We start from the raw sequence: 115343 nt of genomic DNA, 5'->3' as shown, positions 1-115343 counted from the left end.
CGCGCGACTACGACGCCCGCGAGGTTTTCGACGACGAGAAGGCCGTCTGGTGGGAGCGTGCCGTCGCGGCGTACCCGGACTACGCGGACTACCAGACCAAGACCGACCGCCAGATTCCGGTGTTTGTGCTCACCCCGGTGAACTGAGCTGGCGTTGCCGTGGCATGGCACCATTGACCGGTGTCCGCCGAACTGAGCAGGAGCCTGTCTGACCCCACCGGTCTGCCGCTGTGTGCGGCCGACATCGACGGCGCGGCCAAGCGGATCGCGCCGGTGGTCACACCCACTCCGTTGCAGCTCAGCGACCGGCTGTCCCAGATCACCGGCGCCACGGTCTTTCTCAAACGCGAAGACCTGCAGGTGGTCCGCTCGTACAAGCTGCGTGGGGCCTACAACCTGCTGGTGCAGCTGTCCGAGGAGGAGCTGGCCGCCGGCGTGGTGTGCTCGTCGGCCGGGAATCACGCCCAGGGCTTTGCCTTCGCCTGCCGGTCACTGGGGGTGCACGGCCGCGTCTACGTACCCGCCAAGACGCCCAAGCAGAAGCGCGACCGGATCCTCTATCACGGCGGCGAGTTCATCGAGCTGATCGTCGGCGGGTCCACCTACGACCTGGCCGCCGAGGCCGCCCGCCTGGACGTGGCCCGCACCGGCGCCACGCTGGTGCCGCCGTACGACGATCTGCGCACCATGGCCGGCCAGGGCACCATCGCCGTCGAGATCCTGGACGCGCTGGGAGTCGAACCCGACCTGGTGGTGGTTCCGGTGGGCGGCGGCGGCTGCATCGCCGGCATCACCACCTATCTCGCCGAACGCACCGCCACCACGTCGGTGCTGGGGATCGAGCCGGCCGGTGCCGCTGCGATGATGGCCGCGCTGGCCGCGGGTGCGCCGGTCACGCTGGATGCCGTCGATCAGTTCGTCGACGGCGCTGCGGTGGCGCGCGCGGGCGCCCTGCCGTATGCGGCTCTGGCGGCGGCCGGCGACATGGTGTCGATCACCACCGTCGACGAAGGCGCAGTGTGCACCGCGATGCTCGACCTGTATCAGAACGAAGGCATCATCGCCGAGCCCGCCGGCGCCTTGTCGGTGGCCGGCCTGCTGGAGGCCGACGTCCCGGCCGGCTCGACGGTGGTGTGCCTGATCTCCGGCGGCAACAACGACGTCTCCCGATACGGTGAGGTACTGGAGCGTTCGCTGGTCCATCTCGGTCTCAAGCACTACTTCCTGGTCGACTTCCCGCAGGAACCCGGGGCGCTGCGGCGGTTCCTCGACCAGGTGCTCGGCCCAGGTGACGACATCACCCTGTTCGAGTACGTCAAACGCAACAACCGCGAGACGGGTGAGGCGTTGGTCGGCATCCAGCTGGGATCGGCCGCGGATCTGGATGGTCTGCTGGCGCGCATCCGCGACACCGAGATGCACGTGGAAACGCTGCTGCCCGGTTCACCGGCTTTCCGCTACCTGGTGCACTGAGGCCGTTCCGGCGAGTCCGCGGGCGTGACGATCAGTCCGCGGGTGTGACGACGCCGCGGACCACGGCGACGCACAGATCGGCGCAGATCGTCGCCAAACCGTCGGTGCTCTCGACCGGCTCGCGCAGCCAGGCATCGATGATCTGATTGACGCCGCCGACCATGAACTGGGCGCCGCGGCGCAATTGGTCAGGCGGGGGCGGCTGCGTGGCGAGCACCCGCGGAGCCTGCTCGATGACCGAATCGGTGATCATCTCCAGGATGCTGGTGCGGTGTTCGGCCAGCCCGGCGACGGTGCTCACGTCGCCGGTGGCGATGCGGTGGATGTGCGGGTCGGCGGCGATGATGTCGAGGAAGGCCTGCAGCGCGGACCGCAGTTTGTCCGTCAAGGTGCCGGGATTGGCCACGCCGGCCAGGAGCAGCGCATCGAGGAGCTGATCGCGCACGTCGTCGGACACGGCGAACAGCAGTTCCTCCCGGTTGCTGAACTGCTCGTAGAAGTAGCGGGGGATGAGGCCGGCCGCGGTACACACGCCGCGCACGGTCACCTCCGCGACTCCCGATTCACCCCAGATCTGCCGGCCAGCTGCCAGCAGTTTGCGACGGCGTTCGGCGCGACGGTCGTCGGCGCTGATCCCGCCGTAGTCGCGAACCACCCCCGCGCGCTTCATTGACAGCACCTTACCCGCGCTCTACATTCGGATCACAGCCGTTATCCAAAACTCGGTTTCCCTCAGGAGGGGCGAAATGACTGCCCAGACGCCCATTCCCACCCGCCACCCCGACCGGCCCCGAAGTGTCCCCGCGGCCGTTCGGTTGTTGGCGATGGCGCTGGGAGTGCGGGGGCCGTCGCCGCAGCAATGGCGCCATCTCGGTGAACGGCTCACCGTCGGTGACCCGCCGATGGACCGCTTGGTCGACTGGATGGCGTCGACGGATCTGACGTGCGGGCGCTCGCTGTTCGAACGTGCCCTCACCGAGGGCATCGCGAATGTGCCGCAAGCACCGGAACCGTTGCGCGACTTCTTTTTTCAGGTAGAGGCGACACCGGACTGGGTCGACTGGGAAGTGATGCGCCGTGGGCAGCGCGCGCTGCGCCGAGGCGGCGCCGACGGCATGTACATCGCGCGCGACGTCTCGCTGCTCGGCGGGTACCAGTTCTCGGGATTCAATAAGACTCTGGTGCGCACCGGCGCGCTGGAGAAAGGCTCGAACCAGCGCTTCGCCGAGACGATGCGGTGGGCCATCGATGTCATCGCCGACGCAGAGATGGTCCCGCACGGTGTCGGCTACTGCTCGACGCTTCGGGTCCGGTTGATCCACGCCCTGGTTCGTCGACACGTGGCGGCGATGCCGGACTGGCGCGCAGCGGACTGGGGATTGCCGGTCAACCAGACCGATATGGCCGCCACGCTGGTGGGCGCCCTGATCGCCCCGACTGCCGGTGCCCTCGGCATGGGCATTCTGCAGACGCCGGGTGACCTCGACGCGATCGCGCATCTGACCCGCTACGCCGGCTGGCTGATCGGGGTCGACGACGACTGGCTGCCAAGGAATTTTCGCGATGGGATCCGGGTGCTCTTCCACACCCTGACGGCGCTCTCCGATCCCGACGAGTCCACCAAACAGCTCGCGGTCCCGATGGTCGATGACCCGCTGGCCTGGCACTATCGCACGTTGCCGGGCCTGCGCCGCCGCTTGGCCTGGGCCCAACACCTGTCGCTGACGAGCGGGTTCCTGGGGCCGCGCGCCATGCGCGCGCTGGGTTTGCCGGTGTACATGCCGCCGTGGTTCCCGCTGTTGCGGCTGCCGGTCAATCTGGTCCGCAGTGTCGTCGCCCTGACCCGGCCGGACGGCCTCGACCGTGCGGCCGCCCGCGGCCAGCGCGAGCAGGAAGCGTTGTTGCGCACCATCATCGGTGACGGCGGGGTCACCATCGGCGGAGCCGCCGCGCACCTGACGGCCGGGGTCAGGGCCGCAGATACGGCGGCAGTGGGGTAGCCGGATCGAGTTCGGCGGCCGGTACCGGTGTTCCGGTGGCCAGGCACAGTGGTATCACCCCGGCCCAGTGCGGCAGGACCAGATCTTCCGGCTCGTCGGCCACTCCGCCGGCGCGCACTTTGGCCGACACCTCGACCAGGTCGAGGGCCAGCACCGCGGTGGCGGCGAGTTCACGCGCGTTCGGGGGCCGGCAGTCCGCGGCCCTGCCGCGTCGGATGTGGTCCAGCAGTGCGGTCAGGGCGCGTGCTTTCTCTGCCGGGTCATGCACCAGGCGTGCGGTGCCCATCGCCACCACCGAGCGGTAGTTCAGCGAGTGGTGCATCGCCGACCGGGCCAGCACCAGCCCGTCGACCACGGTGGCGGTGACGCAGACGCCGATCCCGGCCGTGCGGGCGGCCAGCATGGGACCGGCACCGGATGACCCGTGCAGGTAGAGGGTCTGTCCGACCCGCGCGTGGGTGGTCGGCAGCACCACCGGACGGCCGTCGGTGACGTAGCCCAGGTGGCAGATCAGCGACTCGTCCAGGATGCGGTGCACGGTCTCGTGGTCATAGCGGGCCCGATCCCGGTACCGGCTGGGGGTTGTGTGCGGAGCAGGTTGATATGCGGTGGCCATTGGCTTGCCTTTGATGTTGTACTAGTACATAATGGTTAACGTGCCAGTACGATACAACATATCCGGAACCGGCGCCGACTCGATTGCCGCAAGCGTCGAAGAGGGCATCTCGCAAGGCGCCCTGGCCCCCGGCGACACCTTGCCGTCGATCCGGGAAGTCGCGACCCAGTTGGGCGTGAACCCCAACACCGTGGCCGCCGCCTACCGGCTGCTGCGCGATCGCGGCGCGATCGAGACCGCGGGGCGGCGCGGCACCCGGGTGCGGCACCGTCCCGCGACCACCTCCCGTTCGTTGCTCGGCATCGAGGTTCCCGACGGCGCGCGCGACCTGTCCAGCGGCAACCCCAGTCCCAAGCTGCTGCCGATCGCCGCGGCCCAGCTGGCCCCGCCGCCGGGTGCACCGGTGTTGTACGGGAAGCCGGCCATGTCGAGCGCGTTGCTCGATCACGCCCGCGCCGACCTGTCCGCCGATGGTGTCAGCGCCGAGCACCTCGCGGTCACCAGCGGTGCGCTGGACGGCATCGAGCGGGCGCTGACCGCTCATCTGCGCCCGGGCGACCGGGTTGCCGTCGAGGATCCGGGGTGGGCCAACTTGCTCGATCTGATTGCAGCCCTTGGTCTTTCGGCCGAGCCGGTGCAGGTCGACGACGACGGGCCACTGGTGCTGAGCATGGCGCGCGCGCTGCGCCGCGGGGTGCAGGCGGTCATCGTCACCCCCCGTGCGCAGAACCCGACCGGGGCGGCGCTGTCCAAGGAGCGTGCCGCCGCACTGCGCCGGTTGCTGGCGGGCAAGACCAGCGACGTGCTGGTGATCGAGGACGACCATTGCGCCGGCATCTCCGGTGCCCGGTTGCACCCGCTGGCCGGTGCGACGCGCCGCTGGGCGTTCGTGCGGTCGACGTCGAAGGCGTACGGGCCGGACCTGCGCCTGGCGGTCATGGCGGGGGACCGCCGCACCGTCGAACGGGTGCATGGGCGGCTTCGGCTGGGGCCGGGCTGGGTCAGTCATCTGCTGCAGGACCTGGCCGTGCGCATGTGGCTGGACGAGGAGGTGACGGACCTGGTGATCGCCGCCGGGGACCGGTACGCCAACAACCGCAACGCCTTGTGCGACGCCCTGGCCGAGCGCGGCGTAGCCGCGCAGGGGCGATCGGGGCTCAATGTCTGGGTGCCGGTTCCGGACGAGACGGCGGCCATCACCCGGCTACTCAGTGCAGGCTGGGCGGCGGCTGCGGGCACCCGGTTCCGGATCGACGCGCCACCGGGGATGCGCGTCACCATCGCCGAGCTGAGCCATGACGACATCGAGCCGCTGGCGGATGCCATCGCCGATGCGGTCCAGGGCACCGGGCGACCCAGCGTGTGACCGATCAAGTGAGCAGCAACCACACGAATACGAACGCGTAAACAGCGAATTGGGCCGCCGACAGCGTGATGCCGGCGATGGCGAACCGGCGCCCGGTGCGGTCGCTTACGTCGGTCTCATACAGCGCGTTCACCCCGAAGGGGATCGTCACCAGCCAGCACGGAATGAACAGGAAGAAGTACTGCAGAACGCCGAAGGCCAGGCTGAGGATGGCCAGGTTGCTGGTCTTGCACCGCTTGCTTGAGCGGGTCTCGAACGTGGCGGTGGCCGGTTGCGGGGCGATCGTCGTCATGCCAATAGCGTCGGGCACCGCGCTTGGTAGATCCTTGGCGGTTTCGCACCGTCGCGGGCAACGCGTGCGGTGCATTGGGGCCGATGGGGGCGACCGTCGACGGCGGTCGGTGGTCGGCTCACTGTTCCCACGCGCCCCAGCCGTCACCGCGCCGGGAATGGGCTCGTCTTCGCCCAGCTCCGAGCAACAATCCCACCTCACAGCGACAATGCGCCGTCGTGGCCTGACTGCGGGACCATCCGCACAACCGCGACCGGCACACTTTCGGACGCGAATTGTCGCTGGTAGGTGAGAAAGTCGCGATGAGGTGGGCAAAGATGTGTTGCCCGCGAAAATCCGCTGCGGCGGGCGGGCAGAGTCATGCCCAGATACCCTGCTTGTAGCCGCAGTTCCATACTTCGGTGATCCGGCCGTTGACGACCCGGAAGATTTCGATGCTCCCGATGTCCACCGCGGTGCCATCCTTCAATGTCATCGGGGACTGGTAGACCACCGCGACGTGTTCGCCGTCGTCACCGGCGATCACCAGGTTCAGGTCAAAGCGAATGGTCTCGAACATCGCCCAGTGTTCGACGATTCGGTTGACCGCCTGCTCGTGAGTGAGGGTGGTCGCCTCACCCACGTCGTGGCGAATCACCGTGGCGCCCATCAGCTCTTCGGCCAGCGCGAAGTCACGCTGATTCCACACGACCAAGTTGTACAGCTCGACTACCTCGCGCGCGGTGCGGGTGTTCATGGACAGCGCAGCACTGCCACCGAATGACCGGGTAGCCGGGTCGCGTCGGTGCCGACGTCAGGCGTGTCCCAGGCCAACACTGGTTCGCCCGTCACCGGCACGCTCACCGGCCCGGCACTGAGGTTACAGGCGATGGCCAACTGGTTGCGGCGCAGCACGATCCACTGCTGTTCTTCGTCGTAGTCGGTGACGAGATGATCGAGCTGCGCGTCGGACAGATCGGCCTCGTTGTGCCGCAACGCAATCAGCTCTCGATAGAAATCCAGCAGCCGTGCGTGCTGCTCGGAGGTGACTTCGGCCCAATCCAACTTCGAGCGCAGGAACGTCTGCCGATCCTGCGGGTCGGGGATGTCGTCGGCGTCCCAGCCGTGTTCGGCGAACTCCGCCTTGCGGCCGTCGCGGGTGGCCTGCGCGAGCTCGGGTTCGGGGTGCGAACTGAAAAATTGGAACGGAGTCGACGCTCCCCACTCCTCACCCATGAAAAGCATTGCCGTGTACGGCGACCCGAGCACCAAAGCGGCCTTGACGGCGAGTTGCCCCGCGGTCAGGTTCTGCGAGGGACGGTCTCCCAGCGCACGGTTGCCCACCTGATCGTGGGTGCAGGTGTAGGCCAACAGTCGGGTTGCCGGCACCCGGGCGGGATCGAGCGGACGGCCGTGCCGGCGGCGACGGAATGACGAATACGTGCCGGCGTGGAAGAAGCCGTGGCGCAGGGTCTGCGCCAGCGTGGCCACCGCGCCGAAGTCCGCGTAGTAGCCTTGCCGTTCCCCCGATACCGAGGTGTGGATGGCGTGGTGGATGTCGTCGGCCCACTGCGCGGTGATCCCGTAACCACCCTGATCGCGCGGAGTGATCAACCGCGGGTCGTTGAGGTCGCTTTCGGCGATCAGTGCCAGCGGACGCCCTAATTGCTGTGACAGCCAATCAGTTTCGGTGGCGAGCTCCTCCAGGATATGCAGCGCGGTGGTGTCCACCAGTGCATGCACCGCATCCAGCCGCAACCCGTCGGCGTGGAAGTCGCGCATCCAACGCAGCGCACAGCCGATGATGTAGCGGCGCACCTCGTCGGAGTCGGCGTCGGCGATGTTGATGCCCTCACCCCAGGGGTTACTGCCCGACGACAGGTACGGGCCGAACCGCGGCAGGTAATTGCCGGACGGCCCGAGGTGGTTGAACACCGCGTCGATCAGCACCCCCAAGCCCCGCGCGTGACAGGCGTCGACCAGCCGGACCAACCCGTCGGGCCCCCCGTAGGGTTCGTGCACGCTGTACCACAGCACGCCGTCATAACCCCAACCATGGGTTCCGGCAAAGGAATTCACTGGCATCACCTCGACGAAGTCCACGCCGAGATCGACCAGGTAGTCCAGCTTGTCCACCGCCGAGTCGAAGGTGCCGCCGTCGGTGAAAGTGCCGATGTGCAGCTCGTAGATCACCGCACCCTCGACCCGTTTGCCGGCCCAGTCGCTGTCCGTCCAGACCGCCGTCGCCGGATCCCACAACTGGGAGCGTTCGTGTACCCCGTCGGGCTGGCGTGGTGAGCGCGGATCGGGCAGCACGGTGGGGTCGTCGTCGAGTAGGAAGCCGTAGCGCGCTTCCGGTGGCGCGGCTACGTCGGCGTGCCACCATCCGTCGTCGGAACGGGCCATGTCGTGCACGGCACCGTCGACGTCAAGTCGCACCTGCTCGGGAATGGGCGCCCAGACCCGGAATTCAGCCACGGTCACGCTCCAGCAGGACGACCGGCAGGTCCGCGAACAGTTCACCGGCCGACGTCGGACCGCTGGCCATGGCGCCGGTCAGCCGATCGGTCCAGGAACCGTCGGGCAGCGGCAGGACCGTGTCACCCCAGCCGGTGTCGGCCAGCCGCACCGTCCAGCGGGTCACCGCAACCAGAATGTCGGGGCCACGGCGAAACGCCACCACGTGGTCGCCGGCCTGACCGACCGGCAGCACCGGTACGTAGTCACCGTCCACAAAGCAATCCGGCCGCGTGCGCCGCATCCGGAGCGCGGTGGTGACAACCCGAATCTTGGGATGCTGCAACTCTTTCAACGCAGCACGGCGGGCCGCGTAATCGACCTCGCGGCGATTGTCCGGATCCACCAGGCTGTCGTCCCACAATTCGGTGCCCTGGTAGATGTCGGGTATGCCGGGCACGGTGAGCGCCAACAGCTTCTGGCCCAGCGCGTCGCTGGCGGCGTGCGGATTGAGCTGGACCACCAGTTCGGTCAGCGCGCCGGCCACCGGACCGTCCAGGACGGTGTCCACCCACCGGTGCACGGCGTCTTCGAATTCGGTGTCCGGATCGTTCCACGTCGTATGCCACGCTGCTTCGCGGATCGCTTTTTCGGCGTAGCCGTGCAGCCGGTCGCGAAGTTCGTCGGTCACCTCGCCGGTCACCGGCCACACCCCGAAGATGTTCTGCCACAGGAACTGTCCAGTCGCCGGCTCGGGCGACGGGGCCTGGGCCTCCCAGCGTCGGACGAACTCCGTCCACAGCGAGGGCACCTGGGACAGCACGCCGATCCGGGCCCGGACATCCTCGCCTCGTTTGGTGTCGTGGGTGGTGAGCGTGGTCATGGCGCGTGGCCACAGCCGGGCGCGGGTCGCGGCGCTCTGGTGGAATTCGGCGGCGCCGACGCCGAATCGGTGCGGTTCGCCGCCGACTTCGTTCAGTGACACCAGCCGCGCATCGCGGTAGAACAGACAGTCTTCGACCGCCTTGGCGGTGACCGCGCCACACAACTGCTGCAGCCGGGTGGCGGCCTCACCGCCGTCGGCGAGTGCGGCGGCCAGCACCTGCAGCGCCGGGCCGAACTCCGGTCGCCCGGCTTGGGTTTCGGCCAGCGCGGTGGGCAGCAGAGCGGCCAGCCCGCGGTAGTCGCACCGGTAGACGTCGATGTGGGTCAGCAGCGCCGCCACCGCGTCGGACAGCAGCGGATCGTCCGCCCCCGCGGTCGCCACGATGCTGCGCCGCAACCGGGCCAGTTCACTGGCCAGCGTGTCGGTGGCGGCCCGGATTTTGAGGTCGGCCAACATCTGGGGCATGTCGGCGTAGGACATCCCGGCGGATTCGACGAGCGCGGTGAGCGCCGGGGCACCGGTGGGGTCGACGAACACACCGCCCACTTCCCGCAGCACGTCATATCCGGTGGTGCCGGCCACCGGCAGGGTCGGCTCCAGCGCCTCGTCGACCCCCAGGATCTTTTCGATCACGATCCACGCCTCGGGCCCTACCAGCGTGCGCAGCCACGCCAAATATCCTGCCGGATCGGCCAACCCGTCGGGGTGGTCGATCCGTACCCCGTCCACGAGTCCGTCCCGAAACCAGCGGGCCACCTCGGCGTGGCTGGCGTCGAATACCGTCTGATCCTCCTGGCGCAACCCGGCCAGCGAGGTAATCGAGAAGAAGCGGCGGTAGCCGACGACGCCGCGCCGCCAGCCCACCAGGCGGTAGTGCTGCCGGTCGTGCACGTCCGGCCCGGCGCCGTCGCCGGTGCCGGGGGCGATCGGCAGCGCCAGGTCGCCCAGCCGCAGCAGATCGCCGTCGACACTCAAGTCGGCGACGTCGTCGTCGGAACCCAACAGCGGCAGCACAATTCGGCCGGCATCGTCCAGCGACCAGTCGATGTCGAAGTAGGAGCTGTACGGCGAATCTTTCCCGTGCCGCAACACATCCCACCACCAGCCGTTCTGCTGCGGATCGTCGATGCCGACATGGTTGGGCACAACGTCGACGATCAGTCCCATGTTGCGTGAGCGCGCCGCCGCGGCCAGCCGGGCCAGGCCCTCCGGCCCGCCCAGCTCCGCGGACACCGTCGTGGGATCGGTGACGTCATAGCCGTGCGAGGAACCGGTGGCTGCGGTCAGGATGGGGGACAGGTACAGGTGTGACACCCCGAGTTCGTCGAGGTAGTCCAACAGGTCCTCGGCGTCGGCCAGGGTGAACGCAAAACCGCTGGACTCGCCGCGCAACTGCAACCGATACGTTGCCGAAATTGGAAAAGGCATGCGTCACAACGTCTTACGCAGCACGAACATGGAGCGTCCGGGGGCTACCAGCTCTTCGCCATCTCGGAACACCCGCTCGGACGCGCCGGTAGGACAGGTCGTGTCGAGTTCCACGATCCACTCTCGGGCATATTCTTCGCGGGGCATTACGAAGGTCACCTCTTCGTGATAAGCGTTGAAGCACAACAGAAATGAGTCGTCGACCACCCGTTCGCCACGACGGTTGGGTTCGGCCAGCGCCTGACCGTCCAGAAACACGGCGATCGATTTACCGAAGTCGTTGTCCCAGTCCTGGGCGGTCATCTCCTGCCCGGACGGCGTCAGCCAGTTGATGTCGTGCACTCCGGTACCGCTGCGGATCGGCTGTCCCTTCAGAAAGCGTCGGCGCCGAAACACCGGGTGTCTCTTGCGCAGCGTCGTCGCTTTGCGGGCGAACGCCAGCTGGTCGGCGTTGTGTTCCACCAATGACCAGTCCATCCAGGACAATTCGGAGTCCTGGCAGTACACATTGTTGTTTCCCCATTGGGTTCGGCCGATCTCGTCGCCGTGCGAGATCATCGGCGTACCCTGGCTGACCATCAGCGTTGCCCAGAAGTTGCGCATTTGACGACACCGCAACTCGGTGATCTCCGGGTCGTCGGTAGGGCCTTCCACGCCGCAATTCCAGGACCGGTTGTGGCTTTCACCGTCGCGGTTGTCTTCGCCGTTGGCGGCGTTGTGTTTCTCGTTGTACGACACCAGATCATGCATCGTGAAGCCGTCGTGCGCGGTGACGAAATTGATGCTGGCCGAAGGGCGTCGTCCCGTCGCCTCGTACAGGTCCGACGAACCCGTTAGCCGGGAAGCGAACTCACCCAGGGTTGCGGGTTCGCCCCGCCAATAGTCGCGCACAGTGTCGCGGTATTTCCCGTTCCACTCGGTCCACAAACCTGGGAAATTGCCGACCTGGTAACCGCCTTCACCGACATCCCACGGCTCGGCGATCAACTTGACCTGGCTGACCACCGGGTCCTGCTGCACCAGGTCGAAGAACGCCGACAACCGGTCGACGTCGTAGAACTCGCGGGCCAGCGTGGCCGCCAGGTCGAACCGGAAGCCGTCGACATGCATCTCGAGCACCCAGTAGCGCAGCGAGTCCATGATGAGCTGCAGGGTGTGCGGGTGGCGCATGTTGAGGCTGTTGCCGGTGCCGGTGAAGTCCTTGTAGTGCCGCAGATCTCCGTCGACCAGCCGGTAATAGGCGGCGTTGTCGATGCCTCGGAAGTTGATGGTCGGTCCGAGCTGGTTGCCTTCGGCGGTGTGGTTGTAGACGACGTCGAGGATGACTTCGATGCCGGCCTCGTGGAAGGCGCGCACCATCGACTTGAATTCGGCGACCGCGCCGCCCGGCTTGCGGGTCGCCGCGTACTGGTAGTGCGGGGCGAGAAAGCCGAATGTGTTATAGCCCCAGTAGTTTCGCAAACCCAGATCGACCAGCCGGTGATCGTGCAGGAACTGGTGCACCGGCATCAACTCGATGGCGGTGACGTTGAGCGACTTGAGATGCTCGATGATCACCGGGTGCGCCAGCCCGGCGTAGGTGCCGCGCAGTTCGGCGGGGACGCCGGGATGGGTTTGCGTCATGCCCTTGACGTGCGCCTCGTAGATGATGGTCTCGTGGTACGGCGTGCAGGGCGCGCGGTCCGATGCCCAGTCGAAGAACGGGTTGATTACCACACTGGTCATCGTGTGGCCGAGCGAGTCGACCATCGGCGGAATTCCGGTCTCCGACGGGTCCTGGGCCGCGACGGCCAGATCATAGGAGTACAGCGCCTGGCTGAAGGTGAAATCGCCGACGAACGCCTTGCCGTAGGGGTCGAGCAGCAGCTTGCTGGGATCGCAGCGATGGCCCGCCGCCGGATCGAACGGTCCGTGTACGCGAAATCCGTAGCGCTGCCCGGGTGTAACAGTCGGCAGATAGCAATGCCAGAGGTAGCCGTCGACCTCGTCGAGTTCGATCCGGGTCTCGGTGCCGTCACGGGCGATCAGGCACAGTTCGACCCGGTCGGCAACTTCGGAGAACAACGAAAAGTTCGTGCCGGCACCGTCATACGTGGCGCCGAGCGGAAACGGCGCGCCGGGCCACACCATCTTCACCGACGGCGACTCGTCGGCGCCGTCAAACGCGAAGTCGGTCCCGGCCATCACTCGACCTTAACGGTGTCGGGGTCACACCGGACGGTATGCGGGAAGACCCCTCACCACCAGCCGGTGACCGCCGCGATCTGCCGGCCCAGCTCGGGCGCCAAAGTGCGCATGTACGTCGGGGTCAAGTGATGCGGATCACGGTAGATCAGCACGTTGCCCTCGACCGCTCGGCAGGTGTCCGGCTCGCATATCGCGTCGGACAGATCCAGAGGCTTCAACAGCGGGAACTGCCCGACGAAGTCCAGCGTGCTGTTGCGCTCGGAAAGCAGCTCGGAGCGTTTGATCTCGCACGAGTGCGATCCGGTGGCCTTGGCCAGGCAGTCGGCCGGGTTGAACGGCTGGCCATCCTTGACCAGCCAGGGGGTGTCCCGCACGCCCAGGATCGGAATGTTGTTGTCGGACAACGTCTGCCAGATGCCGATGTAGGTGGCGGGCATCACGTCGCCGGACTTGATATTCCAGGGGCGCGTGGTGGTGGTGAACACGTAGTCGGGACGGTCGGCGACCAGCTTGGCCATCGTCGTCTCCACCCATTGGCGGCACTGCGGATACGGCGCGTTGTTGCCCATGATCAGTGGGACCTGCTCGGTGGACAGCGCGCAACCCATCTTCAGGTAGGTCACCACCCGGAAGTGGTGAATGCGGCCCAGCAGGTCAAGCGCGGTGAGCCAGTGTTCAGCGTGCGACCCGCCCGCCAGCGCGATGGTGCGGGGCGCGTCGGTGTCGCCGTAGGTGCAGTTGACCACCGCCGGGTTGACGAAATCGCTGATGCAGCCGTCGCGGGTGGAGGCGGGCAGGTCCTCCTTGACCTCCAGCACAGTGGGCCGCATCCGCAGACTGGGCACCCGGACGTGCTCGGTCAGGGCCCGGGCGCCGGGGTAGTCGGCGGCGCTGAGCCCGCTGAGTTCCTTGCCCGAGGCCCGCTCGACGACCAGGTGCTCGCGCCAGGTGAACGACGTGGCGGTCAGCGTCACGGCCAGCAGTGCCACGACCGATCCCAGCGCGATGGTCGGGCGGCGCAGTCGAACCTGCCAGGTGGCCTCGTGAGATGGCTGAGGAGATGCCCGGTAGCGCAACGGATCCTCGATGTGCCGGGAAGTCAGGTACGCCAGGACCCCGGACACCAGCAGCACGGCCAGGCCCTCGACGAAGTTGGCGTGCTTGTGGCCGGTGTAGGACAGCCAGAAGATGAGCAGCGGCCAGTGCCACAGGTACAGCGAGTAGGCCATCGCGCCCAGCGTCACCAGCGGCCGTGCCGCCAGCAGGCGGCTGGGCAGCGGCATCTTGCCGCCGGTGGCGGGATCGGCGGCCAGGTTGGCCCCGGCCAGGATCATCAGCATCGTGGCGCCGACCGGCACCAGCGCCCACGGGCCGGGAAATTCCTTGACACCGTCGATCAGGGCGCCGCAGGACAGAATCGCCGCCAGCGCCGCGGTGGCGACACCGGTGCGCAACCACATGGGCCAGCGCAGATAGGGCACCAGGGCGCCGACCAGCACGCCCAGCAACAGTTCCCACGCGCGGGCGAAGCTGTTGTAGTACGCGGTCGACTGGTTCGCCTGATGAGCGACGACGGCGAAGACGAACGACGCCACCGTCAGCGCGCTCAGCACCACCACGAACAAGGTCCGCAGATGTCTGCCCAGCGGGGCTCTGAACAGATAACCGCAACCGGCGATCAGAATCAGGAACGCGACGTAGAACTGGCCCTGCACCGACATGGACCAGATGTGCTGCAACGGGCTGACAGCCTCCCCGGCACGCAGATAGTCCGAGGCCGAATTGGCCAGCTCCCAGTTCTGGTAGTAGCCGAGGCTGGCCAGGCTCTGGTCGGCGAAGGTCTCCCACCGTGTCTGCGGCTGCACCAGCACAGTGAGCAGCGCACACGCGGCCAGCACGACGATCAGCGCCGGCAACAGCCGGCGCACCAGTCGGACGAACTCGGTCACCGGCGACAGCGACCCGCCCAGCCCGGCGCGCAGCACCTTGCCACCGAAGAAGAACCCGGACAGGGCCAGAAAGACGTCCACGCCGCCGGACACCCGGCCGAACCAGACGTGGAACACGGCAACCAGCGCGATGGCGATGCCGCGCAGACCGTCGAGATCGTGGCGGTAGAACCCCGACGAACGGGTGCCCATCGCGCCCGACGCCGGGTCGGCGGCCGGTGCGCTAGGCGGGGTCGAAGTCTGCATGATCACCGCTAACTTACCGAAAACCGCCACTTGCTCCTGCCGGAGCAAGTGGCGGTCGCCGGGAGCCTGCCGGGAGAGGGGAGGCTACCGGGCGGGCGCAGCCGGCACCAACTGCAAGGGCGGCGTCGGTACCGGCTGGCCGGGCACCTGCTGGGCGGGCAGCTGCTGCTGCGGAGCCTGCTGACCGGGCAGCTGTTGCACGGGGGCCTGCTGTAGCGGAGCCTGCTGCCCGGGTAACTGCTGGGCGGGGGCTTGTTGCAGTGGCGCCTGCTGCGCGGGAGCCTGCAGCAGTGGCGCTTGTTGGCCGGGCAGCTGCTGCACCGGGGCTTGCTGCAAGGGCGCCTGCTGCCCAGGCAGCTGCTGCACCGGCGCCTGCTGCCCAGGCAGCTGCTGGACCGGCGCCTGCTGCAGCGGTGCCTGCTGGGCGGGCAACTGCTGTTGCTGCAGCGGAGCCTGTTGCGCCGGAGACTGGGCCAGCGGCGCCTGCTGGACGGGTGCCTGTTGCGCGGGGGCCAACGGCGCCGGGGCCGTTTGCGCACCCAGAATCCGGACCAGGTAGGGCGCCATGCCGCTGCTGCGCACCGGGGAAACCTGGACAACGTCGCCGACCTCGAGCATCTGGCCGTTACCCAGGTACATCGCGACGGCCTGGGTGCCCTCAGGGCCGTAGAAGATCAGGTCACCCTTGCGGGCCTGCTGCGGCGCGACCCTCTCGCCGACCCGGTACATCTGACCCGAGGACCGCGGCAACTTGAGCCCGGCACCGGCGTAGGCGTACTGCATCAGACCGGAGGCATCGAAGCCGACGGTGTTGATCCCGGAACCGGTGCCGCGGGTGGGCCCGGTGACACCGCCGCCGGCCCAGGAGAACGGCACGCCACGCTGCGAAAGACCGCGGGCGATCACCGTGTCGACGGCCTGCTGGGAATCGGCCGGCCTGGTATACGGATCAGCGGACGCGAGTCCTGCTGTGGTTGCCATCGGCGCTCCCAGCATCATCAGGCCGATCGCGAAGGCGTAAACGCGTTTCATCTCGTTGCCTCTTTTCTGGGGCCCGTTGGCCCCTCGGTGCCTCAGCGCGGTGACCGCGCGCATCCGCCGTCGTTCCCCGACGGACGCGATCCGGCCGCCACGTCGGGGCCGAGCGCCGCTGGATGACACTTGGTGCGGTGAACCAGTCGGTAAGCCCGTTGTATTCACACCAGTCACTACAGCCACTTTGACAACAGAGAAGAGTGTTGGCCAGGGAGCCGAAAGAGAATTTGTGAGAACGTGACCAGACGGTGACGGGACCGGCCAATCTCGTAATAGCCGTGAGGATTTCGCTGGCAGATGTGTTGCCGGGGCGTGATGTTGCCGTCGGGAACTCAGCGCCCGAAGGTGGCGCTGAAATCGGTCAGAGCCCGGCCCAGGACCGACGCCAGGCTGAGGACGCCGACCGCAACGATCGGCCAGAACGACATGAACCAGCCCTTCACCAGCGACACGAAGGGACCGACCAACGCCGCGGTACCGGCTGCGCCGATGCCACCCCACACCAGCGGGAAAATGTAGTAATTCACGCCGAACGGCACCGGCGGGCAGTCCTCGCCCTGGCAGACGTTGTCGGTGAAGGCGAACAGCCGCGTCGGCCAGGTGGTCATCGTGAGAGCGGCGATCAGCAACGCCAGCAGCACGAACATGGTGACCACGTCCCAGGGGGCCAAGCGCAGCCGGATGACGCGGGGGCGTGATTCGTCGTACGACGGCGGCGCGTCGTCGCCCGTGTCGAGGGATTCATTCGGTGCGGCCACGCCAAGCATGCTTCCCGATGGCCGGGCATATCGCGACTCCACGCGGGGAGTCCGGTCACGTGTTGAGTGTGAAGTCAGGGCTTTGCCAGTGAGGTGACGGCGGAAAATCGGACATTCTGCGCCCTGACTTCACTACCGAAGCCGTGGCTGCACACCAGACGCAAAACCCGGCGGGACTGCTGGACTACTGTCGATCTCCGTGGCAGCGGCCGATTTTCCCGGCCCGGGGTTGACTCCCGAGCAGATCAGCGCGATCGACGCAGCTCATCTGTGGCATCCCTACAGCACCATCGGCAGCGAAGCGATCCCGCCCGTCGTCGCCGTCGCCGCCCGCGGCGCCTGGCTGACATTGATCCGGGACGGCCGCCCGATCGAGGTGCTCGATGCCATGAGTTCCTGGTGGACCGCGATACACGGCCACGGCCACCCGGTGCTCGACACGGCCATGACCGCCCAGCTGCGCACGATGAACCACGTCATGTTCGGTGGCCTGACCCACGAACCGGCGGCCCGGCTGGCCCGGCTGCTGGTGCAGATCACCCCGCCGGGACTGGAAACGGTGTTCTTCAGCGATTCCGGTTCGGTGTCGGTCGAGGTCGCTGTGAAGATGGCGCTGCAGTACTGGCGCAGCCGAGGCCGGCCGGCCAAACACCGGCTGATGACCTGGCGCGGCGGCTACCACGGCGACACCTTTACCCCGATGAGCGTCTGCGACCCGGACGGCGGGATGCACTCGCTGTGGACCGACGTCCTGGCCGACCAGGTGTTCGCCCCGCAGGTGCCACGCGACCACGACGCCGCCTACAGCACAGCGTTTGAAGAGCAGCTCGCCGCGCACTCCGCCGAGCTGGCCGCGGTGATTGTCGAACCCCTGGTGCAAGGCGCCGGGGGTATGCGGTTTCACGATCCGCGTTACCTGGCAGACCTGCGCGACATCTGCACCCGTCACGACGTGCTGCTCATCTTCGACGAGATCGCCACCGGATTCGGCCGCACCGGCGCACTGTTCGCCGCCGACCACGCCGGTGTCAGCCCGGACGTCATGTGCGTGGGCAAAGCCCTCACCGGCGGCTACCTCAGCCTGGCCGCGACACTGTGCACCACCGAAATCGCGCACACCATCAGCACCGGGTCGGCGGGTGCACTGATGCACGGGCCCACCTTCATGGCCAATCCATTGGCCTGCGCGGTCTCGGTGGCCAGCGTCGAGCTGCTGCTCGCCCAGGACTGGCGGTCCCGAGTCAACGAGCTCGCCGTCGGCCTCACGGCCGGGTTGGAGCCGGCACGGGCGCTGCCCGGGGTGGTGGACGTGCGGGTGTGCGGCGGAATCGGAGTCATCGAGTGCGCCCGATCCGTGGATCTGGCGGTGGCCACGCCGGCGGCGCTGCACTGCGGGGTGTGGCTGCGCCCGTTCCGCAACCTGGTCTATGCCATGCCGCCCTATATCTGCGGCCCCGCCGAGATCGAGCGAATCACCTCGGCGATGGTGCAGGTCGCGGGCCTCGTAGGCTGAACGCCATGCAGGCCCCCATCGAGACCTCGCCGCTGGCCTGGCTGGCGGCGGTGGAAACGCAGCGCCGCGCGGCCGGGCTGCGTCGCTCGCTGCGTCCCCGCCCCGCGGTGGGCACCGAGCTCGATCTGGCTTCCAACGACTACCTCGGACTGTCCCAGCACCCGGCGGTCATCGACGGGGGCGTGCAGGCGTTGCGAATATGGGGTGCCGGTGCGACGGGATCCCGCCTGGTCACCGGGGACACCGAATTGCACGCGCAGTTCGAGACCGAGCTCGCTGAGTACGTCGGCGCAGCTGCCGGATTGGTGTTCTCCTCGGGGTACACCGCCAACCTGGGAGCCGTGGTCAGCTTGTCCGGCCCGGGGACATTGCTGGTCTCCGACGCCTACTCGCACGCCTCCCTGGTGGACGCCTGCCGGTTGTCGCGGGCGCGCGTGGTGGTCACGCCCAGTCGCGACGTCGCGGCGGTGGATGCAGCGCTGGGGTCGCGCACCGAGGAACGCGCTGTCGTCGTCACCGACTCGGTGTTCAGCGCCGACGGGGCACTGGCCCCGCTGCGCGAGCTGCACGCGGTGTGCCGGCGGAACCAGGCGCTGCTGATCGTCGACGAGGCCCATGGGCTCGGCGTGCGGGGCGGGGGCCGCGGGCTGGTGCACGAGGTCGGACTGGCCGGTTCGCCCGACGTCGTGGTGACCACGACGTTGTCCAAGGCACTCGGCAGCCAGGGTGGGGTGGTGCTCGGTCCGGCCGAGGTGCGCGCACACCTGATCGATGCGGCGCGTCCGTTCATCTTCGACACCGGCCTGGCGCCGGCAGCGGTGGGTGCTGCGTTGGCGGCATTGCGACTCCTCAAGACGGAAACCTGGCGACCAGACGCAGTGCTTGCTCATGCAGCAGAGCTGGCCCGGGTCTGCGCTGTCCAGCAGGTCCCGCAGTCGGCTGTGGTGTCGGTGATCCTGGGCGATCCGGAGGTGGCGGTGGCCGCGGCGGCGGCGTGCCTGGACGCCGGGGTCAAGGTGGGCTGCTTCCGGCCGCCGACGGTGCCGGCCGGCACGTCGCGACTGCGACTGACCGCCCGGGCGTCGCTGAGCGTCGAGGAATTGGAGTTGGCGCGGCGCGTGCTCGCCGATGTGCTGCAGGCGCGCGCTTGACCGTTCTGGTCGTCACCGGGACCGACACGGGTGTCGGGAAAACGGTTGCCACCGCCGCCCTGGCGTCGCACGCCCGCCAGGCCGGTATCGATGTCGCGGTGTGCAAGCCCGCCCAGACCGGCATCCGCGACGGTGACGACGACCTCGCGGAGATCCGCAGGCTGTCCGGGGTGACCGAACTTGCCGGGCTGGCGCGCTACGAGTTGCCGATGTCACCGATGGCCGCGGCCCAGCAGGCGGGTCTGCAGTTGCCCACCCGTGACCAGGTGCTGCGTCTGATCCGCGACCTGGACCGCCCCGGACGTCTGACCCTGGTCGAAGGCGCCGGTGGACTGCTCGTTGAACTCGCAGCCGGTGGCGTCACCCTGCGCGACCTCGCCGTCGATCTGTGCGCCGCGGTCCTGGTCGTGGTCCGCGCCGGTCTGGGCACCCTAAACCACACCGCATTGACGTTGGAAGCGCTTGCGGCACAGCATATTTCGTGCGCTGGTCTGGTGATCGGCAGCTGGTCGGCGCAACCGGGGCTGGTGGAAACAACCAATCGGGAAGCGCTGAACCAACTGGCTACTGTTCGCGCGGTGCTGCCCGCCGGAGCCGCGTCGCGCGCCGACTTCGCCGCCATCAGCACTACCGCGTTCGATGCCGCATGGGTACGAAATCTGTTGCGCTGATGGCCCATTCGATCGAGCTGCTGTTCGACCCCGACACCGAGGACGTCCTCCGCAGGATGTGGGACGACCTGGCGGCCTCGAGCGTCGACGTCCGCATCCCGCCGGGCCGTCCGCATGTCACCGTGGTGGTCGCCGAACGCATCGACCCCATCGTCGACGAACTGTTGCGACCCGTCGCGCGGCGGTTGCCGTTGCGCTGCTTGATCGGTGCGCCGGTGTTATTCGGCGGGGACCCGGTGGTGCTGACCCGGCTGGTGGTGCCCAGCCGGGAGCTGCTGCGGCTGCATGCCGAGGTGCACCGGTTGTGCAACGCGCACCTGATCCCGATGCCCAACAGCCTGCCTGGACAGTGGACCGCGCACGTCACGTTGGCCCGCCGGGTCGGTAGCGCCCAACTGGGGCAGGCGCTGCCCCTGGTGACCCGGCCACCGCAGCTGGTCGGTCAGTTCGCCGCGCTACGCCGCTGGGACGGCGACCAGCGGGTCGACTACCTGCTCGGTTAGCGGACCGTCCGCGATCGTGGGGCTCCTGCGTCAGGCGTACTCGTCCCGAAGCCGGGTATCCGCCAGGCAGGTGGTACGGCAGTCCGGAATGTCAGGACCACTCAGCCCTCGGCGGTCCTGAAACCGGCTGCCGGGGGCGCTCCAGGCGACGTTCTACGACGCGGATTAGGGTTCTTGGTATGGCCAGAGACGCTGCGCAGGATCTCGCGTCGCTTCTCGGCGACCTGGCGGTCCACATGCAGGGTCAGACCGACGTCGGTGAGACCCTTGCCGCGATCGTCGAGGGCGCGGTCGCGCTGGTGCCGGGCACTCGGTGGGCCGGGATTTCACTCATCGAGGCAGGCGCGGTGCGCGCTGAAGTTCCGACCGATCCACGGGTCGCCGAACTGGACGAGATGCAGACCGCACTGAATGAAGGACCGTGCCTGGACGCGCTACGAGAGCACCACACAGTGCTCGTCGACGATTTGAGCAGCGAGAAACGGTGGCCGCGCTACGCCCGGGCGGCACGGGACCGGGGGATGGGTAGCGTCCTGTCGTTCCAGCTGTTCGTCAACCAGCAGAACCTGGGCGCGCTCAATCTGTACGCCGCCGAAGCCGGAGTGTTCGGCGAAGATTCGGTCCACATAGGACTCGTGCTGGCCCAGCATGCCTCGATAGCGCTCGCCGGCTCCGCCGCCGCCACCCACTTTGACGCGGCCTTGACCACCCGTGACATCATCGGCCAAGCCAAAGGCATCATCATGCAGCGGATGAATCTCACTGGCCTGCAGGCATTCAACTTACTCATCAAGACGTCGCAGCGCGGAAACATCAAACTCATCGAGATAGCGCGGTGGATCGTCGAACAGCACGAGGCGGGACTGGACCGTCCGTCCTGAGGCGTCCGCGGCAGCGGCATGATCGTGACAGCGATCGCGCGTTACGCCTGCGCGCACGCCTGTTCCACTCTGGCGCGCCGATTCTCGATGGCGCGGCCCAGCTCCTGCTGCAGCACCGGCCTGCCCATCACGAATTGAGCGAGATGCTCGCGATCTAGTTGCAGCGCGGTCACTTCGCCGATCGCCCGTGCGTCGGCCAGATTGGGCTGACGGGTCAGCGCGGTCGCACCGAGGAACGAACCTTCGTCCATGGTGCCGATCACCACGGGCAATCCGTCGTCGGCGACCGCGGTCAACCGCACGCTGCCCTCGATAAGGAACGTCATGCTCGACGGCACCCGATCAGCGTGTTCGACGATCTCGTCGGCCGCGTACCGCACGATCCTGCCGTACGTGCCCAACGCCTGCCGGTCGTTCTGGGTCAGGCGCAACGCAGGTGCCACCACCGTGCGCAACGCCCAGTCGACCCTTTCCGGCGTCGAATAGTCGTCGTCCTGTTCGTCGAGGCGCAACCCCTCGCGGCGGGCGGCGTACCACAACCAGCGCAGAAAGGTGGCTTGCGCTGCGGAGTCGTCGGCCGGTGAGCGCAATCCGATGGTGACGCGGTACTGGCCGGTGCCGATGGGCAGGGCGGTGCTGTCGAAGTCGGTCCGGCGCTGCGGCAGCGCATCGGCGGTCCGGGTCAGCAGCGCGCACACCCGTTCCGGCGGGTCGGCCGCCGCGAACGCGGCGGTGATGACCAGCATGTGAGCACCGGCCGGCCGGCTCAAATTGGTGAACGACGTCGTGGCCAGCACCGAGTTCGGAGTGATCTGCAGTCCCTGGCCGGTCTGGATGTGCACGGAACGCCAGTTTGCCTCGATGATGCGCCCGCGCGCGGCCGGGGTGTCCAGCCAGTCACCGATGCGGAACGGCTGTTCGAACAACATGAACAGACCTGACACGATCTGGCCGACGGAATTCTGCAGCATCAGGCCGATGACCACCGACGTCACGCCCAGCGCGGTGAAGATACCGCCGACGCGCACTCCCCAGACGTAGGAAAGGATGACCGCCAGCCCCACGCCGATCAGCAGGAATCGGGTCACGTCCAGGAAGATGTCTGGCACCCGCCTGCGCCACGACCCCTGCGGGGCCCCCTCGAACACGGTCGCGCTGAGCCCGGAGAGCAGCAGCACCAGCAGTACGAAGCCGAAGACCGTGGCCAGCAGTCGAACCGAGGGGACGTCGGCGGGCAGCTTCGCGACCTGGACCAGCAGCACCAACAGTGCCCCCAGCGGCACCAGGTAGCTGCGCAGCAGCAACACCGGCCGGGCCAGTGGGCTGGCGCCGCGGACCAGGCTGTGGTGCCACTCGGTCAGTGCGATCAGCAGCAGCGGAAGACCGACCACCAGTGCGGTGGCCCACCAGAGGAATGACGTGTCAGTGCTGGTCATCAGAGTCCTCCGACAATTTCCAGATCTGCACGTCCCGGCCGCCGACGCTGACCACGCCGGCTTCGGTGAACTGCCGGATGTCGCGCATCGCCTCGTACACCTGAGAGGTCACGTAGATCCCCGACCGTGTGGTGCTGCCACGCACGCTGTGGGCCAGATTGACCGCCGCGCCCCACATGTCGTAGACGATGCTGGACCGCCCGACCAGCCCGCTGATGACGTGACCGGTGTTGATGCCGGCGCGCAGCGACACGTGGTAACCGGTCTTGCTGTTGAACCGCTCGATGATGGCCTGCATCTCCACCGCGAACTCGACGGTGCGGTGCACGCTGTCCAGTCGCGGGAAATTCAGTCCGCAACTGGCCAGGTAACCGTTGTGCAGTGTTCGAATCGGTTCCACGCCAAGCGCTTCCGCTGCTGCATCGAGCTCCTGGATGAGGTCGTCGACGATGCCGACCAATTCGTTTCCGGACAGGTGGTTGGAAACTTCGTCCAGTCCGACGAAGTCGGCGAAGATGACAGTGACGTCCTGATGTTCCTGCGCGATGGTCTGTTCGCCCTCGCGGTATCGCTGGGCAACCGGCTCGGGCATCAGCGACCCCAGCAACCGGTCGTTCTCCTTGCGCTGCTCGGAGAGCAGCTCTTCCTTGATCTGCAGGTTGTGGCTCATGTCGTTGAAAGCCTCGGTCAGTTCGCCGATCTCGTCGCGTGATGTCACCGGTATGGCGACGTCGTAGTTGCCTGCGCTGATCTGATGGGCTCCGGCCTGCAACCGCCGGATGGGTCTCACGAAGATCTGGGCTACCAGCAGTGCCCCCACGCATATCACGAAAACCATTGCCGCAGTAGCGATTACGATTGTCTTGGTGAGCGAGAGGAACCGGGCGTTAGCTTCGGAGGTCTCTCGCGACGCGAGTATCGTCCAGTGCAGGTCGGAATTCGGCAGCGAGAGCGGGGCGTACGCGACCAGTTCGCGCCGGCCCAGATAATCTCTGTCAATCATGGTGCCGGTGTCGCCGCGCTGCGCGGCACGCACCGCGTCGGTCGCCACCGGCTGAACCAGTGTCGTTCCGCGCCAACGCATCGCCTCTTCGATGGTGTCGGGCCGCGTGCCTGCCGCTATCGCCTCGGTCTGGTACTGCTGCGGGTCTTCCAGGAACAACCGCGAGTCCGAGCGCATCAGGCTGTCCGGGCCGGCGAGGTAGGTTTCACCGGTCTTGCCCATTCCGGCGGCCAGCCAGTTGCGGTCGGCGGTCATGATGCGGTTCACCTTGGCGATCGGGAGCGGCAGCGCCAGCACCCCCGCGGCCTTACCGGGCGTTCCGATCGGCGCCACCAGCCATGCGACGGGTTGGCCGAGTTGCGCCGCATAGGGTTGAAAGTCGGTGATCCACACGAAATTCGATGAGTTCGCACCCATCGCCCGCTCGAAGGCGCCGCGCAGATTGGACTGACGGTACGGGCCGGTGGCGATGTTGCTGCCGAGCGAGGGATTCTTGCGCACGCTATAGACGACATTGCCGCGCGCGTCGAGCAACAATGCATCCCGGTACTCGAAGCGGGTTGCGATTTCGCGGAAGTACTCGTTGAAGCGGGCGTTGGCCGCCGACCAGGCGCTGCCGTCGCCGGCGTCGTCGAGCGCTGAGGCATTCGGCGCCACCGTGTAATGGGCCTGCAGGTACCGCTGTGCGTTGCTGGCGGGCAGCAGGGCATCGAGGTCCAGTTTGGTGCCGGTCGCGCTTTCGACCGGCTTGATCACCCGATCGTTGTAGTAGGTGACCAGTGCCTGCTGCTGTGCGGGATCCACGGGTGCGTTCGCGAGTTGGTCGAAACCCGCGGTGAACGCCTGAACCGCCTCCAGTGCCGTCGTCCCGCGGCTGTAGATCACCAGCGAATTGGCCAGATCGGAGAACAGCGTCTCCACGGCTCGCTTCTGCGACTCGCGCAACTGTGTCATCCGGTCCGAGGCCGACGGTAACAGCGCGTTGCGCGCGGCGATGTATCCGACCACCCCGATCACGCCCAACGACATCAAGCTGGCGACCAGCAACATCGCCATCACCTTGGATTGCAGACTGAACCACGACGCGACGTGCGGGCGCCGCCATCGTCGGCCGGTCGGGGGCGGGTCGCCCGCAGCAATCTCTTCGGTCGAACTCGGCGAGGTCAATGAGGTTCCTTTCCCTTGCCGCTCACCCTCTCAACCACCAAACAGCAAATACAAGCCCATGAAGGTGTAACCAACCATGACCAGCATCATGGTGAGCTGACCGGTGAGCTGGTGGTCTTTGGGGAGCAGACGTAACGCTTTGTCGTGCGCTGCGATGACCGCCACGATGTGACCCGTGACCACGCACGCCACCTTGATCGTCGACAGCACCGCCGGATGCATCGACAACACGTAAGCGACGTGCTGGTCGGCCAGCCCGAACGGATTCCAGCCGCGTCCCAGCGGATCGGCGAGCGCGATGACGGCCTGCTGTCCACGCTCCACCAGGTAAGTGAGGTAGTGCGCAAAGATATAGCCCACCACGATCGGGATCAACGAGTGCGCCAGCTGCCCGGGCAACTCGCGGCGCTGCCCGGCGTCCACCCCGCCGGTCGCGCGTGCCGCCAGCGAAAAGGTAAGCGCAACAATCGAAATGAAGATGATCAACCCGGCTGTCCGCAGCGCGGAGGAGGTCAGCGTCTCCGGCACGCCGTGCATACCGCGGGCGATGCCGTCCGCGAAATTCCGCCAGGCCGGCGCCGCCGAGAAACTGTCGAAGGCGGTGGAGCCGAGCAACACCGACAGCACCATCACCACTCCCGGGCGCACCGGCAGTGACGGCAGGTGGTCGAACGGGTTGCCGATCACGATCTTGCCGGTTTCGGTGTTGCGCCAGAACGGGCACAGTCGCGACACCGCCATGCTGTACACGCCGAACGGGTCGGCCCGGGCCAGGAAGCGCTGCCCGCACAGCCACGCCCCGACGAACAGCACCACCGCATAGATCAGCAACCATGTCTTCACCGCGGTCAACGAAGCTGGATCCGGGCTCGCCAGTTCCATCCAGACGAATGCGAACAATCCGATCGCGGCCGGACGGTACCCCCAGCTCTCCGGATAAGCCAGTCGGGTTCGACGCAGGCGCTCCGGCAGGCAGCGTCGCACCAGCAGATACACCGTGCGCACCGGGGAGACAACTCGCCAGACCGGGCCGAAGGACAGCGACAGCGCGACCAACCCGACCCACAGCAACACATAGAACGCCCCGAGCAGGCCGTTGGCCTGCGTCTGCGGACCCCACAGCCCGGCGGCCAGCACCCAGCAGGCGAACAGCAACGCCAGACCGGCAGCCACCCACCGGGTGATGCGGGCATCGACCACGGCGGTCACCGCATCCGGTAACGGACGACCCGGTTTGGCCGGATCGAACCGCGGCCGCTTCCAGGCCAGCGCGACCAGGGCGAAGGTGAACGTCAGCGCCCAGGCCGCGCCGATGAGGGCGAACGTGTACGGAACCGGGAGATCGTTGGACCCGCCGAGGCCGTGCGCGAGCACCGACGCCGAGCGGCTGTCGGTCACGGTTGGACTTGGATGGTCGCGATCGTCTTGTGCAGGTGGTGTGACTCCACGTCGACGCTGCCGGGCACGTCAACGCTGAACTGGAACGTCTGGTTCGGCGCGGCCGCGACCTGAAACCTGTGGTCGGGGACCGAGTGGACGTGCAGCTCGTCGGTGGCGTCACTGGTGACGTGCAGGGTGATCTGCTGCTTGACCTTGGCCTGCAGGGTGGCGTTGGTCGGGGAGATCTGTCCGTTGGCGATGGTCACGTTGAGTTCCAGCGCCGCCGGGGCGGAATTGCTCGTCGAATTGCCACCGCAGGCGATCAGCGCCGACATGAGCAACCCCGCCCACGCCGCGGCGAGGGCACGCTTGACTGTCATCGAGCTATGCCGCTTCAGGAAGGGGGTGCTTTTCCTCTTCCGGCTGCCGGGGCTTGGTGGTCTCCCTGTTGATCCGGCCGGCGCCCCACGTCAGCGCCGTGATCACCATCAGGGTGAAGATCAGCACCAGGATCGAGCCTCCGGTGAACAGCCATTCGGGCGCGTTCGGGTCGCGTTCGCGCTGCAGGATGGTGTTCTCCAGGACGAACGGCCGGGTGATGACCGGCTGGGCGGGCACCTCCGGTGCAGGAATCGCCTCGTCGGCCGGTTCATAAATCGGCACCGCGGTCATGGTGTAGCCGTCATGCACGCGCAACAGCGTCTTCCACGAACCCCATACCGGGATGGGTTTGGTGGTGCGGTAGTGCCCGGGACCCACCTTCTCGAGCCGGTTGATGACCAGACCGCGGTCGTTGACCATTTTTCCCTGCCACGATGTGGTCGACAGCCAATAGGGCTCGTCCTGGATCAGGTCCGGCGGGTTGATCAGCACGTCCGCCGAAACCATCCGTTTGCCGGGTTCGCCGGGCAGGTCGGTGAGCGTGATGGTCGCGGTGTTCTGGCTCGGGATGACGATGTGCAACCCGTTGGCCACCGCCGCTCCGATGACCAGAACCGTGGCAGCGACGAATCCGATGCCGATGGCACGGCCGGGCAGTTTCTGCCCGGTCAGCACCATTCCGGTCATCGCTCCGCAGACGCCCATCAGCACCGCGACCGGCACTGCCATCGCCAGGGCCTCGCCCCACATGCTGACCGGCCACGGGTAGTGATAGACGGCGCCGATCCAGAGCGACTCCAGCCACAGGCCCACGGTGCCCACCAGCAGGCCGGTGACCGCGCCGAACACGATGGGACGCTTCAACAGCGGGGTGAGCGCCAGGATCTCGACCACCAGCGCGGGGCCGAGGTACAGCGGGAACCAGTTCAGTGGTGCGCCCAGGACGGGACCGACCGTGAAGGCCACCGCGCCGCGCAGCGCGATCGCGAACAGCGCTGCGATGATCGCCGCGCCCTTCCCCAGCGTCATGCGCGCCACGATCAGCGCGAGCGCCGCGACGCCAGCGATCATCATCGGTTGGAATACCAGGCGGAACTGCGGGACGCCGAAGTCGAACTCGATCTGATACACCGACAGGCCGATCAGCAGTCCACCGCAGGACAGGTAACGCAGGAACCGGACGAACGGCTTCTCCGGCGGCGCGTCGGGCAGCGCCCGCCCGCCTTCGTACTCGAGCATGAGCACGGAGAACAGGGACAGGCCCGCCCCACCGATCATCATCAGGTGGGTGGGACCCCACAGAGTGACGTCCTGGCCGAAGATGCGGTGCCAGATGTCGTCAAGCGGAAAACCGAACAAGGCGTACATGCCACAACCGGCCATCAAGATGCCGCCTACGGGGGCGTGCCAGTGTTCGGTGATCCGCACCGGGGCGGGACCGGGCTTGTCGAACGGGAGCGCGATCGCGGTCATGCCGGCCAGGAAGATGCCGAACAACCCGATAATGATGAAGTAGTGCGCCGGGTTTGCCAGCGGACCGGGGTCGCGACCTTCACCGATGTGCCAGCTGACGTCCCAGATGAAGCCGAACAGCGCGCAGATGATGGACGTGGTGTATACCAACACCGGCAGTGCCACCCAGGCCGGACGCTTGAACTTGACGCCGAGCCAGTTGGCGAACTTGTCCAGCCAACTGATCCGGTGGGTGCGATGAGCCCAACCAATACCCAGCATGATCAGCGTGATCACCAGTGCGGCAACTGACAGGCCGATGACCTGATTCAGTTCCGCACCGCGTGCTGCCGGCGCCTCCGCCACAACTGCCATTTCCATCGCGATCGCCTCCCGTTTTGCGCCGCTGATTAGGACGAATCTTTAATGCCCCATTGCAACACTGGTCAATCCTGCTTTTCGCTCGAGCTTCGCCGGTTCCGCATTGCGATATACAACACCACGCCTACGACAATCAACGCAGGAGTCAGTGCCGGAATCGCCAGCCAGACCCCGTGGTCAGCCAGGTAGATGACGTTTTCGTCGGTCATAGTGGTTCTCTACCCTGCCGGATGGACTTGTATCCCGGCAACTGCGTCAGTGCGGCACTGCGAGCCCGCTCCGGGTCCGCCGGGGCCGGGACCGTTAACCTAGCCTGAACATCTTTCGATTCGGGCCGCCGCGGCCGGAACGCGCGCGGGCCCGATCAAGAAGCAGGGGAGTACCTGGTGACCCAAGCGCCAATTCGACCGTCTACCGAGGCCGGCCTGGATCGCGACGCCGACGCGGACATCCTGGCCGTCGCCCGCCGGCAGGTGCTGGAGGGCGGTGCGGGGCTCAGCAAGGACCAGGTGCTGCAGGTGCTGCAGTTGCCCGATGACCGGCTCGAGGAGCTGCTGGCACTGGCTCACGAGGTGCGGATGCGCTGGTGTGGTCCCGAGGTCGAGGTGGAGGGCATCATCAGCCTCAAGACCGGCGGCTGCCCGGAGGACTGCCACTTCTGTTCCCAGTCGGGTTTGTTCAAGTCGCCGGTGCGCAGTGCTTGGCTGGACATCCCCAGCCTGGTGGAGGCCGCCAAGCAGACCGCGAAGTCCGGGGCCACCGAGTTCTGCATCGTGGCCGCGGTGCGCGGACCCGACGAGCGGTTGCTCGCCCAGGTCGCAGCCGGCATCGAGGCGATTCGTAACGAGGTGGAGATTCAGATCGCCTGCTCGCTGGGCATGTTGACGGCCGAGCAGGTGGATCGGTTGGCGGCGATGGGGGTGCACCGTTACAACCACAACCTCGAGACCGCACGGTCGTTCTTCACCAATGTCGTCACCACCCACACCTGGGAAGAGCGCTGGCAGACGCTGTCGATGGTGCGCGACGCCGGCATGGAGGTGTGCTGCGGCGGGATCTTGGGCATGGGCGAGACGCTGGAACAACGCGCCGAGTTCGCCGCCGACCTGGCCGAGTTGAACCCCGACGAGGTGCCGCTGAACTTCCTCAATCCGCGGCCCGGCACGCCGTTCGGTGACCTGGAAGTGTTGCCGGCCAGCGAAGCGCTCAAGGCGGTCGGTGCGTTCCGGCTGGCGTTGCCGCGCACGATGCTCCGGTTCGCCGGCGGCCGCGAGATCACTCTGGGCGACCTCGGCGCCAAGCAGGGCATCCTGGGCGGGATCAACGCGGTGATCGTCGGCAACTACCTGACCACGCTCGGTCGGCCCGCTGAAGCCGACCTCGAGTTGCTCAACGACCTGCAGATGCCGCTCAAGGCGCTCAACGCAAGTCTGTAATGGGCCGCGATCTGCCGGACCCGGTGGGGGCGGGCGTTTACAACGTCTATACCGGTGTGCAAGCCGGCACCGCGGTGCCCACCGCAGCCGAACTGGGCCTGGAACCGCCCCGGTTCTGCGCCGCGTGCGGGCGGCGGATGATCGTGCAGGTTCGGCCCGACGGTTGGTGGGCCAAGTGTTCGCGGCACGGACTGGTGGATTCTGCCGACCTGGACGTGCAGCGCTGACAGCTCACATGGCTCTGGCTGTGCCGGCGCAGCCGTGGGCCGGCGTCACCGACGCACTGAGGCCCGCAATCGGTGGCGTCGTCGACGGTGCCGCCCCCGGGCGCGAGAGGCGCTCGCCTCGCGCGACCGGCCCCGAAATGCCGGCAAATGGGGCTGATGAGCGCACATATGAGGGCGCTGGGGACCGGCAAAGGCCCGGAGCCGACGACGCCGCGCCCCCAGGCTGATACCGCGACAACGATATGCTCGCGGGGCGTCTGCGATCGGAGGTGAGTGCAGGTGATGGACGGAGTGGCGGTGACGCCGCAGCAGCCGTCGGGTGCGGATCCCGGCCGGGTCGCGCCGCGGACCACGCGCCGGCGCGCGCTGCTGACCGTGGTGACTGTCCTGACGGCGGCCGGCGTGCTCGTCGGCGCGCTGTGGGCGTGGATTGCTCCCGCTGTCCACGCCGTGGTGGCCGTCACCCGCAAGGGCGAGCGGGTGCACGAATACCTGGGCGGCCTGGACGGTGAGCCGCGGAACTTCTTCATCGCGCCGATGCTCTTGGTGAGTTTGCTGGGGGTCGTCGCGGTAGTGGCCGCGGTGGCGGCGTGGCAGTGGCGCGACCATCGCGGTCCGCAGATGGTCGCCGCGCTGTGCCTCGGACTGGTCGGCGCGGCCGCGGTCGCTGCCGGGGTCGGGGCGCTGCTGGTCCACGTGCGTTACGGTGCGTTGGATTTCGACAGTGTTCCGTTGTCGAAGGCCGACCACTCGCTGACCTACGTGACGCAGGCGCCCCCGGTGTTCTTCGGCCACTCGGCTGCGCACATCGTGGTCACCCTGCTCTCACCGACCGCGACGGTGGCCCTGGTCTATGCGGTGCTGGCGGCCGGGACGATCCGTGACGACCTGGGCGGCTACCCGCCGCAGCACCGGGTGCACTGGGTTGCGCCGATGCCCCCGGCGGGACCCCCGCCCGCTCCGAAGCCGATGACCCCGCAGGGCCCGCTGACGTAAGAACTAGAGCGGCCGGCGGTGGATCTTGCGGCCGGTGATCACTTTGGCCGCGATCACACCGAGCCGCGCCATGCCGGCATAGGTCATCGGGTTGAACATCGTGGGCCACGTCGTACGCACCAGGTGGTCGGTCAGCGGCCGGTCGGCGAACCGGTCGATCAACCAGCGCAGTGCCATGGGCGCCGACAGCGGGTGTAGGAACATGTGCTCGTTGAACGCATCCCGGTGGTAGGTGACGCTGGCGCCACCGGCGATGTAGGTCTCGGCGAGCTCGTCGATGTCGTCGACGGCGATCAGATAGTCGTGGACGGCCTGCACGATCAGCACCGGCGGGGTGGGGATGGCCGCCCCGAGCTTGATGTTGTCGAAGACGTGCACCACCGCCGGTCTGGACAGTGTCTGTTCCAGCGGTTCGTCGAGGTAGTCGCCCATGTTCTTGTGCGCCATCTTGACGACGGCTTCCACCGTGGTCATCGTCTCCAGCCGGTCGAGCAGGGCACGTCCCTCTTCGCTGGTGTGCTCCTTGATCACCGCGTCCAGACCGGGGTAGGTGTGCGTGAGCGCGGCGACCACCAGGGAGGGCAGACCGGCGAACAGGCCACCGTTGAGCCTGCGGAACGTATTGCCCAGGTTGCCGACGGGGGAGCCCAGGACCGCCCCGACGATGTTCAACTCGGGGGCGTATTCACCGCACATCTCGGCTGCCCACGCGCTGGCCAGCCCGCCGCCGGAGTAACCCCACAGGCCGATCGGCGCCGACGGCGACAAACCGAGCCGCTCGGTGTTCAGCGCCGCGCGCAGCCCGTCCAGGATGCGGTAACCGGGTTCGAACGGCACGCCCCAGGCGCCGCGCAAACCTTCGTGGTCGGGCACCGAAACCGCCCAGCCTTCTGCCACAGCCGCGGTGATCAGCAGCAGCTCGAGTTGACTGATGGATCCGAGCGCCTTCGCCCGCCGCCGCAGCGCATACGACGGAAAGCAGCGCGACGCCACCGCGTCGATGGCGCATTGGTAGGACAGCACCGGCGTCGTCTTGCCGGGCGCCACCTCCGCCGGGACGAGCACCGTGGTCACCGTCGCCTCGGGGTTGCCGTTCAGATCGGTGGTGCGGAAGAGCAACTGGACAGCCGTCATGGACTGCGGGATCAGGCCCATGAAGGCCAGTTCGACGTCGCGCGAACGCAGCACGGTCCCGGGTTCGGCGTGCTGGAAGCCGGGGGGCGGCTGATAGAACGGGTCGTCGGACGGCAGCAGCGGGCGGGTCTTGCGCTGCAACTCCTCGTGCGGAGCGCGGCCGATCCACTCCGCACCCGTTGCGCCTGCCACATTGGCCAGCTCCACCATCAAGGCTCCCTTCGAGGCCGATCGGCTTCGGTGTACGCGTGCCACCGGCCCCGATACCGCGGGACGGGCGCGCCGTCAGCCTGTCGAAGCGCAGCGTTGATGCTCACTCTGCGCCAGTAGCTTCTTAAACAACTCTTAAAGACAGTACAGGCCGGTTACGCCGATCCGAAGTCAGCACGCCGTGGTGCCCGTCACAAGGCCGCTCAGCCGGGCGGCCGCAGCGCGGCGAACTCGTCGGTGACCCGCAGCCGGGAGTCGGTGAATCGGTACAGCGCCGCTGGGCGGCCGCCGCTGCGTCCGGACTGGGCGATGGTGCCGGTCTGGGTGATGACCTTACGGCGGGCCAGCACCCGCTGCAGGTTGGTCGCATCGACCTGGTGGCCCAGGGCGGCACCGTAGATATCGCGCAAGGTGGACAACGCGAATTCCTTCGGCGCCAGGGCAAATCCGATGTTCGTGTACGACATCTTGGCCACTAGTCGGGTGCGGGCGTGCGCCACCATCGGGCCGTGGTCGAACGCCATCTCCGGTAACGAGTTGACCGGGTGCCAGCGGGTGTCGGGCGGCAGTTCCGGCGTGGCAGGGGAGGGCACCAGACCCAGGAAGGTGGAGGCGATCATCCGGGTGCCCGGCACGCGCTCGGGGTCGGAGAACACGGCCAGTTGTTCCAGGTGCGAGATTTCGCGCAGATCCACTTTCTCGGCGAGTTGGCGACGAACCGAGGTGGTCATGTCCTCGTCGTTGCGCAACCGGCCGCCGGGCAGTGACCACGCACCCTGTTGCGGTTCCTGTGCGCGCTGCCACAGCAGGACGTTCAACTGCGGTTTTTGTGCCTGTAACCCCTTTGCAGTGCTGCCGGCACCCAGTGAAACCTGGAACACGACGGCAAGCACTTCGTGTGCGGTGCTACCATGAGGCATGTTTTCGATTATAAGTCGAAAACCTCCGGGTGCGAAAGGAGCCCCCATGACGGTCTTGAATCGCATGGACATCGCCGATGAGCTGGCAGCCCGCATCGTCAGCACGGCGACCGGCTACACCGGGATCGAGGGCGACGCGCAGTGGGCCGCCGAGATCCGCCGCCTGGCGCGGCTGCGCGGTGCGACCGTCCTGGCCCACAACTACCAGCTGCCGGCGATCCAGGACGTCGCCGACCACGTGGGGGACTCGCTGGCCCTGTCCCGCATCGCGGCCGACGCGCCTGAGGACACCATCGTGTTCTGCGGGGTGCACTTCATGGCCGAGACCGCCAAGATCCTGAGCCCGGCCAAGACGGTACTCATCCCGGATCAGCGCGCCGGGTGCTCGCTGGCCGATTCGATCACCGCCGACGAACTGCGCGCCTGGAAAGCCGACCATCCCGGGGCGGTCGTGGTCTCCTATGTCAACACCACCGCAGAGGTCAAGGCCCTCACCGACATCTGCTGCACGTCGTCCAACGCGGTCGAGGTGGTGGCCTCCATCGACCCCGACCGCGAAGTGCTGTTCTGCCCCGACCAGTTCCTGGGCGCCCACGTGCGCCGGGTGACGGGTCGGGAGAACCTGCATGTGTGGGCCGGCGAATGCCACGTGCACGCCGGGATCAACGGTGACGAGCTCACCGAGCAGGCCCGCGCCAACCCGGACGCGGAGCTGTTCGTTCATCCCGAGTGTGGTTGCGCCACTTCGGCTTTGTATCTGGCCGGGGAAGGAGCTTTCCCGGCCGACCGAGTCAAGATCCTATCCACCGGCGGAATGCTGGACGCCGCCCACCAGACCCACGCCCGCAAGGTGCTGGTGGCCACCGAGGTCGGCATGTTGCACCAACTACGCAGGGCCGCACCGGAAGTCGAGTTCCAGGCGGTCAACGACCGCGCGTCGTGCAAGTACATGAAGATGATCACCCCGGCCGCACTGTTGCGCTGCCTGCTGGACGGCGCCGACGAAGTCCACGTCGACCCGGACATCGCGGCGGCGGGGCGCCGCAGCGTGCAGCGGATGATCGCGATCGGCCAGCCGGGCGGTGGCGAATGACGACTGGCCCGGTCTGGCAGGACTCCGCCGACGTCGTGGTGATCGGCATGGGCGTCGCGGGACTGGCCGCCGGGCTGGCCGCGCACCGCGCGGGAGGCCGCGTCGTGGTCCTCAACAAAGCGACGCAGACGCGGGCGGTGACCGCCACCCACTACGCCCAGGGCGGCATCGCGGTGGTACTGCCGGACAACGACGACTCGGTCGACGCCCACGTCGCCGACACCCTGGCCGCGGGCGCGGGCCTGTGCGACCCTGAGGCGGTGTATTCGATCGTCGCCGACGGCTACCGGGCGGTGACCGAATTGGTCTGCGCGGGAGCACGATTCGACGAGGTGGTGCCGGGCCGGTGGGATGTTACCCGCGAAGGCGGGCACTCGCGACGACGCGTCGTGCATGCCGGCGGGGATGCGACCGGCGCTGAGGTGCAGCGCACCCTCGATCATGCGGCCCGCCTGCTGGACATCCGCAACGGCCACGTCGCACTGCGGGTGCTGCACGACGGTGACGCGGTCACCGGGGTGCTGGTCGGGCGTGCCGATGGTTGCGGCATCATCCATGCGCCGTCGGTGATATTGGCCACCGGTGGCCTCGGGCATCTCTACAGCGCGACCACCAACCCGGTCGGTTCCACCGGTGACGGCATCGCATTGGCATTGTGGGCCGGCGCGGCGATCGCCGACCTCGAATTCATCCAATTCCACCCGACGATGCTCTACACCCCCGACGGCGGGGGCCGGCGACCGCTGATCACCGAGGCGATCCGCGGTGAAGGCGCGAAACTGATTGACAAACAAGGCAATTCGATCACCGCCGGTATCCACCCGATGGGCGACCTGGCCCCGCGCGACGTCGTCGCCGCGGCCATCGACGCGCGGCTGAAAGCCACCGGCGAGCCGTGCGCCTACCTCGATGCCCGAGCCATCGCCGGCTTCCCGGCACGGTTCCCGACGGTCACCGCCGCGTGCCGCGCGGCCGGCATCGACCCGGTGCGCCAACCCATCCCGATCATTCCGGGCGCACACTACAGCTGCGGCGGCGTCGTCACCGACGTCTACGGCCGGACCGAACTGCCCGGATTGTTCGCCGCCGGGGAAGTGGCGCGCACCGGCATGCACGGCGCCAACCGGTTGGCCTCCAACAGCCTGCTGGAAGGTCTGGTGGTCGGCGCACGGGCCGGCACTGCCGCCGTCGCACACGCGGCGGCGACGGGGCATCCGCGCGCGAAGCTGCCCGCACCGATCGTCCACACCGCGCCCGAGCGCGCTGACCTGCAGCAGGCGATGAGCCGGGATGCCTCGGTGGTCCGCGACGCCCCCGGGCTGCAGGCGCTGGACGGGAAGCTGGGCGCCGCACCGGTCCGGGATGTGACAGACCGGCGCGGCGCCGAGGACGTCGCCCTGGCGCTGGCCGCCCGGACGGTCACCGCCGCCGCGCTGGCCCGCGCCGAAAGCCGCGGATGCCACCACCGCGCCGAACATCCGTCGGCCGCCACCGAGACCGGGCGCAGCATTCTGGTCCGGCTGGCCTTCGACGGCGAGCAGCCGACCGATTCTGTCCAGGTCGAAGCGTTGGCGGCGGTGGGCTGATGATGCTGGACGACGCCGAGCTGATCGACGCTCGGGAGACCATCCGGCGGGGCCTGGTCGAAGACCTCCGTTACGGCCCGGACACCACCACGTTGGCCACCGTGCCGGCGAACGACGTGGCCACCGCGTCGATGGTGCCCCGGGAGCCCGGCGTGGTCGCCGGGGTGGACGTGGCGCTGCTGGTGCTCGACGAGGTGATCGGCAGCCGCGGGTACCAGGTGCTGCACCGGGTGGAGGACGGGGCGAAAGTCGACGCGGGCGAGCCGTTTCTGACGGTGCGGGCCGAGACGCGGGGACTGCTGACCGCCGAACGGACCATGCTGAACCTGGTCTGTCACCTGTCCGGGATCGCATCGGTGACGGCAGCGTGGGTGGAGGCCGTCAGCGGCACCAAGGCCAAGATTCGCGACACCCGCAAGACCCTGCCGGGTCTACGGGCGTTGCAGAAGTACGCGGTGCGCGTCGGCGGCGGCGTCAATCACCGGCTCGGTCTGGGCGATGCGGCGCTGATCAAGGACAACCACGTCGCAGCGGCCGGATCGGTGGTGGAGGCGTTGCGCGCCGTGCGGGCCGCCGCACCCGAGATGTGCTGCGAGGTCGAAGTGGATTCCCTCGAGCAACTCGACGAGGTGCTGCCCGAGAAGCCCGAGCTGATCCTGCTGGACAACTTCCCGGTGTGGCAGACGCAGACGGCGGTGCAGCGTCGCGACGCCCGCGCGCCAGAGGTTCTCCTCGAATCCTCCGGTGGGCTCAGCCTGGAGACGGCCGCGACGTACGCCGGCACAGGCGTGGATTACCTCGCCGTCGGGGCGTTGACGCATTCGGTGCGCGTGCTGGACGTCGGCCTGGACATGTAGCGCCGGGCATGGGCTTCAGCGCATTCGGTGACCGGGCAAGGATGGTGCGATGCGGCAATTGACACATGCGGAGCCCGGGCACTACGCGTGGCGCGAGGTCGCCGACCCGGTGCTGGCAGCGCCCGGACAGGCCTTGGTACGTCCGCTGGCCGTCGCCTGCTGCGACCTCGACGTCGCTGTCTGCGCTGGTCGGCTCCCGCTTCCGCCGGGTTACGCGGTGGGTCATGAAGGCGTGGGCGAGGTCGTCGCGGTGGGTGCGGAGGTGTCCAGCGTGCGAGTCGGGGACCGGGTGGTGGTCCCTTTTCAGATCAGCTGCGGCACCTGTCGGGAGTGTCGCCGCGGGGCGACCGGCTCCTGCGGTTCGCTGCCGCTGATGGCGATGTACGGGATGGGACCGATCGCCGGCCTGGACGGTGGCGGGTTCATGTCGGATCTGGTGTTGGTGCCCTACGCCGATGCGATGCTGATCCCGGTTCCGGCCGGGGTCGATCCGGTGGCCGTCGCCTCGCTGTCGGACAACATTCCCGACGGCTGGCGCACAGTCGGTCCCTTCGCCAGCGAACTGGCCCTGCTGGACCAGGCCGACCGGCGAGTGCTGGTGGTCGGCCGGTTGTCCATCGGGTTGTATGCGGTGGCGTTCGCTTCAGCGCTCGGCGCCCAGGTGGACTACGTCGACACCGACCCGCAGCGGTTGAGCGCGGCACAACAGCTTGGCGCGACTACGCACGACCGGCCGAAACCGGCCAAAGAGTGGGATCCCTATCCGGTGACGGTGAACACCTCGGCCGATCCGGAGCTACTTGCCGCTACGTTGCGCGCGACGTGGGCGGACGGCGTGTGCACCGACACCGGCATCTATCACCAGAACGTCGAGATGGCGCTGCTGCACCTGTACACCCGGGGCGTCAGGTTCGTCACCGGCCGGGTCAATGCGCGCGCGGCCATCCCGTCCGTGCTCGGGCTGATCGCCGACGGATGTGATCTGTCGGCGGCCGTCGACCGCGTGGTGCCGTGGGAAGAAGCCGCTGCCGCGTGGCCCACCATGACCGGCAAGACGGTCTTCACCAGGATTTGACTCGCGGCCTTCGGCACTTGCGGCTCAGGCGACGTCGCCGACCAGGACCGCCATCCGGCGCAGTTGCAGTCGCGCCAACCAGGGCAGCCCGGCCGCCTCGGAACCGGCGGGCAGGATCCGGGGATTGGTGATGTGCACCACCCGACGGGTGAAATGCACGTCGGCTTCACCGGCGGCCAGCACGTTCTTCACCCAGTCGGTCTTGCCGTGACCCAGCGCGACCGCCAACAGACCGCCTTTGCGGTAGGTGGTGACGATGGTCCGGTACGGCTTGCCGGACTTGCGTCCGCGGTGCTCGATCGTCGCCGTGCCGGGCAGGTAGCGGACGATCGGTTTGAGCGCCGGGTTGAGGTATCTGACTTGGAGGTTCTCGAACCACACCGGGTAGATCATCGGGACGCCGGGGGCGTTGTTGGGGTGTTGATCCCGACCGGGCATGGCTGGCTCCCTCCGCTACCGGGCCTGACTTCCACTGGGCACACTACCGGTGGAATATCGATGTGAGCTGCTCTGGGACAATGGTGGGCGTGACGACTACACCGACCGGCGAGCCTGCGCTGCTGTCCCGTATCGATCTGCGGGGGGTGGAGCTGACGGCCGCGCGGCTGCGGGCCGATCTGCCGCGTGCCGGGGTGGACGTCGAATCGGTGCTGGACCGGGTGCGCCCGATCGTGCAGGCGGTCGCTGAGCGTGGTGTCGAGGCGGCCCTGGAGTACGCCGAGCAGTTCGACGGCGTGCGACCTGCGGCGGTCCGGGTACCCGAAGGTGCGCTGGAGGCCGCGATCGTCGGACTCGACGACGATGTGCGCGACGCGTTGCAGGTGATGATCGAGCGGGCGCGTGCCGTGCACGCCGACCAGCGCCGCACCGACACCACCACCACATTGGGTCCGGGCGCGATGGTCACCGAACGCTGGGTCCCCGTGGAGCGGGTCGGCTTGTACGTGCCCGGCGGAAACGCGGTCTACCCGTCCAGCGTGGTGATGAACGTGGTGCCGGCGCAGGCGGCCGGGGTCGACTCGCTGGTGATCGCCAGCCCGCCCCAGGCGGAGTTCGGCGGGCTGCCCCACCCGACCATCCTGGCTGCGGCCGGGCTGCTGGGTGTCGAAGAGGTGTGGGCGGTCGGCGGGGCGCAGGCCGTGGCGTTGCTGGCGTACGGCGGCCTCGACACGGGTGGACCGGAGCTCGTTCCGGTCGACATGATCACCGGTCCCGGGAACATCTATGTCACCGCCGCCAAACGGTTGTGCCGGTCCCTGGTCGGAATCGACGCCGAGGCCGGGCCCACCGAAATCGCGATCCTGGCCGACCAGACGGCCAACCCGGTGCACGTCGCCGCCGATCTGATCAGCCAGGCCGAACACGACGAGATGGCCGCCGGCGTGCTGGTCACGCCCAGCGTCGAACTGGCCGACGCCACCGACGCCGCACTGGCCAACCAGCTGCAGACCACCGTGCACCGGCAACGCGTCGAGGCGGCGCTGTCCGGGCCGCAGTCGAAGATCATCCTGACCGACGACCTCGACGCCGCCGTCCAGGTCGTGAATGCCTACGCCGCCGAGCATTTGGAGATCCAGACCGCCGACGCAACGGCAGTGGCAAGCCGAATCCGTTCCGCCGGAGCGATTTTCGTCGGGCCTTATGCCCCGGTCAGTCTCGGTGACTACTGCGCGGGGTCCAATCACGTGCTGCCCACCGCGGGTTCGGCACGGCACTCCAGCGGCCTGTCGGTGCAGACCTTCCTGCGCGGCATTCACGTCGTCGACTACACCGAATCAGCTCTGAAGGATGTTGCCGGGCACGTGGTCGCGCTGGCCCAGGCCGAGGATCTGCCCGCCCACGGCGAGGCCGTCCGGCGACGGTTCGAGTCATGAAGCCGACCCTGGACGACTTGCCGCTGCGCGCTGACCTGCGCGGCAAAATTCCCTACGGCGCACCGCAATTGGAGGTGCCGGTACGGCTGAACACCAACGAGAACCCGCACCCCCCCACCCGGGCGCTGGTCGATGACGTCGTAGCATCGGTGCGTGCAGCGGCCGCCGATCTGCACCGGTATCCCGACCGCGACGCGGTGGCGCTGCGCACCGATTTGGCCGCCTACCTCAGCGCCCAGGTCGGTATTCCGGTCGGCCCCGAAAGCGTCTGGGCGGCAAACGGATCCAACGAGATCCTGCAGCAGCTGCTGCAGGCCTTCGGCGGCCCCGGGCGCAGCGCGATCGGATTCGTGCCGTCGTACTCGATGCATCCGATCATCTCCGACGCCACCCGCACCGAATGGCTGGAAACCGCCCGCGCCGACGACTTCAGCCTCGATATCGAAGCCGCCGTCGCCGCGGTCACCGACCGCCGACCCGATGTGGTGTTCATCGCCAGCCCCAATAATCCGTCCGGACAGAGCATCACACTGCCGCAACTGCGCCGGCTGCTCGATGCGGTGCCCGGGATCCTGATCGTCGACGAAGCCTATGGCGAGTTCTCCGCGCAGCCCAGCGCGGTGACGCTGGTCGAGCAGTACCCGACCAAACTCGTCGTCACCCGCACCATGAGCAAGGCATTCGCCTTCGCCGGCGGCCGGCTGGGTTACCTGGTGGCCACACCCGCCCTGGTCGAGGCCATGCTGCTGGTACGCCTGCCGTATCACCTGTCCTCGGTCACCCAGGCCGCCGCGCGGGCCGCCCTGCGGCACACCGATGACACCCTGGGCAGCGTCGCCGCCCTGATCGCCGAACGCGAGCGGGTGTCGACCGCGTTGGCCGGCATGGGTTTTCGGGTGATCCCCAGTGACGCCAATTTCGTGCTGTTCGGTGAATTCGCCGACGCGCCGGCCGCGTGGCAGCATTACCTGGATTCCGGCGTGCTGATCCGCGACGTCAGCATCCCGGGTTATCTGCGCGCCACCACGGGGCTGGCCCACGAGAACGACGCCTTCCTGGCGGCGAGCGCCCGGATCGCCGCCACCGAACTGGCCCCGGCCCCGCAGCCTTGTATAGGAGCATCGTGACAGTCCACGAACCTCGGCGCGCGCGTATCGAACGCCGCACCAAAGAGTCCGACATCGTCATCGAGCTCGACCTAGACGGCACCGGCCAGGTCGACATCGACACCGGCGTCCCGTACTTCGACCACATGCTGACCGCACTGGGCAGCCACGCCAGCTTCGACCTGACCGTGCGCACCAAGGGTGACGTCGAGATCGAGGCGCACCACACGGTCGAGGACACCGCGATCGCCCTGGGCCAGGCGCTGGGGGAGGCGTTGGGCGACAAGAAGGGCATCCGCCGGTTCGGTGATGCGTTCATCCCGATGGACGAGACGCTGGCGCACGCGGCTGTCGACGTGTCGGGCCGCCCGTACTGCGTACACACCGGTGAGCCGGATCATCTGCAGCACTTCACGATTGCCGGCAATGCGGTGCCGTACCACACCGTCATTAACCGGCACGTGTTCGAATCGCTGGCCATGAACGCCCGCATCGCGCTGCACGTGCGGGTGCTCTACGGTCGCGACCCGCATCACATCACCGAGGCCGAATACAAGGCGGTGGCCCGCGCGCTGCGTCGCGCCGTCGAGTTCGACTCCCGGGTTTCGGGCGTGCCATCTACCAAAGGTGTTCTGTGACAGCGCAAGTCGTTGTTCTCGACTACGGTTCGGGCAACCTCCGGTCGGCTCAGCGGGCGCTGGAGCGCACCGGCGCCCGGGTCGAGGTGACCGCCGACGCCGAGGAAGCGCTGGCCGCCGACGGACTGGTAGTGCCCGGGGTCGGGGCATTCGAAGCCTGCATGGCGGGTCTGCGCAAAGTCGACGGGGAACGCATCATCGCCGAGCGGGTCGCGGCCGGACGCCCGGTGCTGGGTATCTGCGTGGGCATGCAGATCCTGTTCGCCCGCGGCGTCGAGTTCGGCGTGGAGACCACGGGTTGCGGGCAGTGGCCCGGCGCGGTGACCCGGCTGGACGCCCCGGTGATCCCCCACATGGGCTGGAACGTCGTGCAGGCCGCGCCCGGCAGCACGCTCTTCAACGGTCTGGCCGAAGACACCCGGTTCTATTTCGTACACTCCTACGCCGCACAGCGGTGGGAAGGATCACCCGCAGCGATGTTGACCTGGGCGACACATCAGGTGCCTTTTCTAGCCGCGGTCGAGGACGGGCCGTTGTCGGCGACCCAGTTCCACCCGGAGAAGAGCGGCGATGCCGGCGCGGCCGTGCTGGGTAACTGGGTCAAGGGGCTGTCGCGATGACGCTGATCCTGTTGCCCGCCGTCGACGTGGTCGAGGGCCGAGCCGTGCGCCTGGTCCAGGGCAAAGCCGGCAGTGAAACCGAATACGGCTCCGCGCTGGATGCCGCGCTGGGCTGGCAGCGCGACGGCACCGACTGGATACATCTGGTCGACCTCGACGCCGCGTTCGGTCGCGGCTCCAACCGGGAGTTGCTCGCCGACGTGGTGGGCAAACTCGATGTGCAGGTGGAGCTTTCCGGTGGTATCCGCGACGACGACTCGCTGGCGGCGGCGCTGGCGACCGGTTGCGCGCGGGTCAACCTGGGCACCGCGGCGCTGGAGAACCCGCAGTGGTGTGCGCGGGCGATCGCCGAGCACGGCGAGAAGGTCGCCGTGGGCCTGGATGTTCAGATTGTGGAGGGCGAGCACCGGTTACGCGGACGCGGTTGGGAGACCGACGGTGGCGACCTGTGGGAGGTGCTGGACCGCCTGGACGGCGAAGGATGCTCGCGGTACGTGGTCACCGATGTCACCAAAGACGGAACCCTGGGCGGTCCGAACCTGGACCTGCTGGCCCGGGTCGCCGAGCGCACCGAGGCGCCGGTGATCGCCTCCGGCGGGGTGTCCAGCCTGGACGACCTGCGTGCCATCGCGACGCTGACCGACCGGGGTATCGAGGGGGCCATCGTGGGTAAAGCCCTCTATGCCGGGCGTTTCACGCTGCCGCAGGCGTTGGCCGCGGTAAAGGATTAGCCCGCAATGGATCTGGATGCGTTGGTGGCTCAGGCATCGGCCATCCTCGACGACGCGGTCGAACCTTTCCTGGCCGGCCACCGTGCCGATTCGGCAGTCGCCAAGAAGGGCAATGACTTCGCCACCGAGGTGGATCTGGCGATCGAACGGCAGGTGGTCGACGCGCTGGTGGCAGCCACCGGGATCGAGGTGCACGGCGAGGAGTTCGGCGGCGCGGACTTCGACTCGCCGTGGGTGTGGGTGCTCGACCCGGTAGACGGGACGTTCAACTACGCCGCGGGGTCGCCGCTGGCGGGGATTCTGCTGGGGCTGCTGCGCGAGGGTGAGCCGGTGGCGGGGCTGACCTGGTTGCCGTTCACCGGCCAGCGGTATACCGCGGTGGCGGGCGGTCCGCTGCTGCGAAACGGAGTGCCGCGGCCCCCGCTGGCGCACTCCGAGCTGGGCGACGCGCTGGTTGCCGCGGGGTCCTTCAGCGCCGACTCGCGCGGCCGGTTCCCCGGGCAATACCGCCTGACCGTGCTGGAGAACCTCAGCCGGGTGTCCTCCCGGTTGCGTATGCACGGCTCCACCGGGCTCGACCTCGCCTACGTCGCCGACGGAATACTCGGCGGGGCAATAAGTTTCGGAAGCCATGTGTGGGATCACGCGGCGGGCGTCGCGCTGGTGCGGGCCGCGGGCGGTGTCGTCACCGACCTGGCCGGCCAACCGTGGACCCCGTCGTCGCGGTCCGCCCTGGCCGCCGCACCGGGTGTGCACGGGGAGATGCTGGAGACCCTGCGCGGCACCGGCGAACCGGAGGACTTCTGATGCCGAGCAGACACAAAAGTCCCCGACACGCCGATGAAAATGGAGCTTTTGCGTCTGCTCGCGAGGGGACAGGTGGCCTCGCGGTGCGGGTAATCCCGTGCCTGGACGTCGACGACGGTCGTGTCGTCAAAGGCGTCAACTTCGAGAACCTCAGGGATGCAGGTGATCCCGTCGAACTGGCGGCCGCCTACGACGCCGAGGGCGCCGACGAACTGACTTTCCTCGACGTGACCGCTTCCTCGTCGGGACGGGCCACGATGCTCGACGTGGTGCGCCGCACCGCCGAGCAGGTGTTCATCCCGCTGACGGTGGGCGGCGGCGTGCGCGCGGTGGCCGATGTCGACATGTTGTTGCGCGCGGGTGCCGACAAGGTGTCAGTCAACACCGCCGCCATCGCCCGGCCCGACCTGCTGGCTGAAATGTCGAGACAGTTCGGCTCGCAGTGCATCGTGTTGTCCGTCGACGCGCGCACGGTGCCGGCCGGATCGGCACCTACGCCGTCGGGTTGGGAGGTCACCACGCATGGCGGGCGCCGCGGCACCGGCATCGATGCCGTGGAGTGGGCGACCCGCGGTGCGGAGTTGGGTGTGGGCGAGATCCTGTTGAACTCGATGGACGCCGACGGCACCAAAGCCGGATTCGACCTGCCCATGCTGCGCGCGGTGCGCGCCGCGGTCACCGTGCCGGTGATCGCCAGCGGCGGCGCCGGAGCAGCAGACCACTTTGCACCCGCGGTCGCCGCAGGTGCCGATGCGGTGTTGGCGGCCAGCGTCTTTCACTTCCGGGAGTTGACCATCGGCCAGGTGAAGGCCGCGATGGCCGAGCGGGAGATCACGGTGCGATGACCCTGGACCCACGAATCGCCGCGCGGCTCAAGCGCAACGCCGACGGACTGATCGCCGCAGTGGTGCAGGAACGCGGCACCGGCGATGTGTTGATGGTCGCCTGGATGGACGACGACGCGCTGGCCCGAACTCTGAAAACCCGTGAGGCCACCTATTTTTCGCGATCGCGCGGTGAGCAGTGGATCAAGGGCGCGACATCGGGGCACACCCAACATGTGCACTCGGTGCGTTTGGACTGCGACGGTGACACCGTGCTGTTGACCGTGGACCAGGTGGGCGGCGCGTGCCACACCGGTGACCACACCTGTTTCGACGCCGAAGTGCTGCTGGAATCCGATTAGCGGGAGCCGACGTTCAGGCCCGCGGTGGCCTCGAGTGCAGCCTTGGCCCACTTGCCTTGCGCCACCGCGGGTTTGATGCGCTCCTGACGAATCTCGTCAACATTGATGGCGCCTTTGCTGACCGCCGGTGGGACCTGGAAGGCGAAACTCGCCGATTCGGTGGCGATGGCGAGGATGGCGTCATGGTCCTGGAAGTTGTTGCTGCGCATGATCCGTGCCGCCCACTCATCCGGGGGAACACCACCGAAGTTGCTGACGTACACCACATAGAGCATGGTGCCGCGCTGGGCGTGGAGCTGGTCGAGGGCGACCTCCACCGAGAAATGCTCGCTCTTGTTCAAGACGTGGTTCTCGTCGGTGACCTGGCCGGTCAGATGCGGCACCTGTTTGGCCGCCGTCGGTACCGGACTGCCGGGCGGGGCCGGTGGTCGCGAGGTCACGCTGGTCTGACTGGACGCATCGGCCCCGCGGCTGCCGGGCTTCTCGGTCATCACGAACACACCGAGGATCACCGCAATGCCGACCAGGGTGATGGCCGCCAGCGTCACGATCAACGTCGCGTGCCCGCCGCCGCGCGGGGGCGGGGGCATCATCGGCACCGGCGGGTTCATCGCCATCGGAGGCACCGGCACCAGGCCGGGCGGGGCGCCGAGTGCGGCCGCGAACTCCGTGCACGAGGCAAAGCGTGCCGCCGGGTCCTTGGCCATCGCCCTGACGATGACGCCGTCGAGGTAGGCGAGGTCGGGCCGTCGCGCACCGAGCAACGGCGGCGGCGCGGACAGATGCTGGCTGATGATCACCGCCGAACTGGTGTGGTCGAACGGTGCAACACCGGTGAGCAGCTGGTATGCGGTGCACCCCAGCGCGTACTGGTCGACGCGCCCGTCGAGGTCCAGACCCTGCAGCTGCTCCGGCGAACAGTAGGCAGTGGTGCCCATCGTGATATTGGTGGCGGTCAGATTGCTGCTCGCGCCGAGCTCGCGGGCGATACCGAAATCGGCGAGCACGATCCGTCGTCGTGGTTGGGCGTCACCGAGCAGGATGTTGGCGGGTTTAACGTCGCGGTGCAGCAAGCCGCGGGAATGCGCGTAGTCGAGCGCGTCGGCCACGGCCGAGATGATCTGCACCACCTCCGGCAGCGGCATCCCGTTGGGGTAGTGCTCGTGCAGCAGTCGCGCGGCGTCGGTGCCCTCCACATAGTCCATCGAGAGCCACAGCTGCCCCTGGTATTCGCCGCGATCGTGGATGCCGACGATGTGCTGGTTGTAGAGGCTGGCTGCCAACTCGGCCTCGCGGTTGAAACGCTGGCGGTACTCCGAATTCGAGGTCAGCTCGGCGGGCAGGATCTTCAGCGCGTCACGTCGCGGCAAGCGGGGGTGTTGAGCCAGGTAGACCTGGCCCATGCCGCCGGCGCCCAGCCGTCGCACGATGGTGTATCCGGCGAACAGCTCACCCGCTGTCAAGCCCTCGCCGGGACCGTCGCTTGTCGGCATGTGAGCATGCTACTGAGCGACCCGGCCCGTTCGCCGGGCAATGCCCGCAGCGGTGTGCCCCGTTTCGGCGCGCGGAAGATCGTCGCAGCTCCGCTGGTAGGATCGGGGGCGCCGTGAGTTGCACCGATGCGCGCGTCGATGGGGCGGTGACATGCCTTTCATGGGGTGAAATCTGTTCTGTTCGTCAGTGATTCGAACGAGGCGGACGGTGTTGCGCTGATGCGCAGTGCGCCCCAACGTGATTCCGTGACGTGAGTGGGTCCACCCGGCGGTCTCAGGGCTGATGACGTTCTGCAGCAAGCACTTTGATTGCACTGACGAGAGGATGGTAGATGCGCAGATTGGTGTCCTGGAACGTGCTGACGCCGCTGATCGCCGTCATCTCGCTGGCCCTCACCTGGGGTGAGGATATTGGGCCGCTGCTGGGCGCGGTGGAGGCCGTGTTGCTCGGCGGTGCTGTACTGACCGCCGTCCACCACGCCGAGGTCGTCGCGCACCGGGTCGGTGAGCCGCTGGGGTCGCTGGTGCTCGCGGTCGCGGTGACCGTCATCGAGGTGGCGCTGATCGTCACGCTGATGGCCTCGGGTGGGGACAAAGCGGAGACGCTGGCCCGCGACACCGTCTTCGCGGCGGTGATGATCACCACCAATGGCATCGCCGGCTTGTCGTTACTGGTCGGCTCCCGACGCTACGGCGTGACGACGTTCAACGCCGAGGGCAGCGGTTCGGCGCTGGCCACCATCGCGACACTGGCAACGCTCGGTCTGGTGCTGCCCACGTTCACCACCAGTCATCCCGGCCCGCAGTTCTCCTCCGGCCAACTCGCCTTCGCCGCGGTCGCGTCACTGGCGCTGTATCTGATGTTCGTCTTCACCCAGACCGTGCGGCACCGCGACTTCTTCCTGCCGGTGCGCCAGCAGGGTGCCGACGAGCGTGACGACCACAACGAGCACGCCGATCCGCCGAGCACCAAGGCGGCGCTGGCCAGTCTGGGCCTGCTGCTGGTGGCGCTGGTAGCGGTGGTGGGCCTGGCAAAGGTGGAGTCGCCCATCATCGAGCGGATGGTGGCATCGGCGGGTTTTCCGCATTCCTTCGTCGGCGTGGTGATCGCCACGCTGGTACTGCTGCCGGAAACCCTCGCCGCGGTGCGTGCGGCGGCGCAGGGCCGGCTGCAAATCAGCCTGAACCTGGCCTACGGGTCGGCGATCGCCAGCATCGGGCTCACCATCCCGGCCATCGCGCTGGCATCGATCTGGATCCGTGGGCCGCTGGTGCTGGGACTGGGCGCCACCCAGCTGGTGTTGCTGGCGCTGACCGTCGTGGTGAGCGTGCTGACGGTGGTTCCCGGCCGGGCGACGCGGTTGCAGGCCGAGGTGCATCTGGTGCTGCTGGCCGCGTGCTTCTTCCTCGCGATGAGCCCGTAGCGGCAGGCGTCAGCGGCCGCGCAGCGTCTGCAGCGCTTTGTCGGCGTGACTGTCCATGCTGATCTCACTGGCGATCACGTTGAGCACGGTGCGGTCGGTGTCGATGACGAAGGTGGTGCGCTTGACCGGCATCAGCTTGCCCAGCAGGCCCCGCTTGACGCCGAACTGGGTGGCCACGGCGCCGTCGGCGTCCGACAGCAGCGGGTAGTCGAACCGCTGGGAATCAGCGAACTTGGCCTGCTTCTGCACCTCGTCGGTGCTGATGCCGACGCGGTTGGCGCCGAGTGCGGCGAACTCGGCGGCCAGGTCACGGAAATGGCAGGCCTCCTTCGTGCACCCCGGCGTCATGGCCGCCGGGTAGAAGAACAGCACCACCGGCCCGTCGGCGAGCAGCTCGCTGAGCTTGCGCGGCGTACCCGTCTGATCGGGCAGCTCGAAGTCGGCCACGGTGTCACCAATTTTCATGACCGTCACGCTACGCGGGCCGTCGGCCCGGGGTCTGAGCCACCTCATCTGATTGGATGGTTCGGTGCACGCCAACCTCGCAGCCACCACCACTCGGGAGGACTTCCGCGTGCTGGCGGCAGAGCACCGGGTGGTTCCGGTGACTCGCAAAGTCTTGGCCGACAGCGAAACTCCGCTCTCGGCGTACCGCAAACTCGCCGCCAACCGGCCCGGGACCTTCCTGCTCGAATCCGCGGAGAACGGTCGGTCGTGGTCGCGCTGGTCGTTCATCGGTGCCGGCGCGCCCACGGCGTTGACGGTGCGAGACGGGCACGCGGTCTGGCTGGGCGCCGCACCCAAGGACGCGCCCACCGGGGGCGACCCGCTGGATGCGCTGCGCGCCACGCTGGAGGTGTTGGCCACCGCCGCTCTGCCGGGTTTGCCGCCGCTATCGGGCGGCATGGTCGGCTTCTTCGCCTACGACATGGTGCGCCGGCTGGAGCGCCTGCCGGAGCTGGCCGTCGACGACCTGGGGCTGCCGGACATGCTGCTGCTGCTGGCCACCGACGTCGCCGCCGTCGACCACCACGAAGGCACCATCACCCTGATCGCCAATGCGGTCAACTGGAACGCCACCGACGAGCGGGTGGACGAGGCCTACGACGACGCGGTGGCGCGGCTGGACGTGATGACCGCGGCCCTGGGTCAGCCGTTGCCCTCGACGGTGTCCACTTTCAGCAAGCCCGAACCGCGGTACCGCGCCCAGCGCACGGTCGAGGAGTACAGCGCGATCGTCGAGCACCTGGTGGAGCAGATTGCCGCCGGGGAAGCGTTCCAGGTGGTGCCCTCGCAGCGCTTCGAGGTCGACACCGACGTCGACCCGATCGACGTGTACCGCATGCTGCGGGTCACCAACCCCAGCCCCTACATGTATCTGTTACAGGTCCCCAATAGTGAAGGGGCAGTGGATTTTTCGATCGTCGGATCGAGCCCGGAGGCATTGGTCACCGTGCAGGACGGCCGCGCCACGACACATCCGATTGCCGGCACCCGGTGGCGCGGACAGACCGACGAGGAAGACGTCCTGCTGGAAAAGGAACTGCTGGCCGACGACAAGGAACTCGCCGAACACCTGATGCTGGTCGACTTGGGCCGCAACGACCTGGGCCGGGTCTGCACCCCGGGCACCGTGCGGGTCGAGGACTACAGCCACATCGAGCGCTACAGCCACGTGATGCATTTGGTGTCGACGGTGACCGGGCAGCTGGCTGAGGGCCGGACCGCGCTCGACGCGGTGACGGCGTGTTTCCCGGCCGGCACCCTGTCGGGCGCGCCGAAGGTGCGGGCGATGGAGCTGATCGAGGAAGTCGAAAAGACCCGCCGCGGCCTGTACGGCGGCGTGGTGGGGTACCTCGACTTCGCCGGCAACGCCGACTTCGCGATCGCCATCCGCACCGCGCTGATGCGGCACCGGACGGCATACGTGCAGGCCGGTGGCGGCGTGGTGGCCGACTCCAACGGCGAGTACGAATACAACGAGGCCAGGAACAAGGCCCGGGCGGTGCTCAACGCCATCGCAGCCGCCGGGACGCTGACCGTCCCCGACACGATGCCCGACCCGGGTAGCAGTGACTGAGACCGCCCGCCGCGCCCGGTTGACGACCGGGATCGCCCAGCTGCTGCTGGTGGTCGCCGCCGCAGCGCTGTGGGCGGCGTCTCGGCTGACGTGGGTGGTCATCCGTTCATTCGACGGGCTGGGACAGCCCCGCGACGTCGCGCTGACCGGCGCTACCTGGTCGACCGCGCTGCTGCCGTTGGCGATCGTCAACCTGGCCGCCGCGGCCGCAGCTTTGGCGGTACGGGGCTGGCAGCTGCGGGCGCTGGCGGCGCTGCTGGCGATATCCAGCTTTGCCATCGGCTATCTCGGCGTCAGCTTGTGGGCGGTTCCGGATGTGGCGGCGCGCGCCGCGGATCTCGCGCACGTACCGGTGGTCACCCTGGTGGGCAGCTCGCGTCACTACACCGGTGCGGTGATCACGGTTCTGACCGCGGTGTGCACGCTGATTGCGGCCGCGTTGTATCTGCGCGCGGCCAAGACCGCCGGCCCGACGCCCGCAGGCGGCACAAAATATCTGGCGCCCGGCGCCCGTCGGTCGATCGCGCGGCGCGACGCCGCGCAGCCCGATGAGACGCCGCTGTCGGAACGCATGATCTGGGACGCCCTCGACGAAGGTCAGGACCCCACCGATCGGCCCGACGGGCCGGACACCGAGGGGCGGTGACGGACCCTGTCCCGACGGTCGCTACCCTTTGTGCACGTCGGCGAAACGTGCTGGCGAGCGTTGGGTCACGGGGAAAGGAACACGGCAGGCATGAGTCCGGCATCCGTGCTTGACTCCATCCTCGAGGGAGTCCGGGCCGACGTTGCCGCGCGCGAAGCCCGGGTGAGTCTCTCCGAGATCAAGGCCGCCGCCGCCGCCGCGCCGAAACCACTTGATGTGATGGCCGCACTTCGCGAACCGGGCATCGGAGTCATCGCCGAAGTCAAGCGCGCCAGCCCGTCGAAGGGGGCGTTGGCGCCCATCGCCGATCCGGCCAAGCTGGCCCGCGCCTACGAGGACGGCGGCGCGCGGATCATCAGCGTGCTGACCGAGGAACGACGCTTCAACGGCTCCCTCGACGACCTGGACGCGGTGCGTGCCGCGGTGTCGATTCCGGTGTTGCGCAAAGACTTTGTGGTGCAGCCCTATCAGATCCACGAGGCGCGCGCGCACGGTGCCGACATGTTGTTGCTGATCGTCGCCGCACTGGACCAGTCCGCGCTGGTGTCCATGCTCGACCGCACCGAGTCGCTCGGCATGACCGCGCTCGTCGAGGTGCACACCGAAGAAGAGGCTGACCGCGCATTGAAGGCCGGGGCCAACGTAATCGGCGTCAACGCCAGGGATCTGGCGACCTTGGAGGTCGACCGGGACTGCTTCGCGCGCATCGCCCCAGGGTTGCCCAGCAACGTGATCAGGATCGCCGAATCCGGTGTGCGTCATACCGGTGACCTGCTGGCATACGCCGGAGCAGGTGCCGACGCCGTCCTGGTCGGCGAGGGCTTGGTCAAGAGTGGTGACCCGCGCGCGGCGGTCGCCGACCTGGTGACCGCGGGTACCCATCCGTCCTGTCCGAAACCGTCTCGCTAGCCGTTGATGTGCCGCGGGCGCACTGAGTCTTTGTGATGGCAGATTTGTCCAACCCGGATATTCCGCGCACCAGTGCGGCCGTCGTCGAACGCACCCATCACGATCCTGATCAGGGTGGGCATTTCGGCGTATACGGTGGCCGCTACGTGCCCGAAGCGTTGATGGCCGTCATCGAAGAGGTCACGGTCGCTTACGAAAAGGAGCGCGTGGACCAGGATTTCCTGGACACGCTGGACAAACTGCAGGCGCACTATGCGGGTCGCCCGTCGCCGCTGTATGAGACGGCCCGACTCGGCGAGCACGCCGGGTTCGCCCGAATCTTCCTGAAGCGAGAAGACCTGAACCACACCGGTTCTCATAAGATCAACAATGTCCTGGGTCAGGCGCTGTTGGCGCGCAGGATGGGTAAGACCCGGGTGATCGCCGAGACCGGCGCCGGCCAGCATGGTGTGGCCACCGCCACCGCGTGCGCGTTGCTGGGCCTGGATTGCATCATCTACATGGGCGCGGTCGACACCGCGCGCCAGGCGCTCAACGTGGCACGGATGCGACTGCTCGGTGCGCAGGTGGTCTCGGTGGACACCGGATCGCGAACCCTCAAGGACGCCATCAACGAAGCGTTCCGGGACTGGGTGACCAACGCCGACAACACTTATTACTGCTTCGGCACCGCCGCTGGACCGCACCCGTTCCCCACCATGGTGCGCGATTTCCAGCGCATCATCGGGTTGGAGGCGCGCGTCCAGATCCAGCAGCAGATCGGCAGGCTGCCCGATGCGGTGGTGGCCTGCGTCGGCGGGGGATCCAATGCGATCGGCATTTTCCACGCTTTCCTCGACGATCCGGGCGTGCAGCTGGTGGGATACGAAGCGGCCGGTGACGGCGTGGAGACCGGACGGCACGCGGCGACATTCACGGGCGGTTCACCCGGCGCGTTCCAGGGCTCCTACTCGTATCTGCTGCAGGACGAGGACGGCCAAACCATCGAATCGCACTCCATCTCAGCAGGATTGGACTACCCGGGCGTCGGCCCGGAACATGCATGGCTCAAGGAGATCGGCCGTGTGCGCTACGACCCGATCACCGACACCGAGGCCATGGAGGCGTTCGGCCTGTTGTGCCGCACCGAAGGCATCATCCCGGCCATCGAATCCGCGCACGCGGTAGCTGGTGCCCTCAAGCTGGGTGCCGAATTGGGAAGGGGCGCGGTCATAGTGGTCAACCTGTCCGGTCGCGGTGACAAGGACGTGGAGACCGCCGCGAAGTGGTTCGGCCTACTGGACACGTGATGACGGTGGAACAGAGCGAAGCAAGCAGACTGGGTCCGCTGTTCGAGGCGTGCCGCGCGGACGCCCGGGCGGCGCTGATCGGCTACCTGCCCACCGGCTATCCCGACGTGCCGACGTCGGTGCGGGCCATGACCGCGTTGGTCGAATCCGGTTGCGACATCATCGAAGTCGGGGTGCCCTATTCGGATCCGGGGATGGACGGGCCCACCATCCAGCGGGCTACCGAGGTGGCGCTCAGCGGGGGAGTGCGGATCAGGGACACGTTGGCCGCAGTCGAGGCGATCAGCGGAGCGGGCGGTCACGCGGTGGTGATGACCTACTGGAATCCGGTGTTGCGCTACGGCGTTGACGCGTTTGCGCGAGACCTGGCGGCAGCCGGCGGCCATGGCCTGATCACCCCGGATCTGATTCCCGACGAGGCGCAATCCTGGCTCGCGGCGTCTGACGAGCACGGACTGGACCGCATCTTTCTGGTCGCGCCGTCGTCGATGCCCGAACGGTTGGCGAACACCGTCGAGCTCTCGCGGGGGTTCGTCTACGCGGCGTCGACGATGGGCGTGACCGGCGCGCGTGATGCGGTATCGAACGCCGCACCTGAACTGGTGGGGAGGGTGAAGGCGGTGTCGGACATACCGGTTGGAGTCGGTCTGGGTGTGCGCTCGGGCGAGCAGGCCGCACAGATCGGCAGCTACGCCGACGGCGTCATCGTCGGTTCAGCGCTGGTTTCTGCACTGGCCGAAGGTCTGCCGACATTGCGCGGGCTGACCGAGGAACTCGCCGCCGGCGTGCGCAGCGTGGCACGGATATGACGACTGCTATGTCCGAGAAGCTGCTGGCCTACTTCCCCAGCCCGCCGCGCGGGGTGTGGCACCTCGGCCCGTTGCCGATTCGCGCCTACGCGTTTTTCATCATCGTCGGGATCTTGGTGGCGCTGTTGATCGGGGACCGGCGCTGGGTGGCCCGCGGCGGTGAACGCGGCCTAATTTACGACATCGCTTTGTGGGTGGTGCCTTTCGGCCTGATCGGCGGACGGTTGTACCACCTTGCGACGGACTGGCGGACGTACTGGGGTCCGGGCGGCGCCGGGTTGAGTGCGGCGCTGCGCATCTGGGACGGTGGGTTGGGAATCTGGGGTGCGGTCGCACTCGGTGTGTTCGGTGCCTGGCTCGGGTGCCGGCGCAACGGAATTCCGTTGCCGGCCTTCCTCGACGCGGTCGCGCCCGGAATTGTGTTGGCGCAGGCCATCGGCAGACTCGGCAACTACTTCAACCAGGAGCTCTACGGGCGCAAGACCACGCTGCCGTGGGGTTTGGAGATTTTTTACCGCAAGGACCCCGCCGGGTTCCAGGACCCGCATTCTCTCGACGGCGTCTCCACGGGTGAGGTCTTCGCCGTCGTACAACCCACGTTTCTCTACGAATTGATCTGGAACGTCCTGGTATTCGCTGCGCTGCTCTACCTGGATCGTCGCTTCACGCTCAGCCACGGGCGGTTGTTCGCCAGCTACGTCGCGCTGTACTGCGTCGGGCGATTCGGCGTGGAGTTGTTGCGCGACGACACGGCGACGCTGATCGCCGGCATCCGGATCAACACGTTCACCTCCACTTTCGTATTCATCGGCGCGGTGGTTTACCTGATCGTGGCGCCCAAGGATCGCGAAGATCCGTCCTTGCTGCGCGGCTTCGGTGACGACGAGGATTCGTCGACACTGGAACCGGCCGAGGAGCTTGCGGCGGTAGGTACGGGATCGGTGGTGATGGTCAAGGGCGCGGCCGGTAAGGGCGGAAGCGCTGGTGCGGAGAAGGTCGAGACTGCTGAGCCTGAGGCAACCGAGTCGGTCGATGCTGTCGGCGACGAGGCGCTGGACGAGGATCTCGAGTCTGCTATCGCTGAAGCCGATCCACTGGTCGCCGAGGGGGAGGTTGGCGACGAGACGATGGACGCCGCCGCGGATGAGTCGGTAGCCGGGGCGCCCGATGGCGAGGCTGACGAATCAGCTGAGTCGGATGCGGAGTCGGTTGATGCCGTCGCGGATGAGGCGTTGGACGAGGATCTCGAGTCTGCTATCGCTGAAGCCGACCCGTTAGTCCCACAGGTTGTGTCTGATGCGGAGTCCGCCGATGCTGTCGCGGATGAGGCGGTTGCTGAGGAGCCTGCGGCGGAGGAACTGGCGCCCGAGGCTGAGGTCGCTGAATCCACTGAGTCTGATGCTGGGTCGGTTGACGCCGCCGCGGATGAGGCGCAGGCCGAGGAGCCTGCGGCGGAGGAACTGGCGCCCGAGGCCGAGGTCGCTGAATCCACTGAGTCTGACGCTGGGTCGGTTGACGCCGCCGCGGATGAGGCGCAGGCCGAGGAGCCTGCGGCGGAGGAACTGTCGTTCGAGGCCGAGGTCGCTGAATCCACTGAGTCTGATGCTGAGTCGGTTGAGGTGGGTGCTGAGGAGTTGGCGCCTGAGCTTGCGGTCGCTGAGGCCACGGAGCCTGATGCTGGGTCGGTTGACGCCGCCGCGGAGGAGGCGGTTGCTGAGGAGCCTGCGGCGGAGGAACTGGCGCCCGAGGCCGAGGTCGCTGAATCCACTGAGTCTGATGCTGAGTCGGTTGACGCCGCCGCGGAGGAGGCGGTTGCTGAGGAGCCTGCGGCGGAGGAACTGGCGCCCGAGCCCGAGGTCGCTGAATCCACTGAGGCTGACGGTGAGTCGGTTGACGCCGCCGCGGAGGAGGCGGTTGCTGAGGAGCCTGCGGCGGAGGAACTGGCGTCTGAGCCTGAGGTCGCTGAGTCCACCGACCCTGATGCTGAATCAGTTGAGGCGGGTGGTGAGGAACTGGCGTCCGAGCCTGAGGTCGCTGAATCCCCTGAGCCGGACGCCGAGTCGGCGGATGACACCCACGACGAGGCGCCCTCGGAGGATGCCGAGCCCGCCCAGGCTGAACCCGAGACCGACGCAACCGACATCGAGACCGTCAGCACGCAAAGCCCAGAGCCGTCCGACAGCGACCCGGCTGAACCCACCGAAGATGACAAGCCGGCCTCGAGCGCAGCGAGCACACCGCCGGTGGCCGGCCCAGCGCGGCAGCGATGGCGAGATCGGTTCAGAAGGCGCCGGTCCTAGCGGTCACCTGACGCTCGTCGCAGGCTGCGGCTTCTCAGAGCGTCTCCGCGACCTCACCGGCAACGCGCCGGATCTGGCATGCTGAGACCGTGACTGACCAGCCGTGGGCCGCTGAAGAGCAACCGTATCCGCCGCACCAGCAACCGGGATACCCGCCGCCGCCCTATCCGCCTGCACCGCATTACGGCGGCCCCTACGACCCCTCGGCGCCGTTCGGTCGCCACCCCGTCACCGGTCAACCGTATTCGGACAAGTCGAAGACGGTCGCAGGACTGCTGCAACTGCTGGGGCTGTTCGGCATCGCCGGGATCGGCCGCATCTATGCCGGACACACCGGACTCGGCGTCGCTCAACTGCTCGTCGGCTGGGTCACCTGCGGAGTCGGTGCCGTCATCTGGGGGATCATCGACGCGGTGCTGATCCTGACCGACAAGGTCACCGATCCGATGGGTCGACCACTACGCGATGGAACCTAACGGGCCGACACCAGCCACCGACGAACAGGACCGTCGGCGTCCCGGCCGTTACGCGGCCGTCGGATCGGCGGTCCTGCTCGGCGGCGCCCTGACCTACATCGGTCTGGCCGACCCCCACCAGCCGGGTTCGGTTTACCCGCAGTGCCCGTTCAAGTTGATCACCGGGTGGAACTGCCCGGCCTGCGGCGGCCTGCGGATGACCCATGACCTGCTGCACGGCGATCTGGTGGCCGGCATCAACGACAATGTCTTCTTCCTGGTCGCGCTCCCGCTGCTGGCGGTGTGGATTGTGCTGCGGCGCACGCGTCGGCAGTCCTACCTTCCGATCAGGACGACGGCCCTGTTCGTGGTCGCCATGACTGCGTGGACGGTGGTCCGCAATCTCCCGGGTTTTCCTCTGGTACCCACGGTGCTCACCGGATAGTTACGCGCCTCGCGGCTCAGGGACCCCCAGATGCCAGCAAGCGCGACTATGCTTTGGCGTCGTGACTAGACGCGGAAAGATCGTCTGCACTCTCGGACCGGCAACTCAAAAAGACGAGTTGGTCAAGGCGCTCGTCGAAGCAGGTATGGACGTCGCCAGAATGAATTTCAGCCACGGCGACTACAGCGATCACGAAGCCGCCTACAAGCGGGTTCGGGCGGCCTCAGATGCCACCGGCCGCGCCGTCGGCGTGCTCTGCGACCTGCAAGGCCCGAAGATCCGGCTGGGCCGGTTCGCCGACGGACCCACCCATTGGGAAGACGGCGAGACGGTCCGGATCACCGTCGACGACTGCGAGGGCACCCACGACAGGGTGTCGACCACCTACAAAAGGCTGGCCGAGGACGCGACCGTGGGCGACCGCGTTCTGGTCGACGACGGCAAAGTCGGACTGCAGGTCGAAAGCGTCGACGGCAACGACGTGGTCTGCAAAGTGGTCGAGGGCGGCCCAGTCAGCAACAACAAGGGCATCTCGCTGCCCGGAATGAACGTCTCCGCCCCCGCTCTGTCGGAGAAGGACATCGAGGACCTGACGTTCGCGATGGAACTCGGCGTCGACATGGTGGCGCTGTCGTTTGTCCGATCGCCGTCGGACGTCGAACTGGTCCACGAGGTCATGGATCGGGTCGGGCGACGGGTGCCGGTCATCGCCAAGCTGGAGAAGCCGGAAGCGATCGACAATCTGGAGGCCATCGTCCTGGCCTTCGATGCCGTCATGGTGGCCCGCGGTGACCTCGGGGTGGAGTTGCCGCTCGAAGAGGTGCCGTTGGTGCAGAAGCGGGCCATTCAGATGGCGCGGGAGAACGCCAAGCCGGTGATCGTGGCTACCCAGATGCTCGACTCGATGATCGAGAATTCCCGGCCTACCCGGGCCGAGGCCTCCGACGTCGCCAACGCCGTCCTCGACGGGGCCGACGCGCTGATGCTCTCCGGCGAGACCTCGGTGGGCAAGCACCCGTTGCAGGCGGTCAAGACGATGTCGCGGATCGTGTGCGCGGTCGAGGAGAACTCAACGGCCGCGCCACCGCTGACGCACGTGCCGCGCACCAAACGCGGGGTGATCTCTTACGCGGCCCGCGACATCGGGGAGCGGCTGGACGCCAAAGCGCTGGTCGCCTTCACCCAGTCCGGCGATACCGTGCGGCGCCTGGCCCGCCTGCACACACCGCTGCCGCTGCTGGCTTTCACCGATCTGCCTGAGGTGCGCAGTCAGCTGGCCATGACGTGGGGCACCGAGACGTTCATCGTCCCGCACATGAAGTCGACGGACGGGATGATCCGCCAGGTCGACAAGTCGCTGCTCGAGCTGGGCCGCTACAAGCGCGGTGACCTGGTGGTCATCGTGGCGGGCGCGCCGCCCGGCACGGTGGGTTCCACCAACCTGATCCATGTGCACCGGATCGGTGAGGACGACGTCTAGCGGCGCCATAGGCTGACGCGGTGTCAGATTTCGACGAACTACTGGCGGTCCTGGACCTCGACCACGTCACCGACGACAGTTTCACCGGGCGCCACCCCAGTAAGAATCCGATGCGGACCTTCGGCGGGTTGCTCATGGCGCAGTCATTCATCGCCGGCACCCGGACACTGACCCGCGACCTGCCGCCCAGCGCCCTGTCGGTGCACTTCGTCAACGGCGGCGACACCGCCAGGGACATCGAATTCCACGTGGTGCGGCTGCGCGACGAGCGCCGCTTCGCCAACCGGCGGGTGGACGCGGTGCAGGACGGAGTGTTGCTGTCCTCGGCAATGCTCTCGTACATGTCCGGTGGCGCCGGACTCGAGCATGCCGTAGATCCGCCGCAGGTCGCCGATCCGGAGTCGGTGCCACCTCTGGGTGAGCTGTTGCGCGGCTACGAAGAGACCGTTCCACTTTTCGTCAACGCGTTGCAGCCGGTGGAATGGCGTTACACCAACGACCCGTCCTGGGTGATGCGGGACAAGGGCGGGCGGCTGGACTACAACCGCGTCTGGCTCAAGGCGAAAGGCGTGCTGCCCGATGATCCGGTGCTGCACACCGCGACCATGCTGTACTCCTCGGACACCACCGTGCTGGATTCGGTGATCACCAGGCACGGATTGTCCTGGGGTTTCGACCGGATCTTCGCGGCCTCGGCCAACCACTCGGTGTGGTTTCACCGCCAGGTCGACTACAACGACTGGGTGCTGTATTCGACGTCGTCGCCGGTGGCCGCCGATTCGCGTGGGCTGGGTACCGGGCATTTCTTCGATCGCACCGGGCAGGTCGTCGCCACGGTGGTGCAGGAAGGCGTACTGAAATACTTCCCCCGCCACTGACTTTGGTGGCCGAGCAGACACAGAATCGCCTAGCTGCTCAGCGTGTCGTGCGATTCTGCGTCTGCTCGCGGGGGACCGGGGAGCGGCAGGCGGGCGCAGCGGAGATCGGCGGGCAGGTGGTGGGTGGCGACCACCACCGTCTTGCCGTCGCCGAGCACCGCGGAATCGGGATCCAACAGCTCACGCAGCACGCGGTCGGCGTCGGACCTGTCGAGGTGCTCGGTCGGCTCGTCGAGCAACAGGATCCGCGCGGGGCACAGCAACGCCCGCGCCAGCAGCAGCCGTCGACGCTGACCGGCCGAAACCGCTTGCGCACCACCGATCAGCACGGTCGACAACCCGTCGGGCAGACCGGCCACCCAGGCGCCCAGGCCGGCGGCCTGCAGCGCCGCGGTGATCTCCTCGTCGGTGCAGTCGCCGCGGACGACCAGCAGATTGTCCCGGACAGTGGTGGCGAAAAGGTGCGCATCCTCGGCGAAAAAGCAGACCGTGGAACGCAATTCGTCCTCGGCCAGGTCACCCAGGTCGATGCCGTCCAGCCGCACCTCGCCGCGCATCGGTGGCAGCAGGCCGGCCAGCGTCGTCAGCAGCGTCGTTTTTCCGCAACCGCTGGGGCCGGTGACCGCCAGCCTGCTGCCCGGCGCGAGGTCGAGCACGCTGTGCTGGGATCGGCCGCCGGCATGACCGGAATACACATCCGCGGACAACCGGCCCGACGGTCGGGGCAGCGATGCCGTGCCCGCCGCAGCGGCAGTGTCGCATGGCGCCAGGTCCAGCAGGCGACGCGCCGCGATCCGTGACCGGGTCAACTGCACCGCAGCGCCGGGGAGGGCGGTTGTGGCTTCAAATGCCGACAGCGGCAACAACATCAGTACAGCCAGGGTGGTCGGCGCGACCGCCGAGGCCATGCCGATCCCGGCCACTACCGCACCGAGCACGCTGACGCCGATGGCCGCGGTGGGCAGGGCCTCGGCGACGGCGGCCGGCCGCGCGGCGGCATCCAGCGCCGTACCCCAACTGCGCTGCTGTTGCTCTGCCGTCGCGACGAACCGCGGAAGCACCCCCGCGACCCGAAGTTCGGGCGCATGTTCCAGGGTGAGCATCGCCGTCGCGTCGCGTTCCGAATGATGCTGACGGGCAATGGTTTCCTGCTCGGTAGCGGCCCGCCCGGCAAACGCCGGCGCGATGACCCCGGCCGCCACCAGACAGATCGCCAACACCGCGGCCGCCGGCAGCGAAATGAGTCCCACCACCACGACGGCGGACACCGCCAGCACCGCCGCGACTGCCATCGGGACCACGGCGCGCACCAGCACGTCGGCCAGCGCGTCGACATCGGCACCCACCCGCGACACCAGTTCGCCGCTGGACAACCGAACTGCTTGCGCAGCAGGCCCGGACGACAGTCGGCGGTAGATCCGGGTGCGGGCCGTGTTCGCCGCCCGGAGTGCCGCATCGTGGGTAGCCAACCGCTCGCAGTAGCGCAGCACGCCACGCGAGATGGCGAACGTCCGGACCGCCACGACCGCGACGGACAGGTCCAGCACCGGGGGCATCTGCCAGGCGCGGGTGATCAGCCACGCCGACACTCCCGCCAACGCCAGCGCGCTGCCCAGCGACAGCACGCCGAGCGCGATGGCGGCCAGGATGCGGGACAGTCTCGGGCGCAAAAATGTTGCCGCTTGGGCGAGTGGATCAGACTCGCACACGGTGCGCCTCGCGGGATAGTTCGACGACCCGGTCACCGATGCTCAACACACTTTCGCGATGTCCGACCAGTACCACGGTGGTGCCGACGCGTGCGCGAGCGACGATGGCCCGCAGCACCCGCGCTTCGGTGGCCACGTCCAGGTGGGCGGTGGGCTCGTCGAGCAACAGCACCGGGGCGGCGGATCCCAACGTGCGCGCCAGTCCCAACCGTTGGCGCTGCCCGAGGGACAAGCCTTCGCCGCCGCGGCCCAGCGTAGTGTCCATACCGTCGGGCAGCTCACGCAGAACGTCGTCGAAACCTGCTTCCCTGCAGGCGCTTTCCAGATCGTCAAGCTCGCCGAACAACGACAGATTGTCCCGCACTGTTCCTGGGATGAGCACCGGACGTTGCGGCAGCCAGGACAGTTGGCGCCACCACGACTCGGGTGCCAGTTCGGCGAGGTCGACGCCGGCCACCGTCACTCGGCCAGACGTGGGCATCGTGAGCCCGGCGATCACCTGCAGGACGGTGCTTTTCCCGGCGCCGTTCGGACCGGTCAGCACGGTGACCGAGGCTGGTTCGATGACGGCGGACAGGCTGTCCGGCGCGTGCCCGTCGCGGGACGCGACGCTGAGGTCTTCGAGCCGGATCTGCGCCCCGCGCGCGGTGACGGTCTGCTGACCCGGCGCTGACGGGTGCGGTTCGCCGATGAGCGCGAACGCCGCGTCGGCCGCGGCACGGCCATCCTGCGCGGCATGGAATTCCACCCCGATGCGGCGCAGCGGCCAGTACACGTCAGGTGCCAGTAACAGCACGGTCAACCCGGCACCCAGGCTCATCTCGCCGAAGACCAGTCGCAGGCCGATGCTCACCGCGACCAGTGCGACACCGAGCGTCGCCAGCAATTCGAGGACCAAGGCGGACAGGAACGCGATCCGCAACGTGGACATGGTGGAACGGCGGTGAGCTGCACCGAGTTCAGCGATGCGCTGCTCCGGACCCGATGCCCGGCCCAGTGCACGCAGCGTCGGGATGCCGGCGATCAGATCCAACAATCGAGCCTGCAGGGTGGTCATGGACACCAGGGCGGCCGCCGATCGTTCGGCGGTGGCCAATCCGATCAACACCATGAAGACGGGAATGAGCGGCAGTGTGATCAGCACGATCACCATGGATTTCACGTCGTAGAGGGCGATCACCGCGACGGTGGCCGGTGTCAGGATCGCAGCCAACAACAACGTCGGCAGGTAGTTGGCGAAGTACGGCCGCAGGCCATCCAGCCCACGGGTCACCACTGCTGCAGCCGAATTATGCTGCGCTGCAATCTCACTAGGTTGCCGGTAACTCACCGCGGTCAACACCTGACCACTCAGGTCGGCGATCACCGCGCTGGCACCCCGCTGGCTGAGGCGGGCCTGCAGCCACTGAGTCACCGCGCGAACAGTCCAGAGACCCGCCATGATCGACAGCGGAATCACCCAGTGGGAGTGTGGCGAATGGTCGGTCACTGCCCGCGCGACGACGTCCGCGAGCACAATCGCCGAACCGATTGCACACCCGGAAATCACCACACCGCAGGCGACGCTGGCGATCAGATACCGGCGCAGCGCGGTCGATACCCGCCACAGTCGTGGGTCCAGTGGTCCCCGCGAACTCCTCGTGGTCAGGACGTTCGCCTCGTCAGGCCGATCGACGGAGGTATCCGGTCCACCGATATCCGTTGCCGGAAAACCCAATACGTCCAGGCCTGGTAGACGATGGTCAGCGGGGTCATGATCACGGTGACCCAGGTCATGATCTTGAGGGTGTAGTCGGTGGAGGACGCGTTGTAGATAGTGAGGTCCCACTGGCTGTTCAGCGTCGAGGGCACCAGATTCGGGTACAGCGAGCCGAACAGCAGCACCACCACCGCGGCTACCACCAGCAGCGTGCTGACGAATGCCCAGCCGTCGGAGATGCGCCGCCACACCAGCAGCACCGCTGCCAACTGAGCGACGACCGCCACTGCCAGCACCGCCCACGTCCATTGCTTGCCGTGCGCCAACTGCGTCCAAACGCCAAATGCCGCAACCAGTATCGTCACCGGCAACGCCAACCACCGCCCGAATCGTAGGGCATCGTCGCGGATGTCACCGGAGGTCTTCAGCGAGACGAATACCGAACCGTAGAACATAAAGAGTCCGGCTGTGGCGAGCCCGCCCAGCAGGGTGTATGGGTTGAGCACGTCACCCACCGAGACATTGACCCGGCCGTCGGCGTCCACCGGCAGGCCGCGCACCAGGATCGCGAAGGCGGTACCCCACAAGACCGCAGGCAGCCAGGAGCCGACCGCGATGGCGAAGTCGGCCCAACCCCGCCATCTCGGGTCGTCGACCTTGCCGCGCCACTCGATGGCCACTACCCGCACGATCATGCCGAACAGAATCGCCAACAACGGCAGATAGAGGGTGGAGAAGACCGTGGCATACCAGCCCGGAAAGGCAGCGAACATCGCCGCGCCGGCGGTGATCAGCCACACCTCGTTGGCGTCCCACACCGGGCCGATGGTGTTCAGCGCCGCACGTCGGTGCGCCTCCCGATCGCCCTTGCCGACCCGTGCGAACGGGGCCATCAGCATGCCGACGCCGAAGTCGAAACCCTCGAGGATGAAGAAGCCCAGGAACAGCACCGCGATCAGTCCGAACCACACTTCTTGCAGATTCATCGTCAGCTCCTAGTAGGCGAACGACAGCGGCTTGACGTCGTCTTCCTCAACAGCGGGCGCCGCGGGTTCGGCGTCGTGTTCCAGCGGCCCTTCGACGATGTAGCGCTTCAGCAACCAGAACCAGACGACCGCGAGCACGGCGTAGATCAACGTGAATGTCGTCAACGAGGCGATGACCATGCCGGGCCCGTGGTGAGACACCCCGCTGGCCACGGTGAGGTGGACGTTCGGGTCGCCGGTGGGATTGGGCACAACCAGCCAGGGCTGGCGACCCATCTCGGTGAAGACCCAGCCGGCGCTGTTGGCCAGGAACGGGGTAGGGATCGTGAGTAGGGCGAACCAGGCGAACCAGCGCTGACTCGGGATCCGTCCGCCGCGGGTCAACCACAACGCGAGCAGGGCGAACAGCACCGGGACCACCAACAGCCCGATCATCATGCGAAACGACCAGTAGGTGACGAACAGGTTCGGCCGGTAGTCATTGGGGCCGAACCGTTGCTGGTAGTCCCGCTGGATGTCGCGCACGCCCTGCAGCTTGACGCCCTCGAACTTGCCCTCGGCCAGGAACGGCAGCACGTAGGGCACCTCGATGACCCGGGTCAGGGCGTCGCAGTTGTTCTGTCGGCCGACGGTCAGGATGGAGAAGTCCGGGTCGACCTCGGTGTCGCACAACGATTCGGCGGATGCCATCTTCATCGGCTGCTGCTGGAACATGAGCTTGCCCTGGTGGTCTCCGCTGAAGAACAGGGCGGCGGTGGCCAGCAGCACGACCCAGCACCCCAGCACGGTCGCGGGCCGGTACATGGCCCGGGTGCCCGGGTCCACCGTGCTGGTCTGCGACCGGACCAACCACCACGCGCTGACGGCGGCGACGAAGGTGCCCGCGGTGAGCAGCGCGCCGGCGACCGTGTGGCCGAACGCGACCAGCCCGGTGTTATTGGTGAGCAACGCCCCGATGTCGTTGAGCTCGGCGCGGTGCGTCGTCGGGTTGTAGTGCACACCCACCGGGTGCTGCATGAACGAGTTCGCGGTGATGATGAAGAACGCCGAGACGTTGACGCCGATCGCGACAATCCAGATGCACGCCAGATGCACCAGTCTGGGCAGCCGGGACCAGCCGAAGATCCACAACCCGATGAAGGTGGACTCGAAGAAGAAAGCGAGCAGTCCTTCCATCGCCAGCGGCGCGCCGAACACATCGCCGACAAACTTGGAATATTCGCTCCAGTTCATGCCGAACTGGAATTCCTGCACGATGCCGGTGGCCACGCCGATGGCGAAGTTGATCAGGAACAACTTGCCGAAGAACTTGGTCAGCCGGTACCAGGCGACGTTGTCGGTGACCACCCACGCCGTCTGCATGACGGCCAGCAGTGGAGCCAGTCCGATCGTCAGCGGCACGAAGATGAAGTGGTAGACGGTGGTGATACCGAACTGCCAGCGCGATATGTCGACGACATTCATCTGTCATCTCCCGGGGCTGCGGGGACAATCGAATAACTACGACAAACTGTAGTAGTTAGCGTGGGCCAACGCCAGTGTCACATCGGCTGGTGGAACCCGGTGTTGGTCTGTGAGGCCTTGCGGATGCCGAACGCCGACACCACTTCGAAAATGCCGATGACGATCAGGCAGATGCCCACGACGTACGCCAGGGTGATGATCGAGTCGAACGGCGACGCCATCACGATGAGGCCGGCGAGCAGGCTGACGATGCCGACGAAGATCGACCAGGCGCGCCCAGGGAGGCCCGGGTCGCTGATCGCCGAGACGGTGGTGGCGACCCCGCGGAAGATGAAACCGACGCCGACCCAGATGGCCAGCAGCAGCACCGCGTTGCCGAAATGGCGAAACGCCAGCACCGCAAGAATCACCGAGGCCGCGCCGCTGATGAAGAGCAGGATCCGACTGCCCGCCGTCACGTGCAGGCTGAAGGCGAACACCACCTGCGCGATACCGGTGATGAGCAGGTACGCGCCGAAGAAGATCGCGGCCACCAGGACGGTTTGCCCCGGCCAGGCGGCCACGGCAGCGCCCAGCGCGAGCGACAAGATGCCCGACAGGAGCGTCGACTTCCACAGGTGCGGCAACAAACTCGGGGCAGGCAGCGGGGCGGGGTGTGTTTCCATGCAACCAGTGTGGCGTATGGGGCTGTGCGGGTACAGAGTCTTCCGGCCTCAGACGTGAGCGGCGCGCGGATCCTCGGCCGGCACGTCGGCGGCTTCATCAACCGGCTTGCGGCCGACGAGGTACCAGGTGCGCATCACGCCTTTGCCCTTGACGTCGATATAGCCGCGCTCGCGCAGGATGAAATCGTCCTTCAGTCGTTCGTAGACCTCGTCGGGAACCTGGATCTGGCCCACCGAATCGGTGGACTCCATCCGCGACGCGACATTGACCGCGTCGCCCCACACGTCGTAGAAGAACCGGCGGGAACCCACCACGCCGGCCACCACCGGACCGGTGGCCAGGCCGACCCGCAGCGGCACCGAGCGGCCGTGCGGATCCCTCAGGGCGGCGGCGACGTCGGCCATGTCCAGTGCGAAGTCGGCCAGCGCGTGCACATGGTCGGGCCGGGGTCGCGGAACGCCGCTGACCACCATGTACGAGTCCCCGCTGACTTTGATCTTCTCCAGCTCGTACTTGTCCACCAACAGGTCGAAGGCACTGTAGAGACGGTCCAGGAACCGCACCAGGTCGGCCGGCGCCGTGCTGCTGGCCCGCTCGGTGAACCCGACGATGTCGGCGAACAGCACCGACGCCTCGTCGTATTTGTCCGCGATGACCCGGCGCTCGGGCTCCTTGAGCCGTTCGGCGATGCTGGCCGGCAGCATGTTGGCCAGCAGCGCTTCGGAACGTTCGTACTGTTCCTCCATGACGGCCTCGGCCCGGGCGGTGTCGCGTAGCGCGAAGAAGACCGTCGCGACGACCATCACGCATGCCGACACCGTGGTGACGACGAATCCGGTGGACTGCGCCCACGGCGGCTGCAGGCCGGTGTTCCGCGGGATGACGAACTCGGTCAAGATGACCAGCCCCGCACCGACCGCAGCCAGGAAACTTGCCAGCACGATGTGCTCGATGCCCAGCAGCAGCACCACCAGGCAGGACCCGACGATGAAAAACAGTTGGGCGCCCGAACCGGTGCCGACATCCCAGCAACTCGCCAGAACTGTCGCGTAGGCGGCGGTGATGAACGTCAGGGGCGCCACCAATTCGCCGAAGCGATGCAACATCGGGATGGCCGCAAAGATCAGCGCGGCGACGATGTTGATCGCGATGACCTGCCACAGCCAGGAGCCGATGAACAGCTGCACGGCGATGAAACTGATGCTGACCAGGACCGCCATCCAGGAGGTGATGCTGAGCACCCTGGCCCGGCGCGCGGCGGTGTCGGCGTAATGCTGACGTATGTCGCGGGTTTGCGAGCGGGCAGCCGCGACGCAGTCCGGCCGGCGGGCGTCTTTGCCGGCTGAGAGGACACCGCACTTCTTCGCGGCCACGTAGTTAGCCTAACGGTTGAGCTCGGATGACGGGCGATCCTGCCGTCGTGAGTGTTCCTCACCACAACATGCAAGTTCGCCACAAAAATTCCGCAGGCATTGCGGTAGTCGTGCCTGGTCGTTTCAGCTGTCGCCGAGGCGGGTGAGGTGCTGCGCTTCGGAGATGCAGATGTCGCGGTAGGCCTGCATGCCGTTGTCGGCGGCAATTCGTGGGACGCGAACAAGGTCCTCCCTGAGGCACTTGGCCGCATAACCCAGCACGGGTTGCGCTGACGGATCGGACGGGTAGCTGTCCATTCCGCGCTGCGCGATCAGATCTGCGATGTTGAAGAACGTCTGGGCTGCGTGAAACACGTTGGCGCCACCGGCATTCGGGTGCCCGGCTCGCACGGCATAAATAGTTGCTGTCAGCGCGTCATTCACTGCCGAGTGGTAGAAGGAGTAAGCCGGATCGTCTTCGTCGACCAGGCGACCCATCAGCTTCGACAGCGTCGCACCGTCGTCATCGGGCGTCGCGGCCCACGCGGTGTGCAACGCGTCGAGTAGTACGTCGTGGTCTTCGGCGGTCAATGTTCCCAGTGCATTCACCGCGACGATGACGGCGCGTTGCGCGCTGCCGATCGCGAAAAGCGCCTTCTCCCGGTCGGTGGCGCGTGCGGCGAAAGCTGTGATTTCAGCACCGGGGAAAGCAGTGGTCACGGCCTACCGCGCCGCTCCGGCACCGGGCCACCGCCGGGACAGCGCCGTGTCGTACCAACACGGACGTCGTGGCAGGGATGGCTTGACCTGGTGATTTGCGGTGCCCTCGGTGAGATTCGAACTCACACTGTACGGGTTTTGAATCCGTTTCCTCTGCCAGTTGGGATACGAGGGCTTGGCGTCCGGCCTCCTACCTTAAATGAGGCACCCCGAGTTCCTGTTCGCAGCCGCCCACGACACAATGTTCGTCATGACGGGCCCCACCACCGACGCCGCCGCCGCTCCGCCGCGTCGGGTCCTGATCGCGGAAGACGAAGCGCTCATCCGCATGGACCTGGCTGAGATGCTGCGAGAGGAGGGGTACGACATTGTCGGCGAGGCCGGTGACGGTCAGGAGGCCGTCGAGCTGGCCGAGCAGCACAAGCCCGACCTGGTGATCATGGACGTCAAGATGCCTCGCCGCGACGGGATCGACGCGGCCACGGAGATCGCCAGCAAACGCATCGCGCCGATCGTGGTGCTGACCGCTTTCAGCCAGCGTGATCTGGTCGAACGCGCACGCGACGCCGGCGCGATGGCCTACCTGGTGAAGCCATTCACCGCCAGCGACCTGATTCCGGCGATCGAGCTGGCGATGAGCCGGTACAGCGAACTCACCGCACTGGAACGTGAAGTGGCCACGCTGTCCGATCGTCTCGAGACCCGCAAGCTGATCGAGCGCGCCAAGGGTCTGCTGCAGGTCAAGCAGGGGATGACCGAGCCGGAAGCCTTCAAGTGGATTCAGCGTGCCGCCATGGACCGCCGGACGTCGATGAAACGGGTCGCCGAAGTGGTGCTGGAAACCCTGGACACCCCGAAAGACGCCTGATCCTCAGCGCGCGAGGGTCGAGCGTCCTCAGATGTGCGCCAAAAGGGCTCTGCGAGTGCGCTTTTGGGGCCGCTCGCGGCCAAAGGCTGTGCCCGCGCGAGTTAGAGCGCGACGATCACCGACGAGCCGTGGCCGAACAGCCCCTGGTTCGCGGTGACGCCCACCCGCGCGTTCTCCACCTGCCGGCCGGTCGCCTGACCCCGCAGCTGCCAGGTGAGCTCGCAGACCTGGGCGATCGCCTGCGCGGGGATGGCCTCGCCGAAGCACGCCAGCCCGCCTGAGGGGTTCACCGGTACCCGGCCGCCTAGCGCTGTCGCCCCGGACCGCAGCAGCGCCTCGGCCTCGCCTCGATCGCACAACCCCAAGTGCTCGTACCAGTCGAGTTCCAGCGCGGTGGACAGGTCGTAGACCTCGGCCATGCTCACGTCCTCGGGCCCGATGCCGGCTTCGGCGTAGGCGGCGTCCAGGATCTGGTCCTTGAACACCCGCTCGGGTGCGGCCACCACCGCGGTGGAATCTGTTGCGATGTCGGGTAATTCGGGTAGATGCTGCGGGTACTGCGGGGTCACCGTGCTGACCGCGCGCACCGACGGGACGCCGTCCAGCGAGCCCAGATGCTTGCGGGCGAAGTCTGCACTCGCCACGATCAGCGCTGCCGCGCCGTCGGAGGTGGCACAGATGTCCAACTGCCGCAACGGATCTGACACCACCGGGCTGGCCAGCACGTCCTCCACCGACGACTCCTTGCGGTAGCGGGCGTTCGGGTTCTGCAGGCCGTGTCGGGAGTTTTTGACTTTCACCTGGGCGAAGTCCTCGGACGTCGCGCCGTAGAGGTCCATTCGGCGTCGCGCGAGCAGCGCGAAGTAGACCGGGTTCATCGCGCCGATCAGGTGGAAGCGCTGCCAGTCGGGGTCGTTCTTGCGCTCACCGCCGACGGGTGCGAACGCGCCTTTGGGGGTGGTGTCGGCGCCGATCACCAGCGCGACGTCGCAGAACCCGGCCAGGATGTGGGCGCGGGCGCTCTGCAGCGCTTGGGAACCGGACGCGCAGGCGGCGTACGACGACGACACCGGCACACCGTTCCAGCCCAGCTTCTGCGCGAATGTCGACCCGGCGATGAAGCCGGGGTAGCCGTTGCGGATCGTGTCCGCGCCGGCCACCAGCTGAATCTGCCGCCAGTCCAATCCCGCCTCGGCCAGCGCCGCCCGCGCGGCGACCACGCCGTATTCGGTGAAGTCGCGGCCCCACTTGCCCCACGGGTGCATGCCCGCGCCGAGGATGTACAGCGGTTCCGGGGAGCTCATGGCGCAATCCTCCAGGCGTGCACGATCCGTTCGACGCCGTCGGCATCGGTGAACAGCGTCATGGTGGCCAGCTCCATGTCCATGCCGACCTTCAGGTCGGCGGCGAGCGTGCCCTCGACGACCTTGCCCAGCACGATCAACCCCTCGTCGGCCAGTTCGACCGCGGCGATCGCAAATGGCTCGAACTCGGGCGGCGCCGGGTAGGGCGCCGGCGGCGGGTACCGGTTCTCGGTGTAACTCCACAGTTTTCCGCGCCGCGACAGGGCGACGGACTCCAGGGTGTCGCTATCACACGCCGGATTGGGGCAGTTGTTCTCCCGCGGCGGGAACACGTAAGTGCCGCAGTCGGGGCATTTGCTGCCGGTCAGGTACGGGCGGTCGGCGTCGTCGGTGGCGAACCATCCATCGATCGCCGGTTCTTGGCGGGTGACCTCGGGCACCCGCCAAGACTACCAAGCGCTTGTTTGGGAGCGCCAGGTGCGTCAGACCCGATGCCTAGAGTGAGACCCGTGCCTGTCGCGACTTCGCAACCAGTCAAGCAAGCCAAGCCGACCCTGATGCTGCTCGACGGCAACTCGCTGGCGTTCCGCGCGTTCTACGCGCTGCCGGCGGAGAACTTCAAGACCCGCGGTGGGCTGACCACCAATGCGGTCTATGGCTTCACCGCCATGCTGATCAACCTGCTGCGCGATGAAGCGCCCACGCACATTGCCGCCGCGTTTGACGTGTCGAGGCAGACCTTCCGTTCCGAGCGCTACCCGGAATACAAGGCCAACCGGTCCTCGACCCCCGACGAGTTCCACGGTCAGATCGACATCACTAAGGAGGTGTTGGGCGCACTCGGGATCACGGTGCTGGCCGAACCCGGGTTTGAAGCCGATGACATTATCGCCACGCTGGCCACCCAGGCCGAGGGTGAGGGTTACCGGGTGCTGGTGGTTACCGGCGACCGGGACTCGCTGCAACTGGTCAGTCCCGACGTGACCGTGCTCTACCCGCGCAAAGGCGTGAGCGAACTGACCCGCTTCACCCCGGACGCCGTCGTCGAGAAATACGGCCTCACTCCCACGCAGTACCCGGACTTCGCCGCCCTGCGCGGCGATCCCAGCGACAACCTGCCCGGCATACCCGGAGTGGGGGAGAAGACCGCGTCGAAATGGATCATCGAGTACGGCTCGCTGCAATCGCTGGTTGACAAGGTCGATACCGTGCGCGGCAAGGTCGGCGACGCGCTGCGGGCGCACGTCGCAAACGTCGTCCTGAACCGGGAACTCACCGAACTGGTCCGCGACGTGCCGCTCGCACAAACCCCGGACACGCTGCGACTGCAACCCTGGGACCGCGACCAGATCCACCGGATCTTCGACGACCTGGAGTTCCGGGTCCTGCGCGATCGGTTGTTCGACACGCTGGCCGCCGTCGAACCAGAGGTCGACGAGGGGTTCGACGTGCGCGGCGGTGCGCTAGAGCCCGGGACCATCGCCCGGTGGCTCAGCGACCACGTCAGCGACGGGCGCCGGTCCGGCCTGACGGTCGTGGGCACCCACCTGCCGCACGGGGGTGATGCCACCGCGCTGGCCATCGCCGCCGCCGACGGCGACGGCGCCTATATCGACACCGCCACGGTCACCCCGGAGGACGACGCGGCGCTGTCCGCGTGGTTGGCCGATGCGGACAAGCCCAAAGCCCTGCATGAGGCGAAGTTGGCCATTCACGACCTGACCGGGCGCGGCTGGACGCTGAGCGGCGTCACCTCCGACACCGCGCTGGCCGCCTACCTGGTGCGGCCCGGGCAGCGCAGCTTCACCCTCGACGACCTCTCGCTGCGCTACCTGCGCCGCGAGTTGCGGGCGGAAACCACTGAACAGCAACAACTCTCGTTGCTCGACGATGTGGACGGCACCGACGAGCAGGCCGTCCAGACCACCATCCTGCGGGCCCGAGCGGTCATCGACCTGGCCGACGCGTTGGACACCGAGCTGGACCGCATCGACTCCACCGCACTGTTGGGTGAGATGGAGCTGCCGGTGCAGCAGGTGCTGGCTGGCATGGAAAGCGTCGGCATCGCCGTCGACCTCGACAAGTTGACCGAACTGCAGAGCCACTTCGCCGACCAGATCCGCGACGCCGCCGAAGCCGCCTACGCCGTGATCGGCAAGCAGATCAACCTGGGCTCGCCCAAGCAGCTGCAGGTGGTGTTGTTCGACGAGCTGGGCATGCCCAAAACCAAACGCACCAAGACCGGCTACACCACGGATGCCGACGCCCTGCAGTCGTTGTTCGACAAGACCGGCCACCCGTTCCTGCAACACCTGCTGACCCATCGCGACGTCACCCGACTGAAGGTCACCGTCGACGGACTACTCAACTCGGTGGCTGCCGACGGCCGCATCCACACCACGTTCAACCAGACCATCGCCGCGACCGGCCGGCTCTCGTCCACCGAACCGAACCTGCAGAACATCCCGATCCGCACCGACGCCGGGCGGCAGATCCGCGACGCCTTCATCGTCGGGTCCGGCTACACCGAGCTGATGACCGCCGACTACAGCCAGATCGAGATGCGGATCATGGCCCACCTGTCCCGCGATGACGGCCTGATCGAAGCGTTCAACACCGGTGAGGACCTGCACTCCTTCGTCGCCTCCCGCGCGTTCGGGGTCCCGATCGACGAGGTCACCGCCGAACTGCGCCGCCGGGTCAAGGCGATGTCCTACGGCCTGGCCTACGGGCTGAGCGCCTACGGGCTGGCCGCGCAGCTCAAGATCTCCACCGAAGAAGCCAAGGAGCAGATGGACCAGTATTTCGCCCGGTTCGGCGGAATCCGGGACTACCTGTTCGCGGTCGTCGAGCAGGCCCGCAAGGACGGTTACACCTCGACTGTGCTGGGTCGGCGCCGTTACCTGCCCGAGCTGGACAGCAGCAACCGGCAGGTCCGCGAGGCCGCCGAACGGGCGGCGCTTAACGCACCGATCCAGGGGAGCGCGGCCGACATCATCAAGGTCGCCATGATCGAGGTCGACAAGGCGATCACCGCAGCTGGGCTGACGTCGCGCATGCTGCTGCAGGTGCACGACGAGCTGTTGTTCGAGATCGCGCCGGGGGAGCGCGACGAGCTCGAAACGCTGGTGCGGGACAAGATGGGCGGGGCGTACCCGCTGGACGTGCCGCTAGAAGTGTCGGTGGGCTACGGCCGCAGCTGGGACGCGGCGGCGCACTGACATGTCGGACAGGGATCAGCGCAAGCCGCTCGTGCGCTACCCAGTGATGGTCTTCTCCAAGCTGTTCGGGATGTTGCCCGCCCCGGTGGCGGATGCGTTCCTGGCGGTGCTGGCCCGGCTGGTGTACTGGCGCGGGCGCGCCCAACACATGAACGTGCTGCAGGACTTCCGCGACAACGTGGACCCGACCGCACAGTTCTCGTCGCGCAAGTGGCGGCCGGTGCAGGCGATGTACCGGGCAATCGTCCGCAACGCGAACGACGCCATCTGGTTCCTGGCCGCACCGCACAAGGTGGCGCTGCGGCGGTTTCACATCGCCGACCCGTCGCCGATCCACGCCGCCCTCGAGGCCGGCCGCCCGGCCGGAGTCGGCGTCATCGTGGCCTTCCCGCACCTCGGCTCCTACGCGGCGCTGCCGATCGTGCTCGCCCTGAATAACCTGCCGACCACCGTGGTCGCCAACCGGCAGCGTGCCCTCATGCAGTGGGTCATTTCGCGTGGTGCGCAGAAGGCCGGGCTGGAACTCATCGTCGTCGACCGCACCGGCGGGACCAGTATCACCGCGGCCATGGCCGACGCCCTGCGCCGTGGGCGCATCGTCGCGATCGCGGGCGACTATTTCCGGGCCCGCGAAGGCGGCGGCACCAACGGCATCGAGGTCGACCTCGCCGGTATCAAACGGTCGGTTGGTCCGGGACCGGCGCTGCTGGCGCTGCGCACGGGTGCGCTGATCGTCCCCGGCGCCGTCTTTCAGCGCCGTCACCAGCGCGAACCGGTCTTCGGACAACCGATCGCCGCCGAAGTCCCGTTGGACGGCAGCGACCAGAACATGAGGGACGCGGTGCAGGCGACCTCGCAGCAAGTGGCCGATGCGCTGGCCGAATTCATCAGACGCGAGCCGGACCAGTGGTTGATGCCCGGCGGATTGGTGTCGGACTCGATCGGCCGTCAGCGCTAGCGGTACCTACCCTGGCCCGGTTTGGCCAGCGTGCAGCCAGTCGAGTAGCCTCGACGGGTATCCGTGTGCTCGATCGCGGGTCACACCAATAACTCAAGTCCCAAGTCCCTACGATGAACCCTGTCCGGAGCAACCCAACAATATGCCGAGTCCCACCGTCACCTCGCCGCAAGTAGCCGTCAACGACATTGGCACCAGCGAGGACTTTCTCGCCGCAATAGACAAAACGATCAAGTACTTCAACGATGGCGACATCGTCGAAGGCACCATCGTCAAAGTGGACCGGGACGAGGTGCTCCTCGACATCGGCTACAAGACCGAAGGGGTCATCCCCGCCCGCGAACTCTCGATCAAGCACGACGTCGATCCCAACGAGGTCGTTTCCGTCGGCGATGAGGTCGAAGCCCTGGTTCTCACCAAAGAGGACAAAGAAGGCCGCCTCATCCTGTCCAAGAAGCGCGCCCAGTACGAGCGCGCCTGGGGCACCATCGAGGAGCTCAAGGAGAAGGACGAGGCCGTCAAGGGCACCGTCATCGAGGTCGTCAAGGGTGGCCTGATCCTGGACATCGGGCTGCGCGGCTTCCTGCCCGCCTCGCTGGTCGAGATGCGCCGGGTGCGCGACCTGCAGCCGTACATCGGCAAGGAGATCGAAGCCAAGATCATCGAGCTGGACAAGAACCGCAACAACGTGGTGCTGTCCCGCCGCGCCTGGCTGGAGCAGACCCAGTCCGAGGTGCGCAGCGAATTCCTCAACCAGCTGCAGAAGGGCACCATCCGCAAGGGTGTGGTCTCCTCCATCGTCAACTTCGGCGCCTTCGTCGACCTGGGTGGGGTGGACGGTCTGGTGCACGTCTCCGAGCTGTCCTGGAAGCACATCGACCACCCGTCCGAGGTGGTCACGGTGGGCGACGAGGTCACCGTCGAGGTGCTCGACGTCGACATGGACCGTGAGCGGGTTTCGTTGTCGCTGAAGGCAACTCAGGAAGACCCGTGGCGGCACTTCGCCCGCACCCACGCCATCGGCCAGATCGTGCCGGGCAAGGTCACCAAGTTGGTGCCGTTCGGTGCGTTCGTCCGTGTCGAAGAGGGCATCGAAGGTCTGGTGCACATCTCGGAGCTGGCCGAGCGTCACGTCGAGGTGCCCGACCAGGTGGTCGCCGTCGGCGACGACGCGATGGTCAAGGTCATCGACATCGACCTGGAGCGTCGCCGGATCTCCTTGTCGCTCAAGCAGGCCAACGAGGACTACACCGACGAGTTCGACCCGGCCAAGTACGGCATGGCCGACAGCTACGACGACCAGGGCAACTACATCTTCCCCGAGGGCTTCGACGCCGAGACCAACGAGTGGATCGAAGGTTTCGACGCCCAGCGCAACGAATGGGAGGCCCGGTACGCCGAGGCCGAGCGTCGGCACAAGATGCACACCACCCAGATGGAGAAGTTCGCCGCGGCGGAGGCTGCCGACCACGGCAGCGGTGGTCAGTCGTCGTCGAGCAGCAGCTCCTCGGAGAAAGCCGCCGGCGGATCGCTGGCCAGCGACGCGCAGCTGGCGGCGCTGCGCGAAAAGCTAGCCGGCAGCGCTTAATCCGGCGCGAGGATGCTGCGCATCGGGCTGACGGGCGGCATCGGCGCCGGGAAATCAGCTCTGTCCAAGACGTTCTCGCAGTGCGGTGGCATCATCGTCGACGGTGATGTCATCGCCCGCGAGGTCGTCGAACCGGGCACCGAAGGTCTGGCGTCGCTGGTCGAAGCATTCGGCGAGGACATCCTGTTGCCCGACGGCGCACTGGACCGGCCGGCGTTGGCGGCGAAGGCTTTTGCCAACGACGAGGAGCGCAAGAAGCTCAACGGCATCGTGCACCCGTTGGTGGGCAAGCGCCGCGCCGAGATCATCGAGTCGGTGTCCAAGGATGCCGTTGTGGTGGAAGACATTCCGCTGCTGGTCGAATCGGGGATGGCCCCACTGTTCCCGCTGGTCGTAATCGTGCACGCGGACGAAGAACTGCGGCTGCGACGGCTGGTCGAACAGCGCGGCATGAGCGAGGAGGACGCCCGCGCCCGGATCAACGCGCAGGCCACCGACGAGCAGCGCCGCGAGGTCGCCGATGTCTGGCTCGACAACTCGGGCAGTCCCGACGACCTGGTGGCGCAGGCCCGAGACGTGTGGCAGCACCGGATCCTGCCGTTCGCGCACAACCTGACCGAGCGTCAGCCGGCGCGGGCCGCGGCACGGCTGGTCCCGGCGGACCCGACCTGGCCGGAACAGGGCCGGCGCATCGTCAACCGGCTGAAGACCAACTGCGGGCACCGGGCCCTGCGCGTCGACCACATCGGCTCGACGGCCGTTCCAGACCTGGACGCCAAAAACGTTATCGACATTCAGATCACCGTCGAATCACTGGACGTCGCAGACGAACTCGCCCAACCGTTGCTGGCCGCGGGGTACCCGCGCCTGGAGCACATCACTCAGGACGCCGCCAAGGCCGACGCCCGCAGCACCGTCCCGGGTTTTGACCACAGCGACGATCCGGCCTTGTGGCACAAGCGAATCCACGCATCGGCCGATCCTGGTCGGCCGACCAATGTGCACATCAGGGTGACGGGCCGGCCCAATCAGCAGTTCGCGCTGCTGTTCGTCGACTGGCTGAAGGCCAATCCCGCTGTGCGCGAGGATTATCTGGCGGTCAAGCGCGAAGCGGACGCCACCGGTGGCGGCGACACGATCCGTTACGTCACCGCCAAGGAACCCTGGTTCCGGGACGCCTACCGGCGGGCCTGGGAGTGGGCCGACAGCACTGGCTGGAAGCCCTAGCCCGGCCATGCCGTTCGTCACCGACATCCTCGGACCGCGGCGGCCCGTAGCGCATCCCGCCCCAGCGCTGAATACTGGGCGACGCCGACGCACCAGCACCATCGACACCCATCCGGCCGACGGCGGCGGCGCGGCGGTCGACCTTCGGGCGCGCGACGTGGCAGAGGCCGGGGAGGGCGGCGTTGATGTGCTGGACGAGGTCCACGTCGACGCGCTGCTGGTCGACGGCGTCATCGACCGGATCAGTGGCACGCTGCCTGTCGGGCGACTCCCTGAGCTGCACGGATGCCGGGTCGGACGGGGTTTCCGGTCGGGCATCGCCAGGCTGTTCCCCGACGAGGTGCAACGGGCCAGTCTGCTTCATCTGCTGCTCGACGACTGGGTGGGCGCGGCGCTGGTGTCGGGATACGCGACCCAGCATGCGGCGATCGTCCTGGGGGTCGAGCAGAAGATGCCGCCGGGGGTGGCCGACCGGATGGCCGGCATCTGTGCCGGATTCGCGCCGGACGCGTCGTTGATCGGCTATACCCGGCAGCACGATGTCATTCCGACCGGCCGCGGGCCGGTGGCCCCGGCGCTGGACGGACTGCACGAGGTCGAGCCGCTGCGGGCGGGCGGCATGCGCAGGTTCCGTCGGCTCGACCTCTGGCCGTCGGGTGCCGATTCGTGGCAGTTCGATGCCCACTTCCGGGACTCCCACATGGACGACGAACTGCTCGAGACGATTGTGCACGAGTACACGGTGGCCGGCACGATCGACGAACCGACGCGGACCGTCACGACGGTCAGTGCCGAGGTACGGGTGCTGCCCTGGCAGGAATGTCCGGGCGCCATCGCCAGTGCAGCCCGTATCCGCGGAATGACGATTGACGAACTGCGCGACCGGGTCCGCGGTGAATTCGTGGGCACCAGCACGTGCACCCATCTCAACGACACCTTGCGGGCGATCGCCGATCTGAACGCTCTGCTGAGCCGGTAACCCTTACGGTCCGCCGCGCCAGTGCTCGATCCGGTGATGGTCGGGCGTGAAGCCGTGATCGACACCCCACAGCACGGCTTGGGTGCGGCTGGCGACGCCGATCTTGCGATAGATCGTGCGGATGTAGGACTTGACCGTGTTGGGACTGAGGTAGGTCAGCCGCGCGACGTCGGCGTTGCTCTTGCCCTGCGTGATCAGGGCCAGGATTTCCGCCTCCCGGTCGCTGAGCCCCTCGCCGCGGCCCGGCCAGTCCAGTCCTGGTGCGCTACGCGCGCGGGCCGCCACATCGCTGATGACGAGTTCCCCGGAGTGCACGGCCTCCAACGCGGCCACCAGCTCGCGCGCCGGCAGCGTCTTGGAGAGGTAGCCGTGCGCCCCGTGCCGGCGGGCGCTCTCCACCAAGTCCGGGTGAAAGTTCCAGGTGTACACCACAACTCGACGTGCCTGTGGATTGGCGACCAGGACCGCGATTTCGTCGTGGTCGGATTCTGGCTGGGCGAATGAGTCATAGAGGACGATGTCCACCGCGTCCGAGACGGGCATGGTGGAGTCGAGTTCCGCGATCACAATCCGGTCGCGATACGGGTCCAGCATGTTGGCGACACCCTTGACGACGACGTCGTAGTCGTCGACCAGCGCGACCGTGATCGGCGCGCGAGCAGCGGGCGGCATACCGGCACATTACCTCCCTAGGGGTGTATTGCTACCCCCCTAAAGGGTGTTCGACTGAGCAACATCGGGAACATCGACCGTTCGCTGGACCATCGCCCGAAGGAGGGCTCATCGTGATCATTCTCGGTCTCGTCCTATTGATTGTCGGATTCGTCTTCAAGATTTCCATCCTGTGGACCATCGGCATTGTGCTGCTCGTCATCGGCGCCATTCTGGCCGTCCTGGGTGGGATGGGCCGCGCAGTCGGAGGCCGCCGGCACTACTACTGAGCCCGCCCCGTTGTGCGGCAGCTCACAAACTGACGTTTGCGTCGGTGCCGCGGCGGTTATTCGACATGAGTACGAGAGGAGCAGAAAATGGCTCTCTGGCAACAGATTTTGATTGCGGCCCTCGTCATTCTGGTGATCGCCGCGATCATTGTTACAGCAAGTCTGGCGAGCGGTCGCAGAAAATCTCAGCGGCTCAAGCAGCACTACGGCAGTGAGTACGAGCGTCTGGTCACCGAGACCGGGGACGCGAAGGCGGCGGAGCACGAACTCACCACCCGGGAAAACAATCGCAAGAAACTCGACATCGTTGCGTTATCCCCTTCTGCACTATCGGATTTCAGCAGCCGCTGGCATCAGGTGCAGACCGGCTTCGTCGACAACCCGGCCGCCGCGGTCGGCGTTGCTGATCGGCTGGTCACCGACGTGATGCGGGAACGGGGTTATCCCGTCGACGATTTCGATCAGCGAGCGGCCGACATCTCCGTCGACCATCCGCAGATCGTCGAGAACTACCGCGCTGCGCACAGCATTCACCTGGCTCAGCAACGCGGCGCCGTCGATACCGAGCAACAACGGGAAGCGTTCGTGCACTACCGCGCACTGTTCGAGAAGTTGCTCGAAACCACGCCAAAGGAGGCAAGCGCATGACCACCCACGAGCAGCAAGCACGGGTCCCCGGTAGCTATGACGAGGGCCAAACCCCCACTGCGACAACCGGGCCCGTCACTGAGCACACGGCGCCGACGCAAGCCGGTGAACCGTCTGTGCTGTCCAGCGCGCCGGCGCCGGCTGCAGGCCAGGAGCAATTCCGGGACACGCCGGCGCCGGTTGCCGGGCAAGAGCAGTACGGCCAAGAGCAATATCGGGATGCGCCGGCGGCGCCCAGCCAGGAACAGTGGCAACCTCCGGTCGACGCGCCGGCGGCCGGTGAGTCGCACGCGTCTCACGAATCCGCCACGGCGGAAACGCTGTTCGCCGATGACGATCTCACCGAACTGCGCGGACGCTGGGCGGCCGTACAGGCGGCGTTCGTCGACGATCCGAAAGACTGCGTGCAGAAGGCCGACGTGCTGGTCTCGGACCTGGTCGATCAGCTGACGTCAGGATTCGCCCAGGCCCGCTCGCGGCTGGAAGAACAGTGGGCCCGCGGCCAGGAGGCCTCGACCGAAGACCTTCGGTTGGCCCTGATGCACTACCGCGAGTTCTTCGAGCGACTGCTGGCAGTCTGAGTTATGCGGTAACGCAACGGCTTTGACTATCTCCGCCGCCAGGTGAGTTCCACACCGGCGGCGGAGAGCCAGCGCGTCAGGTCATAGCCATTGGCGGCCAGGCCTTCGATCGCGGTGATTGCGCGCCGTACGGCGGACTCCGCGACCGCCGCGGGCAGCAGGCCTTCTAGCAACGCCTCGAACAGCTCGTCGACATCGGCGAGTTTGGCACGCTGCCCGGTGAAGACCTCGATGTCCAGATAGTGGTCTTCCGAACGCCACACCGTCGGTCCGGGCGTGTACTCACCGACGTCGAGGTAATAGTCGTGATCACGTTCATGACCGGGATTGAAGTGAAACACGGTGGCGCGCAACCCGAACGACGGCAACAACCACGACTCCAGGTAGTGGAACTGCGCCCGGCCGGGCGTGGGCCGGGCCAGGTACAGCCCCCAGGGCCGCAGCCGGAATTCGTCGACCGTCCGCACGATGCCCTTGGGATCGGTGTTGGTGTGGGCGGTCAGATCGAACGTCTCCCGTTTGGGTGGGTGCATATGACCACCTACCGATCGACGCCGACGTGGACGTCAGGACAGAGATATCCGGCGAGCAGCGCGACGATATCGTCCTCGACAGCCTGGAAGTCGACGGGATCCGGCGAAGTGACCAGCCGGTGCACCAGCGAATCGATGGTCGCCACGACAACCTGCGCGCGCAGTCTGCCGGTGTTGCGCACCTCGGGATGCTGTTCGAGCACCCAGGTGACCGCCTCGACGCTGAGCCGCTCCATGTCGTGCAGCCGGTCCAGGAACGCCGGCGCCCGCGGCGCCTGTTCGAACAACACCCGGTGCAGACGGGGATCGTCACGGTGGTTGTCGATGGCCGCGCGGACGAAGAGCCGCAGCGTGTCATCGAGCCGGGCCGGCAGCCCGTCGGACAACCGTTCGCTGAACAGCCGCGCACCGGCGTCGACGTGAGCGTCCATCAGGGCACGCAGGATGGCGTCCTTGTTCGGGAAGTACTGGTAGAGCGAGCCGATCGACACTCCGGCGCGTTCGGCGATGCGGTTGGTGGTCCCCGCCGCGTAACCGTGCTCGGCGAAAATGTGAGCCGCCGCGTCCAGGACCCGCTGCCGGGTCTGGGCGGCGCGTTCCTGTTTGGGCTGCTTGCGCTGCCGGAACCGGTCGGTGGGGGCGATCGTGCATCTCCTGCTTAAAGCGAGTAGTCATCCGGTGCCGTGACCAGCAGAATTAGGTTACCCTAACAAGCTGCCGAGCAGACGCAAAAGCCCCCATTTCGGCACGAAAACAGGGGCTTTTGCGTCTGCTCGGCGAAAAGGAGTTGATTGTGCGCACCGTCCATATCGAAACACTTTTAGCCGCCGATGCCGACCGGGTGTGGCCGGCGATGTTGTCGCCGGCGACTTTCCTCTACGTCTGCAAAGGTCTGTTCGGCTTTCCCGCACTGGCCGGGCGGACCGAGGCGTTGCATCTCGGCGAGCGTGGCACCGGCTGGCTGATGGCGTTTCACCTGATACCGGCCTATCGGCACACCATCGAGGTCGTCGAGGTGGACGAGGCCACTCACACCATCCGGACCCGTGAGCACGGCGGGCTGCTCAAGGTTTGGAACCACACGCTGCACGCCGAACCCGTCGACGGGCACTCCTGCCGGTACAGCGACACCGTCGACATCGATGCCGGCGCGGCGACCGCCCTGGTGGCAACGGTGGCGGTGGGGATCTACCGCTACCGGCAGCGCCGGTGGCGCAGACTCGTCCGCCGGCAGATAGCTGCGCAGCGTCCGGCTACCGCTTGAGCCGGATCTTCCACCGCACGAAACCGCCGTAGCACACCGACAGCGCGGCCAGCATGCCCATGTCCAGCAGCCAGATCTTCGACGTGTGCTGCCAGAACCGGTCGCCCGGCACCAGCGAACCGGGCACCAGGTTGCGCACGTCCACCGTGGAAGCGGCGGCGGCGTACCCCCAGCGGGCCGGCACCACGGTGGAAACCTGTTCCAGCACAAGCCGATTGGTCACCGGGACCATCCCGCCGCACAACACCAGCTGCGCCATGATCGACACCACGAACAACGGCATGATCTGCTCGTTGGAACGCACCAGGGCCGAGATGGCCAGGCCCAGGATCGCCGATGCCACGCAGGTGCCGGCCACCGTCAAGAACAACTCCACGGTGGCGGCGACGTTTCCGTGGCCGAACACCAATCCGCCCCGGGACGGCGCGCTCTTCCCGACCATCACGATGGTGGTGGCGATCGCGGCCTGCAGCACCGCGAAGACGCAGAACACCGCAGTCTTGGCGGCCAGATAGGCCGATGTCGACAAACCCACGGCCTGCTCGCGCTGAAAGATCGGCCGTTCGCCGACCAGATCGCGGATGGTCAGTGCGGTGCCCATGAACGCCGCGGACAGCAGCAGCAGGTTCAGGATCTGCGCGGCCTCGTCCGGCGTGCCGGCGTGCTCGAAGACCGCCCGGAATCCATTGGAGCCGGGAACGGTCAGCGACAATGCGCCCAGGATGAACGGCAACACCGCCAGGAACACGAAGTAGGCGCGATCGGCGACCACCAACCGGACCTGCCGCCGTGCCACCGTGGAAATCTGGCGTCGCACGCTGGTGTGCACCGGCGCGCCGAGGTCGGCGGGCTCGGCGTCCCCGACCGGCGGTGTGCGCAGGTTCCTCGCCTCGTGCTGCGCCAGGAAGCGCCGGTTCGCCTCGTCCGGATCCGCACCCACCTGGCTGAAGATCTTGGCCCAGTTGGTGGTACCCATCGCATCGCCGATCTGGTCCGGCGGGCCGCAGTAGGCCGTCTTGCCGCCCGGCGCCACCAGCAGCAACTGGTCGCAGAGATCGAGGTAGGACAACATGTGCGTCACCACGATCACCACGCGGCCGGCATCGGCCAGTTGGCGCAGCATCGTCATGACCTGATGGTCGAGGGCCGGGTCCAGGCCGGAGGTCGGCTCGTCGAGGATCAGCAGCGAGGGCCCGGTGAGCAGTTCGAGTGCCACCGAGGCCCGTTTGCGCTGCCCGCCGGACAGCTTGTCCACCCGGGTGTCGGCGTGCTTGGTCAGGTCCAGCTCCTTGAGCACCTGCGTGACCACGCGGGCGCGGTCGGCTTTGCTGGTATCGGGTGGCAGGCGCAGTTCCGCGGCGTATCCGAGTGCCTGGTTGATGGTCAGCTGGCGGTGCACCACGTCGTCCTGCGGAACGATGCCGATCCTGCTGCGCAACGACGCGTACTCGGCGTGGATGTCGTGGCCTTCGAAACTGACCGATCCGGTCGTCGGCCGCGCGTAGCCCGCGATCAGCCGGGCCAGGGTGCTCTTGCCGGCGCCCGAACCGCCGATCACCGCGGTCAGGGTGCCGGGCCGGGCGGTCAGCGAGATGCCGTCCAGCAACTGTTTGCCGTTGTCGACGGTGTAGTTGACCTTGCGTACTTCCAAACCGCGGGTGCGACGGGCAGTTTCGGTCTGCGGCACGAGGGTGTCGTCGCCGAATACCAGGTCGACGTTGCCGATCGTGACCACGTCACCCTCGGACAGGATCGCCGAACCCACCCGGGTGCCGTTGACGAACGTCCCGTTGATGCTGCGATCCTGGATTTCGGTGCCCAGCGGAGTCTGTCGCAGGGTCGCGTGCTGACGGGAGGCCAGCACGTCGGAGACGACGATGTCGTTGTCGTTGGCGCGACCGATCGACAACGCGCCCGTCGTCTTCGGCGCTGCCGAGGGGCCGCCGGCCCGCGGCGCGAGAATTTTCACCATCCGGGTCGCCAGGCTGGCGACGTCGGCCGATTTCACGTCGACGACGGTGTTCTCCGCCGGCGCCGGCTTGATGGTGACCGAGGTGACCGGCTCCGGCGGCAGCGGCCGGCGCTCGGGACGCCTCGGACCACGCGGGGCGGGCACCTGATGCACCCGTCCCCGGGGGGCCGGCGGGCGTGGGGGACCGGTGGGCGGCCGGGTCGGCGGCGTCGCCGTCCATGCCAGGGTGGGCGGCCCGCCGTCGGGTATCGACCGCGGTTTCGCGATGGGCCCTCGGGTGGCCGGCCCATGCCGCTGCCCGATCTCGAAGGTCAGCCGCGGTCCGGCCGGGTTGCCGACATGGATGCTCTGCCCGTCGTGAATGTCGACAACAGGCATCCGGTAGCCGTTGACGTAGGTCCCGTTCAGCGAGCCGTTGTCGATGGCCACCCAGCGGCCCTGGTCGAACCGCAGGATCAGGTGTGCGCGGGAGATGCGGGGGTCCGGAATGCGCAGGTCGGCGTGCAGGTCTCTGCCGATGATCACCTCATACCCGGGGGCGAACGAGAGCTGAGCACTGTCATGCCGGATGGTCAGCGCGGGCGCAGGCGGGGCGGATCGAGTCACCACAACAGTATTGGCACGGTTCCTGAGTGTGCTCTGTGTGACGCAGCTGTGCAGCAGCTATGTGTTGATTTTAGTGCACTCATAGCTGTTACACAGCCCGCAGCGGCCCGGTGGCTGGCTAATTCGGGCATCATCTGACGGGAGGGGAACGGTGATGGTTCGTGCCGGAAAGGAGGAAACGTACAGATGGCCGAGCGAGATGGCCCCACCCGGCGGCTTCCCGGCCGGCATCTGTTGCGAAATCCGCACCTGGCGGGATTCCGTGCCGGGTTGCAGTCTCTGCCGTCGACGACCGTCGCCCATTTCCGTCGTCAGGTGCCGCCGCCGGTCGGGGCGGATCTCGTTGCGGACGAAAGCAATTCACCACACGAGTTGTCCCGCGGCGCCTCGTTCGCCGGGTACACGATTCTGCGTCGGCTGGGCGCCGGCGGAATGGCTGAGGTGTACCTGGCTCTGCATCCGCGCTTGCCGCGCTGTGACGTGATCAAAGTTCTCGCTGAAGCGATTACGGCGGACAGCGAGTTTCGCGAGCGGTTCAACCGCGAGGCGGATCTGGCCGCGACACTGTGGCATCCGCACATCGTCGGTGTGCACGATCGCGGCGAATTCCGTGGCCGGCTGTGGATTTCGATGGACTACGTCGACGGCACCGATGCGTCCCGGCTGGTGAGAGAGACCCATCCTGACGGGATGCCGGCCGATGAAGTGTGTGAAATCCTCAGCGCCGTCGCGGGCGCGTTGGACTATGCGCACGATCGCGGACTGTTGCACCGTGACGTCAAACCGGCCAACATCCTGCTCACCCATCCCGAGCATGGCGAACGGCGAATCCTGTTGGCGGACTTCGGTGTTGCCCGTCACCTCGGTGACATCAGTGGCATCACCCAGACCAACGTCGCGGTCGGCACCGTCGCCTATGCGGCGCCCGAACAGCTGACGGGTGCCAAAATCGACGGACGGGCGGACCAATATGCCCTGGCCGCCACCGCTTTTCACCTGCTGACCGGTGTGCCTCCGTACCGGCACCCCAATGCGGTTGCGGTGATCAGTCAGCACCTGCACGACGAGCCGCCCCGCCTCAGCGACTACCGTCCGGACCTGCCGCACCTGGACGAGGTGTTCGTCCGGGCACTGGCCAAAGACCCGGACGCGCGGTTCGAGCGGTGCCGGACATTCGCCGCGGCGTTTGGCTCCCAGCTCGCCGGGCCAGCCCTCGACGTCGAGACCGATCCGCCTGCCGTCCCCGAGAAGTCCGGTGCGATCAGAGCAGCCGCGCGCAGATTGTCGGCCAGAACCCGGGTCGCGGCCGCGCTGGTGGGTGCGGTGCTGATCGCGGTGGCCGCAACCTGGTCCCTGCTGTACTCGTTCCAGCCCGACAGCTCCCCGCCGCCCATCCCGGCGCTGGCGGCCCGGCCCGGCGTGCCCGACGCGGCACCCGCCCCGGTGACCGCCGCGGGCGCTCGCGTCCTGGACGGCACCTACCGGCTGGACTACAACCGCTCCAAGAAAACGTCCAACGGCCTCGGTATCCGCCACGACGGCGCGACCACCGACTGGTGGGCTTTTCATTCGACGTGTACGGCCAACGGTTGCGCGGCCACCGGCATCCAACTGGACAAGACCAATCACGAGGTGGCCGGCACCGCCGACGCCGCGCAGACCGATGTGCTGCGTTTCGTCGCCGGCTACTGGCAGGGCGCACCCCAGCAGGAGCAGGTCGCGTGCCGGCAGCAGAACGGCGTGGCCGGCACCCAGCAGGAGACCGTCGCGTGGTCGTTGGCGCCGCAATCGGACGGGACGCTGCGCGGCGTGGAGACGGAGACCGTCCTGACCAACGAGTGCGGCGCCCAGGGCGCGGTGCTGCGGGTACCCGTGGTGGCCACCCGGGACGGTGCCGTGCCTGCGGGTTTGACGTGGGCCGATCCCGCGCAGGTGCTCAGCGCTCCGACCCGGGCAGGCCGGCCGTCGCCGCCGGTACTGGGCGGGGCGTGCGCCGACGTCGACAGGCTGGGCTACGACCAGACCAGCAACGAACAGGTGGTATGCGAGGGCGGGAGTTGGAGCAAGGCGCCCATCACCACCGGTGTCCATGCCGCCGGCAGCTCATGCGACCGGCCGGACATTCCGGTGTTCGCGATGTCGGCCTCCAATGACGGCTATCTGATCGAATGCAACCCGGTGACCCGGATCTGGGCCCGGCACAGCTGACCTCGCGAGCCGGACGACTTGTCGGAGTCTCCGACTACCCTGGCGGCCATGGCTTTCGCCACCGAACACCCAGTAGTCGCCCACTCGGAATACCGCGCCGTCGACGAGGTCGTCCGTACCGGTGCCCGCTTCGAAGTGGTCAGCCCGCACCAGCCGGCGGGTGACCAGCCGGCGGCCATCGAGGAGCTGGAACGCCGGATCAGAGCGGGGGAGCACGACGTGGTGCTGCTCGGCGCCACCGGCACCGGCAAATCGGCCACCACCGCGTGGCTGATCGAGCGGCTGCAGCGACCCACCCTGGTGATGGCGCCGAACAAGACGCTGGCCGCCCAGCTGGCCAACGAACTGCGAGAGATGTTGCCGCACAACGCCGTCGAGTACTTCGTCTCGTACTACGACTACTACCAGCCGGAGGCGTACATCGCGCAGACCGACACCTACATCGAGAAGGACAGCTCCATCAACGACGACGTGGAGCGGTTGCGGCACTCCGCCACGTCGTCGCTGCTGTCCCGGCGGGACGTGGTGGTGGTCGCCTCGGTGTCCTGCATCTACGGCCTGGGCACACCGCAGTCTTACCTGGACCGCTCGGTGGAACTGCAGGTCGGCAACGAGGTGCCGCGGGACGGGTTGCTGCGCCTGCTGGTCGACGTGCAGTACACCCGCAACGACCTGTCGTTCACCCGCGGCTCCTTCCGGGTCCGGGGTGACACCGTCGAAATCATCCCGTCCTACGAGGAGCTGGCGGTCCGCATCGAGTTCTTCGGCGACGAGATCGAGGCGCTGTACTACCTGCATCCGCTGACCGGGGATGTGGTGCGCCAGGTCGACTCGCTGCGCATCTTCCCGGCCACCCACTATGTGGCGGGTCCGGAGCGGATGGCGGTCGCGATCTCCACCATCGAACAGGAGTTGGCCGCGCGACTGTCCGAGCTGGAAGGCCAGGGCAAGCTGCTGGAGGCGCAGCGATTGCGGATGCGCACCAACTACGACATCGAGATGATGCGTCAGGTCGGATTCTGCTCGGGCATCGAGAACTATTCGCGCCACATCGACGGCCGGCCCGCGGGTTCCGCCCCGGCGACCCTGCTGGATTACTTCCCGGAGGATTTCCTGCTGGTCATCGACGAGTCGCACGTCACCGTGCCGCAGATCGGCGGCATGTACGAAGGGGACATGTCCCGCAAGCGCAATCTGGTCGAATATGGCTTCCGGCTGCCGTCCGCGGTCGACAACCGCCCCTTGACCTGGGAGGAGTTCGCCGACCGGATCGGGCAGACGGTCTACCTGTCGGCCACCCCGGGCCCCTACGAACTCAGCCAGACCGGTGGCGAGTTCGTCGAACAGGTGATCCGCCCGACCGGGCTGGTCGACCCGAAGGTTGTGGTCAAACCCACCAAGGGGCAGATCGACGACCTGATCGGAGAGATCCGCAAACGCACCGACGCCGACGAACGGGTGCTGGTGACGACCCTGACGAAGAAGATGGCCGAGGACCTCACCGACTACCTGCTGGAGATGGGCATCCGGGTGCGCTATCTGCATTCCGAGGTCGACACCCTGCGCCGCGTCGAGTTGCTGCGGCAACTGCGGCTGGGTGAGTACGACGTGCTGGTCGGTATCAACCTGTTGCGGGAGGGCCTGGACCTGCCGGAAGTGTCGCTGGTGGCGATCCTGGACGCCGACAAGGAGGGCTTCCTGCGCTCGACCCGCAGCCTGATCCAGACCATCGGGCGTGCCGCCCGCAACGTGTCCGGCGAGGTGCACATGTACGCCGACAAGATCACCGACTCGATGAAAGAGGCCATCGACGAAACCGAACGGCGCCGGGCCAAGCAGGTCGCCTACAACGAGGCCCACGGCATCGACCCGCAACCGTTGCGCAAGAAGATCGCCGACATCCTCGACCAGGTGTACCGCGAAGCCGACGACACCGACGTCGGGATCGGCGGCTCCGGTCGCAACGCGTCCCGGGGCCGACGCGCGCCGGGTGAGCCGGGCCGCGCGGTCAGCGCAGGGGTGTTCGAGGGGCGGGACACCTCGTCGATGCCGCGAGCCGAGCTCGCCGACCTGATCAAGGACCTCACCGCGCAGATGATGGCAGCCGCGCGCGATCTGCAGTTCGAGCTGGCGGCCCGGTTCCGCGACGAGATCGCCGACCTCAAGAAAGAACTGCGCGGGATGGACGCCGCCGGCCTGAAGTGACCGAGCCGACGAGCGGGACGGGGACCTGGCGCGAGCTGCTCACCCGGCACCTGGGCACCTCCACGGTGTTGGCGGGCGGCGTCGCGATGTACGCCACCAACGAGTTCCTGACCGTGAGCCTGCTGCCGAGCGCTATCGCCGAGATCGGCGGCGCCCGGTTGTACGCCTGGGTGGTCACGTTGTACCTGGTCGGATCCGTGGTGGCTGCGACCACCGTCAATGCGTTACTGCGGCGCTTCGGTGCGCGGCTGTCGTTTCTGGCGGGTCTGGCGGTGTTCGGGGTGGCCAGTGTGGTGTGCGCCGCCGCCCCGAGCATGCAGGTGCTGATCGCGGGTCGCACCCTGCAGGGTGTCGCCGGTGGCACGCTGGCGGGATTGGGCTACGCCCTGATCAACGCCACGCTGCCGCGCACGCTGTGGACGCGTGGTTCTGCGCTGGTGTCGGCGATGTGGGGGGTGGCGACGATCATCGGGCCGGCGATGGGCGGATTGTTCGCGCAATTCGGGTTGTGGCGGTGGGCCTTCGGAGCGATGGCGATACTGACGGCGTTGATGGCCGCGCTGGTGCCGGTAGCGCTGTCGGGCCGCAGCGGCACCGACGGCGAGAACACCAAGCTCGAGGTGCCGGTGTGGTCGCTGCTGGTGATCGGGACCGCCGCGCTGGCGGTGAGCCTCGCCCAGCTACCGCGCGACGGCGTTGCAATCGCCGGCCTGCTGGCGCTCGGGATATTGCTGGTCGTGGTGTTCGTGGCCGTCGATCGGCGTAGCCGTGCAGCGGTGCTGCCGCCCAGCGTGTTCGGCGCTGGGCCGTTGCGGTGGGTCTACCTGACCATGGGCGTGCTGATGATGGCGGTGCTGATCGACACCTACGTGCCGTTGTTCGGTCAGCGATTGGGGCACCTGAGTCCGGTGCTGGCCGGCTTCCTGGGTGCTTCGTTGGCGGTCGGCTGGACGGTGAGTGAGATCGTCAGCGCGTCGCTGCGCAGTCCCCGACTCATCGGGCGGGTCGTGCTGGTCGCGCCACTGCTGATGGGCGCCGGACTGGCGATCGGCGCCGTCACTCAGCGGGCCGATGCGTCGCGCGGGCTGGTGGGGTGGTGGGCGCTCGGGCTGCTGATCGCTGGCACCGGCATCGGGATGGCCTGGCCGCATCTGTCGGTGCGCGCCATGGATTCCGTCGACGACCCAGCCGAAAGCGGCGCGGCCGCGGCCGCGATCAACACCGTGCAGTTGATCGCCGGGGCTTTCGGTGCCGGACTGGCCGGCGTCGTCGTCAATACCGCCCCGGGCGGTGACGCGTTGCAGGCCCGCTGGCTGTACGCGGTTTTCACCGTGCTGGCCGCAGCGGGCTTCATCGCCTCCTACCAGGCGACCCGCCCCGACCGACGTCAGCGGGTCGACTTGACCACCTGCGAATAGTGGAACTGCCAACGTTCGACGATGCGGAAACCCAGATAGCCCGGAAACTGGTAGACCGGAGCCCGGCCGAACGCCTTACCGGGTGAAAGCGACTGTCCCACTTCATGATCAGGGAACGAACTGTCGTGATTGGTGATCGTCCACAGGGTGGTGCACTTGTTGATCTTGGCGGTGGTCAGCCAGACGGCGACGTGACCGTCCCACAGCGAGCCGACCTTGGGCCCGTACACGCCGCGCTCGACGTCGATCAGCGACCGGTAGGCGGCCGGCCGGGTGGCCAGTAGCGCCCGGATCGGTCCGGGGCGCCACGGCACGGTGTTGTCGACCAGCAGACAGTCGCCCGGTGCCGCGTGCGTGCTGATGACATCGGCGACCTGGCTGTAGTCCCAGCCCTCTTTGGCGTACGGCCCGCGCTGGGTGAACAGATAATTCGGGACGGCCGCGGCGGCCATCACCAGCACCAGGGCGACCACCTGCCACGGCTTACGGGCGATCGCCACGATGCATACCGCGAGAACGACAGCGGCGGCGGGCGCGGTGAAGATCAGGTAGCGCGGGAAGTAGACCGGCTCACCCACGGCCGAATAAATCAGCACCGCGGCCGTCGGAATCACCACCCACAGCACGCTGATCAGCAGTAACCGGCCGGTGCCGGTGTCGGCCCGCGCCTTCCCGAGGAGCCGCAGGACACCTGCGACCAGCACCAGGGTGCCGGCCAGGATGGCGAACGGGACGCTGTAGTCGAAGTACTGCCGGTGCACCACGTCCAGGAACAGGTTCCGGTGCAGGCCACCGATCCAGCCGATCTGAAACATCTGCTTGTGGGCGAACAAGATGAACGGCGTCATCGCCCCGAGCGCGGCGACTGACGCCACCGCCAGCCAGAGGGCGGGCCACTTGCGTTGCGTGCGCGGCGCGATCAGCGGCAGCATCGCGGCGTAGACCAGCACCATCAGCCCGGTGTTGATGCTGAACAGGATCGCCACCATCAGCAGCAGTGCGTAACCGACCCACAGGCGCGCCCGGTTGCGTCGCACCGCGGCGACCAGCAGCACGGTCAGCCAGGCGGCCACCGCCACCACCAGCGCTGAGGACCGGGCCTCCATGCCGGCCCAGGTCACCCGCGGCAGGATGGCGAATACGGTGCCCGCACACAGCGCCGTCGTCCGTCCGGAGAACATCTTGGCGAACACCACCACGCCGGCGGCGGCGGCGCCCACCGCCAGCGCGCTGGGCAGTCGCGACCAGAACTCCGTCGGCGGGAAGAGGGTGAACCAGCCGTGCATCAACAGGTAGTACAGGCCGTGGACGGCGTCGATGTGGCCCAGCAACTTCCACAACTCGGGCAGGGTGCGACTCGCCGCAGCCGAGATGGTCGCCCCCTCGTCGAACCACAGTGACGGCCGGGCGGCCCCGGCGGCGCTGATGGCGGCCGCGACCGCAGCCATCGCCCACGGGTCGAGGCGCCCGCCCCGCACGCGGACGGACGGCGCCGGTTCGGCGTCGTCAGCCAGCGGATTCTCGACGATGGTCGCAGACATGGTGATGTTCAACTTTATGTGCCCAGCCGCGCACCGGCTCGCATGCCCGACTGTTGCGGATCTGCCGATAGTGACCGGCGCGGCTTCCGGGGCCCCACCGTGAGGGCTGCCACGCCGCGAATCTCTCCCAACTATGTCCAGCAACGCGATACTGTCTTGGGTTGGCGGAAACCGACACCTGGGAGGGTAAATGAGCGCCTATCAAACCGTGGTCGTAGGGACCGACGGCTCGGATTCGTCGCTGCGCGCGGTAGAAAGGGCGGCCCGGATCGCCGGAGAGGACGCCAAGCTGATCATCGCCTCGGCCTATCTGCCCCAGAACGACGACGCGCGCGCGGTCGACGCGCTCAAGGGCGAGAGCTACAAAGTGACCGGTACCGCCCCGATCTACGAGATCCTGCACACCGCCAAGGAGCGGGCGCACATCGCGGGCGCGAAGAACGTCGACGAGCGCGCGATCGAGGGCGCCCCGGTCGACGCCCTCGTGCAACTCGCCGAGTCGGAGAAGGCAGATCTGCTGGTGGTCGGCAACGTCGGCCTGAGCACTATTGCGGGGCGGTTGCTGGGGTCGGTGCCGGCCAACGTCTCCCGCAAGGCCAAGGTCGACGTCCTGATCGTGCACACCACGTAGCGTTGGCTACCAGCCGCGTTCGCGCCATTCGGCCAGGTGCGGGCGCTCGGCACCCAGCACCGTGTCGTCGCCGTGGCCGGGGTAGATGACGGTGTCATCGGCGTAGACGTCGAACACCCGGGTGGAGACGTCGTCGAGCAACCGCTCGAAGTCGCCTTCCTGCCAGGTCTTGCCGACGCCGCCCGGGAACAGGCAGTCTCCGGTGAACAGCTGGGTGACCCCGCCCGTCGCGGGCCCGCCGAGCGCCAGCGCCACCGATCCCGGTGTGTGCCCGCGCAAGTGGATGACATCGAACGTCAATTCGCCGATCTGCACGGTGTCGCCGTTGGCCAGCAAACGATCGGGCTTGATCGGTAGCGGCTCGGCGTCGATCTCGTGTGCGGCGGTCGGGGCGCCGGTGGCTTCGGCGACCGCTTCCAGCGCCTGCCAGTGGTCGAAGTGCTGGTGGCTGGTGACGATCAGCGACACCGTGGGCGCGTAGCGTCGGATCAGGTCGATGAGTACGTCGGCGTCGTTGGCGGCGTCGATCAACAATGTTTCTCCGGTTGCGGAACAGGTCACCAGGTAGGCGTTGTTGTCCATAGGGCCAACCGAGGCCTTCAGGATCGTCGCGCCGGGCAGCGAGCGCCGGGCCGCGGTGCCCGGTTCCACGTGTCCGGTGTAGTCGTCGTTCGGGGCTGTCATACCCGGTCACGCTACTTGGCGGCAGCAGGGGCGTTACCTGGCAGGGGCTTGTCGGGGGCGACACCTAGCATGGAATACGGCCTGCGCCATGGCCAGCCCGTCATGGCCGGGCAGCACAGAATTTGAAAGGGGCAGCGTGGCCGACCGCCTCATTGTCAAGGGCGCGCGTGAGCACAACCTGCGCAGCGTCGACCTCGACCTACCCCGGGACGCGCTGATCGTCTTCACCGGGTTGTCCGGGTCGGGGAAGTCCTCTCTGGCGTTCGACACGATCTTCGCCGAAGGGCAGCGCCGCTACGTCGAGTCGCTGTCGGCCTATGCCCGCCAGTTCCTGGGTCAGATGGACAAACCGGACGTCGACTTCATCGAGGGCTTGTCGCCGGCGGTGTCCATCGACCAGAAATCGACGAACCGCAACCCGCGGTCCACCGTCGGCACCATCACCGAGGTGTACGACTACCTGCGACTGCTGTACGCCCGCGCGGGCACGCCGCATTGCCCGATCTGCGGCGAGCGCATCGCACGCCAGACGCCGCAGCAGATCGTCGACCAGGTGCTGGCCATGGAGGAGGGCATCCGCTTCCTGGTGCTGGCCCCCGTGGTCCGCACCCGCAAAGGCGAGTTCGCGGACCTGTTCGACAAGCTCAACGCGCAGGGCTACAGCCGCGTGCGGGTGGACGGGGTGGTGCACCCGCTGACCGAGCCGCCCAAGCTGAAGAAGCAGGAAAAACACGACATCGAGGTCGTGGTGGACCGGCTGACCGTCAAGGCCGCCGCCAAGCAGCGACTGACCGACTCGGTGGAGACCGCGCTGGGCCTGGCCGACGGAATCGTCGTACTGGAATTCCCCGACGACCGCGACGAGCACGACCGGCCGCGCGAGCAGCGGTTTTCGGAGAAGCTCGCCTGCCCCAACGCGCACGCCCTGGCTGTGGACGACCTCGAACCCCGCTCGTTCTCGTTCAACTCGCCCTACGGCGCCTGTCCGGAATGCGTCGGTCTGGGCATCCGCAAAGAGGTCGACCCCGACCTCGTGGTGCCGGACCCGGAACTCACCCTGGCGCAGGGCGCGGTGGCGCCGTGGTCGACCGGGCACACCGCGGAGTACTTCGTCCGGATGATGGCGGGCCTGGGTGACGCGCTGGGCTTCGACGTCAACACCCCGTGGCGCAAGCTGCCGGCCAAGGCGCGCAAGGCGATCCTGGACGGTGCCGATGAGCAGGTGCACGTGCGCTACCGCAACCGCTACGGCCGCACCCGGTCCTACTACGCGGAGTTCGAGGGCGTGCTGGCGTTCCTGCAGCGCAAGATGGCCCAGACCGAGTCCGAACAGATGAAGGAACGCTACGAGGGCTTCATGCGGGACATCCCGTGCCCAGTCTGTGAGGGCACCCGGCTCAAGCCGGAGATCCTGGCAGTGTCCCTGACGGCGGGAAATCTCGGCCCGAAGTCCATCGCCGAGGTGTGCGAGTTGTCCATCGCCGACTGCTCGGACTTCCTCAACGCCCTCACCCTGGGCACCCGGGAACAGGCGATCGCCGGTCAGGTGCTCAAGGAGATCCAGTCGCGGCTGGGCTTCCTCCTCGACGTCGGGCTGGAATACCTGTCACTGTCGCGGGCGGCGGCCACCCTGTCCGGCGGTGAGGCGCAACGCATCCGGCTGGCCACCCAGATCGGCTCCGGGCTGGTGGGTGTGCTGTATGTGCTGGACGAGCCGTCCATCGGGTTGCACCAGCGAGACAACCGGCGGCTCATCGAAACCCTCACCCGGCTGCGGGATCTGGGCAACACCCTGATCGTCGTCGAGCACGACGAGGACACCATCGAACACGCCGACTGGATCGTCGACATCGGCCCCGGCGCCGGCGAGCACGGCGGGCACATCGTGCACAGCGGGCCGTATGACGAGTTGCTGCGCAACACACGATCGATCACCGGCGCCTACCTGTCCGGCCGGGAGAGCATCCAGATGCCCGCGCTGCGGCGGCCTGTCGACCCCAAGCGCCGCCTCACCGTCGTCGGCGCCCGCGAGCACAATCTGCGCGGCATCGACGTCGCGTTCCCGCTGGGCGTCCTGACGTCGGTGACGGGAGTGTCGGGCTCGGGCAAGTCCACGCTGGTCAACGACATCCTGGCCGCGGTGCTCGCCAACCGGCTCAACGGCGCCCGCCAGGTGCCGGGCCGGCACACCCGGGTCACCGGTCTGGATCATCTGGACAAACTGGTGCGGGTCGACCAGTCGCCGATCGGGCGCACCCCGCGCTCCAACCCGGCCACCTACACCGGAGTGTTCGACAAGATCCGCACCCTGTTCGCCGCCACCACCGAGGCCAAGGTGCGCGGCTATCAGCCGGGCCGGTTCTCGTTCAACGTCAAGGGCGGCCGGTGTGAGGCGTGCACGGGTGACGGCACCATCAAGATCGAGATGAACTTCCTGCCCGACGTGTACGTGCCGTGCGAGGTCTGCCAGGGCGCCCGCTACAACCGGGAGACCCTCGAGGTGCACTACAAGGGCAAGACCATCTCCGAGGTGCTGGACATGTCGATTGAGGAGGCGGCGGAGTTCTTCGAGCCGATCTCCGGCATCCACCGCTACCTGCGCACCCTGGTCGACGTCGGGCTGGGCTACGTGCGGCTCGGTCAGCCCGCGCCCACCCTGTCCGGTGGCGAGGCGCAGCGCGTGAAACTGGCCTCCGAACTGCAGAAGCGTTCCACCGGGCGCACCATCTACGTGCTCGACGAGCCGACCACCGGCCTGCACTTCGACGACATCCGCAAGCTGCTCACCGTGATCAGCGGCCTGGTCGACAAGGGCAATACGGTGATCGTCATCGAACACAACCTGGACGTGATCAAGACCTCGGACTGGATCGTCGACATGGGCCCGGAAGGTGGCGCCGGCGGCGGAACCGTTGTCGCGCAAGGCACTCCGGAGGACATCGCAGCCGTGCCGGAAAGCTATACCGGCAAGTTCCTCGCCGAGTTACTCGGCGCGGCGCCCGTGGCCAGCCGGCGCAGCACCAAGCGCCGCAAGGTCAGCGCGTAGGCGGCACCAGCGCCGCCAGGTGCCTGCTGCCGCACGCACCGGCAGTGGGCCGGATCTCACCGAACCAGCGGTTGCCGAGCCGCTTCCTCGGTCTGAGCGCCCTCGCCGCGGCCCAGCGCGACGGTGGCCGCCAACATCGCCGCCACCGCGGCCGGCAGCGCGACGACGCCGACGCCGTGCACGGTCAGCACTTCGCCCAGCACGATCACGCCGAGCAGCACCGCGACCACGGGTTCACCGACCAGCATGATCGGTACCGAGGCCTGGAGCGCGCCGGCCTTGAAGGCCCACTGCTGCAACACGGTCACCAGGATCGCCAGCGCCACAAGCAGATACGGCGCCGGGACGGTGAGCAGGGCATGCCAGCCGCCCGCCCCGAACCGATGGGTGCAGGTCTTGGTCAACACCGCGATCATGCCGAGGCCGACCGCCACCGCAACGCCCAGCGCCGCTGCACGGGTCCGGCCGGTGGTGCGGCGGGCCACAAGCACGCAGACCACGACGGCCGGTACCGCGACAGCGAGCGCCATCGTCCACGCCGGCACCGGCGGCCGGTAGTGCCCTTCCCGCGGTTGACCTACCAGCACGAAGACCGCCAGGGCGGCCGTCAGCAGTGTCGCCCACGCCCACTCGGCCCCGGTCACCCGGTCGCCGGACCGCCGGGCGCTCAGCGGCAGCACGAACAGCAGCGACGACACCAGCAGCGGCTGCACCAGCAGCAGGGAGCCGTGCGCCAGTGCCATGGCCTGAAATGCGTAACCGGCACCGGCGGCGGCTGTCCCGGCCCACCACAACCGGTCGCGGAGCACGGCCGCCGCGCTCGCGTGATCCTCCCCGGGTCGTTGCAGGGCTGCTTGTCGCACCACGATGCCCACCGCCGCGACCAACGACGCGAGCAGCGCCGAGCCGATCGCAGCAGCGTGCGACATCAGCCAATCCATGTCCGGGACATACCCCTTACGTCAATAGGTGACTCAGCCCGGTCAGCGAGAGCTCAGGATCACTGGGGTAGTTTGGCGGCCATTTGATTGGCGATCAGCCTGGCCTGGTTGACGGTTGCGGGTGCGCAGACGTTGACATCGAAGACCACATTGGACGCCGCGCTCAGCACGTGCTGGCAGATCACCGAACTGCCGGCCAGCGTGCGCTGCATCGCGATAGACGGTGGAGTGCCGCTGACGTCCCGGAACGTCCACTGCGAGGTCTTACCCTGGTTGACCTGAGTCACGGTCTTGCCGGCGCAGTAGCGCCACGACTCCGCCTGACCAGCGACGAATGCGAGCGCCTGGTCGGCCGAGGCGAAGATGACCCCGCCCTGCACCACCACGTAGCCCGGATCGGAATTCGGCTTCTTCAAGAGTTGCGCCAGCATCCCGGTGTAACCACTGCTCTTGTAGGTCCGCGTCTGATAACCGATGAGCGGCCCGAGGCATCGTTCATCGGACAACGAGTTCTCCGGTCCCGGGTCCTTCATCTCCGTCACGTTGTGGTCGACGACGATGCCCGTCGTGAATACCAGCGCGTCGATCTCCGTTGGGCTGAGCAGCAACGAATCTAGTTGTGCAGCAGTAACTGTCGGTGCCGCCGAGGTTGTGGTGGCAATTGTGGCGGTGCTGGTGGCGGTGGTGGTCTCACGGCCTACCGGTGGCCCGCCGCTATTGTCGTTGCGGTTCACGGCGACCCAGCTGCCGGCACCGATCAGGGTCAGCACGACCACCAGCGCGGCGGCGGGTATGAGCCAGCGTCGGCGCTGCGGGGCCGGTTGCCATGGTGGAGGCGGTGGCGTCGGCCAGTGCCGGGGCACCGGACCGCTGGGCGGCGGAGCGTAGTGCTGGCTGTGGGCGATCATGGTGGCTGCGCGGTCCTGGTCCGGCGCGCTGAGCGCGTGGTTGGCGGCGCGGGCGAGGTCTCCGGCGGTCGGGTAGCGGGCCTCGGGTTCCTTGGCCATGCCGCGCGCGATCACGTCGTCGAAAGCCCTCGGCACGCCGCGGCCCACCTGGCTCGGCTGCGGGATCGGTTGCATCAAATGCGCGGCCATCAGGGCGCTGAGGTTCTGCGTCTGGTACGGCGGCACACCGGTGAGGCACTCGTAGAGCACGCAGGCCAGGCCGTAGATGTCGGAGCGGTAGGTGGTCTCGTCGTCGGAGAACCGTTCGGGTGCCATATAACGCCAGCTGCCGACCGCGGTCCCTGTCCTGGTGAGCTGCTGATCCGTTGCGGCGGCGGCGATTCCGAAGTCGACCAGGTAGGCGAAGTCGTCGCCGGTGATCAGGATGTTCTCCGGTTTGATGTCGCGGTGGATGACCGCGGCGCGGTGCGCAGCGTCCAGCGCGGCCGCCACCTGGGTGATGATCGCCACTGCGCGCGGCGGCGGCAGTGCGCCGGTGCGCTTCAGCAGCGATCCGAGGTCCTCGCCCTCGATGAAGCGCATGTCGATGAACAGCTGGCCGTCGATTTCGCCGTAGTCGTGGATCGGCACGATATGTGGTTCCTGCAGACGCCCCGCGGTATGGGCTTCGCGTTGCATGCGCCTGCGGAATACTGCATCGGAGTTCAACTCCCGGGACATCAATTTGAGCGCGACAGTGCGGTCTTTGACCGTGTCATGGGCCTCGTAGACCTCGCCCATGCCACCGCGTCCCAGTAGTCGTCCGAGTCGGTAGGGTCCGAACTGCAGACCCGCGCGCGAGGTCGGGACGGTGTCACTCATCGGTGCGCATCGACTCCCGGATCTGCGCCAGGCGCTGGGCGGCGGCCCGCTGGCGCTGCTCGTACTCGTCTGCGACGGAGCGGCCCTCGGCCGTCTCGGCTGCGAGTTCCTCGGCGCCCAGGGCGGCGCCGTAGCGGTTTTCGATCTTCTCCCGCACCGAGTCGAAGGTCGGCACGCCGGACTTGTCGTAGCCGACGTCGGGCGGTGGCTCGGCGTCGGGAGCAGACGGTTGCTCGGGCATGCCCGATAGGTTACTTGCCCCGGTTATCGGCGATCCGGATCACGAGCTAATGCGGCTTGGCCAGCGGGAAGGGCAGCGTCTCGCGGATGCTGCGCCCGGTGATCAGCATCACCACCCGGTCCACGCCCATGCCCAGCCCGCCGGTGGGCGGCATCGCGTATTCCATCGCCTGCAGGAAGTCCTCGTCGAGCTCCATCGCCTCGGGGTCGCCGCCGGCGGCGAGCAGGGACTGCTCCTCGAGGCGTCGCCGCTGTTCCACCGGATCGGTGAGTTCGCTGTAGGCCGTGCCGAGCTCGACCCCCCACGCCACCAGGTCCCAGCGTTCGGCGACACCGCGTTTGCTGCGATGCGGTCTGGTCAGCGGGGACACGGAGGTGGGGAAGTCGGTGTAGAACGTGGGTTTCTCGGTGCGGTCCTCAACCAGGTGCTCGTAGAGCTCCAGCACCACCGCGCCGGCGTCCCAGTACCCCCGATACGGGATGCGGGCGGCGTCGGACAGCTTGCGCAGCTTGGCCAGACTGGTGTCGGCGTCGATGTGCTCGCCGAGGGCTTCGGAAACCGCGTCGTGCACCGTCTTGACCGGCCAGACTCCGGAGATGTCGACCGGCTCGAGCCCGCCCGAGCTGACCGAGTCATCCTGGCTTCGGGGCCGCATCGCGGTCTGGGCGCCGTTGGCGGCCTCGGCGGCGTTCTGGATCAGCTCACGGCACCCGTCGACCCAGACCATGTAGTCGGCGTGCGCCTGATACGCCTCCAGCAGGGTGAATTCCGGGTTGTGGCTGAAGTCGACGCCTTCGTTGCGGAACGCCCGGCCGAGTTCGAAGACCCGTTCCACGCCGCCCACGCAGAGCCGTTTGAGGTAGAGCTCCGGGGCGATGCGCAGAAACAGGTCCATCGTGTAGGCGTTGATGTGGGTGACGAACGGGCGGGCGGTGGCTCCACCGTGCACCTGCTGCAGGATCGGTGTCTCGACCTCGATGAAACCCTTGGCGAACAGCGTCTCGCGGATCGAACGCAGCACGGCGCTGCGCGAGGTGATCAGGTCGCGCGATTCGACATTGACGGCCAGGTCCACATAGCGGGTCCGCACGCGGGCCTCGGGGTCGGTCAGTCCCTTCCACTTATCCGGCAGCGGTCGCAGGCATTTCCCGATCAGACGCCAACTGGTCACGATCAGGGACCGGGTGCCCTTGTCGCTGAAACCCATGTGGCCGGACATCTCCACCAGGTCACCGAGATCGATCGCGGCGTTGAAATCAGCCGCACGACCCTGTTGCAGACGGGAATTGTCCAGCAGCACTTGAATTTCACCGGTCCAGTCGCGCAGCTGCGCAAACAGCACGCCACCGTAATTGCGCACTCGCAAGATCCGGCCCGACACCGAAATACTGGTCTCGTCGTCGGCATCGAGCGCCGCGACGACGGTGTGGGTCGGCGGCTCACCCACGGGGTAGGCGTCAATGCCGTTGTCGCGCAGTTTCTTCAGCTTCGCCAGGCGTACCCGCACCTGCTCGGGCTGGCGCCGCCGGCCGTCCTCGGTCTCGGGTAGGTCGTCGACTTGCAGGCCGCTGATGTCCGGCGCGGTGCCATCGGGGTGCAACAGCCCGGACTCCGCCAGTCGCTGCGGCACGGCGGGATGGTGGCCGGTGTGCACCTTGTCGCGTCGGGTGAACGGCAGCGAGAGGAAACCCTCGGCCAGCGCTGAAGCGACACCGACCTTCGGCATCAACCGGGCATCGTCATAGCAGGCGTAACGGGGCACCCAGTCGGGCTGGTACTTCATGTTGGAGCGGTAGAGCGTCTCGAGTTGCCACCACCGCGAGAAGAAGACCAACAGCCCGCGCCACAACCGGGCGACCGGTCCGGCGCCGAGTTGCGCGCCCTGTTCGAACGCCGCCCGGAACATGGCGAAGTTCAGCGAAATGCGGTTGATACCAAGGGTTTCGGCACGCAGAGCCAACTCGCTGACCATCAGCTCGATGGTGCCGTTGGGGGACTGGCGAGAACGCCGCATCAAGTCCAGGGAGACGCCGGTGCTGCCCCACGGCACCATCGACAGCATTGCCACCACCTGGTGGTTGGGGTCGATGGCCTCCACCAGCAGGCAGTCGGCGTCCGCCGGATCACCGAGCCGGCCCAGTGCCATGGAGAAACCGCGCTCGGTTTCGGTGTCGCGCCAGGCATCTGCCCGGGCGATCGTCTGCGCCATCTCTTCTTCGGAGATGTCGCGGTGGCGCCGGATGCGAACGCTGAGCCCGGCCCGGCGCGCCCGCGTCACCGCCTGACGCACCCCCCGCATGTCGGGTCCGGACAACTTGAAATCAGCGGGGCGCAGAATCGCCTCGTCGCCCAGCTCGAGCGCGTTGAGTCCCGCCTCACGGTAGATCTGCGCCCCCGCCGAGCTGGCACCCATGACGCCCGGGGACCAGCCGTAGGTCTGGCACAGCTGCAGCCAGGCTTCGACGGCCTGCGGCCACGCCCGCGGGTCGCCCACCGGGTCGCCGCTGGCAAGGCAGACACCGATCTCGACCCGATAAGTGATGGCGGCGCGCCCGCTGGGGGCGAAAACCACTGATTTGTCGCGGCGGGTGGCGAAGTACGCCAGGGAGTCGTTCTTGCCCCACAACTCGACCAGCCCGCGGATCGCCGACTCGTCCTCGCCGGTCAGGGCATTGTCGGCGCGCTGGGACATGAACAGCACGATCGTCGCCGCAATCAACGCGAAGGCGCCGAAGAGCCCGAAGATCGCGTTGAGGAAGACGTGCGGGCGCCCGGTGAACAGTTCGGGATCGGCCACGCCGAAGCCGATCACGCGGTTGACGACATAAGGGAGCCGGTCGCCGGGCGCGAGGCTGCCGGGGAACATCTCGACCAGGCCCCACGACGCGAGGATGCCGATCGCACCACCGGTCACCAGCACCGCGGCCGCCCGCAGCAGCGCGCCGCGGCGCACTTTGGCCCAGAACTCCCGGTAGCCCAAGACCAGCAGGACGATCGTCACCACGTGGAAGGCAAAGCCGAGGTTCTCGCCGAACGCCTCAGCCGGGGTGTTTCCACCGGCGGCGATGTCGGCGGCGTTCAGCACGGCGTGGACCGCCATGTTGCCGAGCAGCACCAGCCAGGCGATGCGCTTGCGCGCGGCCAGCGCCGCGGCCAGCAGGGCCAGCACGAACGACCAGGCGAAGCTGGTGTCGGGGAAGTTGAACAGGTAGCTGTTGATGAACACCCGCGGCGCGTGGATCAGGTAGCGGATCAGCGGCGAGACGCTGGCCAGCAGCGACACGGTCGCGATCACGCCGACCGTCCAGCCGGCTGCGGCGGGCAGCCAGTGGTACCGGGAACGCGCCCGGCGCGCCGAATGAGCCTTAGTGAGTGTCACAGACGGCGAGGATATTCGTTGAGACCGGGAAAATCCTGAGCATGCCATCCCCTCGCTAAGTGGCGCGTTGCCGAGCCCACGCATTACTGCTGTTAGACTGACTGCTGCGACCATCCCGGCCACGGCCAGGGAACGTTAAGTGGAGTCCCACTCCCACCGGTGACCACGAGCAGGCGTCTGAGCCAGTTTGCAGGTTATCCGGTCCGGTCACAGGCATTTTCCGAGATGTCTGTTCTGCGTTTCGGCGCGGGCGGTTTGAGTGATTTCAGGCCGTGACCGGTCGGCATTGGGCCCTGCTGCTGCAGGGCTTTTTTGCTGATGGTTGGTGTCCCCTCCGCTGTTCCCGGCCCGGTACCGGCCTGGGCCGCGTGGAATAGCAGCCAACGAGGGAGGCCCCATCAGCACTGAGACCCGCGTCAACGAGCGCATTCGCGTGCCTGAAGTTCGATTGATCGGCCCTGGCGGAGAGCAGGTAGGCATCGTGCGTATCGAAGACGCACTTCGCGTCGCCGCGGACGCCGATCTCGACCTTGTCGAAGTTGCTCCGAACGCCAGACCACCGGTCTGCAAGATCATGGACTACGGCAAGTACAAGTACGAGGCGGCGCAGAAGGCGCGCGAATCGCGCAGGAACCAGCAGCAGACCGTCGTCAAGGAACAGAAGCTGCGACCCAAGATCGACGACCACGACTACGAGACGAAGAAGGGCCACGTGGTCCGCTTCCTCGAAGCCGGCTCGAAGGTCAAGGTGACCATCATGTTCCGCGGACGCGAGCAGTCCAGGCCCGAGTTGGGTTACCGACTGCTGCAGCGTCTGGGAGCCGACGTCGCCGAATACGGATTCGTCGAAACGTCGGCCAAGCAGGACGGCCGCAACATGACGATGGTGCTGGCACCGCACCGCGGCGCGAAGACCCGCGCCAAGGCGCGCCACGACGGCGAGCCGGGCGCCGTGCCCGCCGACGACGACACGCCGTCGGCCAACTAACTGCCAGTACAACCTCGAAGAACCAGAAGGAACCGAAGAATCATGCCCAAGGCCAAGACCCACAGCGGGGCCTCGAAGCGGTTCCGGCGCACCGGCACCGGGAAGATCGTCCGCCAGAAAGCCAACCGCCGGCACCTGCTCGAGCACAAGGCGAGCAAGCGCACCCGGCGACTGGACGGTCGCACCGTCGTGTCGCCCAACGACGCCAAGCGGATCAACTCGCTGCTCAACGGCTGACCGCGCGTCGTCCCATCCACCGACCTCGGGCTGGCGTCAGCCCCCGACCGATCACGTTTGAACGAGAGTAGGAACCCCCATGGCACGCGTAAAGCGGGCGGTCAACGCCCACAAGAAGCGGCGCAGCGTCCTGAAGGCATCGAAGGGCTATCGCGGTCAGCGATCCCGGCTCTACCGCAAGGCCAAAGAGCAGCAGCTGCATTCGCTGAACTACGCCTACCGTGACCGCCGCGCCCGCAAGGGCGAGTTCCGCAAGTTGTGGATCTCGCGGATCAACGCCGCAGCACGTGCCAACGACATCACCTACAACCGGCTGATTCAGGGTCTGAAGGCAGCGGGTGTCGAGGTGGACCGCAAGAACCTCGCCGATATCGCGATCACCGATCCGGTCGCGTTCACCGCGCTCGTCGAGGTGGCCCGCGCCGCGCTGCCCGGGGACGTCGACGCCCCGTCGGGAGAAGCTGCCTAACCTGCCGGCCGTGCTCACGGAACGCTCGGCGCGGGTGGTCGCCGCGGTGAAGTTGCACCGCCAGGTCGGCCGCCGCCGGGCGGGACTTTTCCTGGCCGAAGGCCCGAACCTGGTCGAGGCGGCGCTCGCGCGCCGTCTGATCCGGGAGATCTTCGTCACCGAAGACGCCGCACGGCGCCACGAAGGCTTGCTCAACGGGCCGCAGGTGCCGGTGCACCTGGTGACCGAGCGGGCCGCCAAGGCGTTGTCCGAGACCGTCACCCCGTCCGGGTTGGTCGCGGTCTGCCGGATCCCGGACACCGGGCTGGACGAGGTGTTGGGCACGTCCGCTCGGCTGGTGGCGGTCGCCGTGGACCTCGGCGAACCCGGCAACGCGGGCACGCTCATCCGGATCGCTGACGCGATGGGCGCGGCTGCGGTGATTTTCACCGGCCACAGCGTCGACCCCTATAACGGCAAGTGCTTGCGCGCCTCCACCGGCAGCATCTTCGCGGTCCCCGTCGTCGTCGACCCGGACGCGGCCGGGGTACTGACCCGATTGCGGGCGGCCGGTCTGCAGGCGTTGGCGACGACGATCGACGGCGAGACCTCGCTCGACGACGCCGGTGCACTGTTGGGCGAGCCGACGGCATGGTTGTTCGGCCCGGAATCCCACGGCTTGCCGACCGACATTGCCCGACGGGCCGACCACCGGGTGCATATCCCGATGTCCGGGGGAGCGGAGAGCCTCAACGTCGCAGCTTCGGCAGCGATCTGCCTGTATCAGAGCTCGCGTGCATTACGCGGCGCGGGTGCGTCCCCGGGAGGGCCGCAAGCCCGCGATTGACAGCGTGCTGTGCATCAGCGATCCCGCGCGTTCCATCAGCGCGCGGGCCGGGTCCAGCGGCGAGGGGAGCCGGGTGCTGGGCCGCGGCGGGAAGTAATGCATCGGTAGGCCGCGCCGGTCGCGCGGCGGCGCCACAAACCGGGGTGCCTCGACCAGCGGCGCGTCGCTGCGGATCTGTCCTGCCGAGCGACGGTAGGCGGCCAGCGCGCGCGGGTGCAGCCGGATCTCGTCGGGCACGGCCAGAAACGCCAACTCGACGACCTTGCCGAACACCCGCAGCAGAATTTCGTCGCCGGGCGTCCAATGCATGCCCGCCTTCTCCCGGACGGCCGGCTCGAACAGGCCCGCGGCGATCCAGCGCTGACCCGCCACCAGCGGTCGGAAGATCTGGTCCCATACGGGCGTGGGCATGAGCACGAACTTCGGTTTCGGAATCCGGATGTTGAAGATGTCCAAGGTGGCCTGGTTGATTTCCAGCTCCTCGCGGCCAACCCGCTCCCAGTACTCCTGGAACTCCTCCCATGACTTGGGCACTGGACGCATGCTCATCCCGTACAGCTGATACCACTGCACGTGCTCATCGAACAGCTGACGCTTCTCAGCCTCGGTCAGCCCGCCGCAGAAGTACTCGGCGACCTTAACCACCAGCATGAAGAACGTGGCGTGCGCCCAGTAGAACGTTTCCGGATTGAGCGCGTGATAGCGCCGGCCCGCGTTGTCGACGCCTTTGATGGTCGCGTGGTAGCCCCTGATCTGGCTGCCGGTCTGCGACGCCCGGTCGCCGTCATAGACCACTCCCATGATCGGATAGACCGACCGAGCCACCCGTTGCAGCGGTTCGCGCAACAGGATCGAATGCTCCTCGACCCCCGCACCCAGCCCCGGGTACATGTTCTGGATCGCTCCGATCCAGACGCCCATCATTCCGGTGCGTAGGTCTCCGAAGTATTTCCAGGTCAGCGAGTCGGGCCCGAGAGGGTCAGCCGCTGTCGTCGATGTGGCAGTCATCACGGCCTCCAAAGCGCCAATGTGGCCTCACGATAAGCGTTGACAACACGCGTTGTCCACGATTTGAACATATGTGTCGCATCTGTGTTATGGACTCTCCATAGCCCCGCCGCACCCGCGTGATCAGCGCATTTGCCTCATTCTTCAACACGTGTGGCACGGACCTCGTTGCCGGGGTGAGCCGCGAGCACCTAACCTGGCCGAGTGGAGGACGGGCCAGACGAACCGCAGTCCGGCGGTTCCGGCGACACTGCGACAGCGGTCAAAGACGCCCCCCGGCGACGGTCCCCGGCGAAATGGCTGAGCAGCACCAACCGCAGCCCCGGTGTGGTCGGGTTCGTCAAGCGCGCCCGGCGGTTGCTGCCCGGCGACCCCGAGTTCGGCGATCCGCTGTCCACCGCCGGCGAGGGCGGGCCCAGTGCCGCCGCGCGGGCCGCCGACCGGCTGCTGGGGGACCGCGACGCCGCGTCCCGCGAAGTCAGTCTGGGCGTGCTGCAGGTCTGGCAGGCGATGACCGAGGCCGTCTCGCGACGTCCGGCAAACCCCGAAGTGACGCTGGTGTTCACCGACCTGGTCGGATACTCCACCTGGTCGCTGGAAGCCGGGGACGACGCGGCCCTCACGTTGCTGCGGCAGGTGGCCCGCGCGGTGGAATCCCCGCTGCTCGACGCGGGCGGCCACATCGTCAAGCGGATGGGCGACGGCATCATGGCCGTGTTCCGGCGTCCCGGCACCGCGGTCAGGGCGGTGATGGCCGCTCAGGAGGCCATCAAAGACGTTGAGGTTCAAGGTTATTCGCCACGTATGCGGGTCGGGATCCACACCGGCAGGCCGCAGCGGCTGGGCTCGGACTGGCTGGGCGTCGACGTCAACATCGCCGCGCGGGTGATGGAACGCGCGACCAAGGGCGGCGTCATGATCTCCAGCCCGACTCTGGATCTGATCCCGCAAAGCGAGCTCGACGAACTCGGTGTCACCGCGCGGCGAGCGCGCCGACCGATGTTTTCCAGCAAACTCACCGGTATCCCGCCGGACTTGGCGATCTATCGCCTCAAGACTGGCAGGGACTTGTCAGCCGGTGATAACACGGATGAGACAAACGCCCGGGCATAGTGGGAGCTGATGTTTGCCCAAATCTTCGCCCGACTGTCCCGCGTACGTATCAGCGCGGGCTATGTGGCGATCCTGTTCGCGGTGAGCACCACAATGCTGGTCATCAGCCCGCAGGCGCACGACCGGATCATCCGTCACGCCAGCACCAACCTGCACAACCTCGCGCACGGGCGGTTGGGAACCCTGCTGGGCAGCGCGTTCGTCGTGGAGGCCGGTCCACTGTATTTCTGGCTGCCGTTCCTGACCTGTTTGCTTGTCCTGGCCGAATTGCAGCTGCACTCCCTCCGGTTGGTAACCACCTTCCTGATCGGCCACATCGGTGCGACGCTGCTGGTCGCCGCAGCGCTGGCGGCGGCGGTCAAAGAGGGTTGGATGCCGTGGTCGATCACCCGAGCCAGCGACGTCGGCATGAGTTACGGCGCGCTGGCGGTGCTCGGCGGGTTGACCGCGACAATCCCGCGTTCCTGGCGGCCGGCGTGGATCGTCTGGTGGCTGGCGGTCGGCCTGTCCGCGGCCGTCGTGGGCGGGGAGTTCACCAACGCGGGCCACGCCATCGCCCTGATCCTGGGCATGTCGATCGGCCTGCGATTCCGGGTGCCCGCCCGCTGGACGCCGGTGCGTTGCCTGATGCTGCTCAATTCTGCGGGCTTCGGCTTCCTGGTCCTGGCGCACAGCATGGTCGGGATGGCCATCAGCGCAGTGCTGGGAGTGATCGGTGCAGTGGCGGCCCACCTCCTGGCTCGTCGGTTCAGCCCCGGGACACCGCCGCAGCCCGTGGCCGCGGGCGCCCTGGACCAGCCACTGCCGGGGGTCAGCGCCTGACGATCGGCGCGCGCTGTGGTGATCTCTGACACAACATCGCATGACTTATGATCGGCAGTTGCGTCATACCCGTGTCGCAAACCTCATCGCCGCTGATGCGGGCCGCGTTTGGGCCCACCGCACGGGGTAGTGGCCAACCAGCCCCGTCAGCAAGGAGAGTGCCGTCGCGTGGGTGACCAACCCGTCGATCTGTCGCCGGATGCGTTGACGCGGGCGCTTGAGGCCGCGCGATCAGCCATCGCCGCCGCCGCCAGCCTGGATGCGCTCGCGCACGCCAAGACCGAACACCTCGGCGATCGGTCACCGCTCGCGCTCGCCCGGCAAGCGCTGGGCGCACTGCCCAAGGATGAACGCGCCGACGCCGGCAAACGCGTCAACATCGCGCGCGGGGAGGCGCAGCGCGCCTACGACGAGCGCCTGGTTGCTTTGCGCGCCGAGCGGGACGCGGCCGTGCTGGTCGCCGAGCGTATCGACGTCACGCTGCCGTCGACGCGGCAGCCGACCGGTGCGCGGCACCCGATCACAATTCTGGCCGAGCACATCGCCGACACCTTCGTCGCGATGGGCTGGGAGCTGGCTGAGGGGCCGGAGGTCGAGACCGAGCAGTTCAACTTCGACGCGCTGAACTTCCCGCCGGACCACCCCGCCCGCAGCGAACAGGACACCTTCTACATCGCGCCGGAGGATTCGCGGCAACTGCTGCGCACCCACACCTCCCCGGTTCAGGTGCGCACGCTGTTGGAGCGGGAATTACCGGTGTACATCATTTCGATCGGGCGCACCTTCCGCACCGACGAACTCGATGCCACCCATACGCCGGTCTTCCACCAGGTGGAAGGTCTGGCGGTGGACCGCGGGCTGACCATGGCGCACCTGCGCGGCACTCTGGACGCGTTCGCGCGCGCCGAATTCGGGTCGCTGGCCCGGACCCGGATGCGCCCGCACTTCTTTCCGTTCACCGAACCCTCCGCCGAGGTCGACGTGTGGTTCGAGGGCAAGAAGGGCGGCGCGGACTGGGTGGAGTGGGGCGGCTGCGGCATGGTGCATCCGAATGTGTTGCGCGCCGCAGGAATCGACCCGCAGGTCTACTCCGGGTTCGCTTTCGGGATGGGTCTGGAGCGAACCCTGCAGTTCCGCAACGGTATTCCCGACATGCGCGACATGGTCGAAGGCGACGTCCGGTTCTCGCTGCCGTTCGGGGTAGGTGCCTGATGCGGGTTCCGTACAGCTGGTTGCGCGAGGTGGTCCGCGCCGGTGCCCCGGATTGGGAGGTCAGCTCCGCTGAATTGGAGCAGGCGCTGGTCCGGGTGGGTCACGAGGTCGAAGAGGTGCACACGCTCGGCCCGGTCGACGGGCCGCTGCGGGTGGGCCGGGTGGCCGAGATCGAGGAGCTGACCGGATTCAAGAAACCCATCCGGGCATGTCTGGTGGATGTCGGCGCCGATGCACATCAGGAAATTATCTGCGGTGCAACGAATTTCGCGGTCGGCGAGCTGGTTGTCGTGGCACTACCCGGGGCCACCCTGCCCGGGGACTTCACCATCGCCGCGCGCAAGACCTACGGGCGTAATTCCCACGGCATGATCTGTTCAGCCGCCGAACTCGGTTTGGGCACAGATCATTCCGGGATCCTGGTGTTGCCTCCGGGAACCGCCGAACCCGGAGCCGACGGTGCGGCGGTGCTCGGTCTCGACGACGTCGTCTTCGATCTGGCCATCACCCCCGACCGTGGGTACGCCATGTCGGTGCGCGGCCTGGCTCGCGAGATCGCCTGCGCCTACGACCTGGACTTCGTGGATCCCGCCGCGCAGGTCGCGCCGTTGCCGGTCGACGGGCAGGCCTGGCCGCTGACGGTGGACCCCGCCACCGGGGTGCGCCGCTTCGCGCTGCGTCCGGTCACCGGCATCGACCCCGTCGCGGTGTCACCGTGGTGGCTGCAACGACGACTGCTGCTGTGCGGCATCCGGGCCACGTCACCGGCCGTCGACGTCACCAACTACGTCATGCTCGAACTCGGCCACCCGATGCACGCGCACGACCGGAGCCGGATTACCGGTGGCTTCGCCGTCCGTTTCGCGCGGCCCGGTGAAACCGTCGTCACCCTCGACGACATCGAGCGCAAGCTCGAACCCGCCGACGTCCTGATCGTCGACGACGTCGCAACCACCGCGATCGGCGGCGTCATGGGGGCGGCCAGCACCGAGGTCCGTGCCGACTCCACCGAGGTGCTGCTCGAGGCCGCCGTCTGGGATCCGGCGGCGATTTCGCGCACCCAGCGTCGACTCCATCTGCCCAGTGAGGCCGCCCGCCGGTACGAGCGCGTCGTCGACCCGGCCATCTCGGTGGCCGTATTGGATCGCTGCGCCCAACTGCTGGTGGAGATCGCCGGCGGAACGGCCGAACCCACACTGACCGATTGGCGAGGCGACCCACCCGTCGCGGATTGGGCCGGTCCGCCGATCACGATCCCCGCCAACCTGCCCGACCGTTTCGCCGGGGTGAGCTACCCGCCAGGGACCACCGCGCGGCGTCTGACCCAGATCGGGGCCCGGGTGGACGCAGCAGGCGACGCCCTGACCGTCACGCCGCCCAGCTGGCGTCCGGACCTGCAGCAGCCCGCCGACCTGGTTGAGGAGGTGCTGCGGCTGGAGGGCCTGGAGGGCATTCCGTCGGTGCTCCCGGCGGCGCCCGCGGGTCGCGGGCTCACGGCCAAACAGCAGCGGCGCCGTGCGGTCGGCAAGTCGCTGGCCCTGTCCGGCTACGTCGAGATCCTGCCGACGCCGTTTCTGCCGGCCGGGGCATTCGACGTGTGGGGGTTGGCGGTCGACGACCCCCGCCGCAACACCACCAACGTGGTCAACCCGCTGGAAGCCGACCGACCGCAGCTGGCCACCACGCTGTTGCCGGCGTTACTGGAAGCATTGAGCCGCAACGTATCCCGCGGTATCGGCGATCTGGCGCTGTTCGCGATCGCGCAGGTGGTGCAACCCACCGAGCACACCCGCGGCGTCGGGTTGATCCCGGTCGATCGCCGGCCCACGACAGCCGAGATCGCCGCACTGGACGCGTCGCTGCCGCGGCAACCCCAGCATGTCGCCGCGGTACTGGCGGGGCTGCGCGAGCCGCGCGGCCCGTGGGGGCCGGGTCGTGCCGTCGAAGCCTCCGACGCGTTCGAGGCGGTGCGGATCATTGCGCGCGCCAGCGGAATCGAGGTCACGCTGCGGGCGACGCAGTACCTCCCGTGGCATCCGGGTCGATGCGCTGAAGTGCTTATCGGCGACACCCTGATCGGTCACGCCGGGCAGTTGCATCCCGCCGTCATCGAGCGCGGGGGCCTCCCGCGTGGCGCCTGCGCGCTGGAGTTGAACCTGGACGCGATCCCCACCGCTGGGGTGCTGCCGGCACCCCGGGTGTCACCGTTCCCGGCTGTGTTCCAGGATCTGAGCCTGGTGGTGTCCGCCGACGTGCCCGCGCAGGCGGTGCAGGACGCCGTCCGTGCAGGTGCGGGCGAACTGCTCGAACACATTCAACTGTTCGACGTCTACGTCGGTGCGCAACTCGGCGACGACCGCAAATCGCTGACGTTCGCGCTGCGGTTCCGCGCGCCCGACCGCACGCTGACCGAAGACGACGCGAGCGCGGCGCGGGACGCGGCGGTGCGGGTTGCGGCCGAGCGGGTCGGCGCCGTTCTGCGCGGTTGATTACATGGTTGCCGAATTGAGGCCGATGCTGCGAAATCAATTGTTCTTCGTCCGAACTGCAATGATCCAGTCGCGAACTTGACGGATCTCCGCTGGGCTCGCTTTCGAGCCGACGAGCCTGCTGCCTTCCCTAGTTGATCCCCTCAGGTCCGCGCAGTGGCGCAGCACGCAGTTGGTATGCAGCAATTCGCGAGGTGCCAATCCAAGTAAATTCCCGCGCATTGTCGGGAGTCGATTTAGGCTGCGATACACCCTGAGACAGATCAGGCGAACTCTGCAACGAAGCGAGGAAGCCAACAATGTCGTACTTGGTTGCAACGCCAGATCTGTTCACCGCGGTCGCTGACAATCTGGCCGGAATTCGCACGGCACTCGGCGACGCCGCTGCCGCCGCGGCGGCCCCGACGACGACGTTAGCGGCTGCCGCGGCTGACGAGGTGTCGGCGGCGGTTTCCCAGCTGTTCGGGATCTACGGCCAACAGTTCCAGTCGCTCAACGCGCAGGCCTCGGCGTTTCACGCCCAGTTCGTGCAGACCTTGAACGCGGGTGCGGCCTCGTACGCGGCCGCTGAGGCGGCCAACGCGTCGCAGGCCCTGGCCGCAGCCATCAACTCACCCGCCGAGACACTGTTGGGCCGCCCGCTGATCGGCAACGGCGCGGACGGGGCTGCGGGAACCGGGTCAGGCGCGGGCGGCGACGGCGCGCCGGGTGGGCTGCTGTTCGGTAATGGCGGCAAGGGCGGGGCGGGCGGTCCCACGAATGGCGCCGGCGGCAACGGCGGTGCGGCGGGGTTGTTCGGCAATGGTGGTGCTGGGGGCACCGGGGTCGGTGCCGGCGCCGGAGGCCGAGGCGGCACCGGTGGATTGTTCTACGGCAACGGAGGCGCTGGCGGGGGCAGTGGCACGGGCGCGGCCGGCGCCGGCGGCAGCGCCCTGTTCTTCGGCAACGGCGGCGGTGGTGGCGCCGGGCCGTCCGGCGGCGCAGCCGGTCAGGCCGGCCTGTTCGTCGGCGACGGCGGCAGCGGCGGGGCCGGGACCGGAGCCGCCGGGGCGGACGGCGGGTTCATCGGTAGCGGTGGTGCCGGCGGATCCAGTACGACGGGTCCGGCTGGCAACGGCGGAAACGCCTTCTTCGGCAACGGCGGCGAGGGTGGAACGAGTACCGCCGGGGCCGGCGGCAGCGGCGGAGACACGTTGGTCGGCAATGGGGGTGCCGGGGGATCGTCCGGGGGTACCGGCGGTGCGGCCGGTGGTGCTGGCGGCAATGTCGGGATTTTGGGATCTGGTGGCAGCGGAGGTGGCGGTGCCGCCAGCGGCGCCACCTTGGGAATCGGTGGACCCGGTGGCGCCGGCGGACGGGGTGGAAACGCCGGACTGCTGTACGGCGACGGGGGTGCCGGTGGAGCTGGCGGAAACGGTGGCACCACGTCCGGACTGGCACTGACAGGTGGTAATGGCGGCATCGGCGGTGCTGGTGGCAGCGCCGGCCTCATCGGCAACGGCGGCGCCGGGGGGTTCGGCGGCACAGGCGGACCCAGCACCTCCAGCCTCTTGGGCGCCCTGTCCGGCGGGACCGGCGGGTCCGGCGGCCAGGGAGGTGCCAGCGGGTTGCTCTATGGCACCGGCGGTAGTGGCGGCGACGGCGGCATTGGTGGGACTACCGCCAGAGGCAGCCAACCCGGTGGCACCGGCGGTGCGGGTGGTTCCGGCGGAGCCAGCTTCCTGGTTGGTGGTGGCGGAACCGGTGGGGAGGGTGGGACCGGGGGATCTCACACCGGGACTGGTTCTCAGGCAGGCACTGGCGGTACTGGCGGCGCCGGTGGTAACGGCGGTGACGCCGCCATTGCCGGGAATGGTGGAGACGGCGGCCCGGGCGGCGGTGGTGGCGCGGGTGCTGCCGGGGCCGGCGCCAAGGGAGGCGGCGGCAACGCAGGTTCCGCCGGTCTGCTCTTTGGGCAGAGCGGCGCTCCCGGGGCCGCAGCGGTAGCTGCCGGCTTGGGCGACAGCATTCCGATCCTTGAACCGTACGAGAATTTGTTCAACAACACCGTTGCCAACCTGCGAAGCATCGGCAGCAGTTACCTGGCCGACCCTTCGCCGTTCCTGCAGCAGATCCTGGCTAACCAGTACGACTATGGGCGGCTGACGCTGACGTCGCTCACCAATGCGACGCGCGACTTCTCGATTGGGGTGGCGGGCATACCCTCCAGCCTGCAAGTGGCCTTCCAGGACCTTCTGGCGGGTGACACCGGTGGCGCGGTGCGCGTCGTCGGAGGTGCACTGCTCAACACCCTGATCAGTGGCCTCGACACTGCGGACCTGTCGAACATCAAGCTGGTCGGGACGCTCGGTGACCTGTTGCCCATCTTGAGCATCCCGGGTGAGTTCGCGCAGAACGTCACCAACGTGATCGACACCGTGCTGGACACCAATATCGCCGCGGCGATCAACACCACGACGCTGAGCGGCAGCATCACGTTCGGCTTGCCGCTGGCGCTGGCCGTCGATGCCCTAGGAGCACCTCTCACCAGCACGATAGCCACGGTCAGTAGCGCGACAACTTTCGTCAATGCCGTTCAGGCGGGCAATTTCGCGGCGGCTTTGACCACACTTGTCGAATCGCCGGCAATCATCACCGACGCCTTCCTCAACGGTGAGGCGACGCTGCCGCTGGCCTTGGCGCTACCCGGATTGCCCCCGGCAACAGTCGGTGTTCCGATCGGCGGCATTCTTTCGCCGCTACGACCGTTCACCGCGACAGTGACGGTTTCCCCGTTGCCGCCGATCACCATCGTGCTCGGTGGTACTACCGCTGGTGGCATCGTTCCGGCGCTGCTGAACTACGCGCCCGCACAACTCGCGCGAGCTATCGCGTAGTAGATCTGCAGTTGAGCGACGAGTTCGAGCTGCAGGATTCCGTTGAGCTGCCAGTGGCTTGAGGCCCGGCCAAACCCACAAATGGCGGCCGGGCCTGTCGCCTAACCCACGTTCAGGCCGAAGCTGGCATTGATCGCGGCCTGAAGAGCCAACTGCAAGTTAGTCAGTGCGGCATTACCGGCCAGGGCCAAGCTGAGGGCGACGTCATCGAGCGAACCCAAGAACGCACCGCCAGTCTGAGTCAAACCGTTGAGCGCACCCTGCAGGCCTGCTGTCAACGCCCCGCCGGTCTGGCCAAACCCGGCAAGACCAGCATTGATGCTGCTGTTGAGGGCTCCACCGAAGACGGAGGCGACCTCGTTGGCGGCATCCAGCCAGATGTCAGCCAGGGCGAAACCAGTTCCGGTACTACCGCTCAGAGCGCCGAGGAGATTGGCCGTCAGATTCGCCCCGGTCTGCGTGAGCCCCGTCAGACCAGCGCTCAAGCTTGCCGCCAGAACCTGACCAGAATTGACCACACCTTCGAGTCCGGCGTTGAAGGCACCCGACAGCGCTGCGCCGAGGTTCGCCGCGACCTGTGCGCTGACGTTGAGCGACGCGCTCAGCATCGGCAGAGCTGGGAAGTTGAAGGTCGGGAGGGTGAAGTCGAAGTCGAATGGC

At 67.5% G+C, this 115343-nt stretch carries 98 protein-coding genes, 1 tRNA gene and 5 pseudogenes (1 of these 104 running past the window's edge); 59 read left to right on the top strand and 45 right to left on the bottom strand.

Annotation, left to right across the window (positions count from 1 at the left end; all coding sequences use genetic code 11):
• Together AC5Y5Z_RS05360 and ilvA are read left to right on the top strand one after the other, a co-directional pair.
• Positions 1-146: the end of a nitroreductase family deazaflavin-dependent oxidoreductase gene (locus tag AC5Y5Z_RS05360; RefSeq protein WP_463825164.1), read on the top strand. 292 nt of this gene lie to the left of the window's left edge; the window shows 146 of its 438 coding nt (coding positions 293-438); its start codon lies off the left edge, out of view; the stop codon is at positions 144-146.
• Positions 147-179: 33 nt separating this feature from the next.
• Complete coding sequence (gene ilvA / locus AC5Y5Z_RS05355) at positions 180-1472, top strand: threonine ammonia-lyase IlvA (RefSeq protein WP_499923779.1); 1293 nt, start codon at positions 180-182, stop codon at positions 1470-1472.
• A 31-nt stretch (positions 1473-1503) separates the two neighbouring features.
• On the opposite strand, the gene AC5Y5Z_RS05350 is transcribed toward ilvA, so the two are convergent.
• Complete coding sequence (locus AC5Y5Z_RS05350) at positions 1504-2142, bottom strand: TetR/AcrR family transcriptional regulator (RefSeq protein ID WP_499923777.1); 639 nt, start codon at positions 2140-2142, stop codon at positions 1504-1506.
• Positions 2143-2218: 76 nt separating this feature from the next.
• Between AC5Y5Z_RS05350 and AC5Y5Z_RS05345 the strand changes: the two genes are divergently transcribed.
• Entirely contained in the window at positions 2219-3472 is a 1254-nt protein-coding gene (locus AC5Y5Z_RS05345) for an oxygenase MpaB family protein (RefSeq protein WP_499923775.1), read from the top strand.
• Here the strand turns inward: AC5Y5Z_RS05345 and AC5Y5Z_RS05340 are convergent.
• Positions 3441-4088 carry a pyridoxamine 5'-phosphate oxidase family protein gene (locus AC5Y5Z_RS05340; protein WP_463825168.1) on the bottom strand — a complete coding sequence of 216 codons (648 nt, stop codon included), beginning with the start codon at positions 4086-4088 and terminating at the stop codon, positions 3441-3443. The genes AC5Y5Z_RS05345 and AC5Y5Z_RS05340 overlap by 32 nt on opposite strands.
• 40 nt (positions 4089-4128) lie before the next feature.
• On the opposite strand from AC5Y5Z_RS05340, the gene AC5Y5Z_RS05335 reads away from it, so the two are divergent.
• On the top strand, positions 4129-5454 hold the full coding sequence (locus AC5Y5Z_RS05335) for an aminotransferase class I/II-fold pyridoxal phosphate-dependent enzyme (protein ID WP_463825169.1): 1326 nt from the start codon (positions 4129-4131) through the stop codon (positions 5452-5454).
• Positions 5455-5458: 4 nt separating this feature from the next.
• Here AC5Y5Z_RS05335 and AC5Y5Z_RS05330 read toward each other — a convergent pair whose 3' ends face one another.
• The 8 genes and pseudogenes from AC5Y5Z_RS05330 to AC5Y5Z_RS05295 all read right to left on the bottom strand — a co-directional run bounded on the left by AC5Y5Z_RS05330 (position 5459) and on the right by AC5Y5Z_RS05295 (position 16680).
• Positions 5459-5746: a DUF4190 domain-containing protein gene (locus AC5Y5Z_RS05330; RefSeq protein ID WP_463825170.1), complete on the bottom strand. Its 288-nt coding sequence runs from the start codon at positions 5744-5746 to the stop codon at positions 5459-5461.
• A 358-nt stretch (positions 5747-6104) separates the two neighbouring features.
• Positions 6105-6482, bottom strand: coding sequence for a nuclear transport factor 2 family protein (locus AC5Y5Z_RS05325; protein ID WP_499923773.1), 378 nt, complete (start codon positions 6480-6482; stop codon positions 6105-6107).
• On the bottom strand, positions 6479-8203 hold the full coding sequence (gene treZ / locus AC5Y5Z_RS05320) for a malto-oligosyltrehalose trehalohydrolase (RefSeq protein WP_499923771.1): 1725 nt from the start codon (positions 8201-8203) through the stop codon (positions 6479-6481). The genes AC5Y5Z_RS05325 and treZ overlap by 4 nt, the downstream gene beginning before the upstream one ends.
• Entirely contained in the window at positions 8196-10496 is a 2301-nt protein-coding gene (treY, locus tag AC5Y5Z_RS05315) for a malto-oligosyltrehalose synthase (protein ID WP_499923770.1), read from the bottom strand. Before treY ends, treZ begins: the two co-directional genes overlap by 8 nt.
• A 3-nt stretch (positions 10497-10499) precedes the next feature.
• A complete protein-coding gene (gene glgX / locus AC5Y5Z_RS05310) occupies positions 10500-12680 on the bottom strand; it encodes a glycogen debranching protein GlgX (RefSeq protein ID WP_463825174.1) in 2181 nt (726 codons plus the stop codon).
• 53 nt (positions 12681-12733) lie between these two features.
• Entirely contained in the window at positions 12734-14878 is a 2145-nt protein-coding gene (gene sucT, locus AC5Y5Z_RS05305) for an acetyltransferase SucT (protein WP_463825175.1), read from the bottom strand.
• Positions 14879-15229: 351 nt separating this feature from the next.
• Positions 15230-15910 (bottom strand): annotated as a pseudogene (gene ripD, locus AC5Y5Z_RS05300) (NlpC/P60 family peptidoglycan-binding protein RipD); the annotation flags it as partial.
• 335 nt (positions 15911-16245) lie between these two features.
• Positions 16246-16680, bottom strand: a complete 435-nt coding sequence (locus tag AC5Y5Z_RS05295; RefSeq protein WP_499919086.1) for a hypothetical protein — start codon at positions 16678-16680, stop codon at positions 16246-16248.
• Positions 16681-16870: 190 nt separating this feature from the next.
• Here AC5Y5Z_RS05295 and AC5Y5Z_RS05290 point away from each other — a divergent pair, with 190 nt between their 5' ends.
• The 5 genes from AC5Y5Z_RS05290 to AC5Y5Z_RS05270 all read left to right on the top strand — a co-directional run bounded on the left by AC5Y5Z_RS05290 (position 16871) and on the right by AC5Y5Z_RS05270 (position 21390).
• Positions 16871-18184, top strand: coding sequence for an adenosylmethionine--8-amino-7-oxononanoate transaminase (locus AC5Y5Z_RS05290; RefSeq protein ID WP_499919087.1), 1314 nt, complete (start codon positions 16871-16873; stop codon positions 18182-18184).
• Positions 18185-18189: 5 nt separating this feature from the next.
• Positions 18190-19335 carry an 8-amino-7-oxononanoate synthase gene (locus tag AC5Y5Z_RS05285; RefSeq protein WP_463825179.1) on the top strand — a complete coding sequence of 382 codons (1146 nt, stop codon included), beginning with the start codon at positions 18190-18192 and terminating at the stop codon, positions 19333-19335.
• Positions 19332-20006, top strand: coding sequence for a dethiobiotin synthase (gene bioD, locus AC5Y5Z_RS05280; RefSeq protein WP_463825180.1), 675 nt, complete (start codon positions 19332-19334; stop codon positions 20004-20006). The genes AC5Y5Z_RS05285 and bioD overlap by 4 nt, the downstream gene beginning before the upstream one ends.
• A complete protein-coding gene (locus AC5Y5Z_RS05275) occupies positions 20006-20509 on the top strand; it encodes a 2'-5' RNA ligase family protein (RefSeq protein ID WP_463825181.1) in 504 nt (167 codons plus the stop codon). The genes bioD and AC5Y5Z_RS05275 overlap by 1 nt, the downstream gene beginning before the upstream one ends.
• Before the next feature lie 179 nt (positions 20510-20688).
• A complete protein-coding gene (locus tag AC5Y5Z_RS05270) occupies positions 20689-21390 on the top strand; it encodes a GAF and ANTAR domain-containing protein (protein WP_499923763.1) in 702 nt (233 codons plus the stop codon).
• Positions 21391-21431: 41 nt separating this feature from the next.
• Here AC5Y5Z_RS05270 and AC5Y5Z_RS05265 read toward each other — a convergent pair whose 3' ends face one another.
• The 6 genes from AC5Y5Z_RS05265 to AC5Y5Z_RS05240 form a co-directional block, all read right to left on the bottom strand.
• Positions 21432-22826, bottom strand: coding sequence for a mechanosensitive ion channel domain-containing protein (locus tag AC5Y5Z_RS05265; RefSeq protein ID WP_499923762.1), 1395 nt, complete (start codon positions 22824-22826; stop codon positions 21432-21434).
• Positions 22813-24996, bottom strand: a complete 2184-nt coding sequence (locus AC5Y5Z_RS05260; protein WP_499923760.1) for an adenylate/guanylate cyclase domain-containing protein — start codon at positions 24994-24996, stop codon at positions 22813-22815. The genes AC5Y5Z_RS05265 and AC5Y5Z_RS05260 overlap by 14 nt, the downstream gene beginning before the upstream one ends.
• 30 nt (positions 24997-25026) lie before the next feature.
• Positions 25027-26394, bottom strand: coding sequence for a hypothetical protein (locus AC5Y5Z_RS05255; protein WP_499923759.1), 1368 nt, complete (start codon positions 26392-26394; stop codon positions 25027-25029).
• Positions 26391-26756 carry a hypothetical protein gene (locus tag AC5Y5Z_RS05250; protein ID WP_463825186.1) on the bottom strand — a complete coding sequence of 122 codons (366 nt, stop codon included), beginning with the start codon at positions 26754-26756 and terminating at the stop codon, positions 26391-26393. Before AC5Y5Z_RS05250 ends, AC5Y5Z_RS05255 begins: the two co-directional genes overlap by 4 nt.
• 4 nt (positions 26757-26760) lie before the next feature.
• A complete protein-coding gene (locus tag AC5Y5Z_RS05245; protein WP_499923754.1) occupies positions 26761-28590 on the bottom strand; it encodes a hypothetical protein in 1830 nt (609 codons plus the stop codon).
• A gap of 65 nt (positions 28591-28655) precedes the next feature.
• On the bottom strand, positions 28656-28799 hold the full coding sequence (locus tag AC5Y5Z_RS05240; protein WP_463825188.1) for a hypothetical protein: 144 nt from the start codon (positions 28797-28799) through the stop codon (positions 28656-28658).
• A gap of 177 nt (positions 28800-28976) precedes the next feature.
• Here AC5Y5Z_RS05240 and bioB point away from each other — a divergent pair, with 177 nt between their 5' ends.
• The 3 genes from bioB (at position 28977) to AC5Y5Z_RS05225 (ending at position 31249) form a co-directional block, all read left to right on the top strand.
• Positions 28977-30026 (top strand): biotin synthase BioB, encoded by a 1050-nt coding sequence (gene bioB, locus AC5Y5Z_RS05235; protein ID WP_499919095.1) that lies wholly within the window; start codon positions 28977-28979, stop codon positions 30024-30026.
• Positions 30026-30253, top strand: coding sequence for a biotin synthase auxiliary protein BsaP (bsaP, locus tag AC5Y5Z_RS05230; RefSeq protein WP_463825190.1), 228 nt, complete (start codon positions 30026-30028; stop codon positions 30251-30253). The genes bioB and bsaP overlap by 1 nt, the downstream gene beginning before the upstream one ends.
• A 282-nt stretch (positions 30254-30535) precedes the next feature.
• Positions 30536-31249 carry a DUF2567 domain-containing protein gene (locus tag AC5Y5Z_RS05225; protein WP_499924017.1) on the top strand — a complete coding sequence of 238 codons (714 nt, stop codon included), beginning with the start codon at positions 30536-30538 and terminating at the stop codon, positions 31247-31249.
• Positions 31250-31252: 3 nt separating this feature from the next.
• Here the strand turns inward: AC5Y5Z_RS05225 and AC5Y5Z_RS05220 are convergent, their stop codons facing one another.
• Together AC5Y5Z_RS05220 and AC5Y5Z_RS05215 are read right to left on the bottom strand one after the other, a co-directional pair.
• Complete coding sequence (locus tag AC5Y5Z_RS05220; RefSeq protein WP_463825191.1) at positions 31253-32593, bottom strand: lipase family protein; 1341 nt, start codon at positions 32591-32593, stop codon at positions 31253-31255.
• A 203-nt stretch (positions 32594-32796) separates the two neighbouring features.
• Positions 32797-33513 (bottom strand): NUDIX hydrolase, encoded by a 717-nt coding sequence (locus AC5Y5Z_RS05215; protein WP_463825192.1) that lies wholly within the window; start codon positions 33511-33513, stop codon positions 32797-32799.
• A gap of 46 nt (positions 33514-33559) precedes the next feature.
• Here AC5Y5Z_RS05215 and nadA point away from each other — a divergent pair, with 46 nt between their 5' ends.
• From nadA to AC5Y5Z_RS05195, 4 genes are read left to right on the top strand one after another with little or no spacing between them, the layout of a single operon-like run.
• Positions 33560-34606 carry a quinolinate synthase NadA gene (nadA, locus tag AC5Y5Z_RS05210; RefSeq protein ID WP_463825193.1) on the top strand — a complete coding sequence of 349 codons (1047 nt, stop codon included), beginning with the start codon at positions 33560-33562 and terminating at the stop codon, positions 34604-34606.
• On the top strand, positions 34603-36192 hold the full coding sequence (locus AC5Y5Z_RS05205) for an L-aspartate oxidase (RefSeq protein WP_499923752.1): 1590 nt from the start codon (positions 34603-34605) through the stop codon (positions 36190-36192). The genes nadA and AC5Y5Z_RS05205 overlap by 4 nt, the downstream gene beginning before the upstream one ends.
• On the top strand, positions 36192-37049 hold the full coding sequence (nadC, locus tag AC5Y5Z_RS05200; RefSeq protein WP_499919100.1) for a carboxylating nicotinate-nucleotide diphosphorylase: 858 nt from the start codon (positions 36192-36194) through the stop codon (positions 37047-37049). Before AC5Y5Z_RS05205 ends, nadC begins: the two co-directional genes overlap by 1 nt.
• Before the next feature lie 49 nt (positions 37050-37098).
• Positions 37099-38124 (top strand): zinc-dependent alcohol dehydrogenase, encoded by a 1026-nt coding sequence (locus AC5Y5Z_RS05195; RefSeq protein WP_499923750.1) that lies wholly within the window; start codon positions 37099-37101, stop codon positions 38122-38124.
• A gap of 24 nt (positions 38125-38148) precedes the next feature.
• On the opposite strand, the gene AC5Y5Z_RS05190 is transcribed toward AC5Y5Z_RS05195, so the two are convergent.
• The gene (locus tag AC5Y5Z_RS05190) at positions 38149-38562 is read right to left on the bottom strand and encodes a nitroreductase family deazaflavin-dependent oxidoreductase (protein WP_499923748.1); all 414 of its coding nucleotides are present in this window, start codon (positions 38560-38562) and stop codon (positions 38149-38151) included.
• 119 nt (positions 38563-38681) lie between these two features.
• Here AC5Y5Z_RS05190 and hisD point away from each other — a divergent pair, with 119 nt between their 5' ends.
• The 8 genes from hisD (at position 38682) to hisI (ending at position 45086) form a co-directional block, all read left to right on the top strand.
• Entirely contained in the window at positions 38682-39998 is a 1317-nt protein-coding gene (hisD, locus tag AC5Y5Z_RS05185) for a histidinol dehydrogenase (protein ID WP_499924015.1), read from the top strand.
• Positions 39995-41125, top strand: coding sequence for a histidinol-phosphate transaminase (locus tag AC5Y5Z_RS05180; protein WP_499923747.1), 1131 nt, complete (start codon positions 39995-39997; stop codon positions 41123-41125). The genes hisD and AC5Y5Z_RS05180 overlap by 4 nt, the downstream gene beginning before the upstream one ends.
• Entirely contained in the window at positions 41122-41742 is a 621-nt protein-coding gene (hisB, locus tag AC5Y5Z_RS05175; protein ID WP_499923745.1) for an imidazoleglycerol-phosphate dehydratase HisB, read from the top strand. The genes AC5Y5Z_RS05180 and hisB overlap by 4 nt, the downstream gene beginning before the upstream one ends.
• Positions 41739-42362: an imidazole glycerol phosphate synthase subunit HisH gene (gene hisH / locus AC5Y5Z_RS05170; protein WP_463825200.1), complete on the top strand. Its 624-nt coding sequence runs from the start codon at positions 41739-41741 to the stop codon at positions 42360-42362. Before hisB ends, hisH begins: the two co-directional genes overlap by 4 nt.
• Positions 42359-43093 carry a bifunctional 1-(5-phosphoribosyl)-5-((5-phosphoribosylamino)methylideneamino)imidazole-4-carboxamide isomerase/phosphoribosylanthranilate isomerase PriA gene (gene priA, locus AC5Y5Z_RS05165; protein ID WP_499923743.1) on the top strand — a complete coding sequence of 245 codons (735 nt, stop codon included), beginning with the start codon at positions 42359-42361 and terminating at the stop codon, positions 43091-43093. Before hisH ends, priA begins: the two co-directional genes overlap by 4 nt.
• A 6-nt stretch (positions 43094-43099) precedes the next feature.
• Positions 43100-43900 carry an inositol monophosphatase family protein gene (locus AC5Y5Z_RS05160; RefSeq protein ID WP_499923742.1) on the top strand — a complete coding sequence of 267 codons (801 nt, stop codon included), beginning with the start codon at positions 43100-43102 and terminating at the stop codon, positions 43898-43900.
• An 83-nt stretch (positions 43901-43983) separates the two neighbouring features.
• Complete coding sequence (gene hisF / locus AC5Y5Z_RS05155) at positions 43984-44745, top strand: imidazole glycerol phosphate synthase subunit HisF (RefSeq protein ID WP_463825203.1); 762 nt, start codon at positions 43984-43986, stop codon at positions 44743-44745.
• Entirely contained in the window at positions 44742-45086 is a 345-nt protein-coding gene (hisI, locus tag AC5Y5Z_RS05150) for a phosphoribosyl-AMP cyclohydrolase (RefSeq protein WP_463825204.1), read from the top strand. Before hisF ends, hisI begins: the two co-directional genes overlap by 4 nt.
• Here hisI and AC5Y5Z_RS05145 read toward each other — a convergent pair.
• Complete coding sequence (locus AC5Y5Z_RS05145; RefSeq protein ID WP_499923739.1) at positions 45083-46579, bottom strand: serine/threonine-protein kinase; 1497 nt, start codon at positions 46577-46579, stop codon at positions 45083-45085. The two genes, hisI and AC5Y5Z_RS05145, sit on opposite strands and share 4 nt — an antisense overlap.
• Positions 46580-46911: 332 nt before the next feature.
• On the opposite strand from AC5Y5Z_RS05145, the gene AC5Y5Z_RS05140 reads away from it, so the two are divergent.
• On the top strand, positions 46912-48003 hold the full coding sequence (locus AC5Y5Z_RS05140) for a calcium:cation antiporter (RefSeq protein WP_499923738.1): 1092 nt from the start codon (positions 46912-46914) through the stop codon (positions 48001-48003).
• Between the two features lie 9 nt (positions 48004-48012).
• Here the strand turns inward: AC5Y5Z_RS05140 and AC5Y5Z_RS05135 are convergent, their stop codons facing one another.
• Complete coding sequence (locus AC5Y5Z_RS05135; RefSeq protein ID WP_463825208.1) at positions 48013-48468, bottom strand: peroxiredoxin; 456 nt, start codon at positions 48466-48468, stop codon at positions 48013-48015.
• Between the two features lie 64 nt (positions 48469-48532).
• Between AC5Y5Z_RS05135 and AC5Y5Z_RS05130 the strand changes: the two genes are divergently transcribed.
• From AC5Y5Z_RS05130 to AC5Y5Z_RS05085, 10 genes are all read left to right on the top strand, one after another.
• Positions 48533-50083 (top strand): anthranilate synthase component I, encoded by a 1551-nt coding sequence (locus AC5Y5Z_RS05130; protein ID WP_499923735.1) that lies wholly within the window; start codon positions 48533-48535, stop codon positions 50081-50083.
• Positions 50076-50729 (top strand): TIGR02234 family membrane protein, encoded by a 654-nt coding sequence (locus tag AC5Y5Z_RS05125; protein ID WP_463825210.1) that lies wholly within the window; start codon positions 50076-50078, stop codon positions 50727-50729. The genes AC5Y5Z_RS05130 and AC5Y5Z_RS05125 overlap by 8 nt, the downstream gene beginning before the upstream one ends.
• Before the next feature lie 90 nt (positions 50730-50819).
• Positions 50820-51638, top strand: a complete 819-nt coding sequence (trpC, locus tag AC5Y5Z_RS05120) for an indole-3-glycerol phosphate synthase TrpC (RefSeq protein ID WP_463825211.1) — start codon at positions 50820-50822, stop codon at positions 51636-51638.
• A gap of 35 nt (positions 51639-51673) precedes the next feature.
• Positions 51674-52927, top strand: a complete 1254-nt coding sequence (gene trpB, locus AC5Y5Z_RS05115) for a tryptophan synthase subunit beta (RefSeq protein ID WP_499923732.1) — start codon at positions 51674-51676, stop codon at positions 52925-52927.
• Positions 52924-53736, top strand: a complete 813-nt coding sequence (gene trpA, locus AC5Y5Z_RS05110; protein WP_463825213.1) for a tryptophan synthase subunit alpha — start codon at positions 52924-52926, stop codon at positions 53734-53736. The genes trpB and trpA overlap by 4 nt, the downstream gene beginning before the upstream one ends.
• Positions 53737-53744: 8 nt before the next feature.
• Positions 53745-56036: a prolipoprotein diacylglyceryl transferase gene (gene lgt, locus AC5Y5Z_RS05105; RefSeq protein ID WP_499923731.1), complete on the top strand. Its 2292-nt coding sequence runs from the start codon at positions 53745-53747 to the stop codon at positions 56034-56036.
• Positions 56037-56125: 89 nt separating this feature from the next.
• Complete coding sequence (locus tag AC5Y5Z_RS05100; protein ID WP_499919107.1) at positions 56126-56512, top strand: NINE protein; 387 nt, start codon at positions 56126-56128, stop codon at positions 56510-56512.
• A complete protein-coding gene (locus AC5Y5Z_RS05095; protein WP_463825216.1) occupies positions 56502-56936 on the top strand; it encodes a DUF2752 domain-containing protein in 435 nt (144 codons plus the stop codon). The genes AC5Y5Z_RS05100 and AC5Y5Z_RS05095 overlap by 11 nt, the downstream gene beginning before the upstream one ends.
• Positions 56937-56997: 61 nt before the next feature.
• Positions 56998-58416 (top strand): pyruvate kinase, encoded by a 1419-nt coding sequence (pyk, locus tag AC5Y5Z_RS05090; protein WP_463825217.1) that lies wholly within the window; start codon positions 56998-57000, stop codon positions 58414-58416.
• A 20-nt stretch (positions 58417-58436) separates the two neighbouring features.
• On the top strand, positions 58437-59294 hold the full coding sequence (locus AC5Y5Z_RS05085) for an acyl-CoA thioesterase II (RefSeq protein ID WP_499919109.1): 858 nt from the start codon (positions 58437-58439) through the stop codon (positions 59292-59294).
• 29 nt (positions 59295-59323) lie between these two features.
• On the opposite strand, the gene cydC is transcribed toward AC5Y5Z_RS05085, so the two are convergent.
• From cydC to AC5Y5Z_RS05045, 8 genes are all read right to left on the bottom strand, one after another.
• Complete coding sequence (gene cydC / locus AC5Y5Z_RS05080; RefSeq protein ID WP_499923729.1) at positions 59324-61003, bottom strand: thiol reductant ABC exporter subunit CydC; 1680 nt, start codon at positions 61001-61003, stop codon at positions 59324-59326.
• The gene (cydD, locus tag AC5Y5Z_RS05075) at positions 60990-62591 is read right to left on the bottom strand and encodes a thiol reductant ABC exporter subunit CydD (RefSeq protein ID WP_499924014.1); all 1602 of its coding nucleotides are present in this window, start codon (positions 62589-62591) and stop codon (positions 60990-60992) included. Before cydD ends, cydC begins: the two co-directional genes overlap by 14 nt.
• 56 nt (positions 62592-62647) lie before the next feature.
• Positions 62648-63688 carry a cytochrome d ubiquinol oxidase subunit II gene (gene cydB / locus AC5Y5Z_RS05070; protein WP_499919111.1) on the bottom strand — a complete coding sequence of 347 codons (1041 nt, stop codon included), beginning with the start codon at positions 63686-63688 and terminating at the stop codon, positions 62648-62650.
• A gap of 9 nt (positions 63689-63697) precedes the next feature.
• Entirely contained in the window at positions 63698-65152 is a 1455-nt protein-coding gene (locus AC5Y5Z_RS05065) for a cytochrome ubiquinol oxidase subunit I (protein WP_499923727.1), read from the bottom strand.
• Between the two features lie 77 nt (positions 65153-65229).
• The gene (locus tag AC5Y5Z_RS05060; protein WP_463825458.1) at positions 65230-65835 is read right to left on the bottom strand and encodes an HdeD family acid-resistance protein; all 606 of its coding nucleotides are present in this window, start codon (positions 65833-65835) and stop codon (positions 65230-65232) included.
• 30 nt (positions 65836-65865) lie between these two features.
• The gene (locus AC5Y5Z_RS05055) at positions 65866-67191 is read right to left on the bottom strand and encodes an adenylate/guanylate cyclase domain-containing protein (protein WP_499923726.1); all 1326 of its coding nucleotides are present in this window, start codon (positions 67189-67191) and stop codon (positions 65866-65868) included.
• 123 nt (positions 67192-67314) lie between these two features.
• Positions 67315-67890, bottom strand: a complete 576-nt coding sequence (locus AC5Y5Z_RS05050; protein ID WP_463825223.1) for a hypothetical protein — start codon at positions 67888-67890, stop codon at positions 67315-67317.
• Positions 67891-67991: 101 nt separating this feature from the next.
• Positions 67992-68065: transfer RNA gene (locus AC5Y5Z_RS05045), tRNA-Leu, on the bottom strand.
• 75 nt (positions 68066-68140) lie between these two features.
• On the opposite strand from AC5Y5Z_RS05045, the gene AC5Y5Z_RS05040 reads away from it, so the two are divergent.
• A complete protein-coding gene (locus AC5Y5Z_RS05040) occupies positions 68141-68758 on the top strand; it encodes an ANTAR domain-containing response regulator (protein WP_463825224.1) in 618 nt (205 codons plus the stop codon).
• A 101-nt stretch (positions 68759-68859) separates the two neighbouring features.
• Here AC5Y5Z_RS05040 and AC5Y5Z_RS05035 read toward each other — a convergent pair whose 3' ends face one another.
• Together AC5Y5Z_RS05035 and AC5Y5Z_RS05030 are read right to left on the bottom strand one after the other, a co-directional pair.
• The gene (locus AC5Y5Z_RS05035) at positions 68860-70062 is read right to left on the bottom strand and encodes a lipid-transfer protein (protein ID WP_499923724.1); all 1203 of its coding nucleotides are present in this window, start codon (positions 70060-70062) and stop codon (positions 68860-68862) included.
• Positions 70059-70502, bottom strand: coding sequence for a Zn-ribbon domain-containing OB-fold protein (locus AC5Y5Z_RS05030; RefSeq protein ID WP_499923722.1), 444 nt, complete (start codon positions 70500-70502; stop codon positions 70059-70061). Before AC5Y5Z_RS05030 ends, AC5Y5Z_RS05035 begins: the two co-directional genes overlap by 4 nt.
• Positions 70503-70553: 51 nt before the next feature.
• On the opposite strand from AC5Y5Z_RS05030, the gene polA reads away from it, so the two are divergent.
• From polA to AC5Y5Z_RS05005, 5 genes are all read left to right on the top strand, one after another.
• Entirely contained in the window at positions 70554-73283 is a 2730-nt protein-coding gene (gene polA, locus AC5Y5Z_RS05025) for a DNA polymerase I (RefSeq protein WP_499923721.1), read from the top strand.
• A gap of 1 nt (position 73284) precedes the next feature.
• On the top strand, positions 73285-74241 hold the full coding sequence (locus tag AC5Y5Z_RS05020; protein ID WP_463825228.1) for a lysophospholipid acyltransferase family protein: 957 nt from the start codon (positions 73285-73287) through the stop codon (positions 74239-74241).
• 142 nt (positions 74242-74383) lie between these two features.
• Complete coding sequence (gene rpsA, locus AC5Y5Z_RS05015; protein ID WP_463825229.1) at positions 74384-75829, top strand: 30S ribosomal protein S1; 1446 nt, start codon at positions 74384-74386, stop codon at positions 75827-75829.
• Between the two features lie 12 nt (positions 75830-75841).
• Positions 75842-77056 (top strand): dephospho-CoA kinase, encoded by a 1215-nt coding sequence (gene coaE / locus AC5Y5Z_RS05010; RefSeq protein WP_499923720.1) that lies wholly within the window; start codon positions 75842-75844, stop codon positions 77054-77056.
• Positions 77057-77063: 7 nt separating this feature from the next.
• Positions 77064-78035, top strand: coding sequence for a DUF2889 domain-containing protein (locus tag AC5Y5Z_RS05005; RefSeq protein ID WP_499923718.1), 972 nt, complete (start codon positions 77064-77066; stop codon positions 78033-78035).
• A gap of 3 nt (positions 78036-78038) precedes the next feature.
• Here the strand turns inward: AC5Y5Z_RS05005 and AC5Y5Z_RS05000 are convergent, their stop codons facing one another.
• Positions 78039-78707 carry a LuxR C-terminal-related transcriptional regulator gene (locus AC5Y5Z_RS05000; protein WP_499923716.1) on the bottom strand — a complete coding sequence of 223 codons (669 nt, stop codon included), beginning with the start codon at positions 78705-78707 and terminating at the stop codon, positions 78039-78041.
• Positions 78708-78820: 113 nt separating this feature from the next.
• On the opposite strand from AC5Y5Z_RS05000, the gene AC5Y5Z_RS04995 reads away from it, so the two are divergent.
• The 3 genes from AC5Y5Z_RS04995 (at position 78821) to AC5Y5Z_RS04985 (ending at position 80205) form a co-directional block, all read left to right on the top strand.
• Positions 78821-78976, top strand: a complete 156-nt coding sequence (locus tag AC5Y5Z_RS04995) for a DUF6131 family protein (protein WP_463825233.1) — start codon at positions 78821-78823, stop codon at positions 78974-78976.
• An 87-nt stretch (positions 78977-79063) separates the two neighbouring features.
• Positions 79064-79624, top strand: coding sequence for a hypothetical protein (locus tag AC5Y5Z_RS04990; protein ID WP_499923715.1), 561 nt, complete (start codon positions 79064-79066; stop codon positions 79622-79624).
• Positions 79621-80205, top strand: a complete 585-nt coding sequence (locus tag AC5Y5Z_RS04985) for a hypothetical protein (RefSeq protein WP_499923713.1) — start codon at positions 79621-79623, stop codon at positions 80203-80205. The genes AC5Y5Z_RS04990 and AC5Y5Z_RS04985 overlap by 4 nt, the downstream gene beginning before the upstream one ends.
• A gap of 26 nt (positions 80206-80231) precedes the next feature.
• Here AC5Y5Z_RS04985 and AC5Y5Z_RS04980 read toward each other — a convergent pair whose 3' ends face one another.
• Complete coding sequence (locus tag AC5Y5Z_RS04980; RefSeq protein WP_499924012.1) at positions 80232-80672, bottom strand: ribonuclease FAU-1 family protein; 441 nt, start codon at positions 80670-80672, stop codon at positions 80232-80234.
• A gap of 74 nt (positions 80673-80746) precedes the next feature.
• Positions 80747-81382: a TetR/AcrR family transcriptional regulator gene (locus AC5Y5Z_RS04975; RefSeq protein ID WP_499924010.1), complete on the bottom strand. Its 636-nt coding sequence runs from the start codon at positions 81380-81382 to the stop codon at positions 80747-80749.
• 149 nt (positions 81383-81531) lie between these two features.
• Here AC5Y5Z_RS04975 and AC5Y5Z_RS04970 point away from each other — a divergent pair, with 149 nt between their 5' ends.
• Positions 81532-82002, top strand: coding sequence for an Rv1443c family protein (locus AC5Y5Z_RS04970; protein WP_499923712.1), 471 nt, complete (start codon positions 81532-81534; stop codon positions 82000-82002).
• Here AC5Y5Z_RS04970 and AC5Y5Z_RS04965 read toward each other — a convergent pair.
• The 3 pseudogenes from AC5Y5Z_RS04965 to AC5Y5Z_RS04955 form a co-directional block, all read right to left on the bottom strand.
• Positions 81992-82801 (bottom strand): annotated as a pseudogene (locus AC5Y5Z_RS04965) (ABC transporter permease); the annotation flags it as partial. The gene AC5Y5Z_RS04970 and the pseudogene AC5Y5Z_RS04965 sit on opposite strands and share 11 nt — an antisense overlap.
• A gap of 285 nt (positions 82802-83086) precedes the next feature.
• Positions 83087-83584: pseudogene (locus AC5Y5Z_RS04960) on the bottom strand (ATP-binding cassette domain-containing protein); the annotation flags it as partial.
• A 126-nt stretch (positions 83585-83710) separates the two neighbouring features.
• Positions 83711-84499: pseudogene (locus tag AC5Y5Z_RS04955) on the bottom strand (FHA domain-containing protein); the annotation flags it as partial.
• A 267-nt stretch (positions 84500-84766) separates the two neighbouring features.
• Here AC5Y5Z_RS04955 and AC5Y5Z_RS04950 point away from each other — a divergent pair.
• Genes AC5Y5Z_RS04950 through AC5Y5Z_RS04940 form a run of 3 tightly spaced genes read left to right on the top strand, consistent with a single transcriptional unit; the run spans position 84767 to position 90411 of the window.
• Positions 84767-86788 (top strand): serine/threonine-protein kinase, encoded by a 2022-nt coding sequence (locus AC5Y5Z_RS04950; protein WP_499923710.1) that lies wholly within the window; start codon positions 84767-84769, stop codon positions 86786-86788.
• Between the two features lie 48 nt (positions 86789-86836).
• On the top strand, positions 86837-88993 hold the full coding sequence (uvrB, locus tag AC5Y5Z_RS04945; RefSeq protein WP_463825239.1) for an excinuclease ABC subunit UvrB: 2157 nt from the start codon (positions 86837-86839) through the stop codon (positions 88991-88993).
• On the top strand, positions 88990-90411 hold the full coding sequence (locus tag AC5Y5Z_RS04940; RefSeq protein ID WP_499923709.1) for an MFS transporter: 1422 nt from the start codon (positions 88990-88992) through the stop codon (positions 90409-90411). Before uvrB ends, AC5Y5Z_RS04940 begins: the two co-directional genes overlap by 4 nt.
• Here the strand turns inward: AC5Y5Z_RS04940 and AC5Y5Z_RS04935 are convergent.
• The gene (locus tag AC5Y5Z_RS04935) at positions 90381-91952 is read right to left on the bottom strand and encodes a mannosyltransferase (protein ID WP_499923706.1); all 1572 of its coding nucleotides are present in this window, start codon (positions 91950-91952) and stop codon (positions 90381-90383) included. The genes AC5Y5Z_RS04940 and AC5Y5Z_RS04935 overlap by 31 nt on opposite strands.
• 190 nt (positions 91953-92142) lie before the next feature.
• On the opposite strand from AC5Y5Z_RS04935, the gene AC5Y5Z_RS04930 reads away from it, so the two are divergent.
• Positions 92143-92583, top strand: coding sequence for a universal stress protein (locus AC5Y5Z_RS04930; RefSeq protein WP_463825243.1), 441 nt, complete (start codon positions 92143-92145; stop codon positions 92581-92583).
• 6 nt (positions 92584-92589) lie between these two features.
• On the opposite strand, the gene AC5Y5Z_RS04925 is transcribed toward AC5Y5Z_RS04930, so the two are convergent.
• Positions 92590-93267 (bottom strand): MBL fold metallo-hydrolase, encoded by a 678-nt coding sequence (locus tag AC5Y5Z_RS04925; protein ID WP_463825244.1) that lies wholly within the window; start codon positions 93265-93267, stop codon positions 92590-92592.
• A 136-nt stretch (positions 93268-93403) separates the two neighbouring features.
• Between AC5Y5Z_RS04925 and uvrA the strand changes: the two genes are divergently transcribed.
• Complete coding sequence (gene uvrA, locus AC5Y5Z_RS04920) at positions 93404-96313, top strand: excinuclease ABC subunit UvrA (protein WP_499923703.1); 2910 nt, start codon at positions 93404-93406, stop codon at positions 96311-96313.
• 56 nt (positions 96314-96369) lie between these two features.
• Here the strand turns inward: uvrA and AC5Y5Z_RS04915 are convergent, their stop codons facing one another.
• From AC5Y5Z_RS04915 to lysX, 4 genes are all read right to left on the bottom strand, one after another.
• Positions 96370-97242, bottom strand: coding sequence for a DMT family transporter (locus AC5Y5Z_RS04915; RefSeq protein ID WP_463825246.1), 873 nt, complete (start codon positions 97240-97242; stop codon positions 96370-96372).
• A 71-nt stretch (positions 97243-97313) separates the two neighbouring features.
• Positions 97314-99023 (bottom strand): serine/threonine-protein kinase PknH/PknJ, encoded by a 1710-nt coding sequence (locus tag AC5Y5Z_RS04910; RefSeq protein ID WP_499923701.1) that lies wholly within the window; start codon positions 99021-99023, stop codon positions 97314-97316.
• The gene (locus tag AC5Y5Z_RS04905) at positions 99016-99264 is read right to left on the bottom strand and encodes a hypothetical protein (RefSeq protein WP_463825248.1); all 249 of its coding nucleotides are present in this window, start codon (positions 99262-99264) and stop codon (positions 99016-99018) included. Before AC5Y5Z_RS04905 ends, AC5Y5Z_RS04910 begins: the two co-directional genes overlap by 8 nt.
• 46 nt (positions 99265-99310) lie before the next feature.
• Positions 99311-102691 (bottom strand): bifunctional lysylphosphatidylglycerol synthetase/lysine--tRNA ligase LysX, encoded by a 3381-nt coding sequence (gene lysX / locus AC5Y5Z_RS04900; protein WP_499919154.1) that lies wholly within the window; start codon positions 102689-102691, stop codon positions 99311-99313.
• Between the two features lie 349 nt (positions 102692-103040).
• Here lysX and infC point away from each other — a divergent pair, with 349 nt between their 5' ends.
• The 4 genes from infC to AC5Y5Z_RS04880 all read left to right on the top strand — a co-directional run bounded on the left by infC (position 103041) and on the right by AC5Y5Z_RS04880 (position 105163).
• A complete protein-coding gene (gene infC, locus AC5Y5Z_RS04895) occupies positions 103041-103631 on the top strand; it encodes a translation initiation factor IF-3 (protein ID WP_463825461.1) in 591 nt (196 codons plus the stop codon).
• A 42-nt stretch (positions 103632-103673) separates the two neighbouring features.
• A complete protein-coding gene (rpmI, locus tag AC5Y5Z_RS04890) occupies positions 103674-103868 on the top strand; it encodes a 50S ribosomal protein L35 (RefSeq protein WP_463825250.1) in 195 nt (64 codons plus the stop codon).
• Between the two features lie 79 nt (positions 103869-103947).
• Positions 103948-104337 (top strand): 50S ribosomal protein L20, encoded by a 390-nt coding sequence (gene rplT / locus AC5Y5Z_RS04885; protein ID WP_499923700.1) that lies wholly within the window; start codon positions 103948-103950, stop codon positions 104335-104337.
• Between the two features lie 10 nt (positions 104338-104347).
• Complete coding sequence (locus AC5Y5Z_RS04880; protein ID WP_463825252.1) at positions 104348-105163, top strand: TrmH family RNA methyltransferase; 816 nt, start codon at positions 104348-104350, stop codon at positions 105161-105163.
• On the opposite strand, the gene AC5Y5Z_RS04875 is transcribed toward AC5Y5Z_RS04880, so the two are convergent.
• Positions 105116-106171 (bottom strand): oxygenase MpaB family protein, encoded by a 1056-nt coding sequence (locus tag AC5Y5Z_RS04875; RefSeq protein WP_463825253.1) that lies wholly within the window; start codon positions 106169-106171, stop codon positions 105116-105118. The genes AC5Y5Z_RS04880 and AC5Y5Z_RS04875 overlap by 48 nt on opposite strands.
• Positions 106172-106375: 204 nt before the next feature.
• Between AC5Y5Z_RS04875 and AC5Y5Z_RS04870 the strand changes: the two genes are divergently transcribed.
• From AC5Y5Z_RS04870 to AC5Y5Z_RS04850, 5 genes are all read left to right on the top strand, one after another.
• Positions 106376-107284 carry an adenylate/guanylate cyclase domain-containing protein gene (locus tag AC5Y5Z_RS04870; RefSeq protein WP_463825254.1) on the top strand — a complete coding sequence of 303 codons (909 nt, stop codon included), beginning with the start codon at positions 106376-106378 and terminating at the stop codon, positions 107282-107284.
• A gap of 9 nt (positions 107285-107293) precedes the next feature.
• On the top strand, positions 107294-108106 hold the full coding sequence (locus AC5Y5Z_RS04865; RefSeq protein ID WP_499923698.1) for a rhomboid-like protein: 813 nt from the start codon (positions 107294-107296) through the stop codon (positions 108104-108106).
• 168 nt (positions 108107-108274) lie between these two features.
• On the top strand, positions 108275-109318 hold the full coding sequence (gene pheS / locus AC5Y5Z_RS04860; RefSeq protein ID WP_463825256.1) for a phenylalanine--tRNA ligase subunit alpha: 1044 nt from the start codon (positions 108275-108277) through the stop codon (positions 109316-109318).
• Entirely contained in the window at positions 109318-111807 is a 2490-nt protein-coding gene (pheT, locus tag AC5Y5Z_RS04855) for a phenylalanine--tRNA ligase subunit beta (protein WP_499923697.1), read from the top strand. Before pheS ends, pheT begins: the two co-directional genes overlap by 1 nt.
• Positions 111808-112106: 299 nt before the next feature.
• Positions 112107-114683 (top strand): PE family protein, encoded by a 2577-nt coding sequence (locus tag AC5Y5Z_RS04850; RefSeq protein ID WP_499923694.1) that lies wholly within the window; start codon positions 112107-112109, stop codon positions 114681-114683.
• A 101-nt stretch (positions 114684-114784) separates the two neighbouring features.
• Here AC5Y5Z_RS04850 and AC5Y5Z_RS04845 read toward each other — a convergent pair.
• Positions 114785-115343 (bottom strand): annotated as a pseudogene (locus tag AC5Y5Z_RS04845) (methyl-accepting chemotaxis protein); the annotation flags it as partial.

It is taken from the genome of Mycobacterium sp. NGS29, assembly GCF_059812965.1.
The sequence above is the reverse complement of the archived record's forward strand: the minus strand, read 5'-3'. Positions and strand labels throughout refer to the sequence as shown.

Excerpts from the sequence above, each read along its gene's own strand:
- AC5Y5Z_RS05245 (WP_499923754.1), bottom strand. The coding sequence starts at position 28,590 with ATGGAAATGGCAGTTGTGGCGGAGGCGCCGGCAGCACGCGGTGCGGAA.
- AC5Y5Z_RS05225 (WP_499924017.1), top strand. The coding sequence starts at position 30,536 with ATGGACGGAGTGGCGGTGACGCCGCAGCAGCCGTCGGGTGCGGATCCC.
- AC5Y5Z_RS05020 (WP_463825228.1), top strand. The coding sequence starts at position 73,285 with ATGTCGGACAGGGATCAGCGCAAGCCGCTCGTGCGCTACCCAGTGATG.
- coaE (WP_499923720.1), top strand. The coding sequence starts at position 75,842 with ATGCTGCGCATCGGGCTGACGGGCGGCATCGGCGCCGGGAAATCAGCT.
- AC5Y5Z_RS04935 (WP_499923706.1), bottom strand. The coding sequence starts at position 91,952 with ATGTCTGCGACCATCGTCGAGAATCCGCTGGCTGACGACGCCGAACCG.
- AC5Y5Z_RS04910 (WP_499923701.1), bottom strand. The coding sequence starts at position 99,023 with ATGAGTGACACCGTCCCGACCTCGCGCGCGGGTCTGCAGTTCGGACCC.
- nadA (WP_463825193.1), top strand. The coding sequence starts at position 33,560 with ATGACGGTCTTGAATCGCATGGACATCGCCGATGAGCTGGCAGCCCGC.
- AC5Y5Z_RS05295 (WP_499919086.1), bottom strand. The coding sequence starts at position 16,680 with ATGCTTGGCGTGGCCGCACCGAATGAATCCCTCGACACGGGCGACGAC.
- AC5Y5Z_RS05220 (WP_463825191.1), bottom strand. The coding sequence starts at position 32,593 with ATGGTGGAGCTGGCCAATGTGGCAGGCGCAACGGGTGCGGAGTGGATC.
- AC5Y5Z_RS05285 (WP_463825179.1), top strand. The coding sequence starts at position 18,190 with ATGCAGGCCCCCATCGAGACCTCGCCGCTGGCCTGGCTGGCGGCGGTG.
- AC5Y5Z_RS05095 (WP_463825216.1), top strand. The coding sequence starts at position 56,502 with ATGGAACCTAACGGGCCGACACCAGCCACCGACGAACAGGACCGTCGG.
- AC5Y5Z_RS05340 (WP_463825168.1), bottom strand. The coding sequence starts at position 4,088 with ATGGCCACCGCATATCAACCTGCTCCGCACACAACCCCCAGCCGGTAC.
- AC5Y5Z_RS05040 (WP_463825224.1), top strand. The coding sequence starts at position 68,141 with ATGACGGGCCCCACCACCGACGCCGCCGCCGCTCCGCCGCGTCGGGTC.
- AC5Y5Z_RS05330 (WP_463825170.1), bottom strand. The coding sequence starts at position 5,746 with ATGACGACGATCGCCCCGCAACCGGCCACCGCCACGTTCGAGACCCGC.
- AC5Y5Z_RS05205 (WP_499923752.1), top strand. The coding sequence starts at position 34,603 with ATGACGACTGGCCCGGTCTGGCAGGACTCCGCCGACGTCGTGGTGATC.
- rplT (WP_499923700.1), top strand. The coding sequence starts at position 103,948 with ATGGCACGCGTAAAGCGGGCGGTCAACGCCCACAAGAAGCGGCGCAGC.
- AC5Y5Z_RS04930 (WP_463825243.1), top strand. The coding sequence starts at position 92,143 with ATGAGCGCCTATCAAACCGTGGTCGTAGGGACCGACGGCTCGGATTCG.
- AC5Y5Z_RS04990 (WP_499923715.1), top strand. The coding sequence starts at position 79,064 with ATGGCTCTCTGGCAACAGATTTTGATTGCGGCCCTCGTCATTCTGGTG.
- AC5Y5Z_RS05215 (WP_463825192.1), bottom strand. The coding sequence starts at position 33,513 with ATGCCTCATGGTAGCACCGCACACGAAGTGCTTGCCGTCGTGTTCCAG.
- AC5Y5Z_RS05240 (WP_463825188.1), bottom strand. The coding sequence starts at position 28,799 with ATGACCGACGAAAACGTCATCTACCTGGCTGACCACGGGGTCTGGCTG.
- AC5Y5Z_RS04865 (WP_499923698.1), top strand. The coding sequence starts at position 107,294 with ATGTTTGCCCAAATCTTCGCCCGACTGTCCCGCGTACGTATCAGCGCG.
- AC5Y5Z_RS04850 (WP_499923694.1), top strand. The coding sequence starts at position 112,107 with ATGTCGTACTTGGTTGCAACGCCAGATCTGTTCACCGCGGTCGCTGAC.
- AC5Y5Z_RS05325 (WP_499923773.1), bottom strand. The coding sequence starts at position 6,482 with ATGAACACCCGCACCGCGCGCGAGGTAGTCGAGCTGTACAACTTGGTC.
- AC5Y5Z_RS05005 (WP_499923718.1), top strand. The coding sequence starts at position 77,064 with ATGCCGTTCGTCACCGACATCCTCGGACCGCGGCGGCCCGTAGCGCAT.
- AC5Y5Z_RS04950 (WP_499923710.1), top strand. The coding sequence starts at position 84,767 with ATGGCCGAGCGAGATGGCCCCACCCGGCGGCTTCCCGGCCGGCATCTG.
- AC5Y5Z_RS04915 (WP_463825246.1), bottom strand. The coding sequence starts at position 97,242 with ATGTCGCACGCTGCTGCGATCGGCTCGGCGCTGCTCGCGTCGTTGGTC.
- AC5Y5Z_RS05140 (WP_499923738.1), top strand. The coding sequence starts at position 46,912 with ATGCGCAGATTGGTGTCCTGGAACGTGCTGACGCCGCTGATCGCCGTC.
- rpmI (WP_463825250.1), top strand. The coding sequence starts at position 103,674 with ATGCCCAAGGCCAAGACCCACAGCGGGGCCTCGAAGCGGTTCCGGCGC.
- sucT (WP_463825175.1), bottom strand. The coding sequence starts at position 14,878 with ATGCAGACTTCGACCCCGCCTAGCGCACCGGCCGCCGACCCGGCGTCG.
- trpB (WP_499923732.1), top strand. The coding sequence starts at position 51,674 with ATGGCAGATTTGTCCAACCCGGATATTCCGCGCACCAGTGCGGCCGTC.
- AC5Y5Z_RS05035 (WP_499923724.1), bottom strand. The coding sequence starts at position 70,062 with ATGAGCTCCCCGGAACCGCTGTACATCCTCGGCGCGGGCATGCACCCG.
- treY (WP_499923770.1), bottom strand. The coding sequence starts at position 10,496 with ATGCCTTTTCCAATTTCGGCAACGTATCGGTTGCAGTTGCGCGGCGAG.
- cydB (WP_499919111.1), bottom strand. The coding sequence starts at position 63,688 with ATGAATCTGCAAGAAGTGTGGTTCGGACTGATCGCGGTGCTGTTCCTG.
- AC5Y5Z_RS05350 (WP_499923777.1), bottom strand. The coding sequence starts at position 2,142 with ATGAAGCGCGCGGGGGTGGTTCGCGACTACGGCGGGATCAGCGCCGAC.
- bsaP (WP_463825190.1), top strand. The coding sequence starts at position 30,026 with ATGGGCCGCGATCTGCCGGACCCGGTGGGGGCGGGCGTTTACAACGTC.
- AC5Y5Z_RS04875 (WP_463825253.1), bottom strand. The coding sequence starts at position 106,171 with ATGACTGCCACATCGACGACAGCGGCTGACCCTCTCGGGCCCGACTCG.
- priA (WP_499923743.1), top strand. The coding sequence starts at position 42,359 with ATGACGCTGATCCTGTTGCCCGCCGTCGACGTGGTCGAGGGCCGAGCC.
- AC5Y5Z_RS05180 (WP_499923747.1), top strand. The coding sequence starts at position 39,995 with ATGAAGCCGACCCTGGACGACTTGCCGCTGCGCGCTGACCTGCGCGGC.
- polA (WP_499923721.1), top strand. The coding sequence starts at position 70,554 with ATGCCTAGAGTGAGACCCGTGCCTGTCGCGACTTCGCAACCAGTCAAG.
- AC5Y5Z_RS05000 (WP_499923716.1), bottom strand. The coding sequence starts at position 78,707 with ATGCCGCCCGCTGCTCGCGCGCCGATCACGGTCGCGCTGGTCGACGAC.
- AC5Y5Z_RS05345 (WP_499923775.1), top strand. The coding sequence starts at position 2,219 with ATGACTGCCCAGACGCCCATTCCCACCCGCCACCCCGACCGGCCCCGA.
- AC5Y5Z_RS04905 (WP_463825248.1), bottom strand. The coding sequence starts at position 99,264 with ATGCCCGAGCAACCGTCTGCTCCCGACGCCGAGCCACCGCCCGACGTC.
- rpsA (WP_463825229.1), top strand. The coding sequence starts at position 74,384 with ATGCCGAGTCCCACCGTCACCTCGCCGCAAGTAGCCGTCAACGACATT.
- AC5Y5Z_RS05160 (WP_499923742.1), top strand. The coding sequence starts at position 43,100 with ATGGATCTGGATGCGTTGGTGGCTCAGGCATCGGCCATCCTCGACGAC.
- AC5Y5Z_RS05250 (WP_463825186.1), bottom strand. The coding sequence starts at position 26,756 with ATGACAGTCAAGCGTGCCCTCGCCGCGGCGTGGGCGGGGTTGCTCATG.
- hisI (WP_463825204.1), top strand. The coding sequence starts at position 44,742 with ATGACCCTGGACCCACGAATCGCCGCGCGGCTCAAGCGCAACGCCGAC.
- AC5Y5Z_RS05195 (WP_499923750.1), top strand. The coding sequence starts at position 37,099 with ATGCGGCAATTGACACATGCGGAGCCCGGGCACTACGCGTGGCGCGAG.
- AC5Y5Z_RS05135 (WP_463825208.1), bottom strand. The coding sequence starts at position 48,468 with ATGAAAATTGGTGACACCGTGGCCGACTTCGAGCTGCCCGATCAGACG.
- trpC (WP_463825211.1), top strand. The coding sequence starts at position 50,820 with ATGAGTCCGGCATCCGTGCTTGACTCCATCCTCGAGGGAGTCCGGGCC.
- lgt (WP_499923731.1), top strand. The coding sequence starts at position 53,745 with ATGTCCGAGAAGCTGCTGGCCTACTTCCCCAGCCCGCCGCGCGGGGTG.
- AC5Y5Z_RS05145 (WP_499923739.1), bottom strand. The coding sequence starts at position 46,579 with ATGCCGACAAGCGACGGTCCCGGCGAGGGCTTGACAGCGGGTGAGCTG.
- AC5Y5Z_RS05065 (WP_499923727.1), bottom strand. The coding sequence starts at position 65,152 with ATGAATGTCGTCGACATATCGCGCTGGCAGTTCGGTATCACCACCGTC.
- AC5Y5Z_RS05270 (WP_499923763.1), top strand. The coding sequence starts at position 20,689 with ATGGCCAGAGACGCTGCGCAGGATCTCGCGTCGCTTCTCGGCGACCTG.
- glgX (WP_463825174.1), bottom strand. The coding sequence starts at position 12,680 with ATGGCCGGGACCGACTTCGCGTTTGACGGCGCCGACGAGTCGCCGTCG.
- uvrB (WP_463825239.1), top strand. The coding sequence starts at position 86,837 with ATGGCTTTCGCCACCGAACACCCAGTAGTCGCCCACTCGGAATACCGC.
- AC5Y5Z_RS04985 (WP_499923713.1), top strand. The coding sequence starts at position 79,621 with ATGACCACCCACGAGCAGCAAGCACGGGTCCCCGGTAGCTATGACGAG.
- AC5Y5Z_RS05265 (WP_499923762.1), bottom strand. The coding sequence starts at position 22,826 with ATGACCAGCACTGACACGTCATTCCTCTGGTGGGCCACCGCACTGGTG.
- AC5Y5Z_RS05275 (WP_463825181.1), top strand. The coding sequence starts at position 20,006 with ATGGCCCATTCGATCGAGCTGCTGTTCGACCCCGACACCGAGGACGTC.
- nadC (WP_499919100.1), top strand. The coding sequence starts at position 36,192 with ATGATGCTGGACGACGCCGAGCTGATCGACGCTCGGGAGACCATCCGG.
- lysX (WP_499919154.1), bottom strand. The coding sequence starts at position 102,691 with ATGGCATGCTCAGGATTTTCCCGGTCTCAACGAATATCCTCGCCGTCT.
- AC5Y5Z_RS04925 (WP_463825244.1), bottom strand. The coding sequence starts at position 93,267 with ATGACAGCCCCGAACGACGACTACACCGGACACGTGGAACCGGGCACC.
- pheT (WP_499923697.1), top strand. The coding sequence starts at position 109,318 with ATGCGGGTTCCGTACAGCTGGTTGCGCGAGGTGGTCCGCGCCGGTGCC.
- AC5Y5Z_RS05190 (WP_499923748.1), bottom strand. The coding sequence starts at position 38,562 with ATGCCCGGTCGGGATCAACACCCCAACAACGCCCCCGGCGTCCCGATG.